109 protein-coding genes and 2 pseudogenes (1 of these 111 running past the window's edge) are annotated in these 111551 nt (G+C 65.0%); 57 read left to right on the forward strand and 54 right to left on the reverse strand.

Annotated elements, in window-relative coordinates; translation table 11 throughout:
* Both AC1VXD_RS04000 and AC1VXD_RS04005 read left to right on the forward strand, forming a co-directional pair.
* Positions 1-223: DUF3693 domain-containing protein (locus AC1VXD_RS04000; RefSeq protein ID WP_482990947.1), on the forward strand; the 223-nt coding region annotated here is incomplete at its 5' end.
* Positions 223-582, forward strand: a complete 360-nt coding sequence (locus tag AC1VXD_RS04005; RefSeq protein ID WP_482990948.1) for a DUF3653 domain-containing protein — start codon at positions 223-225, stop codon at positions 580-582. The genes AC1VXD_RS04000 and AC1VXD_RS04005, both read left to right, overlap by 1 nt.
* Positions 583-1125: 543 nt before the next feature.
* On the opposite strand, the gene AC1VXD_RS04010 is transcribed toward AC1VXD_RS04005, so the two are convergent.
* The 9 genes from AC1VXD_RS04010 to AC1VXD_RS04050 all read right to left on the reverse strand — a co-directional run bounded on the left by AC1VXD_RS04010 (position 1126) and on the right by AC1VXD_RS04050 (position 6510).
* Positions 1126-2319: a zonular occludens toxin domain-containing protein gene (locus AC1VXD_RS04010; RefSeq protein ID WP_482990949.1), complete on the reverse strand. Its 1194-nt coding sequence runs from the start codon at positions 2317-2319 to the stop codon at positions 1126-1128.
* Positions 2316-2606, reverse strand: coding sequence for a hypothetical protein (locus AC1VXD_RS04015; protein WP_482990950.1), 291 nt, complete (start codon positions 2604-2606; stop codon positions 2316-2318). The genes AC1VXD_RS04010 and AC1VXD_RS04015 overlap by 4 nt, the downstream gene beginning before the upstream one ends.
* Positions 2603-4114, reverse strand: coding sequence for an A coat protein (locus AC1VXD_RS04020; RefSeq protein ID WP_482990951.1), 1512 nt, complete (start codon positions 4112-4114; stop codon positions 2603-2605). Before AC1VXD_RS04020 ends, AC1VXD_RS04015 begins: the two co-directional genes overlap by 4 nt.
* 129 nt (positions 4115-4243) lie before the next feature.
* Positions 4244-4498 carry a hypothetical protein gene (locus tag AC1VXD_RS04025; RefSeq protein ID WP_482990952.1) on the reverse strand — a complete coding sequence of 85 codons (255 nt, stop codon included), beginning with the start codon at positions 4496-4498 and terminating at the stop codon, positions 4244-4246.
* A 205-nt stretch (positions 4499-4703) separates the two neighbouring features.
* The gene (locus tag AC1VXD_RS04030; RefSeq protein ID WP_482990953.1) at positions 4704-4826 is read right to left on the reverse strand and encodes a hypothetical protein; all 123 of its coding nucleotides are present in this window, start codon (positions 4824-4826) and stop codon (positions 4704-4706) included.
* Positions 4827-4835: 9 nt separating this feature from the next.
* Positions 4836-5105, reverse strand: a complete 270-nt coding sequence (locus AC1VXD_RS04035; RefSeq protein ID WP_482990954.1) for a single-stranded DNA-binding protein — start codon at positions 5103-5105, stop codon at positions 4836-4838.
* Positions 5102-6166: a replication initiation factor domain-containing protein gene (locus AC1VXD_RS04040; RefSeq protein WP_482990955.1), complete on the reverse strand. Its 1065-nt coding sequence runs from the start codon at positions 6164-6166 to the stop codon at positions 5102-5104. The genes AC1VXD_RS04035 and AC1VXD_RS04040 overlap by 4 nt, the downstream gene beginning before the upstream one ends.
* Entirely contained in the window at positions 6156-6287 is a 132-nt protein-coding gene (locus AC1VXD_RS04045; RefSeq protein WP_482990956.1) for a hypothetical protein, read from the reverse strand. Before AC1VXD_RS04045 ends, AC1VXD_RS04040 begins: the two co-directional genes overlap by 11 nt.
* Positions 6280-6510 carry a hypothetical protein gene (locus AC1VXD_RS04050; RefSeq protein ID WP_482990957.1) on the reverse strand — a complete coding sequence of 77 codons (231 nt, stop codon included), beginning with the start codon at positions 6508-6510 and terminating at the stop codon, positions 6280-6282. Before AC1VXD_RS04050 ends, AC1VXD_RS04045 begins: the two co-directional genes overlap by 8 nt.
* Before the next feature lie 237 nt (positions 6511-6747).
* On the opposite strand from AC1VXD_RS04050, the gene AC1VXD_RS04055 reads away from it, so the two are divergent.
* Positions 6748-7113, forward strand: coding sequence for a DUF3693 domain-containing protein (locus tag AC1VXD_RS04055; RefSeq protein ID WP_482990958.1), 366 nt, complete (start codon positions 6748-6750; stop codon positions 7111-7113).
* A gap of 471 nt (positions 7114-7584) precedes the next feature.
* On the opposite strand, the gene AC1VXD_RS04060 is transcribed toward AC1VXD_RS04055, so the two are convergent.
* Entirely contained in the window at positions 7585-7878 is a 294-nt protein-coding gene (locus AC1VXD_RS04060) for a DNA-binding protein (protein ID WP_482990959.1), read from the reverse strand.
* 103 nt (positions 7879-7981) lie between these two features.
* Here AC1VXD_RS04060 and AC1VXD_RS04065 point away from each other — a divergent pair, with 103 nt between their 5' ends.
* From AC1VXD_RS04065 to AC1VXD_RS04075, 3 genes are all read left to right on the forward strand, one after another.
* Positions 7982-9061 carry a site-specific integrase gene (locus AC1VXD_RS04065; RefSeq protein ID WP_482990960.1) on the forward strand — a complete coding sequence of 360 codons (1080 nt, stop codon included), beginning with the start codon at positions 7982-7984 and terminating at the stop codon, positions 9059-9061.
* Between the two features lie 72 nt (positions 9062-9133).
* A complete protein-coding gene (locus AC1VXD_RS04070; protein WP_482990961.1) occupies positions 9134-11272 on the forward strand; it encodes an ATP-dependent nuclease in 2139 nt (712 codons plus the stop codon).
* 1 nt (position 11273) lies between these two features.
* On the forward strand, positions 11274-13070 hold the full coding sequence (locus AC1VXD_RS04075; protein ID WP_482990962.1) for a UvrD-helicase domain-containing protein: 1797 nt from the start codon (positions 11274-11276) through the stop codon (positions 13068-13070).
* A 241-nt stretch (positions 13071-13311) separates the two neighbouring features.
* On the opposite strand, the gene AC1VXD_RS04080 is transcribed toward AC1VXD_RS04075, so the two are convergent.
* Complete coding sequence (locus AC1VXD_RS04080) at positions 13312-14058, reverse strand: hypothetical protein (protein WP_482990963.1); 747 nt, start codon at positions 14056-14058, stop codon at positions 13312-13314.
* Positions 14059-14117: 59 nt separating this feature from the next.
* Here AC1VXD_RS04080 and AC1VXD_RS04085 point away from each other — a divergent pair, with 59 nt between their 5' ends.
* Positions 14118-14987 carry a hypothetical protein gene (locus AC1VXD_RS04085; protein ID WP_482990964.1) on the forward strand — a complete coding sequence of 290 codons (870 nt, stop codon included), beginning with the start codon at positions 14118-14120 and terminating at the stop codon, positions 14985-14987.
* Between the two features lie 159 nt (positions 14988-15146).
* Here the strand turns inward: AC1VXD_RS04085 and AC1VXD_RS04090 are convergent, their stop codons facing one another.
* From AC1VXD_RS04090 to AC1VXD_RS04115, 6 genes are all read right to left on the reverse strand, one after another.
* Positions 15147-16106 carry a DUF6602 domain-containing protein gene (locus AC1VXD_RS04090; protein ID WP_482990965.1) on the reverse strand — a complete coding sequence of 320 codons (960 nt, stop codon included), beginning with the start codon at positions 16104-16106 and terminating at the stop codon, positions 15147-15149.
* A gap of 473 nt (positions 16107-16579) precedes the next feature.
* On the reverse strand, positions 16580-16975 hold the full coding sequence (locus tag AC1VXD_RS04095) for a hypothetical protein (protein ID WP_482990966.1): 396 nt from the start codon (positions 16973-16975) through the stop codon (positions 16580-16582).
* Between the two features lie 166 nt (positions 16976-17141).
* Positions 17142-17576 (reverse strand): hypothetical protein, encoded by a 435-nt coding sequence (locus tag AC1VXD_RS04100; protein WP_482990967.1) that lies wholly within the window; start codon positions 17574-17576, stop codon positions 17142-17144.
* A gap of 254 nt (positions 17577-17830) precedes the next feature.
* Positions 17831-20143 carry a pentapeptide repeat-containing protein gene (locus AC1VXD_RS04105; RefSeq protein ID WP_482990968.1) on the reverse strand — a complete coding sequence of 771 codons (2313 nt, stop codon included), beginning with the start codon at positions 20141-20143 and terminating at the stop codon, positions 17831-17833.
* A gap of 983 nt (positions 20144-21126) precedes the next feature.
* Positions 21127-21561, reverse strand: coding sequence for a hypothetical protein (locus tag AC1VXD_RS04110; protein WP_482990969.1), 435 nt, complete (start codon positions 21559-21561; stop codon positions 21127-21129).
* A gap of 31 nt (positions 21562-21592) precedes the next feature.
* Positions 21593-21748, reverse strand: a complete 156-nt coding sequence (locus tag AC1VXD_RS04115; RefSeq protein WP_482990970.1) for a hypothetical protein — start codon at positions 21746-21748, stop codon at positions 21593-21595.
* Between the two features lie 569 nt (positions 21749-22317).
* Here AC1VXD_RS04115 and AC1VXD_RS04120 point away from each other — a divergent pair.
* Together AC1VXD_RS04120 and AC1VXD_RS04125 are read left to right on the forward strand one after the other, a co-directional pair.
* Positions 22318-22674 carry a hypothetical protein gene (locus AC1VXD_RS04120; RefSeq protein WP_482990971.1) on the forward strand — a complete coding sequence of 119 codons (357 nt, stop codon included), beginning with the start codon at positions 22318-22320 and terminating at the stop codon, positions 22672-22674.
* A 13-nt stretch (positions 22675-22687) separates the two neighbouring features.
* Entirely contained in the window at positions 22688-23074 is a 387-nt protein-coding gene (locus tag AC1VXD_RS04125) for a hypothetical protein (RefSeq protein WP_482990972.1), read from the forward strand.
* 16 nt (positions 23075-23090) lie between these two features.
* Here the strand turns inward: AC1VXD_RS04125 and AC1VXD_RS04130 are convergent, their stop codons facing one another.
* Complete coding sequence (locus tag AC1VXD_RS04130; protein ID WP_482990973.1) at positions 23091-23822, reverse strand: hypothetical protein; 732 nt, start codon at positions 23820-23822, stop codon at positions 23091-23093.
* A gap of 268 nt (positions 23823-24090) precedes the next feature.
* Between AC1VXD_RS04130 and AC1VXD_RS04135 the strand changes: the two genes are divergently transcribed.
* The gene (locus tag AC1VXD_RS04135) at positions 24091-24399 is read left to right on the forward strand and encodes an N-acetyltransferase (RefSeq protein ID WP_482990974.1); all 309 of its coding nucleotides are present in this window, start codon (positions 24091-24093) and stop codon (positions 24397-24399) included.
* Between the two features lie 45 nt (positions 24400-24444).
* On the opposite strand, the gene AC1VXD_RS04140 is transcribed toward AC1VXD_RS04135, so the two are convergent.
* Complete coding sequence (locus AC1VXD_RS04140; protein ID WP_482990975.1) at positions 24445-25677, reverse strand: hypothetical protein; 1233 nt, start codon at positions 25675-25677, stop codon at positions 24445-24447.
* The gene (locus tag AC1VXD_RS04145; protein ID WP_482990976.1) at positions 25632-25778 is read right to left on the reverse strand and encodes a DUF2256 domain-containing protein; all 147 of its coding nucleotides are present in this window, start codon (positions 25776-25778) and stop codon (positions 25632-25634) included. Before AC1VXD_RS04145 ends, AC1VXD_RS04140 begins: the two co-directional genes overlap by 46 nt.
* 157 nt (positions 25779-25935) lie before the next feature.
* Between AC1VXD_RS04145 and AC1VXD_RS04150 the strand changes: the two genes are divergently transcribed.
* Positions 25936-27471, forward strand: a complete 1536-nt coding sequence (locus AC1VXD_RS04150) for a cryptochrome/photolyase family protein (RefSeq protein WP_482990977.1) — start codon at positions 25936-25938, stop codon at positions 27469-27471.
* A gap of 99 nt (positions 27472-27570) precedes the next feature.
* Here the strand turns inward: AC1VXD_RS04150 and AC1VXD_RS04155 are convergent, their stop codons facing one another.
* The gene (locus AC1VXD_RS04155) at positions 27571-27840 is read right to left on the reverse strand and encodes a hypothetical protein (RefSeq protein WP_482990978.1); all 270 of its coding nucleotides are present in this window, start codon (positions 27838-27840) and stop codon (positions 27571-27573) included.
* Between the two features lie 131 nt (positions 27841-27971).
* Between AC1VXD_RS04155 and AC1VXD_RS04160 the strand changes: the two genes are divergently transcribed.
* From AC1VXD_RS04160 to AC1VXD_RS04175, 4 genes are all read left to right on the forward strand, one after another.
* Positions 27972-28736 carry an EAL domain-containing protein gene (locus AC1VXD_RS04160; protein ID WP_482990979.1) on the forward strand — a complete coding sequence of 255 codons (765 nt, stop codon included), beginning with the start codon at positions 27972-27974 and terminating at the stop codon, positions 28734-28736.
* Between the two features lie 118 nt (positions 28737-28854).
* Complete coding sequence (locus AC1VXD_RS04165) at positions 28855-30108, forward strand: DUF2254 domain-containing protein (RefSeq protein WP_482990980.1); 1254 nt, start codon at positions 28855-28857, stop codon at positions 30106-30108.
* Positions 30109-30243: 135 nt separating this feature from the next.
* Positions 30244-31452, forward strand: a complete 1209-nt coding sequence (locus tag AC1VXD_RS04170) for an MFS transporter (protein WP_482990981.1) — start codon at positions 30244-30246, stop codon at positions 31450-31452.
* 35 nt (positions 31453-31487) lie between these two features.
* Positions 31488-32714, forward strand: a complete 1227-nt coding sequence (locus AC1VXD_RS04175; protein ID WP_482991059.1) for an arsenic transporter — start codon at positions 31488-31490, stop codon at positions 32712-32714.
* 16 nt (positions 32715-32730) lie between these two features.
* Here AC1VXD_RS04175 and AC1VXD_RS04180 read toward each other — a convergent pair whose 3' ends face one another.
* The 4 genes and pseudogenes from AC1VXD_RS04180 to AC1VXD_RS04195 form a co-directional block, all read right to left on the reverse strand.
* Positions 32731-33153, reverse strand: coding sequence for a hypothetical protein (locus tag AC1VXD_RS04180; RefSeq protein WP_482990982.1), 423 nt, complete (start codon positions 33151-33153; stop codon positions 32731-32733).
* A 75-nt stretch (positions 33154-33228) separates the two neighbouring features.
* Positions 33229-34032 carry an SDR family NAD(P)-dependent oxidoreductase gene (locus tag AC1VXD_RS04185; RefSeq protein ID WP_482990983.1) on the reverse strand — a complete coding sequence of 268 codons (804 nt, stop codon included), beginning with the start codon at positions 34030-34032 and terminating at the stop codon, positions 33229-33231.
* 50 nt (positions 34033-34082) lie between these two features.
* Positions 34083-35558, reverse strand: a pseudogene (locus AC1VXD_RS04190) (GMC family oxidoreductase); the annotation flags it as partial.
* A gap of 50 nt (positions 35559-35608) precedes the next feature.
* Positions 35609-36952 carry an alpha/beta fold hydrolase gene (locus AC1VXD_RS04195; RefSeq protein ID WP_482990984.1) on the reverse strand — a complete coding sequence of 448 codons (1344 nt, stop codon included), beginning with the start codon at positions 36950-36952 and terminating at the stop codon, positions 35609-35611.
* Positions 36953-37173: 221 nt separating this feature from the next.
* Between AC1VXD_RS04195 and AC1VXD_RS04200 the strand changes: the two genes are divergently transcribed.
* From AC1VXD_RS04200 to AC1VXD_RS04215, 4 genes are all read left to right on the forward strand, one after another.
* On the forward strand, positions 37174-39015 hold the full coding sequence (locus AC1VXD_RS04200) for a glycoside hydrolase family 15 protein (protein WP_482990985.1): 1842 nt from the start codon (positions 37174-37176) through the stop codon (positions 39013-39015).
* Between the two features lie 38 nt (positions 39016-39053).
* Positions 39054-39947 (forward strand): SDR family oxidoreductase, encoded by an 894-nt coding sequence (locus AC1VXD_RS04205; RefSeq protein ID WP_482990986.1) that lies wholly within the window; start codon positions 39054-39056, stop codon positions 39945-39947.
* 129 nt (positions 39948-40076) lie between these two features.
* Positions 40077-41702: a histidine kinase famiy protein gene (locus AC1VXD_RS04210; RefSeq protein ID WP_482990987.1), complete on the forward strand. Its 1626-nt coding sequence runs from the start codon at positions 40077-40079 to the stop codon at positions 41700-41702.
* A 123-nt stretch (positions 41703-41825) separates the two neighbouring features.
* Positions 41826-42302: a hypothetical protein gene (locus AC1VXD_RS04215; RefSeq protein WP_482990988.1), complete on the forward strand. Its 477-nt coding sequence runs from the start codon at positions 41826-41828 to the stop codon at positions 42300-42302.
* 38 nt (positions 42303-42340) lie between these two features.
* Here AC1VXD_RS04215 and glgX read toward each other — a convergent pair whose 3' ends face one another.
* Both glgX and AC1VXD_RS04225 read right to left on the reverse strand, forming a co-directional pair.
* Positions 42341-44485 carry a glycogen debranching protein GlgX gene (glgX, locus tag AC1VXD_RS04220; protein ID WP_482990989.1) on the reverse strand — a complete coding sequence of 715 codons (2145 nt, stop codon included), beginning with the start codon at positions 44483-44485 and terminating at the stop codon, positions 42341-42343.
* 142 nt (positions 44486-44627) lie between these two features.
* Positions 44628-44933: a hypothetical protein gene (locus tag AC1VXD_RS04225; RefSeq protein WP_482990990.1), complete on the reverse strand. Its 306-nt coding sequence runs from the start codon at positions 44931-44933 to the stop codon at positions 44628-44630.
* Between the two features lie 179 nt (positions 44934-45112).
* Between AC1VXD_RS04225 and AC1VXD_RS04230 the strand changes: the two genes are divergently transcribed.
* Entirely contained in the window at positions 45113-45520 is a 408-nt protein-coding gene (locus AC1VXD_RS04230; RefSeq protein ID WP_482990991.1) for a BLUF domain-containing protein, read from the forward strand.
* Between the two features lie 197 nt (positions 45521-45717).
* On the opposite strand, the gene AC1VXD_RS04235 is transcribed toward AC1VXD_RS04230, so the two are convergent.
* From AC1VXD_RS04235 to AC1VXD_RS04245, 3 genes are all read right to left on the reverse strand, one after another.
* On the reverse strand, positions 45718-46077 hold the full coding sequence (locus AC1VXD_RS04235) for an HVO_A0114 family putative DNA-binding protein (RefSeq protein WP_482990992.1): 360 nt from the start codon (positions 46075-46077) through the stop codon (positions 45718-45720).
* Between the two features lie 129 nt (positions 46078-46206).
* Entirely contained in the window at positions 46207-47505 is a 1299-nt protein-coding gene (locus tag AC1VXD_RS04240) for a chloride channel protein (RefSeq protein WP_482990993.1), read from the reverse strand.
* Between the two features lie 14 nt (positions 47506-47519).
* Positions 47520-49025: a putative bifunctional diguanylate cyclase/phosphodiesterase gene (locus tag AC1VXD_RS04245; RefSeq protein WP_482990994.1), complete on the reverse strand. Its 1506-nt coding sequence runs from the start codon at positions 49023-49025 to the stop codon at positions 47520-47522.
* Positions 49026-49337: 312 nt separating this feature from the next.
* Between AC1VXD_RS04245 and AC1VXD_RS04250 the strand changes: the two genes are divergently transcribed.
* Positions 49338-49898 carry a fasciclin domain-containing protein gene (locus tag AC1VXD_RS04250; RefSeq protein ID WP_164072707.1) on the forward strand — a complete coding sequence of 187 codons (561 nt, stop codon included), beginning with the start codon at positions 49338-49340 and terminating at the stop codon, positions 49896-49898.
* Between the two features lie 55 nt (positions 49899-49953).
* Here AC1VXD_RS04250 and AC1VXD_RS04255 read toward each other — a convergent pair whose 3' ends face one another.
* The 5 genes from AC1VXD_RS04255 to AC1VXD_RS04275 all read right to left on the reverse strand — a co-directional run bounded on the left by AC1VXD_RS04255 (position 49954) and on the right by AC1VXD_RS04275 (position 54217).
* Positions 49954-50379 (reverse strand): hypothetical protein, encoded by a 426-nt coding sequence (locus AC1VXD_RS04255; protein WP_482990995.1) that lies wholly within the window; start codon positions 50377-50379, stop codon positions 49954-49956.
* A 50-nt stretch (positions 50380-50429) separates the two neighbouring features.
* Entirely contained in the window at positions 50430-50723 is a 294-nt protein-coding gene (locus tag AC1VXD_RS04260; RefSeq protein WP_482990996.1) for a hypothetical protein, read from the reverse strand.
* A gap of 121 nt (positions 50724-50844) precedes the next feature.
* Positions 50845-52488, reverse strand: a complete 1644-nt coding sequence (locus tag AC1VXD_RS04265; protein ID WP_482990997.1) for an MFS transporter — start codon at positions 52486-52488, stop codon at positions 50845-50847.
* Entirely contained in the window at positions 52482-53726 is a 1245-nt protein-coding gene (locus tag AC1VXD_RS04270) for an alginate export family protein (protein ID WP_482991060.1), read from the reverse strand. The genes AC1VXD_RS04265 and AC1VXD_RS04270 overlap by 7 nt, the downstream gene beginning before the upstream one ends.
* Positions 53727-53893: 167 nt before the next feature.
* Entirely contained in the window at positions 53894-54217 is a 324-nt protein-coding gene (locus AC1VXD_RS04275) for a hypothetical protein (RefSeq protein ID WP_482990998.1), read from the reverse strand.
* Between the two features lie 525 nt (positions 54218-54742).
* Between AC1VXD_RS04275 and AC1VXD_RS04280 the strand changes: the two genes are divergently transcribed.
* Together AC1VXD_RS04280 and AC1VXD_RS04285 are read left to right on the forward strand one after the other, a co-directional pair.
* A complete protein-coding gene (locus tag AC1VXD_RS04280; RefSeq protein WP_482990999.1) occupies positions 54743-55510 on the forward strand; it encodes a tetratricopeptide repeat protein in 768 nt (255 codons plus the stop codon).
* 481 nt (positions 55511-55991) lie between these two features.
* Entirely contained in the window at positions 55992-58031 is a 2040-nt protein-coding gene (locus AC1VXD_RS04285; RefSeq protein ID WP_482991000.1) for a TonB-dependent receptor plug domain-containing protein, read from the forward strand.
* 472 nt (positions 58032-58503) lie between these two features.
* Here AC1VXD_RS04285 and AC1VXD_RS04290 read toward each other — a convergent pair whose 3' ends face one another.
* The 3 genes from AC1VXD_RS04290 to AC1VXD_RS04300 form a co-directional block, all read right to left on the reverse strand.
* Complete coding sequence (locus AC1VXD_RS04290) at positions 58504-58632, reverse strand: hypothetical protein (protein ID WP_482991001.1); 129 nt, start codon at positions 58630-58632, stop codon at positions 58504-58506.
* Positions 58633-58791: 159 nt separating this feature from the next.
* The gene (locus AC1VXD_RS04295; protein ID WP_482991002.1) at positions 58792-59082 is read right to left on the reverse strand and encodes a hypothetical protein; all 291 of its coding nucleotides are present in this window, start codon (positions 59080-59082) and stop codon (positions 58792-58794) included.
* Positions 59083-59140: 58 nt separating this feature from the next.
* Entirely contained in the window at positions 59141-60331 is a 1191-nt protein-coding gene (locus AC1VXD_RS04300; protein WP_482991003.1) for a YbfB/YjiJ family MFS transporter, read from the reverse strand.
* Positions 60332-60496: 165 nt separating this feature from the next.
* On the opposite strand from AC1VXD_RS04300, the gene AC1VXD_RS04305 reads away from it, so the two are divergent.
* From AC1VXD_RS04305 to AC1VXD_RS04330, 6 genes are all read left to right on the forward strand, one after another.
* The gene (locus AC1VXD_RS04305) at positions 60497-61531 is read left to right on the forward strand and encodes a YeiH family protein (protein WP_482991004.1); all 1035 of its coding nucleotides are present in this window, start codon (positions 60497-60499) and stop codon (positions 61529-61531) included.
* A 15-nt stretch (positions 61532-61546) separates the two neighbouring features.
* The gene (locus AC1VXD_RS04310) at positions 61547-62425 is read left to right on the forward strand and encodes a LysR family transcriptional regulator (RefSeq protein ID WP_482991005.1); all 879 of its coding nucleotides are present in this window, start codon (positions 61547-61549) and stop codon (positions 62423-62425) included.
* 93 nt (positions 62426-62518) lie between these two features.
* Complete coding sequence (locus AC1VXD_RS04315; protein ID WP_482991006.1) at positions 62519-62689, forward strand: hypothetical protein; 171 nt, start codon at positions 62519-62521, stop codon at positions 62687-62689.
* Positions 62690-62722: 33 nt separating this feature from the next.
* A complete protein-coding gene (locus AC1VXD_RS04320) occupies positions 62723-63328 on the forward strand; it encodes a TetR/AcrR family transcriptional regulator (RefSeq protein WP_482991007.1) in 606 nt (201 codons plus the stop codon).
* A 99-nt stretch (positions 63329-63427) separates the two neighbouring features.
* Positions 63428-64111, forward strand: coding sequence for a type 1 glutamine amidotransferase domain-containing protein (locus AC1VXD_RS04325; protein WP_482991008.1), 684 nt, complete (start codon positions 63428-63430; stop codon positions 64109-64111).
* Positions 64112-64116: 5 nt separating this feature from the next.
* A complete protein-coding gene (locus AC1VXD_RS04330; RefSeq protein ID WP_482991009.1) occupies positions 64117-64623 on the forward strand; it encodes a hypothetical protein in 507 nt (168 codons plus the stop codon).
* Between the two features lie 15 nt (positions 64624-64638).
* On the opposite strand, the gene AC1VXD_RS04335 is transcribed toward AC1VXD_RS04330, so the two are convergent.
* Entirely contained in the window at positions 64639-65067 is a 429-nt protein-coding gene (locus AC1VXD_RS04335) for a hypothetical protein (RefSeq protein ID WP_482991010.1), read from the reverse strand.
* A 416-nt stretch (positions 65068-65483) separates the two neighbouring features.
* On the opposite strand from AC1VXD_RS04335, the gene AC1VXD_RS04340 reads away from it, so the two are divergent.
* On the forward strand, positions 65484-66224 hold the full coding sequence (locus tag AC1VXD_RS04340) for a DNA/RNA non-specific endonuclease (protein ID WP_482991011.1): 741 nt from the start codon (positions 65484-65486) through the stop codon (positions 66222-66224).
* 117 nt (positions 66225-66341) lie between these two features.
* A complete protein-coding gene (locus tag AC1VXD_RS04345) occupies positions 66342-67268 on the forward strand; it encodes a GAF domain-containing protein (protein ID WP_482991012.1) in 927 nt (308 codons plus the stop codon).
* Between the two features lie 13 nt (positions 67269-67281).
* Here AC1VXD_RS04345 and AC1VXD_RS04350 read toward each other — a convergent pair whose 3' ends face one another.
* The 3 genes from AC1VXD_RS04350 to AC1VXD_RS04360 form a co-directional block, all read right to left on the reverse strand.
* On the reverse strand, positions 67282-67719 hold the full coding sequence (locus AC1VXD_RS04350) for a hypothetical protein (RefSeq protein ID WP_482991013.1): 438 nt from the start codon (positions 67717-67719) through the stop codon (positions 67282-67284).
* 32 nt (positions 67720-67751) lie between these two features.
* Positions 67752-68303 (reverse strand): isochorismatase family protein, encoded by a 552-nt coding sequence (locus AC1VXD_RS04355; RefSeq protein ID WP_482991014.1) that lies wholly within the window; start codon positions 68301-68303, stop codon positions 67752-67754.
* 199 nt (positions 68304-68502) lie between these two features.
* Positions 68503-69162, reverse strand: a complete 660-nt coding sequence (locus AC1VXD_RS04360; protein ID WP_482991015.1) for an NAD(P)H-binding protein — start codon at positions 69160-69162, stop codon at positions 68503-68505.
* Positions 69163-69445: 283 nt separating this feature from the next.
* On the opposite strand from AC1VXD_RS04360, the gene AC1VXD_RS04365 reads away from it, so the two are divergent.
* Entirely contained in the window at positions 69446-69847 is a 402-nt protein-coding gene (locus AC1VXD_RS04365; RefSeq protein ID WP_482991061.1) for a response regulator, read from the forward strand.
* Positions 69848-70437: 590 nt separating this feature from the next.
* Complete coding sequence (locus AC1VXD_RS04370) at positions 70438-71133, forward strand: HAD family hydrolase (RefSeq protein ID WP_482991016.1); 696 nt, start codon at positions 70438-70440, stop codon at positions 71131-71133.
* 58 nt (positions 71134-71191) lie between these two features.
* On the opposite strand, the gene AC1VXD_RS04375 is transcribed toward AC1VXD_RS04370, so the two are convergent.
* Positions 71192-73426, reverse strand: a complete 2235-nt coding sequence (locus AC1VXD_RS04375) for a TonB-dependent siderophore receptor (RefSeq protein ID WP_482991017.1) — start codon at positions 73424-73426, stop codon at positions 71192-71194.
* 219 nt (positions 73427-73645) lie between these two features.
* Here AC1VXD_RS04375 and AC1VXD_RS04380 point away from each other — a divergent pair, with 219 nt between their 5' ends.
* The gene (locus AC1VXD_RS04380) at positions 73646-73924 is read left to right on the forward strand and encodes a hypothetical protein (RefSeq protein WP_313049776.1); all 279 of its coding nucleotides are present in this window, start codon (positions 73646-73648) and stop codon (positions 73922-73924) included.
* A gap of 462 nt (positions 73925-74386) precedes the next feature.
* Here AC1VXD_RS04380 and AC1VXD_RS04385 read toward each other — a convergent pair whose 3' ends face one another.
* The 7 genes from AC1VXD_RS04385 to AC1VXD_RS04415 all read right to left on the reverse strand — a co-directional run bounded on the left by AC1VXD_RS04385 (position 74387) and on the right by AC1VXD_RS04415 (position 81762).
* Positions 74387-76318 (reverse strand): response regulator, encoded by a 1932-nt coding sequence (locus AC1VXD_RS04385; RefSeq protein WP_482991018.1) that lies wholly within the window; start codon positions 76316-76318, stop codon positions 74387-74389.
* Positions 76305-77174 (reverse strand): sensor histidine kinase, encoded by an 870-nt coding sequence (locus AC1VXD_RS04390; protein ID WP_482991019.1) that lies wholly within the window; start codon positions 77172-77174, stop codon positions 76305-76307. The genes AC1VXD_RS04385 and AC1VXD_RS04390 overlap by 14 nt, the downstream gene beginning before the upstream one ends.
* Complete coding sequence (locus AC1VXD_RS04395) at positions 77174-78187, reverse strand: ATP-binding protein (RefSeq protein WP_482991020.1); 1014 nt, start codon at positions 78185-78187, stop codon at positions 77174-77176. The genes AC1VXD_RS04390 and AC1VXD_RS04395 overlap by 1 nt, the downstream gene beginning before the upstream one ends.
* Complete coding sequence (locus tag AC1VXD_RS04400) at positions 78178-78579, reverse strand: anti-sigma regulatory factor (protein WP_482991021.1); 402 nt, start codon at positions 78577-78579, stop codon at positions 78178-78180. Before AC1VXD_RS04400 ends, AC1VXD_RS04395 begins: the two co-directional genes overlap by 10 nt.
* Positions 78576-78938 (reverse strand): STAS domain-containing protein, encoded by a 363-nt coding sequence (locus AC1VXD_RS04405; RefSeq protein WP_482991022.1) that lies wholly within the window; start codon positions 78936-78938, stop codon positions 78576-78578. Before AC1VXD_RS04405 ends, AC1VXD_RS04400 begins: the two co-directional genes overlap by 4 nt.
* Entirely contained in the window at positions 78938-79798 is an 861-nt protein-coding gene (locus tag AC1VXD_RS04410; RefSeq protein ID WP_482991023.1) for an STAS domain-containing protein, read from the reverse strand. Before AC1VXD_RS04410 ends, AC1VXD_RS04405 begins: the two co-directional genes overlap by 1 nt.
* Before the next feature lie 134 nt (positions 79799-79932).
* Positions 79933-81762, reverse strand: coding sequence for an XVIPCD domain-containing protein (locus AC1VXD_RS04415; protein ID WP_482991024.1), 1830 nt, complete (start codon positions 81760-81762; stop codon positions 79933-79935).
* Between the two features lie 117 nt (positions 81763-81879).
* Here AC1VXD_RS04415 and AC1VXD_RS04420 point away from each other — a divergent pair, with 117 nt between their 5' ends.
* Positions 81880-84066 (forward strand): translocation/assembly module TamB domain-containing protein, encoded by a 2187-nt coding sequence (locus AC1VXD_RS04420; RefSeq protein WP_482991025.1) that lies wholly within the window; start codon positions 81880-81882, stop codon positions 84064-84066.
* Between the two features lie 77 nt (positions 84067-84143).
* The gene (locus tag AC1VXD_RS04425) at positions 84144-84629 is read left to right on the forward strand and encodes a TspO/MBR family protein (protein ID WP_482991026.1); all 486 of its coding nucleotides are present in this window, start codon (positions 84144-84146) and stop codon (positions 84627-84629) included.
* Positions 84630-84636: 7 nt separating this feature from the next.
* On the opposite strand, the gene AC1VXD_RS04430 is transcribed toward AC1VXD_RS04425, so the two are convergent.
* Complete coding sequence (locus AC1VXD_RS04430; protein WP_482991027.1) at positions 84637-84891, reverse strand: hypothetical protein; 255 nt, start codon at positions 84889-84891, stop codon at positions 84637-84639.
* Between the two features lie 339 nt (positions 84892-85230).
* Here AC1VXD_RS04430 and AC1VXD_RS04435 point away from each other — a divergent pair, with 339 nt between their 5' ends.
* Genes AC1VXD_RS04435 through AC1VXD_RS04445 form a run of 3 tightly spaced genes read left to right on the forward strand, consistent with a single transcriptional unit; the run spans position 85231 to position 90330 of the window.
* Positions 85231-87468 carry an ATP-binding protein gene (locus AC1VXD_RS04435; RefSeq protein WP_482991028.1) on the forward strand — a complete coding sequence of 746 codons (2238 nt, stop codon included), beginning with the start codon at positions 85231-85233 and terminating at the stop codon, positions 87466-87468.
* Entirely contained in the window at positions 87465-87932 is a 468-nt protein-coding gene (locus tag AC1VXD_RS04440; RefSeq protein WP_482991029.1) for a response regulator, read from the forward strand. Before AC1VXD_RS04435 ends, AC1VXD_RS04440 begins: the two co-directional genes overlap by 4 nt.
* A complete protein-coding gene (locus tag AC1VXD_RS04445; protein WP_482991030.1) occupies positions 87925-90330 on the forward strand; it encodes a hybrid sensor histidine kinase/response regulator in 2406 nt (801 codons plus the stop codon). Before AC1VXD_RS04440 ends, AC1VXD_RS04445 begins: the two co-directional genes overlap by 8 nt.
* Here AC1VXD_RS04445 and AC1VXD_RS04450 read toward each other — a convergent pair.
* From AC1VXD_RS04450 to AC1VXD_RS04460, 3 genes are read right to left on the reverse strand one after another with little or no spacing between them, the layout of a single operon-like run.
* Positions 90296-90982, reverse strand: coding sequence for an NAD(P)H-binding protein (locus AC1VXD_RS04450; RefSeq protein ID WP_482991031.1), 687 nt, complete (start codon positions 90980-90982; stop codon positions 90296-90298). The genes AC1VXD_RS04445 and AC1VXD_RS04450 overlap by 35 nt on opposite strands.
* Positions 90983-91001: 19 nt before the next feature.
* The gene (locus AC1VXD_RS04455; protein WP_482991032.1) at positions 91002-91685 is read right to left on the reverse strand and encodes a ChrR family anti-sigma-E factor; all 684 of its coding nucleotides are present in this window, start codon (positions 91683-91685) and stop codon (positions 91002-91004) included.
* Positions 91682-92305 (reverse strand): sigma-70 family RNA polymerase sigma factor, encoded by a 624-nt coding sequence (locus AC1VXD_RS04460; RefSeq protein WP_482991062.1) that lies wholly within the window; start codon positions 92303-92305, stop codon positions 91682-91684. The genes AC1VXD_RS04455 and AC1VXD_RS04460 overlap by 4 nt, the downstream gene beginning before the upstream one ends.
* A 138-nt stretch (positions 92306-92443) precedes the next feature.
* On the opposite strand from AC1VXD_RS04460, the gene AC1VXD_RS04465 reads away from it, so the two are divergent.
* The 18 genes and pseudogenes from AC1VXD_RS04465 to AC1VXD_RS04550 form a co-directional block, all read left to right on the forward strand.
* Entirely contained in the window at positions 92444-93211 is a 768-nt protein-coding gene (locus AC1VXD_RS04465) for a hypothetical protein (RefSeq protein WP_482991033.1), read from the forward strand.
* Positions 93212-93295: 84 nt separating this feature from the next.
* Entirely contained in the window at positions 93296-94249 is a 954-nt protein-coding gene (locus AC1VXD_RS04470) for an acyl-CoA desaturase (RefSeq protein ID WP_482991034.1), read from the forward strand.
* Between the two features lie 2 nt (positions 94250-94251).
* On the forward strand, positions 94252-95529 hold the full coding sequence (locus tag AC1VXD_RS04475) for an NAD(P)/FAD-dependent oxidoreductase (RefSeq protein WP_482991035.1): 1278 nt from the start codon (positions 94252-94254) through the stop codon (positions 95527-95529).
* Positions 95526-96293 carry a DUF1365 domain-containing protein gene (locus tag AC1VXD_RS04480; protein WP_482991036.1) on the forward strand — a complete coding sequence of 256 codons (768 nt, stop codon included), beginning with the start codon at positions 95526-95528 and terminating at the stop codon, positions 96291-96293. The genes AC1VXD_RS04475 and AC1VXD_RS04480 overlap by 4 nt, the downstream gene beginning before the upstream one ends.
* Positions 96290-97549 carry a class I SAM-dependent methyltransferase gene (locus AC1VXD_RS04485; protein WP_482991037.1) on the forward strand — a complete coding sequence of 420 codons (1260 nt, stop codon included), beginning with the start codon at positions 96290-96292 and terminating at the stop codon, positions 97547-97549. The genes AC1VXD_RS04480 and AC1VXD_RS04485 overlap by 4 nt, the downstream gene beginning before the upstream one ends.
* Before the next feature lies 1 nt (position 97550).
* Complete coding sequence (locus AC1VXD_RS04490) at positions 97551-98099, forward strand: DUF2878 domain-containing protein (protein ID WP_482991038.1); 549 nt, start codon at positions 97551-97553, stop codon at positions 98097-98099.
* Complete coding sequence (locus AC1VXD_RS04495) at positions 98096-98887, forward strand: DUF1295 domain-containing protein (protein ID WP_482991039.1); 792 nt, start codon at positions 98096-98098, stop codon at positions 98885-98887. The genes AC1VXD_RS04490 and AC1VXD_RS04495 overlap by 4 nt, the downstream gene beginning before the upstream one ends.
* Positions 98884-99957, forward strand: coding sequence for an SAM-dependent methyltransferase (locus tag AC1VXD_RS04500; RefSeq protein WP_482991040.1), 1074 nt, complete (start codon positions 98884-98886; stop codon positions 99955-99957). Before AC1VXD_RS04495 ends, AC1VXD_RS04500 begins: the two co-directional genes overlap by 4 nt.
* Before the next feature lie 12 nt (positions 99958-99969).
* Positions 99970-100503: a lipocalin family protein gene (locus tag AC1VXD_RS04505; RefSeq protein ID WP_482991041.1), complete on the forward strand. Its 534-nt coding sequence runs from the start codon at positions 99970-99972 to the stop codon at positions 100501-100503.
* Positions 100504-100618: 115 nt separating this feature from the next.
* Entirely contained in the window at positions 100619-101758 is a 1140-nt protein-coding gene (locus AC1VXD_RS04510; RefSeq protein WP_482991042.1) for an SPFH domain-containing protein, read from the forward strand.
* Positions 101759-101779: 21 nt separating this feature from the next.
* The gene (locus tag AC1VXD_RS04515) at positions 101780-103132 is read left to right on the forward strand and encodes a TFIIB-type zinc ribbon-containing protein (RefSeq protein ID WP_482991043.1); all 1353 of its coding nucleotides are present in this window, start codon (positions 101780-101782) and stop codon (positions 103130-103132) included.
* Positions 103129-103389, forward strand: coding sequence for a hypothetical protein (locus AC1VXD_RS04520; RefSeq protein ID WP_482991044.1), 261 nt, complete (start codon positions 103129-103131; stop codon positions 103387-103389). The genes AC1VXD_RS04515 and AC1VXD_RS04520 overlap by 4 nt, the downstream gene beginning before the upstream one ends.
* A gap of 104 nt (positions 103390-103493) precedes the next feature.
* On the forward strand, positions 103494-106289 hold the full coding sequence (locus AC1VXD_RS04525; RefSeq protein ID WP_482991045.1) for a PAS domain-containing hybrid sensor histidine kinase/response regulator: 2796 nt from the start codon (positions 103494-103496) through the stop codon (positions 106287-106289).
* Positions 106290-106510: 221 nt separating this feature from the next.
* Positions 106511-107158, forward strand: a complete 648-nt coding sequence (gene paoA, locus AC1VXD_RS04530) for an aldehyde dehydrogenase iron-sulfur subunit PaoA (protein WP_482991046.1) — start codon at positions 106511-106513, stop codon at positions 107156-107158.
* Positions 107155-108111 (forward strand): FAD binding domain-containing protein, encoded by a 957-nt coding sequence (locus tag AC1VXD_RS04535; protein ID WP_482991047.1) that lies wholly within the window; start codon positions 107155-107157, stop codon positions 108109-108111. The genes paoA and AC1VXD_RS04535 overlap by 4 nt, the downstream gene beginning before the upstream one ends.
* Positions 108108-110309, forward strand: coding sequence for an aldehyde oxidoreductase molybdenum-binding subunit PaoC (gene paoC, locus AC1VXD_RS04540; protein ID WP_482991048.1), 2202 nt, complete (start codon positions 108108-108110; stop codon positions 110307-110309). The genes AC1VXD_RS04535 and paoC overlap by 4 nt, the downstream gene beginning before the upstream one ends.
* On the forward strand, positions 110306-111295 hold the full coding sequence (locus AC1VXD_RS04545) for an XdhC family protein (RefSeq protein ID WP_482991049.1): 990 nt from the start codon (positions 110306-110308) through the stop codon (positions 111293-111295). Before paoC ends, AC1VXD_RS04545 begins: the two co-directional genes overlap by 4 nt.
* Positions 111292-111551, forward strand: a pseudogene (locus tag AC1VXD_RS04550) (nucleotidyltransferase family protein); its annotated part runs 160 nt beyond the window's last position; the annotation flags it as partial. The gene AC1VXD_RS04545 and the pseudogene AC1VXD_RS04550, both read left to right, overlap by 4 nt.

Consider the following 111551-nt stretch of genomic DNA (forward strand, 5'->3'; position numbering starts at 1 on the left):
GGCCACAGCGATGGCGCTATGCCTGGCTGTCGGGTTCGCCCTGCCCCACAAGGCTCAGGCCGCTGTGCACGGCTTTGATAACGGCGCACAGGCTATACATTATGCGAAATGGTGGATGGCCCGAGCTGCGGCGTTCGTCTCCTCCGCATGGCAATGGCTGGGCCTCTGGCTCGGCTCTTGCCTCCCTGATCGCTCCCCCGACAAGGACGAACTGGCAGCGTAATGGAATTCGACCCGTACAACCGCACTGAACTAACCGGCCCTTGGGCCGGTTTTGCTTTCCTTGGCAACCGCCTGATTACGCCCGAAGGCCGCGAGCTGCTGCCAGAGGATCTCGCTTGGCTGTCGCTTACCGCCTGCCAAGCACAAGAATGGCGGCGAATGATGGATCAGCTGCGCGGAAAGTCAGCTGAATCGCCCCAGCGAAACCATTGCAGCGCAAGCGATTCCAATGTGGTGGATGTGGCCACCTTGATGGCCCGGCGCCAACGAAGGTTGTCCAGGGTGATGGCTGGCCCCAGCGCCGAGCCACCCATGGCAGTAGAAATCAAACCGGGGCGTAAGCCCCGTGCGCGCGGGTGAAGCGTTGTCCGTAGGGGCCCTGCCCCTACACCCCAGCTACAATGCCCGCAGGACGCCTTGGGAAACGTATGGACCGCGAACGACGCGAACCGACCTTTAGCGCTCCTGATCTGCATGACGTGCAGTTTCGGGGGAATAGAAACCGCCCAGCACGGCAGCAAGAGCCTGCGTCGCCATGGAACTACATCGGCGTAAGTGCCGCGTTGTTGATTGCAATTTCCATGGGGCTCATTGAGTGGAACGCTCGGCGGCAAGCAGCCGCAATGACGCGAGAATTGATACGCCCAGCAACTCCCGAAGAGCAAGCCCAATTGGACAGGCAGGCCGCAGAATGGGAGCGAAAACTACATGCCGAAGCTGCAGCCGAGTCGGCTCAACTACAGCGTGAACTATGGGGCGCGCTTGAACGTGTTGCTCCACCACCGCGCCCCTTGAATGGTGACGAACGCTGCATCGACGGTCGCCGCTTTCAGCGCATCGAAGGCGGTTGGCGGGACCGCCCCAACGATCCCTGCTAAGCACGTGAAGCGACACTACACCCGGTCACAGCTTAGATTCGACCTCCGGGAGCGTCATGTAGGAAGCCGTTTTGTACGGCGGCGACTCAGGGAAGGTCCCAAGAGCTCTCTGGGTGCGGGGGATCACGCCACCTTGGACAGCAGCCGTGTAGTTGGCCTGTTCCCGTCGCGGCGGCGTATCTGCCTCCCGCTGCTGAGGTGCAGTCGAGGCAACCTGCGCCGGAGCCTTGAACGGGTTGTATGGCTCACCCCAGCGGGCAATATCCCGGCATACGTCGTCACGAATAACCATGCGCGTCATCTGCTCAGTGACGCAGCGGCAGCTGTTTTCGGTGCTCATGCAGTAGACGTGAGGGTCAGACACAACCGGCCGCGCCATAAAGGCGGGAGCGGACCACGGTACGTCCTGCACCTGGGGCGTGATAGCGGCCACGTAGTCCTCGCCTGTCTGCATCGCAACGCGAGTTGCGGTGGTTGTGCGAGCAGGGTCGCTGCCGCCACTTCGGCTCGCCGTGGGCTCGCCGAGCGTGGCGGCAACGCCCTGCTCTTCCGCCCCAGCCACGTCCGCGTACGCGCTGCGGAACAGGAAAAACCACGTGCCGCCCAGCAGCAGGGCGCCGGTTCCGCCGATCAAAATGGCCTTCTTGACGACGGCCGGCATGCGGTACTTGATCGTGTGCGGGCTATTCGCAGAAACGTACATCTTGCCGGCGGTTTCAATGGGAAACCGGAACGTCTCCTGATCCGCCTTAGATCGACCGCGCGGGCTGCGCGGATCTTCCATGATTTCGTCACTGCGATAGAGCTTGGACGACAACTTGCCTGACTCACGCAGCAGGTGTTCGTGGCAACCGACAAGATCCTTGATGTGGCTGTCCAGGTACTTAGGGTGCTGCGTCAGCAGCACCATGCGAACACCCTCCTCGCCTCGCATGGTGTTCATGGCTTTCAGGTAGTCGGGAGCGTAGCCGGAGCGGCGTTCGCCGAACCACTTCTGAGCCTCGTCAACGAAGAGGATGGCGCCCGGGGGCAACTCCTGCCACTTCCGCGGATCTTCCCAGTCGATGACGCCGGGCACGGTGAGCCCCTTGAATCCCGCCTGATAAACCTTCTCGCCCTCCTCAATGGCGGCGTTCATCAGCTGCACAGCGCGGAGCGTCTTGCCACTGCCGAGGATGCCCGTCAGCAGCGACATTGCCGCAGTCTTGTAGATGCTCACGGGTTGCCCCTCTTACCGAGGAACAGCCGCTCCGTGCCCTTGAATCCGTAGGCGCTGAGGATGATGGAGACGGCCACATCAATGCCCAAGGCGTGCAGCCAAGCGGCGATATTGCCGGGCATGGCTTGCCACTTGACAAGAGCCCAATCAAGCATGGGCTGAAGAATGAGCAAGTAGCTACCGAGACCGACACCAAGCCCCATGAACGACTTCGTCACCCAGCGAGCCGCCTTGCTGATGATCAGCTTGGAAACCCACACGCCCAAACCTTCGGTAAAGATGCTCATCCGTTGCCCCTCATGATTGCGATAGCTGCCAGCGCGGCACCGGCGATGATCAACACGCGCAAGATCGCGATGAAATCCAGAACCTGCTGAGGGATCTCAAACTTGACGCCCTCGACGGTGAAGCTGTAACCAAGCTGGCCGGACCCATACGCGAGCTTCCCTTCATCGAGCTTCGGACCGTCGCCAGAGTCGGGCAGGAAGATGGAGCCCTCGCCGTCGTCGCCGTCGCCCTGGCCTGCATGCGCTTCGACGCCCTTAACCAGCCCTTCCGCGTTGCATCGGGATCGCCACTGCTGTAGCAGCTGCGAGTAGGCCTCAGCCTTGCAGCTAGCGCCAGCGCAAACCGGTACGTCCTCCGGTGCGCAGCCGTCGCCCTTGGAAATTTCCGAGCCTTTCGTGTTGCACTGGATCTTCCATGTGAACCGAAGGTGCAGGCACTTGAGGGTATCGCCGGTGCATGCAGGTGGCTGCTCGCAGTTGCCGCTATCCGTCGCAGAATCGCCGTCGCCGTCTTTGCCGCTGCCGGTGCCGGTGCCTTTACCTGGCGCACCATTGCCGCTGGTGTTGGTATTGCCGTCTGGACTGTTGTCGCCAGTACCGTTCTTCGAGGTGCCGCTGTTGGTCTGAGTGAAGTTCGTGACGTTGTACGTGGTGCACGTGTTGTTGATGCAAACGGTGTTCTGGTGCCCTTCGTTTCGCTGGTACTCCTTGGTCGGGTCCGGGGATGCGGGCGGCAGCACGGGCTTGCCCTGCTCGCTCTTGCTTTGCGCGTCGGTGCCGTCTTTCTTCTCACCAGTCTCGTTGGGTTGCCAGCAGAACGTCTTGCCCGTCGAGGCGGTCGTGCAGTGGTTACCGTCAGGCTTTACGCACGCGGTTTGGCCTGAGCCGAGAGCCGTGCACTCATCAGGTTTGGGCTTGGTCTCATCCTGCTTATCGTTCTCGAGCGGGCCAATGCCCTTGCTAGGTCCTGTTGGCGTACAGACGTCGCCGTTGTAAGTGCGATCTTTCATGCCATACACCTTGATTCCGCCGTTGCTCTGACTGAACGGCGTGCCCTGGACTCGACAGCCGGAAATGCAGGTGCTGGGTTCGCTGTACCAAGGCGCCGCGTCAGCAAGCTTGTTCCTATTGCGATCCTGACAGGACTCGTTTTCAGGCCATGCCATGCGAATAGAGCTACAGGCGCCGCCGGTTGGCGCCATCAACATGACCTGCACTACACGGTTATAGGCGTCCATGTTGGTCGCTCCGACAGTCACGAGCCCCGGGCCATAGCCGCACGCACCGGAAGACGCGCGGAAGGATGCTGATGCGGATGCCATGGCAGCGGCAATGCCTTGATCGGGGCAGAGATACGCGCCACCGGACGACTCCGGAGCGGTTGGGCTGCACATCGAGTAATCAGCGGCGAAAGCTCGACCTCCAAAGAGGGCAAGAAGCGCGGCAACGATCACGTAGACGACGCGGCGCACCAGCGTTCGCGCGAACAGACGAAGGAGCCAGCGCATCACAGCCTCGCGCAAGTCGCAGTAAGCACAACCCACCACACAAGCATCACCAAGCCTTCCATGTGAACTCCCGAATGAAAAAGGGGAGGTCGCCCTCCCCTATCTGGAACAGTCGCCGATGCGATCGGCTTACTTGCGGCCGATCAGGCCAGCGGCCTTCAGGCCCCAAACAGCGGCTGCGAAGGCGATGATGATCACCAGGGCGTAACCGGCGTAGGTGCCGATCTTGACCGTGATGCTGGACGGATCGAACGCCGCGTCCTGGGCGAACGCCAGCGACGGGACCATGGCGGCGGAGGCCACCAGTGCAGCGGCACGTGCCTTGGTGGAAGCGGCGACAGCCTTGGCGCGGTGCATCAGGGACTCACGGTTCTTGCGGTTCATTGGATCTCTCTCTCTGCGGGTGGGAAAAGCAGGCGTTTTGCAGCAGCTACGACCATCACGGAAGTGAAGAAGGCAGCGCCGACCACGTTGGCCTGTTCAACGGTGGGTAGGTAATGCGTCCAATCGGACTGCTCCAACCACACCTCCTGCGAACAGTGGCCGGTAGGTTCGTCGTATGAGACGCAGGTAAGGACGCGGGCCATGCTCAAAGCTCCCCCCACTCACGCCGCTTTCTGATGACCCAGCGAGCCAGCAGAAGCGCAACGAGAAGACCCAGCACGAAGCCCGCTGCGAGCAACGTGTACGGGTTGGTGGTGGCAATGAGCATGCCCATGGCTCAGGCCTTGGTATGAGGGACTGCGGGCGCAGCCTTGGCCTGCAGCGGGATCAGGTCGACGTAACGCTTGAGCGTCAGATCGCCGTAGGCCGACAAGGCGAACGACATCGGGTCGAGATCGTATTCACCAGCCGGATAGGCCGGACGCTGACCGAGGCCGACACGGAACGGCAGTTCGAAGCCGTTGCCCAGGTCGAGGCCGACCATCTGCGAACGGATGATGTTGTTGGTTTTCTGGTTGCGCTGTTCATCGACAGCAGCAGACTTCACGCGGCAGACAGGCATAGTTCTTCCCTCACGAAACGGTGGAGCGCGTCACCCTTGGCGATACCGCGAAAACGTCCGGGGTGACCATCACGGACGATGCGGGCCTCTACGAAGTCGGACCATGAATCGCCGAATGCTCCGCGCAGGACACTGAGGGCTGGGCCGACCTGGCGCTCTAACCACAGCACCATGGCCTCAGCCGAAACTTCAACTTGCTTGCGAATGGTGCGCATGCGAGTGCACACCCCTTGAATGAGATCCTGTAGGGCGCTGTACGCCCCGCGCAGGTACGCGCCGGGGTTGAGCAGCACATCGAGAGGAATCTCCATGTGCTTGCCATACAAGCGCACTTCTGCGCGCACCCAGCGGGAGGTAGGCAGGCCCTCGGCCTTGCCCTTCTCGTAGACGCAAAGCTCTTTATGGCCTTTGCCACCGACATACAACGTGCAGCCGGTGTCGTGGCCTTCGTCGGAGATAAAGCGATGACGCGGAGGGCAACCGCCCTCAGTGAAACCACCCTGAGCGGCAACTTCGCGAAGCGCATGTACGTCCAGGCGTTCGCCTTCGTAGTCATCGTGGGCGCAGTCAACGCGGGTGATCTTGCCGCTGAGCATGGTCAGCTGCTTGAACACACGGGCGCGGTCACGAATCCACTTGCACCCCATGCCGGTGAGGCTGATGCAGACGCTGCTGTGCTTGCCGCCGATGCCGACGCGGCCGACAACCTCGTTTTCCCGGTCAATCAGCACAGCCGACTGCTCGTAGAAATTCCAGTGCTTCTGGCGAATGGCACCGGCAACGACTTCACCGCGAAAACCGAAGATGCGGAACAGCAAGAGGTCCAGCTTCTTGCAGTTGACTTCTTCAAGGGCGGAGAGCGGGACCACAAAGGTCAGGTAGTCGATAATCGCGTCTTCCTGACCCTTTTGGCCCGTGTTACTCCCCGGGCCAATTCCGACCGCTGCCGCTGCTGCGGCAGCCCCCTTTTCACCGGGCGAAACCGGGGATAAGCCCCCTGCTCCGCCACTGACGGCCATGCGGAAGCGAGCGCGATCAGCGGCCATTGCGGAACCCCACGACGAAGCCGGTAACGGCGCAGAAGGTCGCGGGCAGGAACCACGCACTGATCTTGACCGAAGCCGCCATGGCGGCGAAGCACGCGGAAGCGAGGAACCACTTAGCCATTGATGGCCTCCTGCTGCTCGGCGTAGCGGGCAGCTTCCAGCAGGTCGCCACGCTTAGTGGCGGCGATTTCCAGCTGGGCAAGCATGATGACCTGGGCTTCGGCCGCAGGCTTGGGCGCAGTGGCCGCGATCAATTCGCGGGCCTTGCGCGGGAAAGTGGCGATGCCAAATGCGATGGCGGCGCAGGAGCCGACCAGAACGAGTGCAATGATGGGGTCGATCACTTGTCACCGCCCTTGCGGTGCTTGTAGTCGGCGCGAATCCACAGCAGCAGGCCGTAGCAGACCGCCGCGCCGCAGATGTAGAACAGCAACTCGTCCATGGTGTGTCCCCTGCCCCAAGCCCCCAAGAGGCCCGCCAGCGGCCTTGGGGGGTCCGGTGGCGGGTGGATTCAAAGACCCTTTGAATCCGGACGTGATTCAATACCCCTTGTAATCCAATGTCAAGGGGCTTTGAAAGCGATGTCCACCATTGATGAGCTTCTGGACGCAGCGAAGGCTGCAACGAAGTCGGCAAACGACTCGGAATTAGCGAAGGCGCTGGGCATCAAGCCTGCGGCCGTGAGCAACTACCGGAGAGGCGTCTCGCTGCCGAACGCCGTGGTCTGCGCGACCTTGGCAGGGTTGACCGGCACGCCATTGGCGCGGGTTCTCGGGATTGTCGGCGAAGCGAGGGCGATAAGCTCCGACGAAAAGGCTGTCTGGCGGCGTCTGGCGGCCACAGCGATGGCGCTATGCCTGGCTGTCGGGTTCGCCCTGCCCCACAAGGCTCAGGCCGCTGTGCACGGCTTTGATAACGGCGCACAGGCTATACATTATGCGAAATGAAGTATCGGTCGACTTCGTGTTGTTTTCAGAAGCGGCTTGGATGTCCTGACGCAGCTGCTTCTCAAGGGCCCTGTGTTGTTCGGATGCCTTGCTTTGCTGCACCTGGAGATCCTTCATCTCTTGGCGGGCTCGATCAACATCGCTGAGCGCTCGATTTTCAACAGATCTGACGTACTCGGCCCAGTCCTCCCGCTCAGATTTCGCCGTCTCTAAGGCCTCGTTAAGCCGGGCATCGAGTTGCTGTCTCACTGTCTCGGTTCGGTCGGCCCTTCGGCGCTCGAGGTCGCACTGCTCTGCAAGTTCAGAGATCTGTAACTGAAGCTGCTCGACTAGGTGCTGTAGCTCTGAAGCTTGGGTCGCTGCAATTCTCTCCTCGGTGATAGCAAGGTCACGCTCTGCACTCATTCGCGCCAGCTCTTCAGTCACAAGTCGGGAACTGGCCTCCAGCGTTTCACGCTCGGCAGCCAGAGCCTACTCGGACGATACAAGCTCTCGACGGGCGGCCTCCTGGGCATGCTTCAGCGCAAGCTCCCACCATTGTCCGGCAAGTTCTGCCAACACCGCTGACGCATCTTCCATGTCCGGACGCGCTGACTGCAGACGCGTGCCAAGTCGGTTCCACCATGTCTCCAGCCAGCGGGTCACCGTGTTCGGCGAGCCTGTCCCCAAGTGAGCACGGATCCGTTCGACAGTGGGGCGCTCGCCCTTGGCCACCAGCTCGTCGGCGGCGGTATGGACGTCAGATTCCGTGATGCCGCGGGTCATGTGAATTCTCCTGTATTGGTGCCCTACTCTGCTGGCACCGTACTCGCGATAAGTGATGATTATCGCTAGTAGATGCTTTGTTGCATAACGTACATTACATAGTATGAAGCGAATTGGCACATTTCCTAGTGTGGTAGCGACGGCCGCGCACTTGGTGCTCCCCGAGCAACTCGCCCAACAGGCCGCCAACGCAGTGTGTGAACTGCTCGCCGAAGCGGCCGCGGCCAATACCACCCGCAGTTATGCTACGGCCCTGCGCTACTGGGCCGGTTGGCACCAGGCCCGCTATGGGATTGAGCTGGCCTTGCCGGCGAACGAGGCCGTGGTGATCCAGTTTCTGGTCGACCACATCCAGCGCAAGAGCAAGACGGGCCTGGTCAGCGAGCTGCCGCCGGCGATCGACGAGACCTTGGTGGCCGCCGGCCTGAAAGCCAAGGTCGGTCCGCTGAAGCTCTCAACCGTGGTCCAGCGCGTCGCCGTGCTGTCCACCGCGCACAAGCTCAAGCGCTTAGCCAACCCGTGCGAACTGCCCAGTGTCCGCACCCTGCTCAGCCGCGCCCGGCGCGCGGCGGTGAAGCGCGGCGAGCGCCCCACGAAGAAGACCGCCATTACCCGGGCCGAACTGGAAGCCATGCTGGCCACCTGCGATGACAGCCTGGAAGGTCTGCGCGACCGCGCCCTGCTCTGCTTCGGCTTTGCCAGCGGCGGGCGCCGGCGTAGCGAAATTGCCGCAGCGGACCTGCGCGACCTGCGCAAGGTCGGCGACGACGGCTACATTTACCGGCTGGAGTATTCAAAGACCCAGCAGGCAGGGGTCAAAGCGGATTCGACGCCGGACAAGCCGATACTGGGGCGCAGTGCCGAGGCCTTGGCGGCTTGGCTGGACGCTGCACGGATCGTCGAGGGGGCGATCTTCCGGCGAATCTGGAAGGGACGGGTCGGCCCTACCCTTCTCCCGGGCTCCATCGCTACCATAGTCAAGAGGCGGGCTCGTTTGGCGGGCTTGGAGGGGGACTTTGGGGCGCACAGCCTGCGATCGGGGTTCGTGACCGAAGCGGGCAAGCAAGGGGTTCCACTCCCAGCGGTCATGGCTATGACCGAGCACCGATCGGTGGCGAGCGTAATTGGGTACTTTCAGGCGGGCGCGGCTGAGGACAATCCAGCGGCGCGCTTACTCAAGTAGTGCATCCGGCCTACTACTGCGTCGACTAAGGCTCGTTCTGACGGATATAGGCTAGGCAAACAGGAAAAAGTCATGCATATCTCCAAGATCAGTCTCGTCAACTATCGCAATTTCGCCAACGCGAAGCTGATTTTCAACAAGGGCATCAACACCATCATCGGCGAGAACGGATCCGGAAAGACCAACCTATTCCGGGCGATTCGGCTCCTGCTGGACGACAACCTGCTGCGCTCAGCGCACCGCCTCGACGAGAAGGATTTCCACCGAGGCCTCGAGCGCTGGCAAGGCCACTGGATCATCATCAGCATCGAGTTCCAAGAGGTCTCGCAAGACGAGGCCATCCAGTCGCTCTTCCTGCATGGCACCGGCAACGTCGGTGCCGGCACCGTCTCCAAGGCCACGTACAACCTGATCTTCCGGCCGAAGGCCGAAATCCGCCGTCGCCTGTCGGAACTGACCGCCGGAGACCACGACGGGATGGCGGCAATACTTTCCGGGGTCTCGATCGAGGACTACGAGACCCTCTTCACCGGCAAAAGCGAGGCGGACTTCAACGATCCCGCCGTCTACGCCGAGATCGTTGGCGACTTCAAGAACACCTCGTTTGGCAAGGAACTGGACCACCCCGCAATCGGTGTGCGAGTCCCCGTCATGCTCTCTGTCTCGAAAGAAATCTCCTTCACCTTCGTGCAGGCGCTCAGAGACGTCATTGCCGAGTTCCAGAACAATCGAACCAACCCGCTGCTCAACCTGCTAAAGCGCAAGAGTGGCGAGATCGATCCCGTCACGTTCCTGCCCATCACCGAAAAGGTCAAGGATCTTAATGATGCCATCGAAGGGCTCGGCGACGTCCAGACCGTGCGCTCGGACATCGTCGACACTATCAAGGAGGCCGCGGGCGAAGCGTATTCGCCTTCTTCCATGTCGATCCGGTCAGACCTCTCCGATGAGGCCGACAAGCTCTTCCAGTCGCTCAAGCTCTTCGTGGGCGAAGCGGGGAACGGTTACGAGGGTGCGGTCCACGAGCTCAGTCTCGGCGGTGCCAACCTAATCTACCTGACCCTGAAGCTGCTCGAGTTCAAGTATCAGAAAGCCAGCCAATCATTCGCCAACTTCCTGCTCATCGAGGAGCCGGAAGCACACATTCACACCCATATCCAGAAAACGCTGTTCGATCGCCTGAACTTCGCCGATACGCAGATCATCTATTCGACCCACTCCACCCACATATCCGAGGCCAGCAACGTCGAGAACATGAATATCCTCGGCAACGTCGGCGACGGTTGTGAGACCTACCAGCCGACTGCCGGCCTCGATCCCGTCGACATCGGCAACATCCAGCGGTACCTGGACGCGGTTCGCAGCAACCTGCTGTTCGCCAAAAGCGTCATGCTGGTGGAGGGCGACGCCGAGGAGATCCTGATCCCCACGCTGGTCAAGAAAGTGCTTGGAATCACGCTCGACGAGCTGGGCGTTAGCCTGATCAACATCCGTAGCACGGGCTTCCAGAACGTAGCTGTGCTGTTCCATGACGACCGGATCAAGAAGCGCTGCGCAATCGTCACCGACCTGGACGCGACCTTCTTCGATACCACGCCTGCCGCAACAGACGATGCCGCGCTGTCCAAGTTCAAGGCCAAGTGCGCCAGCGCGCAGAGCAAGGGAGTCGCACGGAAGACAGCTTTGGACGCGTTCTCGCACGACAATCCATGGGTTGAGTGCTTCTATGCCCCTCACACCTTCGAGGTCGATTTCGTCGACGCCGGCAACGCTGACCAGGTCGTTTCGGCGATCGCCAGCGTTTACAAGGACCCGGCAACGATCGCAACAGCCAAGGCCGAGCTGGAATCCAAGGACATCGCCGTTTTCGGTAGGCGTGCGTTGCTGATGGCGAACTACGAAGGAAAAGGCTGGTTCGCCATCGCGCTTGGCAACCGGATCGACCACCAGGTTATCATCCCCGACTACATCGTGGAGGCGATTCACTTCCTGCGCCCCATGCTGTCGACGGACGTCTGGTTCCACATCCTGAGCTTCCGTGTGGCGTGCATCGAGAAAACGGGCCTGTCGACGCCGGAGGTCATCCAAAGCACCCGCGAGGCCCTGAAGTTGTTCCGGGCAGGCGACATGGACCTGGCCGCGATCAAGGCCTTGATGCTGGTGACCTTCACTGCCGATCCGATCAACCGAATCCTTGACAAGGCCGGCTGACATGACCGTTTGGACCAACCACGATCTGAACGACTCGCAAAAGGACGCTATCCGCGAGGCCGGCAGCGTCTTCTTGGTCGCGTGTCCGGGTAGCGGCAAGACAAGGACACTGACGTTCAAGATCGCTGAAGAGCTGTCGAAGCTGGAGTCCCCGCGGCAATGCCTCGTTGCCATCACATATACGCACCGGGCGGCCGACGAAATCAAAGAGCGTATCGAGCGACTCGGTGTCGATGCGTCCCGCCTCTGGATCGGAACGATCCACTCCTTCTGTCTGGAGTGGATACTACGGCCCTACGGGATCTACCACGACGATTTGAAACACGGGTTCACGGTGGCCAGCAGCAACGACTCCGAGAAACTGCTGACCGAATTGTGCGCGCCTTATCGCTCCCCCAAGGTGACCTATTGGGACTGCGGCTTCTACTTCACCAAGGATGGATACATTCTGACCTGCCAGGATTCGCGCAAGCACGCCGCGCTCAACGGGATCCTCCAGGACTATTTTCACACGCTCTCGAATGATCGGAAAATCGACTTTGAGCTGATGCTTTACTACGCCTACGAGCTGATCTCGAAAAACCCGTCGATCGCGAAGCTCCTGTCCGGTATCTTCCCCTTTATCCTCATCGACGAGTACCAGGACACCAAAGAAATCCAGTACTCAATCGTCTCCGAGATTCTGGCTGCGGGAGCGGGACAAACCCGGGCGTTCGTCGTCGGTGACCCCAATCAGGCCATCTTCCAGTCGCTTGGAGGGTTCGCTATCTCACCCAAGGACTTCGCCGCGCTGTCGGGCGTCGCCTTCAAGGAAGCCGAGCTTACCCGCAACTATCGATCCTCGGGCCGCATCATCGACTACTTCGGCCATTACGACCTCTACGGAGCGACTATCGAGGCCGCGTCCAAGCACAAGGCATATCCCAGCATCATCACCTACGATGCGACGACTAGTAAGGATGGCCTCGAGGACCAACTTGTGGCGTTAATCCGTTACAACATCGACACGCTGGGGATCGAGCCTTCGGAGATCTGCGTGCTCGCGCCGCAGTGGGTGCATCTTGCGGGCATGACCCGGCGACTGGTGAGCAGAATGCCAGACTGCGAGTTCGACGGGCCGGGAATGGTGCCTTTTGCTCGCGACATTGACAATTTCTGGTACAAGGTCGCTCGCATAGCGCTGACCAACGCATCGCCGGGGCTGTACGTCCGCAGGCTGCGCTGGGCCAAGGAGATCCTCGTCGAACTGGAGGCTGCCGGGGTGTCGACGCCGGGTATGACGCCCAAGCGACTTCTGCGGGAGGCCAATAGCATTGCCTTGGTTGAAACCGATGGCTTGAAGTACGTTGAGCTGTACTTTGGTGCCCTGTTCTCCGCACTCGGCGTCGATTTCACCGCCTTTCCAGCACTTCTAGACCAGTACGCTTCCTTCTTCGAGAGTTCCTCCACCCGGATCGCGCGACTTAGAAAAGAGGGCGCCCAGTTCATCGGAGAGATCGATGCGTTCCGTCGAGTGTTCCGGGACCGTTCCGGGATCACCCTGTCAACCATCCACGGCATCAAGGGGGATGAATACGACACGGTCATTGCTTATGCGTTGCTCGAGGGCATGGTCCCGCATTTCGCGGATGCCGATGGTAGCAACAGTGCAAACCGCCTCTTGTACGTGCTCGCGTCGCGGGCGAGGAAGAACCTGCACCTGATCGCGGAACGTGGCCGCATGAACGGACTGGGTGCCGAGTACGTTCCAACGGAAGTGCTTCGCAGGTGCCGGTTCGACTACGACACTTTCGCTTAGGCGCTACGTGCCTCGTCGTGATTGCTGTAGATCCTCCACTTGATCCGTTTCCGTTTCATTAGCTGGAAGAAGCTCTCCATCGCCGCGTTGTCATGGCAGTTTCGCTCTTGGTACGAGTCCATGCAATTCTCCGAGTCGAACCTCTGGATGATTGCCTGTTCCAAAATTAGCCGCCGGCGCTTGGTGATCGATTTTTAGACTTAGATCGAGAGAAGATACCAGGTTCGTGCGCTTCAACACACTAGGGGGCAGCGCCTTTGGGCTTTACGGCGTTCACCACAATCTTGATGTCACCCGCATGCATGACGACGTCCCCGTTTCGGATCCCGCGGAGCTCCTGAAGTGTCCTTAAATGTTCAGCGCGCCTTGCCGCGTCTTCTTTGAAGAAGGTTCCGGCACATTTCGCAAACACCTCGTCCAGGACCGTCACCACGAAGTCACAGTGCTCGCGGATGTCTTCCAACAGATCGTGCCGCTCAAACGTGTCTCCCCGGTTCTGGGTCACCGTGCAGTTGAAGCCTCCAAGTTCGATGCGCACCGGCACAAAGGCGGCAGTAACCCGCCCGCTCTCGTCGAGGTTGTCCAAGCTGTGGGCGGCGATCTGATGGCGGAGAATGGTGGCCCTCAGCCGCTTGGCCTTATCCCCAAGGCCGTTGACGTTTGGGCAGTTGGTCAGCTTGTGGAGCTTAAGGGCGGCCCGTTGTTGGCTATAGGTGGCTCCCAGCAGGCCGTAAAGTCGCAGGTATTTTTCCCCATCATTGTTGTACCGGGTTGGGCCATCCAGGCCAAAAACTAGCACGTTGCCTATGGCCAAGCTGGCATCGCCCAGGATGTCCATCGCCACGCACAGAAAGCTCCAGTCGAGCTCCTTCTCCAGCTTTAGCCGTACGACCGGTTCTCCGCGCAAGCTCACGCATGCGTTGACCATGTCCCGGAAAGCATCCGCGTAGTGGTTCAAGGTGTTGAGCGAATGCTTGACCTTGTCCATCACTGTTCACCTAAGTGTAGATCGGACATGATTGCACGAAGCCATCCATCTTCATAATCATGTCCACCCACTCCTCCCCAGAAACCCTAGAAGCCATCGGCCTAAGCGTTGCCTTTGACGCGTTGCGTGATTTGGTGAATCGGCTGTTGATGGAGTTCTTGCCTTTGGCCGGCTATCCAGGGGAAATGCAGGTGCGCTTTAAGTCGACGCCTCACCGCGATTTGTTCTACATCCGCTTGCTGGATTTCGTCCACGAAGGGGGCAGCAAGGAGCTGTTGGGAGAGAAAATGTCTTGCTTGGAGGTGTTGGAGAAAGCCGGCGCGCATCCACAGCTGTCCGACCCGAGCTCTGCCCTGGAGCTCGCCAGCGCCGTCGCAGACCTTCGCTCCTGGCTTCATGAAGTGATCCATCCCAAGTTCTGGCTTGGAAGCATCAACGTCCAAGCAAGGCTATCGGTCACCCGCCTGCAGCTGCTCAAAATTGCGGGAAACCAAGCCAAGCACAACCTGGCGCGGCTGACCGGCGTTTCTCAGCAGGTGCAAACCCTACTTGCCGTGCACGGCCACCACGTTCCTCTGGCTCAGATTCCGTTCGCGCTGGACGACTTCCGTGAGCACTTGGGAGAGAACGTCTTCATCTACTACGGGAGCTGGCTCGCAGAACTTATCAACAACGTTACTTGGGCGCTTTATGGCTACATCGAGCCCGTCTACCACCGCCACGTGGTTTACGAGGATGCTGCTCTACCTGGCATGTATCAGTTCCGTCCTCTTCCCGGGGTGGATCCTAACTCGCCCGAGCACTGGTGGTTCCACCGCTTGCTCAACGAAGCTCGACGGCAACCTTACATTCCTCGTTTCAAAACATCGCGCTTCCTCAGAGCCCAGTCGTCGCTGGAATGGGAAGATGAGGACCCCACGGGGCCATGACCGCTTGACCCCATGATGGACGTGTCCTGCGGCACCCCCGGTAAATCTTCCTAATTCCCTGCCCCGCCGATGTTCGCTGCCGGCCAGAAGCGGACATCCAAACACCTGGATTATGCCGTGCCGCGATGCGGCTTCGGCTTGAATGATCTGTTAGGCTCGTTACTGAAAAGTAACGAGCCACTCGTCCCACGCCTTGCCGTTACTTAGATGCCCTGCCTCAATGCGCCCTCTGATCTCGTCGCTGTAGATAGAGCTTGGCCACATTCGCATTCCGCCGCTTCCGGAGCCAGCGATGTTTGCAATCCGGTAATAGTCGGCCAGACCTCGCAGGGACGGGTTTTCCCAAGCAAGTTTCTGAGACAGGTAGGAGATTAGTACGCCAATCGGAGTGAAATGATCAACCTGATCTTCGGTCCGCAAGTGCCCCACGTAGGCGGTGGTAGCGCATCCAGAGTGGCCGTACGCTGCTGCTAGGCTTGACCAGTCTGGTACTTGGCTAGGGCCGAGAAAGGTCATCGCCGTGGAGCTCCATGCCGCCAAATCTGCTACACACAAAAAATCCAGCTGTTGGCGCGGGTGGATGACGTGCGCTTCATCAGCCTCGTGTAGCTTTTGTTCGATGTTTTGCTCTGGCGTGGAGCTTGCACCTTTCCACGAATGAGAGTGAGCAAGCAAGCCGTAAACTAGAGGCGAGTGCAGCTCCCTGTAAGGAGTGCCGATACGTGTAGGGTAAAGATTCTTAATTTTTGCGGAGTTTTGCATCGCCTCGGTTATGTGTGATGCCTTGAGTGTGGTCTTGCACTCAAATGCAGCAGCGACACCTGCAGCCAAATACAGCTTTTTATCGAGGAGCTTCTTTGGATACGTTTCGTGCAGGACCAATACGTCGATTTGGGGGCTAGTTGCCCCATCTTGGCTAATGATTCTTCCTTTAGTAACTACCTCATAGGTTTGAGGCAACCAATCGCGCAGTAGCGTTGCCCAATTCTCTTCGCCTTGATCACCAGCTGTGCCAGGATCTTCTGTCGCACGCATTTGAATGCGGTTGTACTCTGCTGCCATCTCAGTGCTAATCTGCCGCATGAATTCATAGAGATCATGCTTTTTGTCTTGGGGCATAGGCAAGGCTTCCTCGGGTCTAACGCTCTGAGTTAAGCCGCTGCCACGAATTGGTAGTCGGCTTAAATGAATTGTTAGGCAGCAGGCCGGTCAAGCTGATCGCTGATCTGCTGCACTACGGACGCGCTATCTTCAAACGCAAGGACACGCTCGAGTGGTGATAGTGACACAGTTAGTTTAGCTCACCACGATCCTATTCTGTGCGACAGACCTGCGCCAGCGGAGAATGGATGGTCCCTAACGACGCAGCTATGGTCAACGGAAACACAGCACTGCCTCCAATCGGGGGCGAGATATGCTGATCCCTACCCCCCGATAAACATCCCTAATCCCCTGACCATGTCCGCTTCCGGCCAGCAGCGGACAATTCACCTGCAACCTCCTCGCGCTTGGGAAGCCTACTCATGGCGAGTAGCTCTCCGTCACTGCTAGATCCAGTCGGCGTCCGCAGCGAAACTTCGCAGTGGACGGCTTCAGTCGCCCACGTGCTCCATTAGCCCGTTTCCTAGTTTTTCAATGAGCCTGACGAATTCGAGCACGTCGTCCTCTCGAACGAGAATCTTCTGTCCAACTACATATCTATGATCTTGGCTCCGCTCGATATATTCAGCATCAACGATCCCCTGTTGATGCGCAAGCAGATGTCGCTGCTGATAGAAGACCCGAAGCTTCGCCACTGACACCTCATCAGTCAATTGGTCGTAGCTCTGACCAATCTCGGACTTCCAGAGCTCCGATCCAACGTCTAGGTTCTGGAAGGAATTTCTCTTTGCCTGTTTTCCGGTACGCAGCAGGTAGAGCTGCTCAGAAAGTCGCTGAAAAGAAGTAACTGCATCGAGCACTCCTTTTTCGATGAGCGACTGTGTCACAACTTCAGCCTCATCAATACCGATAGAGCCCGCCAAAGTGCCGCGAAGCCCTACGGCAGATCGGATCGACCCTAGGGTCTGGAAGAATGTGTGCTTTGCTGAGTTTTTTCCGCAGCTCGGACAAAAGTACGCGGCGCCAATGTAGGAGTACCTGCATTCGCAGCCTTCACATACCGCCCGCAACCGCATAGGTTCTGCTGATGCGATGGGGAGCAGAACCGCATCGCGCCCCCCCTTTGGCTTCAAGAGTGATGCGAAGAAATGAGTTTCGACTCTGCCTTCTTTTTGACTCGCTCGCATCCTTCCGGATGGCCTTGTTCAAACGATTGACCACGGTGCCAAATGCGAATTCGCGAGCTGCCTCTACCTGCGCTGTCGTGAACCATGATTTCGCCGGCGCAGCATGTCGACAAGCGGGGCAGAAGACCTCCTCGTCGCGGACGATGTTCCTCCAGTCCTCATTGTGAATTTTGAACTGGAAGAGGCACCCAGGTGAGGGACATTCCTTGTCACAGTAACCTTCGGCATCGCTTTCTAACGGCACCGATACTTGCTGCAGTTGAGCCAGTCGCTCCAGCTCCTTCTTCATATTTTCGAACATGACGGCCCCTTTTATTTGAATCAAGGGTGGCCCTGATTTAATTCGGTACCAAGGCTTCCCTTTAGCGCCCCGATCGCTCGCTAGCGGCAACATCGTACCTCAGCTTTGGGTCGGAAGCCGACCGTACCCCACCCCTGATAAACATCCCAAATTGACCGCAGCATCTCGATCATGGAATTCCAGCGACGTCCAGCACCCTCGGGCCGGCGGCGACGATCTCTCGATCGCTGATCGTCGCCCTCGCCTTTATCTGCCTATTCACTCAGATTCGCTCGACCCTTAGATTTGAGTGCTAATGCAAAAACTTCAAAATCGCCATTGGCAGTTTCAAGAGCACTATACACATCAGTCATCGGCGTTAGGAGCTTAAAGCGTCGCTGGACTCCTTGGCCCGTCCAGGGAATCTCGCCGATCACTCCGTCTGCAATCAAGCGCGGCAGGACGTCGTCAAACAATACAGAACTCAACACGCGGCCAGCCTTAAGCTTAAGCACAGAGGCGTCCACATAGGTTCGTCTCGTGAACGCGCGGAAAAATCTGTCAGCTGCTCTTGTTCTCTCGTCGGTGGCTCTAATCTCGCCGTGGACTTCGGAATCTTGGCCCTCGAAAACCACCCCGTGTTGACGGAGATGCTGAGAGATGGCGCGGGGATCGAATGACTGAACATCGTCCCCTGGGATAGCCAGCGAAGCTATCCTGCAATCTTCCATGCGAATCCCGCGGAGATCCGAATCACCATCAAGCTCGAGTCGCTCGAAGTCACAGTCGACAAAGCGCACATCATCCATGTTGGCCCCATCAATTCCCGTCGGCTGCAATTCACAGGAAAGGAATGACACATTCGAAAGGCTGCGACCCTCCAGGCTTGCAGCTGAAAGTATTAGCCGCTCCAGCTGGATAGGATTGTTTACGGAGCTCGCCACCTCCGCGATCCGGATCAACAGAGCACTGCAATTCTGTTTGCTAAAGGTAAAGCCTGTCTCCTGACGATTAATCGACGCAAGCATGTCAATGATTAATGTCAAGTTGACTCCATTACGCTCCAGATATTGCACCGCCTGTTCCACAGTAGCGTAAGGCAAAGTATTAACCTGGAGAAAAGTCCTGACCTCTACCGGCCTTTCCCCTGATAACAAAAGACCTAGACTTTCACCCAAATAGAATGCCTGGAAGTCCTCGTGATCAAACGACAGCCCCATTCCACGAAGACTGTTCGCCGAAAGTAGAGAGTGCTGCCGAATCCGCTCCTTCACTTGGCGAGTAACATGGGCAGGCTTGCCCTTGCTCTCTGTGAACAAATCTACAAGCACGTCTACTACGTCGTACCGAAGCGCCCCCACGGACGCCTGCCACATCTCCTGCGCCAAGCTTGCAAGAAGGGCGTGATGTTCCTGCTTCGTGAGAAGTGGTTCACGAACTTCGCCTGCAACTAGTGCGAGCCACTTTTGACTGGCTTCGCGCTGCACGATTGTGTCAACGAAAGTGTAGAAATAGTCATGAGGGTTGGAGCCGAGCTTTGCAGCCAGCTGGTTCCTATCCTCTTCACTCTCGGCCACGTCAAACAGCCTGCTGACCAACACGGCTCGGGTCAGGAGCGGGTGATCAGCGTCGAGTCGCGCGGCAACCGTCTCATAAATTGCTGCCGGATCCGTCACGCCGCGAAGCTCTCCATATTGGCAGAACAGATCCTTATCCCAGCGCTGTAGCTGTAGTCGACCGAACACGGCTGAACGATCTCCAATCGCGTCTAGCAGGCGCGCCTGAGTACGGAAACTCAAGTACTCAAAGAAGGCCTTGCGTGCCGCAATTATCACGGACCCAGAGCTCTGTAGGGACTGAACTAAATTTCCCAGGGCCGAGACTGCTTCCCCTTTCGATCCCTCAACTAGCATCTCTTCATATCCATCAAACGCGGGCACAATCGCACCGAGCTTGACCAGGTGTAGAAATGCATCGTAGTAGTAATATCCGAAGCGCAATTGATTAGACAGGGCAGCGATCACCGCATCATCGAAAGTTAAGAATGATCGCCCGCTCAGCGGGATGGGCACAATTAGACTTGATACTTTCTTATCTTTAAATCGTTGAGCTTGGTCAAGCGCAACGCGCTTGATCAACGTAGTCTTGCCCTCGCCAGCGTCGGAAGTTAAGTAGAGGATAGATGTGGCACCAGGCGTTGCCGAGGTTGCAGCGTCAACGAGAGCTTCGTTAGCATTTTCACGCCGCTCATCAGTTACGCTCTCATTGGTGCCCGCCAGATCGCCTGTGTATAGCGCCTTTGGTGCGACAAACGGGCGTAATCCATCGCCTAGCGGTGAAGCACCCCCCGAGCTAATGATTCGATCGGCCAGCTGCGGGAGCCTCGCGACTCTTTGGATAATCCAAGGTCGCCAGTGGAGCTTTATGCCATTTTCCTCAACGATGATACTTTGGTTCTCATCAAAAGATAGATTTGCTTCAATGATGTCGTCGCGAATTTGAGCGGTGACCTTTCCCGAGCGAACATCCACATCGGCAGGCTCATCTGCGAAAGAAGTCAGTATTTGCTTCAGCTGAGCAATGTCCATGGCGTTAGATTGAAATCTCTCTGTAGTAGCTCGAAATGTCAGGGTGCAACATATTCTTTAGGTTCGAAGCAGTGACGATCTTCGGCGTGGCGTGGACTTGGGTAACTGCGCAACCCCCCTTTATCGCCAACAGAATTCCCGGCCATATGTCTGCGTCTGAGCTAACAACGACCACATCATCATGCTTGTCCACGAAAGTAATGTGGGCCAAATCGGCCACCATCAACGTGTCTACCATTTTTTGCTCGTCACGCACCAGAACATCTTTTGCAGTGATCGCACAAGCTCCTTCGCTACACGGAGTGTTGTGACGCAAGTCGCCTATCGACCGCATCCCGCACGCATCGGAACTTACACACCCTGCCGGGTTAGGCTTTGGCCTGAAAGATCGCAGTGGTCGGTCCGTTTGGAGTGTGGTGGCGAACACGCCATTCCCTCCGATAGGTCCAAGTGCTAGTTGGACGACAAATCGAATCTTCTTAGCATCTGTGGAGTGGCCGGGTCTTTGAATGTAAGTGTGCCCCATTGTGAGATGTGCCATCAGTCCTTGGGCGCGCTGCGTCGAGACTGAGTTGGTCTTCCAGCCCCCATACAGCCTGACGACAAGGTCTGGCTCACTTCCAACAACAGCTGCCGGTAATTGCGCGCAAATGGCGGAAGCAGCCTCAATTGGACCCGGTGACCACAGTGCCGATGGAACGTTGTCGTAATCAATTAGAACGTACAAGGTCCCCTCTCCTCTCCGAGGCGCCCCAAATCTCTGCTCGCCAGTATAGCTTGCTCTGCACGGCAGTCAGCAAATGGTTCCCGCACGGGCTCTTGGCGATCGTTCGGGCACTGAAGCGTATGGGTGAGTCTAGGCGCCTGGGTTCGCATTGGACTCTGGCCGGACATTTCCTCACCCGCGATAACGCGCCCTTATCGTAAGTCTGAGTTGAGGAGTTTGCCCAATGGATCGCCATGAGCCATCCGTGGTGAAACGGCTAATCTTTGAGCGGGACGACGCCTGAGCCCTTACGCGCGATTTCGAGCGACGTAATGTCGCTGGCCGGGAAAAGCGTTGTCGTCTTCTTCTCGTGGTCCCACAGTGCATAGGTGTCACCAAGGCGTCCGATCAAGACTAGGTCGCCGCGTACACCGCCTTCAGTGCGTAACGTGGATGTGCTGGTTTGGACTCCCGACGTGATGTTTCTCGCACGTCTCTCACCGAGCCAGCTTGAAACAACCGACACATAAACGATCATTACCAGCAAGTAGATCATCCACGGGGAGTACTTGATGGCACGGGCACCACGGGCGAAAGCTGGACGGCCAGTGCGCAGCAAATGGTCAAGACCATACCAATCAGCGCGGGCCATGCCTCTGCCCACCAGATGAGGACAGCAAGCGCGCCGAAGAAGATTGTCGGAACCAGCCATGCTCGAACACCTCCTTTTGCGGCTTCGCCTGTCAGCGCCCCTCGATCCAGCCGCCCAGCAGGGCCCCAACGGCCAGAAGGAACAGCACAAAACCCATGGCGGCTAGGCCCGCCAGGGCCAGTTCCCCCACCGCGACAAACTGGAACGGATCCAGGCCGAAGTGATCCCAATAGGCCTTCAGGTACAACGCGCCTTGCACCAGCCCAAACGTGGCGAGGACCGCCCCCAGCCCGCGAGTGTGAGCAACGTGAAATCCTTCTCAGTGCGTTCCACGCATAGCCTCGTTGTCCGGCTTCTCAGCGCCAGTTGATCCAATTGTGTCGTATTACGCCCGCTCGCAGATGCCTTCGCATCAATCATTTCGATGCAGCGCCGTTGCCGCAGAGGCGCGCACTTTCCTTTGTGGAGTAGGCGTCTTGCCGCCCTCTCCTGCTATGAGACAATGCCAAAAGCGTCGCGGGAATTGGCGGATTCGACCCCATCCCCTAGGCACAGCGCGCAACCGGGCGTAATCCTAGCCACGCCACCGAAAAAGGGTGGCCGGGGCTCGAAATCCCGGTAACACGACTGTTGTTTACGCTTGCCAGCCGGCACCGCCTCGCGTGGTGCCGGCTGGCAATCCGTCGGCCGGCTATGGCGGGCGGTGCGTGGGGGCCTTGCGCCCGCCCGGGCTTAGTCGTGTTCCGGATTTCGAACCACGCATCGTCCGCCACCTTTATCGGTGGCGGCTTCTGCCTGCACGTTAGGAGCCACGCCATGTCCAAGCCTTACTCCCCTGCCCCCAAGCCCACCCCGGAAGCCCCTGCTTCCGAGCCAGCACAGGATCCCAACAGCCTGATTGCCCTCCTGCACAGCATTGGCGCAGGTGCGGCGTCCGACGGCCAACCGTGGCCCGAGCGCCATCCCCTGCCCTGGCGCAGGGTCGCGCTCTCCGATGCCGACTGCGCCCTGGCGGGCCAGCGCGTCATCCAGGAGATCCTGCTGGCGGCCGAACGTGCCCGCCAGAATGGCGATCCGGATCAGTACGTGGGCGATCGGGTGATGGAAGGGCTTGCGATGGCCTGTCTTGCGCTGACGATCTTCATCCAGGAACGCGTGCGGCCGGCTGCCTGACGAGGGTCAACATATGACTTGGTATCGTCGAGCAAGCTCGATTCTACTCGCGTTGCTGTTGCTGCCCGTGCCACTGGTTGAGGCATCGCCTACGCCTGCGGAGGTCCGCACCTTCGAATCCGTGCCGCCAGGGCTGTTTGATTTCCTGCGCCGCCACGCGCAGGGGTTCGCCGACGCGCAGGCGCGGAAGGGCTTCACGCTGGATGCCGGTGATTCGCCTGCAGCGTGGTTCCAGATACGCTACCAGGGGCTTCCGGTGATGGCGGTTGAGAATGCCGCAACCGGGCTGGTTATTCGCCTGCCCCCGGGTGTTGATCTGCTTGCGCCGGACGTGCTGCCGCTACGGGATGAGTTCAGGGTCTGGCTGGAGCATGGCGAACGCTTACGGGCGGAGGAGTAGTCGAGCCCGCCCGCCTCTAGCCGGCGGGCGGGTTCGCCTCGGGGTCCTGCAGGGAAGCTTCGAGCAGGTTGATGCAGGTGTCCAGCCGGATGCGCTGGCTGATCAGCAGCCAGGCCATTACATAAAGGAGCACCATGGCAAAAATCAGGATGCCTCCTGCAAGGCCGACATCAAAGACGCCTGCCCAGCCATTTTCCTTCCAGCTGCGGTACTGCACATAGAAGGCAATCAGCAGCGGGAATGGGCCCAGCCGCTGTACGCCGCCATAAAAGAGGCCCATCCGCTCGACCATGCCGGTTCTGAGTGCACTGACAAAACGGAGGCGCTGCTCACGCTGGCTTTTCGGGAAGCGTCGAATATCGGCAATCATGCATTCCCAGTGCTGATATTCGCTGTCCATTTCCTTGGCGTGGGACAGCCTGGGTTGAAGGTACTGCTTGTATTGCCGCTTTACTGACAGGATGCCGTGGACGGCGAACCCGCCGATCTCCACAAGCAGGCAAAGCAGCGTGACCGACAAGAGGATGCTGTCCGCCACCCAGCGGTCCAGCAACCATGCAGCAAGCAGCCCTGCAGAACCCGCAACGCCGCCAACGCGCAACGACCACCGTTCTAAGGCCCCAGCCTTGGGGTAAATGCTGTGATCCACCAGCGGTTGTACGCGCGCGTAGAGCCATTGGAACGTCAGGGTGTCATCGCCGACGGCTTGGCCTTGTTCCTGGGTGTCGGTGCTCGTCTGCATATCCATTACGTGTTCCGTCCCTGAAGGCGTCCAATCCCACGGCATCTTAGCCGTTGCGGGCTGGCGTATGGCATGGGCCCAGATGTAGCTTACTGACCAGGAAGATCAACCACGAATAGGTGTGGCCGCGCACGAAGGCGTAAGGCACCATCGGTAGCGCCGGGCCGTGCCCGGCGGCGTTTGTGCAGGCGTTCATGGCGTCGGACGCAGTCCGCGCTTCGCGCTCGCCGGGCAAGGCCCGGCGCTACCAGAGCGGGATGGTCCCCGGTAGCGCTTGGCCACGCACGGCGGCTTCTACCGCACGTCCAATCACGACGCTGCGGAGACACACATCCGATGGGTGATGCGGGATTGCGACGGCTCCCTGCTGGGCGGCATCCTTGCCGAAGTGGCCTTGGGCTGGCTGGAGATTCAGGTGTTGTGCGAGCGCCGGGCGTGTTCGCTGGGCGCGCATTGTGCGCGGCTGGATACGTTTGATTGGCAGGCCGAGGGGTTCTACGCGCGGCACGGGTATGCGTGTTTCGCGCGGTTGCAGGATTACCCGCCGGGACATGCACGGGTTTTCATGAGCAAGCGGTTGTAGCCGGGCGATTGGCGAGTTGCAAGGCGCGCCATCAGGCGCGCGAGATCAGAAATAGAACCCCACATTCACGTTCAACCGGGAATGCCACTGCGAGGGGCCGCCATCGTTGATGCCGATGCCCTCGCCGCCGGCAAACCACATGTCGCGGCCGGCAATCCAGTCGACGTAGGTGGTCATGATGCCCTTCTGCAGGCTGCAGCCGGTGACGTTCTGCCACGAATCGCGTACGCCGGCGCTGTGTCCCACCGGGCGCGTCATGCTGAGGTTGTTGTAGCAGGTCAGGTCATCGAGCTTGCCCTTTCGTGCAAACGAATAGGCAACATTGGCGCTGGGTACGTCGGCCTGCGCTGCAATCTCGAACGGCGCCTGGAAGGCTGACATGGCGATGCGCTTGCCGGGAATGTCGTAGCGGTAGCGCGCCCATTGCAGTTGCGTCGTCCAGCCATCGCGCTTCCATTGCGCATGGACGGCGGCGCCCTGGTGGCCGTGGTGGCGGCGCGTCTGCGTGTTCTGCACCTGGCCTGCAAAGGCCGATGCGCCAAACAGCAGTTCGCCGCCTGCCCAGGCCCGCCTCTGCTCTACCCGAGCATGCAGCCGCTGCCGCTCGCGGTACGGCAGCGCGTCGGTCTGCGCCACATCGAACGAATAGCGGTCGTAACGGGCGCCGGTGCCGTATTCATCGCCGGAGAACCAGCCAACATGCCAAGTGGTGTCGCCACGGGTGTGGGCCAGCACCAACCCGGGATCGTAGTCATCCTCGATACCCAGGTAGTAGCCCGACCCGAACCAGAAGCTCTGCGAGGCCGTGGGCAACAGCCCGAACGGCACCTGCTGGATACCGGCCTTCAGCTGGGTCTGGTCGGAAAACTTCCAGCCTGCATAGGCATGGTGCACGGCGTGGAAGCCGTCGTACCAGCGGTACTGCGCGGAAAAGGAGAAAGGTCCGGCTCCGGCATCGATGTCTGCCTGCAGCAGTTCCAGCTGCAGGCGACTGGTAGGCGCGTAGTCGAGCCAGCCATAATTGAATCGCACAGCACCGCCGGGCTCGAAATAGGGAGTTGCATCCCGACCGGCTTCTGCTGCACTGGCCTGGAATGCGGTACTTGCCAGCACGCTGGCGGCAATAACGAAAAGTGCTCTCACGATGGCGCCACTGGCCTCCCTGTTCTGCGGGGAAAGCGCGCTATTGTGCCGGTGTTGCGATGAAGGGCGCGTTTGCCAGCCGTGTTCGACTAGCCGCCCGGTCGCCCACGCTGGTCGCGGCAGCGGTCCGAGCAATAGCGCACATGGTCCCAATCACGCGCCCACTTGCGCCGCCAGGCGAAGGGTCGGCCACAGGTCGCGCAGATCTTCTGCGGCAGGTCTGCCCGTTTTTTCATCTTTGCCATAGCCGTCCTACGCGCTGAGCGGGGAATTGGATGCATCCAGCGCGGTCCCCGCTGCGTAGACATCCAGGTAATCAGCCACCGCGCCAGAACCCCGAATGTCCTTGCCGCCGCCCCCACTCGTGCCATTCCGCTTGCCCAGGAGCGTTTCGTGACCTGCCTGCGCCTGGTGCTGGGGGATCAGCTCAATCCGTGCCATCCCTGGTTCGCCGAACGCTCGGCTGATGTGGTGTATGTGCTGATGGAGATCCGCCAGGAGACGGATTACGTGATGCATCACGCGCAGAAGATCCTGGCCATCTTCGCAGCGATGCGCCGCTTCGCGGGGCAGTTGCGTGAGGCCGGGCACCGGGTCTGCTACCTCGCCATTGATGACCCTGCCAACCGGCAATCGCTGCCCGACAACCTGACCCGGCTTGTGCACCACCACGGGGCCGACCAGTTGGAATACCAGGCGCCGGACGAATGGCGACTGGACCAGCAACTGCGCGATTACGCAGCGCAGCAGGCCATTCCCGTGCGCTGCGTGGACAGTGAGCACTTCCTGACCACTCGCGATGAGGTGGCGCAGTTCTTCGGCAACCGAGGTGGCGATCGCTGGACGATGGAAGTGTTCTACCGCTACATGCGGCAGCGCCACGGGGTGCTGCTTGAATCCGATGGCGGACCGCTGGGTGGCCGCTGGAACTTCGACGCGGAGAACCGCAAGGCTTGGCCGGGCGACCCGCCCGAGCCGCCGGACCTGCGGCCCACCCACGATCACAGCCTGCTGTGGCAGACGATCCGCGATGCCGGCGTGGCCAGCTTTGGCGATCCCAGCGCGCATGCGCTGCGCTGGCCGCTGGACCGGGCCGAGGCTCTGCAGCAGCTCGACGCGTTCATTGAACATGGCCTGCCGCATTTCGGCGATTACCAGGATGCGATCAGTGCGCAGGCAGCGCGCCTGTTCCATTCGCTGCTGTCGTTTGCGCTGAACGCGAAGATGCTCTCGCCCTGGGAGGTAATTGAGCGGGTGGAGTTGGCGGGCCGCGAGGGTCTTGCGCCGCTTGCCTCGGTGGAGGGTTACATCCGCCAGGTCCTGGGATGGCGAGAGTATGTGCGCGGCGTGTACTGGGCAAAGATGCCGGGCTACGAGCGCAGCAATGCGTTTGGCCATGCCCGCCCGCTGCCGGAATGGTTCTGGACCGGCAACACGCGCATGGCGTGCGTCCGCAGCGCGATAGGCCGGTCGCTGGCCAATGCCCACACCCACCATATCGAGCGGCTGATGGTGATCGGCAACTTCGCCCTGCTTGCCGGTCTGGATCCGCATGCCCTGCACCAGTGGTACCTGGGCATCTACATCGACGCATTCGAGTGGGTGGAACTGCCCAATACGGTGGGCATGAGCCAGTTCGCTGATGGTGGTCTGCTGGCGACCAAGCCCTATATTTCTGCCGCGGCCTACCTGCACCGCATGGGAGACCATTGCGGGCGGTGCGTTTACCGGCATGATCAGCCGACCGGGCCCCGGGCCTGCCCCTTCAACGCGCTCTACTGGGATTTCCTGTCCCGCAACGCGGCGACACTGAGCGGCAATGCTCGCCTGGAGATGCCCTACCGGCAGCTGGCGCGGATGCCGGCCGGCCGCCGCGACGCTTTGGCCCAGCAGGCGGACGCACTGCGGCGCAACCTGGACGCGCTGTAGCCGTTCAGCGCGACCCGGCCAGTGCAGTCCAGCGCCTTCACTCCAAGGCGCGCGGGCGGCGGACTGCGTATCACGCCTTCCTTGCCACCCTGCCCCGCCTCAGCGGGGCGCCAGCAGCCTGGACAGGCGGTCGGGCTGATCAGCCTGGCGCACGAGCCTCGGGTAGCGCAGCGGACCGCGGTAATCCAGCACGACACTGGAGGGCTGCTGGTCCTGCTCGATCTCCAGCGCCACCGGGTGCTGCGCCGAGCGGCGGACTGCCACCAGCAGGCCTGCAGTGGAATAAGGCGCCCCGTTGACCTTGACGATGCGGGTGCCGGCGCGCAGGCGTGCGCGGAAGGCGGGGCCGTTCCTTTGTGCTGCAGACAATGGCGGTGCACCACCAGGATCGCGCCTGCCTGAAGTAATCCGGGCCGGCATGTGGCTGCGGCGCGCCTGCACCTGGCCTTGTCGGCGCAGGGGCTACACTGCCCGCCCCTGCCGTCCAGAGAGCGCATTCCATGCCCATCCCCGACAAGCGTGCCGGGTGCGCCCTGTGCCGGGACGCACCTGCGCTTGGATTCGATTTCAGCTACGCGTTCCAGCCGATCGTGGATATCCGGTCACGCGCGATCTTCGCGCACGAGGCGCTCGTGCGCGGCCCCGACGGCGAGTCGGCCCATTCGGTACTGTCGCAGGTGGGTACGGAACACCAGTACGCGTTCGACCAGGCGTGCCGGGAGAAGGCAATCCGGACCGCCGCCTCGCTGCAGATGGGGTCCCTTCTCTCGATCAACTTCCTGCCCAACGCCATCTACCGGCCCGAGGTGTGCATCCGCTCCACGCTGGATGCCGCTCGCCGGTATGGTTTCCCGATCGAGCGGATCATTTTCGAGACCGTGGAGGGCGAGAAAATTGACGACGGCAAGTGGCTGGCGGAAATCCTGACGGAGTACAAGCGCATCGGTTTCAAGACGGCGATTGATGATTTCGGGGCGGGTTTTGCCGGGCTCAATCTACTGGCCGACTTCCAGCCCGATATCGTCAAGCTGGACATGGCGCTGATACGGGGCATCCACCAGAGTCCTTCGCGCCGGGCCATCGTGGCCGGGGGCGTCGGGATGTGTGGGGAGCTGGGCATCGAGGTTATTGCCGAGGACATTGAGATGGCTGACGAGGCACGTTGCCTGTCCGATCTGGGTATCCGGCTGATGCAGGGGTATTGGTTCGGGCGGCCCTTGTTTGAAGGCACTACGTCGGAGACCGGGGTTCCATGGCCCGGCTGAGCGGCGTTCGCGGGGCGCCAAAGAGTAGTGGCATTTTCGCTATGTGGCTTTCTGCAGTCTGTTGGACTATCCACGCATGGCGTGGATCTACTGAGCGCACGTCGATCCTGGAGCCTGCATGGTGCTGACCCGATGGAAACTTTACCTGGGCCGGGTGACGCGGCGGATGTGGTTCCGCTCCGCGCTTTATGGCGCGATGGGCGTTGCCACTGCGCTGGGCGGCGCGTTCCTGAAGTTCCTCATCCCGGCCGGGCTGGCCACCCGTATCGGTGCTGATTCGGTCGGGAACATCCTTGGCATCCTCGCCGCGTCCATGCTGACGGTTACGACGTTCTCGCTGTCGACCATGGTGTCGGCCTATGGCTCGGCCTCCAACAGTGCGACGCCCCGGGCTGCTCGCCTGCTGATCGAGGACAGCCGGGCGCAGGGTGCGCTGGCGACCTTCATCGGCGCGTTCCTGTTCTCCATCGTCGGACTGATCGCGCTTAGCACTGGACTGTATGGTGACAGTGGCCGGCTGGTGCTGTTCGGTGCGACGGTGGGCGTGATTGTGATCATCACCATCACGCTGCTGCGCGCCATCGAACAGTTCACGCGTTTTGGCCGGCTGGGGGAGACCATCGACCTGGTCGAACGTGCCACGCTGGCCGCAATGAAGCGCCGCGCGGCCGACCCGCTGCTGGGCGGCGCGCCGTGCCGACCCGTGGCATTCGGCGCTGTGCCACTGACCGATGAGCGTATCGCCTATGTCGAGCACATCGACATGGCGCGACTGGAAGACCTGGCTTCTGCGAATCGGCTGCGCATCCACCTGCACTGCCAGATCGGCACCTTCGCCACCCCTGCTCACCCCGTGATGGAGGTGGAGGGCGTGGTCAGTGACCAGACGCGACGCCAGCTGCTGGCAGCGTTGAGCTGCAGCGACGCGCGGGCCATCGACAACGATCCGCGTTATGGCCTTGTCATGCTGTCAGAGGTGGGTCAGCGCGCGATGTCCGCCTCCATCAATGACCCAGGCACCTGCATCGATGTGATCGGCACCTGTGTGCGACTGCTGCACCGCTGGGCCGAGTACCGCCAGCAGGCTGCCGATGGCGAGGTGCAGTATCCGCACGTGCACGTGTCCGCCCTGCAGGCCAGCGATCTGTTCGACGATGTCTTCACCCCCATTGCCCGCGACGCCGCGGGCTCATTGGAGGTCAACATCCGGCTGCAGAAGGGCTTCGCTGCGTTGCAGCTGGCGCCCGATCCGGACATCGCCCGGGAGGCACGGAGGCATGCCCAATGGGCAATGGCTCGTGCGTTGGAGCGGCTGACATTCGAGCCGGACCGTGAGGCGCTGCGGGCGTCAGCGGCGGCTCCTCAGCCTTGAACAGCCTCAGCTGACGGTCCGGGCCGCGCGACATCGCCATCACGCCCCATCGCGCATAACACCGCAGCCGGAATCAACCGGCTACCTTGATGCCGTGGCCGCACCGACGTGACAACTGCCGTTACACACTCTCCTGTGAACAGGCGCGCCGAGCGCGGCCTGGATGGCCTGAATTTCTTCCTGGCAGACGTGCGGGATGGGCTGGGCCCCTACCTGGCTATCTACCTGCTGTCGGTACACCACTGGCAGCCGGCCAGCATCGGTGCGGTCATGACGGTGTCGGCCATCATCGGGCTGATGACCCAGACACCCGCAGGGGCGTTGATGGACCGGCTCCATGCCAAGCGGATGACATTGGCCATCGCTGCGGTGCTGGTGACCACTACGTGTCTGCTGCTGCCATGGACGCAGGGCTTCGCGGTAGTGGCGACCACCCAGGCGCTGAGTGCCGTGGCGGCCTCGGTGATTGCGCCGGCCATTGCGGCCATTTCGCTGGGCGTCAGCGGGCCGCGCGCGTTTGCGCGACGCATGGGGCGCAACGAGACCTTCAACCATGCCGGCAACGTCGTGGCGGCCCTGCTGGCCGGGGGACTGGCCTACCTGTGGGGACCGACGGTCGTGTTCTACCTCATGGCAGTGATGACCCTCGCAAGCCTTGCGGCCACGGCTGCGATTCCGGGTGCGGCCATTGACGATGCGCGGGCTCGCGGCCTGGTTGACGAGCCAACGCAGGCGCACGCCCCCTCCCCCGCGCGGCTGCTGTTGCGGGACCGGCGGCTGTTGCTGTTGGCCGCGTGCAGCTGCCTGTTCCACCTCGCCAATGCGGCGATGTTGCCGCTGGTCGGGCAGAAACTGGCGTTGAGCAGCCATGCCCTTGCGACCACGCTGACCGCCGGGTGCATCGTGGCCGCCCAGCTGGTGATGATTCCGCTGGCGTGGCTGGTGGGGGCACGGGCTGATCGCTGGGGGCGGCGGCCGCTGCTGCTGGCGGGTTTTCTGATCCTGCCGATCCGTGCTGCGCTCTACCCTCTGTCCGATGCCCCGGCCTGGCTGTTGAGCGTGCAGCTGCTGGATGGCGTGGGCGCGGGCATCTTTGGTGCGCTGATCCCCATCATGGTGAGGGACTTGAGCGAAGGCACCGGGCGTTTCAATGTCACTCTGGGCGCGGTCACCACCGTGTTCGGGGTGGGGGGTGCGCTCAGCCCCGCTCTGGCTGGCTTCATCGTCCAGCGCGCAGGCTATGATGCCGCCTTTCTGGTGCTGGCGGCGATTGCCGCGGCGGCAGTGCTGCTGGCGCTGAAGGTGCCTGAGACACGGGATACGCCGGCAATTGAGCATTCGTGAGGTTTGGGCGGTACATGCACATTGAAGCGTCGTCGATGATCATCTGGGCAGCGGTGGCGGTGACCATTGCCGGCCTGTTGTTCCGCCCCTTCCGCATTCCCGAATATGTCTGGGCCGTGGCCGCCGCGCTGTTGCTGCCGCTGACCGGGGCCATGCCGGTCGCAAGCTTCATGGGCGCGGTGGCCGAGGGCCAGGATGTCTACCTGTTCCTGGTAGGCATGATGCTGCTGGCCGAGCTGGCACGGCGCGAAGGGGTGTTTGACTGGCTCGCGCTGTACGCCGTACAGCACGCAGCCGGCTCGGGGCGGCGCCTGTTCGACCTGGTGTTCCTGGTCGGCACGGTGGTGACGGTCCTTCTGTCCAACGATGCCACGGCGGTGGTACTGACCCCTGCGGTGTACGCGGCATGCCGGGTGGCCGGGGTTACGCCCCTGCCCTATCTGTTTGTCTGTGCATTCATCGCCAATGCCGCCAGTTTCGTGCTGCCCATTTCCAACCCAGCCAATCTGGTGGTATTTGGCGCACACATGCCGCCATTGCTGGAATGGCTGAAGCAGTTCGCGCTGCCTTCACTGGCCGCCATCGCCGCCACATATGGCGTGCTGAGGCTGCTGTACCGGCGTGAGATCGCCCAGCCGATCTCAGTTTCGCCACCGCAGCAGCCGCTGCCTCCCGGTGGCCGCCTGGCAGCGGGGGGCGTGGTGTTCACCGGCACGGTGCTGGTGGTCACCTCCGCACTGAATGGTCGTCTGGGGCTGATGACACTCTGTGCCGGGCTGTTGAGCGTGGCGGTCGTAGCGATGGTGCAACGGCGCAGTCCTCTGCCGCTGCTGCGGCACGTGTCCTGGAGCGTGCTGCCGCTGGTGGCGGGTCTTTTCGTGCTGGTGGAGGCAGTCGCGCAGACCGGGGTGATCCAGCAGGCGGCGGACGGACTGGAGACGCTGTCGCGCAGCTCGACCGGCCACGCCGGCTGGGTGGCGGGCATTGCCGCCGCCCTGCTGAGCAATGTAGCCAATAATCTGCCGGTAGGACTGGCGGCCGGGTCCGTAGCGCAGGCGGCGGATCTGCCCGCGCAGGTGCGGGCCGCATTGCTGGTGGGCGTGGACCTGGGACCCAATCTGTCCGTCACCGGTTCACTGGCGACCCTGTTGTGGCTGGTTGCGCTGCGACGTGAGGGCGAGCATGTGGGCGCCCTCGATTTCCTGCGAGTGGGGATCCTGGTGATGCCTCCCGCCCTGATAGGTGCCCTGCTGCTGTTGTGACCGGGCTGCGGATTGATCAGTGCGGACCTGCCGGCGTAACGACCAGCCATCCGTGGTCACCCGCCTGTCGCTGTTCAATGTAGCGCTGTGAAACCCCGATCCCTCGGACCATGGACTCGACCAGGGCGACATCCGCAGCATCGTCGCTGCTGGTGTACTGCGTGGGGTCCCGGTTGATCTCAGCGCTGACAGCGTGCAGCCCCTCGCCTTCAGGAATGAAGTGAACCTGGGCAATGCAGAAGCCGGTCCAGCTGCGGTGCATGTGGAGCGTCGTGCCCTCGTAGTAAAGGAACCATTTGTCCTCCATGTCCAAGGGCAGGAGGCCGCGGCGCACGCAGGCTGACTCGACGGCATCGAGATGGAAGTCCAGCGGCAGCGAAACATGGCGCTCCGGTAACGGCTGGTGCTTCCAATCGGTGGCAGTAATGGTTGGGCGCATCGTCGTCCTTCAAGGGGATCTGCCGGCCAGCGGCCGGCACTACCCCGGGCCGGTAGCAGTCGAGCAAGCTCGACTCTACCCGGCCAGGGTGAAGACCGAGCCCGAGTCGACGCGGATGTTGGCGCCGTTGATGAAACTGGCGCGCTCGGAGCACAGCAGCAGGACCGCGGCGGCGACCTCTTCGGGCCGGCCGCGGCGCTTGAGCACCATGCCGGGGCGCTCCTCATCCAGGAAGGTGCGGATTGCCTCCTCGAACGACATGCCCTTTTCCTTGGCGCGCTTGTGCATCATCGCGTCGGTCATCGGCGTATGGATGAAGGCCGGAGACACGGTGTTGATCATGATGTTGTCCTTGCCGTACTGCTTGGACAGCCCCTTGGCCAGGCTCAATACGCCGGCCTTGGACGCGCAGTAGGGCAGCTCGTCGGTGTACGGCTGCACGGCATCTTCCGAGGCGAACAGCACGATGCGTCCCCAGCCCTTGGCGCGCATTGAGGGAATGGCTTGGCGGCACATGCGCACGGCGCCCATCAGGTTGATGTCCAGCGTGCGCAGCCAGCCGTCGTCGCCGACATCAAGGAAATCGCCGGTAGCGCCGGTGACACCCGCGGCGTTGACGTAGATGTCGGGGTCGCCGAGTTCGCTGCGCACCGTGGCCCAGATGCGTTCCACATCCTTGGCATCGGTAACATCGCCGGCGACGGCCATCACGTCGCCCAGCGGCGACAGCTCCTGCAGGGCCTCGTCCAGCGTGCCGTCGGGTACGTCGGTGATGGCAACGCGTGCACCCGCCTGCAGCAGTTCGCGTGCGGTCTGCTTGCCCATGCCCGAATCGGCGCCACTGACCAGGGCGATGCGCCCTTCTATTCCGAGATCCATGATGTGTCCTTGGTTGGGGAGGAAGTGGTGCTGCGCGGTGGCAGCGTCTGCAGGAAACGCTCTGCGGTGCGCAGGCCCAGTGCCATCTGGGTCAACGCCGGGTTGGCGGCCAGGGCACTGGGGAAGATCGAGTTGTCGCAGATGAAGAGATTGGGGATATCGAAGCTGCGGCCGTCTGGGTCCACTACCGCGGTATCGGCCGAATCGCCCATGCGACAGGTCCCCAGGGTGTGGGCCGAGCGCGCGGCGGCAAAGATGCCGGTGGCACCTGCGGCTTCCCAGATGCGGGTGAGCTGGGCCTGGGCATGCGCGTCCAGTGCCCCTTCGTTGGGGCCGTAGCTGAAATCCACCCGCGCGCGGCGCATGCCGAAGGCATCCCACTCGTCGCTGAGGGTCAGCCGGTTCCCGTCCTGCGGCAGGCACTCGCCATTGATGCCGATGCCGGCCAGGTGCCGGTAGGAGGACAGCGCATCCACCAACGGCTGGCCCCACAGCCCGGCACCCCTGGCGAGCGTGTTGGCCAGCGTAGCGGGCTGCACTCCCAGGCTCTGCACCAGGTAGCCGCCGGCAAAGGAGGCGTCGCGCGGCCGGACGAAATCCTCGGTGATGAGCGAGGACGGGTAGCCGCGATTCATGCACATGTCCGCATCGAAGAAGCCCCACACCTGGGTGGCAACGTGGGCCATGAAGTTGCGCCCAACCTGGCCACTGCTGTTGGCCAACCCGAGGTTGAGCAGCAGGCGCGGCGTTTCCACGCCGCCGGCGCACAGGAACGCGGCCGAGCACTTCACCCGGTGCAGGCGATGATTGCGCTGGTAGACCACGCCGCTGATACGGCCGCGGGCGTCGCGCTCGAGGTCTACAACCCGGCTTTCATCGCGGATGACCGCGCCGTGTGCCGTCGCCCACGGTAGCCAGGAGGTGTCCATGCTGGCCTTGGCGCCATTGCTGCAGCCCTGGTGGCAGGCGCCGCAATGGTTGCAGGCCTGGCGCAGGCCCCAATGCGCCTGCTGCCGCGCCTGGCTGACCAGGGCGGCCGGTGCATCGGTTGCGCTTACCCCCAGCGCGTCGCAGCCGCGCTGCATGGCCTGGGCCGGGGCATTGCGCAGCACGGGCGGATAGTCGTACCGGCGCGCCGGGTCCCACGGGTAATGCGCGGGACCCGAGACACCGATGAAGGCCTCGACCCGCTGCACATACGCACGCAACTCGGCATCCGCGATGGGCCAGTCTGCGCCCTGCCCTGTCAGCGAGCGCAGGCGCAGGTCGCGCGGATCCGGCCGCGGGCAGAAGGCGCCCCAGTGCAGGGTGGAGCCGCCAACACCCTGGCCGGAATTGTTGGCGCCGAATGCGGTGGGGGTCTTGCCGCCGCTGAGGCGCTCTTCCATCCAGTAGATGTCGGTCGCCAGCTCGTCGGCCACATGATCATTGGGCGTGAAAGTACGGCCGGCTTCCAGCAACAGCACCGATACGCCGGCCTCGGCCAGGCGGGCTGCCAAGGGCGCACCGCCGGCGCCGCTGCCGATGATGACTGCATCGTACGACTCGTCTGCACCACGGCCATGCGTCACAGGATTCAGCACGGCAGCTGCCACGCATCGGTGGCTCCCGCTTCGGTGTGCGCGTAGCCGGGACTGTCCGCGCCTTTGCCGCCGACCGCGAAACCGTCATAGCCAATGGCAGCCCAGGTGGAGGGAAGGCTCATCCAGGTCCTGGCAAACAACGCCCTTGCATCCTCAAGCCAATGGGCCCACTGCGCGGGGTCCAGCACGGCACCCTCTGGCGCGGTGGCGCTCTGTCCTTGCACCTGTTCAAGCAGTGCGTGCTGTGCGGTGGGCGCAAGCATGCTGAATCCATTGGCGGCTGCATCCAGCTGATCCAGCGCCTGTGCCCAGGCATCCGCATCCGGTGGCAGGTCAGCAAAGCGCCAGCCGTCGCTCTCGTGGTTGACCAGTGCGTGGCCGACGCGCAGCGCCAGTTCATCGGCATCCCCACCTGGCACAAGGCGCGCAGCCAACGCAGAGAGCAGGGCCAGATGGCGTGCGGGCAGCGCGGATTCCGGCAGTGGCAGCGGTGGGGCATGTCGTGCCAGCAGGCGCGCGCGCATGCGCGGCGCCACGCGGTCGGCGTTCAGCAGCTGGATGAAGCGCGCCGGCAGTGCGCGTGCAGCCAGTGGCATTGCCCATGCGACGATGCGTTGGGCCAGCCAGTGTGGCTGCTCGACGGGGACCAGGTGCGCAGCGTCCGGCACGATGTCCACGGTCGCGTGCGGATAGTGCGGCGCGTTCAGTGCGCGCTGCGCCGATTCACCGAGATCGCCGTCCTCTGCCCCCGCCAGTATCAGCGCCGGCACTTGCAGGTGCCCGGCGTCTCCCTGGCGATGCTCGCGGCTGCCCTGCTGCAGCCAGGCACGCCAGGCGACGGGGTCGGTGCGCTGCATATCCTGGATGGCTGTTTCCCGCAGGTCACCCTGCAGTGGGTGGAACGTGTTGGCATCGATGAATTCTTCGGCATGGGCGCGTTCGGGCCGCCCGTCGGCGAACCAGCCGAGCATCTTCTGGCGACGCGCTTCCCCCATGGGCTCTGGGCACGGCGGCGAGGCCGCCACCAGCACCACGCCGGCCAGGCCAGCCAGGCCCTGGGCGCCGTCACGGCTGCGCGCAGCGAGCAGCGAGGCGATCTTGCCGCCCATGCTGTGGCCGACGGCAAACCAGCAGCACGGCGCGCGCGAGGTGACTTCCTGCTGGAGCCAGTCCACAAGGGCATCGATGTCGGTCGCGTTGCCTGCGCAGGTGCCACCAAACCCGGGAATGTCCAGCGCGACACAGTCGAACTGATCGCCGAGGGCGCGTTCCAGGCCGCTCCATTCGCGGCGGCTGGCGCCCAGGCTGTGCAGCAGAAAAAGAACAGGACGTTGCATGCAGACCTCAGCGTGTAGCGGCGCGAGCATGGTCGTCGGCGTGTCCACGCGGCGTGCAGGAAGGTGTCAACGCCGCGCCATGATCACGTGGCGTTGAACACTGCCTCACCCTGCATACGCGCGTGCCGCTCTAGGTTCGTTGCACCCCACGTCTGGATGTACATCATGTGCACCCCTGTTGCTGTCCCGGCAGCCTTGCATGCCTGCCGGAGGGTGCGTTGATGTCGACGTCGCCCCAGACCACTTTGTTCGATGCTGCGAAGATCGACGACGCGCCGGTTGGCAGAGAGCGCAGGCGCGACGGCGCGCTGCCCATCGAACAGTACTCGGCACTGGGCGAAGGTCGCTCTGTTGCCCTGACCGGCTGCGATGGATCCATCGACTGGTGGTGCGCGCCCAACATGGACAGCCCCCCGTTGTTCGATCGGCTGCTGGATGGCAGCAACGGCGGCTATTTCAGTATTGCCCCTACCGAGCCCTGCACCGTCGAACGCCACTACCGGGCCGAGAGCAATGTGCTGGAAACCATCTTCAGCACGGCGTCGGGCCGCGCCTCGCTGACGGAATCGCTGAACAGCGGCAACGCGGGTCGGTTGCCGTGGTGCGAGCTGGCGCGGCGTATCGAGGGCCTGGAGGGCGAAGTCAGCTTTGCCGTCCGCATATACCCCAGCACCCGCGCGCAGTCGGCCAGCCCCTACTGCTCGACCATTGGCGAGCACACCGTCTTCCACGTGCAGCGCTTGCTGGGCGTGGTGATCCACCACCCCGCGCTGCAGCTGCAGTGGGCCGACGAAGGTGCGCGCGGTGAGTGCACCGTCGGTGCTGGCGAGCGGGTTACCGTGGCACTGGTGGTCGGCGAGGATGAGCCGCTGGTGGCACCGTCGGTGGAGGAAGTAGACGGCCGCATCGACCTGACCGACCGGGAATGGAAGGCATGGGCGCGTAATGTGTCCTACGACGGCTGGGACCGTGCCACGTTCGTGCGCAGCACGCTGGCCCTGAAACTGCTGCTGTACTCGCCCTCGGGCGCCATTGCGGCTGCCGCTACGACCTCGCTGCCCGAGCGCATTGGCGGCGACAAGAATTTTGACTATCGCTACGCATGGGTGCGCGACGCCGGGTACACGATCCAGGCGTTTCTGGCCGCCGGTCTGGAAGCGGAATCCAAGGCAGCCTTCACCTGGCTGCTGCGCCAGCTGCGCCGTCACGGGCCGAAGGTGGTCTTCACTCTTGACGGCGAGACGGTGGAGCCGGTGCAGAAGCTGCCAATGCGTGGCTACCGCGATACGCAGCCGGTGGTGAAAGGCAATCTTGCCGGCGACCAGCACCAGCACGGTATCTACGGCGATATCTTCGAGACCGCGTTCTGTTTCGTGGCGGCAGGCAACATCCTGGACGGCGCCAGCGCGGAGCTGCTTTCCCGGATTGCCGACCTCTGCGCGGACCATTGGCGCGCGAAGGATTCCGGTATCTGGGAACTGCCCGCGCTGGAGCACTACACGATGTCCAAGATCAGCTGCTGGCAGGCGCTGGCGCGGGCGGTCGAACTGGCTGACCAGGGCCAGCTGCCGACCACCTGCCGTGACCGTTGGGAGCGCGAGCGCGACCGCATCAGTGAATGGATCGAAACCCATTGCTGGTCCGACGCCCTGCAGGCGTTCGAAATGTATCCCGGCAGCGGCAAGCTGGACGCGGCGCTGGCACTGGCTGTGCGCTTCCGGTTCGATGGCAGGGACCGGCTGTTGGCCACACTTCGCGCCATCGACCGCGAGCTTGGCCAATCGGACTTCCACTACCGCTACTCGGGAATGCCCGAAGAAGAAGGCTGCTTCATCGCCTGCTCCTACTGGATGGCCGAAGCCTATGCCCGGCTCGGCTTCGTCGAGGACGCCCGCGCCCGCGTGGATGCGTTGAACGGCGCCCTTGGCCGCTGCCAGGGCGTGCTCAGCGAAATGGTGGACCCCGCCACCGGCCACTACCTCGGCAACACCCCGCAAGGCCTGAGCCACCTGGCCCAGGTGATGGCCATGGCCACGATTGCAGACACCCATGGCTGCCCATGAGCGGCCTACTCTCCCCCGCCCCACGAAAAGGATCGACCATGAATGACCGTCTGAAAATGCAGGACCCGCGCAGCCAGTATCCGCAGCCGCCCTTCCCCGCCCAGCCGCAGCCGGTGCCGGGCAAGGCCGCAGCCATGGACCCCGTGCCGGACCATGGCGAAACCAGCTACCAGGGTTCGGGCAAGCTGAGCGGACGCCGGGCGCTGATCACTGGCGCCGACAGCGGCATCGGCCGTGCCGCGGCCATCGCCTATGCCCGCGAAGGCGCTGACGTAGCCCTGTCCTACCTTCCCTCCGAAGCGTCGGACGCGGAAGAAGTGTTCGCACTGATTGAAGCCGAAGGCCGCAAGGCGCTGGCGCTGCCGGGTGACATCACCGATCCGGAGTGGTGCAAAGCATTGGTCGAACGCACGGTGGAAGCGTTCGGCGGCCTCGACATCCTGGTCGTCAATGCGGCCCGCCAGCAGTACCGCGAAAGCATTGCCGAGCTGAGCGCGGAGGACTTTGACAAGACGATGAAGACCAACCTCTACGCCATGCACTGGATCTGCCAGGCGGCGGTTCCGCACCTGCCGCCGGGTGCGGCGGTCATCACCACTGCATCGGTGCAGGCGTATGACCCGTCGGCGATCCTGCTGGATTACGCCACCACCAAGGCGGGCATCGTGGCGTACACCAAGGCGCTGTCGGCACAGCTGGTCGAAAAGGGAATCCGCGCCAATGTGGTTGCGCCAGGCCCGTTCTGGACAGCGCTGCAGTCCTCCGGCGGCCAGCCGACCGAGGCGGTGACCAAGTTCGGCACGCAGGTGCCGATGAAGCGCCCGGGCCAGCCGGTGGAGATCGCGCCGATCTATGTGCTGCTGGCCAGCCAGGAAGGCAGCTACCTGACCGGGGAGGTCTTCGGCGTAACCGGCGGCGCGGGCATCGCGTAAGGGAAATTGCTGAATCCTTAATGATTCAGACTGAATACGGTCATTATTCACGCCGTCTGTGGCATGGTGCCGGGTCCTGATGGGCCCGGTCCTCCACCGGTACTCCGATAACACCGAGCAGGGAATGGCGTGTCGAACGATCAATTCAAGGGATTTCCTTCCCCGTCTGTAAGAAGCGAGCACGCGTTGCCGATCGGCGACAAGCGGTCTGACATCTTTTTCAGCGCAGTGGAAACCACGCGCATGCCGATGATCATCACCGACCCGCACCAGCCCGATAATCCCATCATTTTCGCCAACCGTGCATTCGTCGAAATGACCGGCTATGAGCGGGACGAGCTGATTGGCCGCAACTGCCGTTTCCTGCAGGGGCCCGAAACCGACCCCGATGCAATCGCCGACATCCGCCAGGCCATTGCTGAGACCCGAGAGGCAGCGACCGAGGTTCTGAACTACCGCAAGGACGGTTCGACGTTCTGGAACGCCCTTTTCGTGTCGCCGGTGTTCGATGACGACGGCGCGCTCGTGTATTTCTTCGGCTCACAGCTCGATGTGTCGCGCCGACGCGATGCGGAGGATTCGCTGCGCCAGGCGCAGAAGATGGAAGCCCTTGGCCAGCTGACCGGTGGCATTGCACACGATTTCAACAATCTACTGCAGGTCATGTCCGGCTATCTGGAGATGATCACCGGGACGTCGGACAAAGAGCTCCCCTCTGACAGCTTTGTCAGGCGCGCGGCCACCCAGGCGCAGTCGGCCGCCAACAAGGCTGCGGTGCTGACCCAGCAGCTGCTGGCGTTCTCTCGGCGGCAGAAGCTGGAAGGCCGCACAGTCAACCTGAATTCCCTGGTGTCTTCCACAGTGGAACTGGCCGCGCAGCGTGTGGGGCCGGACGTGGAACTGCAGATGGACCTCGCGCCTGCACTGTGGAACTGCAGGATCGATACAACCCAGGCCGAGGTAGCCATCCTCAACCTGGTCATCAACGCGCGCGATGCACTGAAGGGCCGCCCGGACCAGCGCGTGCTGCTGAGCACGCGCAACGTGGACGTCTCCAAGGCTGCGGCCGCCAACGAACTTGATCACCTGCCGGCGGGTCGCCTGGTCTGCATTTCTGTGCAGGACAACGGCAGCGGCATGTCACCGGACATCGTGCGGCGGGTGATGGATCCGTTCTTCACCACCAAGGAAGAAGGCGAAGGGACCGGCCTCGGACTGTCGATGGTCTATGGCTTCGTCAAGCAATCCGGTGGCACCGTACGGATCGCGTCCGAGCCCGGCGTGGGCACGACCGTCAGCCTGTACTTCCCTGCCACGAACGATGCGTTGACGAAGGATGTCGCACCTTCCAACATGGCCATGGACCGCGGTGGCAGCGAGCGCATCCTGATTGTCGAGGACCGCGATGACGTGGCCGAACTGGCACAGATGCTGCTGGAAGCGGGTGGCTACCAGACCCGGGTGGCCAACGATGGGGCATCGGCACTGGCGCTGCTGGAACAGGGCGAGGTGTTCGACCTGCTGTTCACTGACCTGATCATGCCGGGCGGCATGAACGGCGTGCTGCTGGCCAGAGAAGCCAAGCGCCGCTTGCCGAAACTGAAGGTGCTGCTGACGACGGGCTACGCCGAAGCGGGCCTGGAGCGCACCGATGCCGGCGGCTCCGAGTACGAGGTGCTGAACAAGCCCTTCAACCGCCAGCAGCTGCTGCGCAAGGTGCGCCTGGTGCTGGAAGGGCCGACCGGCGTTGGTTGAATGAACAGACGGGAGGATGCGGGCAACCTGCGCTGAACCCCGGCACTGCATTCCATTGCGCGCGTGGCGTGCGGCACCCACCTGATACCTGCGCCCGAGCATGGGCGCTCTCAGGAGAAATACATGCCGCACCACGAAAAGATCGCCTTGTCCGGCGTTGTTGAACACGTGTTCGCTCACCGTTTCACCCTGCTGGCGGATGGCCAGCCTCATCTGGCCGATCTGGGGCCGAAAGGCGCCGAGGCTTTCGCCATCAAGCCCGGCCTGGCCGTGACCCTCGAGGGCGAACGTCGCCCCTCGGAGATCAAGGTACTCAGCATTGGCCGCACCGGCGGCAAGCGGGTGCAGATCGAGCATAAGAAACCGCACCACGGCCCGGGGCATCATCCCGGCAAGCACGTTCAGGCAGATCCGGTCGCCGCGCTGGATGCCGTGAAACGGGCAGGATGGACCCCTGCAGGAAAGCCGCAGCGTCATCCCAGGCACTTTGAAGTACTGGCCCGCCAGAAGGGTGGCGACTGGATGGAACTGCACGTGGACTTCGCGGGCGGGATCTACAAGCAGAAGCCCGCTGCCGCGCACAAGTGGGATATTGTGTAAGCAACGGAAGCCCCGCGGATGCGGGGCTTCTTTGCATCTCAGCCGGCTGCCGCTGCCCCGCAACGGAAAACGGTGAGACTACGCGGTGGGGCCAGGAAATGACCGGCACCCAGCACGTCCTGCTCATTCGCAAGGCCTGCATCCGTGGACAGCAGCATCGACCAGCTGAGCGAGGCGCCTTCGTCGTCCGGGAGCGCGAAGTCGACCCCTTCGTGATAGGCGTTGATCACCACCAGCAGGCTGGCGTCGCTGGCATGCTCGCGTACGCCTGATGCCTGTGCCCTGCCCTCCAGCAGCAAGCCGACCGAGCGCGCACCCGCGTCATTCCAGTCCTCACCGGTCATCTCCCTGCCTGCGGGATTCAGCCAGGTCAGGTCGCGCACATCCGCCTGTTCGTTGTACTGGCCGTTGAGGAAGCGGCCGCGGGTCAGGATCGGATGGGTCTGGCGCAGGGCCAGCAGGTCACGGACGAACTGGGCCAGCCGGCCCTCGGTGGTATCGCGTTCCCAGTCGATCCAGGCCGTTTCGTTGTCCTGGCAATAGGTGTTGTTGTTGCCGCCCTGCGTCTGCGCGCGTTCGTCACCGGCCAGCATCATCGGCGTGCCCTGCGACAGCAGCAACGTGGCCAGCAGGTTGCGCATCTGCTGTTCCCGTAGCGCGTTGATGCCGGCATCGTCGGTCGGGCCCTCGGCACCATGATTGCAGGACGAATCGTTGTTGGAGCCATCACGGTTCTCTTCGCCGTTGGCGTCGTTGTGCTTCTCGTTGTAGCTGACCAGATCGTTGAGCGTGAACCCATCGTGCGCCGTGATGAAGTTGACCGACGCCCACGGCCGGCGGCCACGTCGGTCGAACAGGTCCGCCGAGCCGGTCAGTCGCGTCGCAAACTCTGCCAGCTTGCCCTCGTCGCCCTTCCAGAAGCTGCGCGCGGTGTCGCGGAACGTGTCGTTCCACTCTGCCCAGCCTGGCGGGAAGTGCCCGACCTGGTAGCCGCCCGGGCCGCAGTCCCACGGCTCGGCAATCAGCTTGACCTGGCTGAGCAGCGGGTCCTGGCCGACCGCATCGAGGAAGCCGCCACGCTGGTCGAAGCCTGTGGGCTCCCGCCCCAGGATGGTGGCAAGGTCGAAGCGGAAGCCGTCGACGTGCATTTCCTGCGCCCAATAGCGCAGGGAGTCGCAGACGAAGCGGATGGCCTGCAGGTTGCTCAGATTGAACGTGTTACCGGTACCGGTATCGTTGATGTAGTAGCGCTTGTCCTCGGCCAGGCGGTAGTAGCTGGCATTGTCGATACCCTTGAACGACAGCGTAGGCCCGAGCTCGTTGCCTTCGGCGGTGTGGTTGTAGACCACGTCCATGAAGACCTCCAGACCTTTGCCGTGCATGGCCTTGACCATGTCGCGGAATTCGTCGCGATGGCCGCTGGCCAGGTAGCGGCGCTTGGGCGCGAAGAAGGCCAGCGTGTTGTAGCCCCAGTAATTGCGCAGGCCCTTGTCCAGCAGGTAGTTGTCATCCAGATAGGCATGGACCGGCAGCAGCTCCACGGCGGTCACGCCCAGGTCGCGGATGTAATCCAGCACGGCAGGCTGGGCAAGGCCGGCACAGGTTCCACGAACATCCTCGCCTACCTCTGGATGGCGCTGCGTGTAACCGCGCACGTGGGTCTCGTAAACAACCGTGCGGTTCCAGGGCGTGAGCAGGCGCTCATCCCCTTCCCAGTCATAGGTGTCTTCCACCACCACGGCCTTGGGCATGAACGGTGCACTGTCACGTTCATCGAAACTCAGGTCGCCGTCGGGGTGGCCGATGGTGTAGCCGTAGAGCTCATCGGCCCAGGTCAGGTCGCCGTCTATCTCCCGTGCGTACGGATCCAGCAGCAGCTTGTGGTGGTTGAAGCGGTGGCCTTCGGCCGGGGCGTATGGCCCATGCACCCGATAGCCATATCGCTGGCCCGGCGTTACGTCGGGCAGGTAGCCGTGCCAGATCTCGTTGGTGTACTCGGGCAGCTCGATGCGCTGCTCATTGCCCTGGTCGTCGAACAGGCACAGTTCGACCTTGGTGGCGTTCGCGCTGAAGAGTGCGAAGTTCGTGCCCTTCCCATCAAAGAAGGCGCCTTGGGGAAACGGACGCCCCTCGCGGACGCGGGATGGGGTGGCGTAGCGGCTGGATCTGACCTGGTCGCGCATGGGGGATGCTCTGTGTTCCGGCTGCGGGGTTGCAGCCGGGGAGTCGGGAGCATCGCGGTCCTTCTGTAGACGCGGTGTGGCGGAGGCATCACATGACCATGCACCCCGCTGGGCTTGCTGAAGCTTTCAGGATCGAACGGGCTCACGCCCCTGTGTTTCTGGACGCCGGTGAACGTCCAGAGGCCGGCAGGTCGTCAAACACGCCCTGGCCGATGGCCTGGCGGTTGCTGCAATGGGTACAGCTGAGCACGGCGCCACCGGAAACCGCCGTCAGCCCGATGGGCTCGCGCGCAACGAAATCACTGTCGCAGGCATGGCAGTGCGCGTGCACCTTGACGATGCTGGGCCCCGCCTCGCCCTCCTGGTCCCGGCATTCAACCCGGTCCAGCCGAAACCGGCCTGTTTCGCCGGCTGCACCGCAGCTGTGATGTTCCTCTCGCTCGTACATGTGGTTTCCAGCCGTGATGTTTGGCGCAGCATCACGATTGTCGGGAGAACGTAGCGTGCTGCACCCTTGATCCCCGTGTGAAACCGTACGGCAGGCACGCTGCGTGTCGGGTGGAAATGGACAAGCGGGATCCGGCAGGAAGGAGTACCTTGTGTCCTCGAATCTCACCGGACTGATCCATGCTGCGTGCTGTCGCCTATCGAAGCTTCGCTGTGCCGGGCATTGATGCCCCCCGCCTTGAACGCATCGTGCACGGCGCCCAGCGCTTCAACCGGATGGCGGGTGTCACCGGTGCCATGCTGTTCGATGGCGCACGCTTCCTGCAGTACGTCGAAGGTCCAGCGGATGGTATCGAGGGCGCGATCGGCCGCATCAGGGCCAGCAGTGACCACGAGCGTCTGCATATGCTGGGCGACAGCCTGATCGAGAGCCGTCGGTTTCCGGCCTGGGATATGAGCTGCCTCATGCAAACCAATACCGTACTTGATCGCTTGTTCGTCGCCCCGTGGGGAAGCATGGACCGGTCACTCGATGACGCCGGGAATCCGGTCAGTGGCGTGCTGCTTCTTCGTCGATTGCTGGGTTGACCCTCAACCCGGCAGAGGCAGTTCGGCGCCCTGGCTGTACACCAGCCCCGCGATCGCGGCGAGACAATCATCGGGCGGGATGATCAACAGGTTCATGTCATGGGGTGTGCCGGCGATACCCCCTACCCACACGACGTTGGAGCAAGGGCGGCCAGTCTCTTCATGGTGCTCGCTTTCTGCAGCCTGCGCGCTGCGCCTCAGTCCAGCACCACCGTGAACCGCGTGGCCAAGGCTGACGGCACCACTGCGACGCCTTCCCGCCTCAATTCCACCAGGCCGTAGCGCTCCATCATCTTCAGCGTTCGCGAGAGGCTTGGCAACTTGCGCCCGCTCAGTTCGGCAAGCGCGGTCAGCGACTGCGGCTGGCGCTGGTGCAGTATCCGCAGGAGCCGGCGGTTCTCATCGCTCAGTACCGCAGCCAGCGAGGACAGCGATGTGAAGGTGGTGGCGCCTGTCTGGCATTGCGGCGGCGGGGATCGCCCTTCCCGCTCACGGCCGACGATGCACCGTCGGCTGTCGTTCGGTGCATGGAGGGAGCTCGCGTCTGGCTCGTGCATTGTGTGGGTACTTCCTGCGGCGTTGTAGTGTCGGATCCCGTCGCAGGATCCGATTGAACAAACGGCGCAACCACAGGCGGGCGCATTGTGGTGGGCGGAGCGTGACGATTGGCCGGCCGGCGGCCGACACTACCTCGGAAGCAGTTGCTCGGCCAGTCCGCGATAGATCGGCACCGGGCAGACCAGCCCGGACACCGCGCGGGCGATCAGCACCGTGGCCAGGATGGGCAGCAGCAGGTCGCCGCTGTCGGTCAGCTCCAACGAGATGACCGCCGATGTCAGCGGCGCTTGGGTCACGCCGGTGAGGTAAGCGCACATGCCCAGCAGCACGAAGGCGCGCGGATCGACGGCGGGCATCAGTGCAGCCAGGTTGTGGCCGATGCCGGCGCCCACTGCCAGCGCTGGCGAGAACAGGCCGCCGGGAATACCCGCAATGTACGAGGCCAGGTTGGCGAGCAGTTTCATCAGGCCGAACTCGTGGCCCACCTCGGCGTGGCCCTGCACCAGGCTGCGCGCCTGCTCGTAGCCGGTGCCGTATGCCCCATCACCGAATGCAGCGGCCAGGCCGACAACCACCAGGCCGCAGCCTGCGGCGAGCAGCACCGGGTGCCGTTGCCGCAGCGTGCCCAGCCAGCGTGGCCGGCCGGCAACGCTCGCCAGCACCATGCGGGCGAACACCCCGCCCAGCAGCCCGGCCACCACCCCGCACATCAGAATGGCCAACCAAGCCTGGCCCAGCGGCATGCGTGCGGTCACGTGGCCGAAGTAGGTGTAGTTGCCCAGCAGGCCCAGCGAAACCACACCGCCCACGATGACCGCGGTCAACAGCGTGCCCGAGAACCGATGCTCGAAGCGCCCGCTCAACTCTTCAATGGCGAACACGATGCCCGCCAAGGGCGTGTTGAAGGCCGCCGCGATACCGGCCGCACCGCCTGCCAGCAGGAAGTGCGACAGCTCCTTCGGATCCTTGAAGCCGAACCAGCGGCCGAACAGATACATCAGGCTGGCGCCAACGTGGACGGTGGGCCCCTCGCGGCCGACCGATGCGCCACCGAGCAGCGAAAGCGAGGTCAACAGCAGCTTGCCCGCGGAAACGCTGGGCGAAAGATTGACCTGGCGGAAGGTCTCATCGGGCTTTTCCAGCGCGGCGATGACCTGGGGAATGCCGCTGCCCCGGGTCGGGCGCAGGGCGCCGCTGGTCAGCCAGGCCAACAGCGCGAAGATACCCGGCGTGAGCAGCAGCGCCCACCACGGCGAATGGTCGATGGCGCGCTGGAACAGGCCGAACGCCGCGTCGCTGGCCTTGGCGAACAGGATGGCGACCAGCGCAACGGCCACGGCGCCGATCCACAGCGCGGCCCGGCGACGCCAGGCCTCGCTGCGCAGGTGGCCGGCCAGAGAGGCCTGGATGCGGGGGAACGGGTTCATGGGGACCAGTATGGTCAGTCTCGTGCGCCCGGGAAAGCTGGCGCCTTGGCGGATGACATTGCCGCATGCGGTGGCTGGGCCGGGTTCGGCTTACACACCGGCATTGCAGGTGTAGAGCCGAGCCCACGCTCGGCTGCTCTCCGCGAAAAGCAGCCGAGCACGGGCTCGGCTCTACACAAGCGACGTTCGTTGATCCACTGCTCCAGCGCGTCCTTCGGCATCGGCTTGGCAAACAGATAGCCCTGGAAGTGATCGCAGCCCAGTCCCACCAGCAGGTCACGCTGCGCGCAGGTTTCAACGCCTTCGGCCAGCGCGCTCATGCCCATCACCTGGGAAATCTCCACGATCTTGCCCAGCAGGTGCTGCGCGCGCTCCTGGGTGGTGGCCTCGTCGACGAAGTTGCGGTCGATCTTCAACTTGCGCACTGGCAGCGTGCGCAGTGTGGACAGGCCGGAGAAGCCGGTGCCGAAGTCGTCCAGCGCCCAGGTCACGCCCAGGGCCTCGAGCGCCTTCATCTTCTCGATCGTCTCCGCGGTTTCCGCCGACAGCGCGGACTCGGTCAGTTCCAGCTCGATCAACGCCGGGTTTACCCCCGCATCGCGGATGACGGCGCTGATGGCTGCAACGAAACCGTCGTCCAGCAACTGGATGGGGCTGATGTTCACCGCAACCCGCAGGTCACAGGTTTCTGTCTGGCCAGACCACTGGGCCAGCAGATCACAGGCCTGGCGCAGCACTTCAAGCCCGATGTCACGGATCGCGCCGCTTTCCTCGGCTTGCGCAATGAAGGCACCCGGCGACAGCAGCTCGCCCGACGGACGCCGCCAGCGCACCAGCGCTTCCACGCCGGTCACCACGCCATTGCCGCGCACCTGCGGCTGGTAGTGCACTTCGATCTCACCGTTGCGCACTGAACGGCCCAGCTCGCGCTCCAGGCGCAGCCGGTTGCCGATGTCCTTGCGGTAGATCGCAAAAATCGAGGCCAGCAGGGTCATCGAGATGACCGTATTGGAGCGGGCGCCCCACACGCGCACTTCGATAGGCGGCGACGTTCCGGGGGCCAGGAAATCCAGCGCGCCGATGGCAAACGCTGCGAACGTGGCCAGGCAGGCCAGCGGAAACACCAGCGAGCCGTAGCGCTCGCGCGCGTCGAAGGTGAAAGCCGCACCCGCCGCGAGCGGCAGCAGGAACAGGTGACCCGAGCGCGGCACCCAGGCGATCGGGGCATCGATCACCGCCACGCCCACCACGGACAGGAATACGCCGTGGGCGACGATCAACAAAGAGGTGGCATCGGCGCGACGACTGCGGGCCAAGGCGAGAACGCCGACCGCCATCACGCCGAGGAAGGGCGCGGCCAGCTCGGCGCGGTCAACGTAGAGGTAGCACGCTGTCCAGCCCAGGCCCAGGAGAATGCATGAGACGCCGGCCAGCTTCAGGATGGTGCCGATCTTCCTGCGGCGCGGTGCCTCCTGGAACTTCGGCAGGCCCTGCCATTTCCGCGCTGCTCTGTTGGGCATGTACCGAAGCATCCTTGTGGCATCCGGAGCGCGCCTGGTCGCGCCCCTGACGAAGGGTAGCAAAGCCCGCGCCGGGGCCAAATAGTGTCGATTTTCTGGCGCGGGCCCGCTTCATACCCCCTGCGCCTCGTCACGTCACGTCAACGTCGTTGAACCATTCAAAAGACGGTTGAAATCCGCCGCATCCAATCGGCCCCGGTGACACGTAGAGGTATGCACAACGCGCTGCGAGAGCTGCCACGGGCGCGTTATCCGCAGGTACCCCTGCATTCATCAAGAGGCCGAAGGGCCTCGCCCAACGAGGATACGAACATGCGTAGCCAGATCCAGCGCCTTGCCATTGCCGCGGGCATCGCGGTCGCCTGTACCGCACCTGCAGCGTTCGCCGCCGACAACCCGATGGTGGGCGGCGCACCGATGTATGCCAACAAGACCATCGTGGAAAATGCCTCCACGGCCAAGAACCTCAGCACCCTGGTAGCAGCGGTGAAGGCCGCCGGGCTGGTTGACACGCTGAGCGGCAAGGGCCCGTTCACCGTGTTCGCGCCCGCGAACGAAGCCTTCGAAAAACTTCCGGCCGGTACTGTGGATACGCTGCTGAAACCTGAAAACAAGGCCAAGCTGACCAAGCTGCTGACCTACCACGTGGTCTCGGGCACCTACACCTCGACCCAGTTGACCGCCGCCGCCCGCAGCCACGGTGGCACCAGCACGCTGAAGACCGTGCAGGGCGAGCCGCTGACGGTGAAGCTGCAGGACGGCAAGGTCTGGGTGATCGATGCCAAGGGCGGCAAGGCCTCGGTGACGACCGCTGATGTCATGCAGTCCAACGGCGTGGTGCACGTGGTCGACAGCGTGCTGATGCCGAAGTGATACCTGCCGGCGGAGCCCATGCGCCCGCATGGGCTCCGCTCTGCGGCAACGGTGCTCAGTGCGGCTGCTGCGGCCGCCGCGCGTCCAGCGCTTCCTTGATGCGAGCGATATCGCGGCCGCCTGCGTCGGCGAGGCGACGTACCTGCTGCCGCTCGTTCGGCGGTAAGGGTGCCGCCTGATCGTGCGGAGCAGCTTCCACCAGCCGGCCCACCGCTTCGCGCAACGGCAGCGCCGGGTACAACCGCGCGGCACACCAGCGCTCGGCGAAGCGTTTGCCCTGGCGTATGCTGGCGGCGCGCACATCCTTGGTCTGCCACATCTTCTGCCCCTTCATCCAGAGCCGAACGCCGGGCCGCCCGTCCGGAATGACCGCGGCCACTTCGCGCGCGTTCCACCACAGGGCCCAGCGCTCGCCGGTCTGCACCCAGCCGGAGGGGGTGGGTGCGCGCTGGAAGCCGTGATGTGCGGAGGAGGTAAGCATGGCCCAGAGAATACGCAGGGCGGTCTCACGGCCTGCGACGCTTGTGGCATTCAGCGCCGCGTGCAGGCGGCGGTGTCGCAACCATTGGCGGCGATGCGCCCTTTCTCCAGCACCAGGATCCGGTTGGCCGCCCACAGCGGGCAGGACATGGCGATGCAGGCGCAGCAGGCAGGCGACTTCGGCTTTTCCCAGAGCAGTTTGAAATAGCCTTCGCCGATCCGCCCGCGGATGGTGCCGACGTCTTCGTGGTGCACCGAACCGCTGCAGGTCAGCCCACGGTGCAGGCCCCACGTCTGCAGCTCGGGCAGTGACGTCGAGCGCAGCGCCTCGTCGACGAGCTGCATGAGGCCTGTGGATGCGTGGGTTGCCAGGGACTGCACCGGAGAATTCCGGAAGGGCTCATGTGCGCAGGGCGCCCGTTTGAGCGCCATGCGGCCTAACGCATTGCTGCAGACAACGGCGTTGTCAGATGTCCTGGTGGTGGCGCGCCAGCGGGGTCACCGGTGCATCGCCGCCGCCCACGAAATGGCGGACCACGGGGGCACGTTCGCCCTTGTGCAGTGCCCGCAGCGCTTCCTGGATCTGCTTGTCGTCGGCGGTGATGCGTTCGTGCTGGCGCAGGTGTTCCAGCCAGGACGCCGCAACGAAATACTCCAGGTGGACGCCCGGGCTGGCGACATCCTCGACCACACCCCAGACCACCGCACCATCACGGCGGCGGATGATGCCCAGCTGATGCATGTGCTTGTGGAAGGCCGCGCGGTCTGCATCGTCGATGCGGTACTCGAGGGTGACCAGCACCGGGCCGCGATCATGCGAGACGGCTACCGACAGCTCCGGTGCGGGCCAGTGCCCGGCCGGACGCAGGTTCAGTTCCTCGGTGCCGGCAATGCGCACGCGCCACACCAGCAGGCCGCCGACCGCTGCACCGATGGCGGCTACCAGCAGGGCCAGCTCCGGCGAGGTCTGCTGCGCCAGTGCGCCCCAGCTCAGGCCACCGGCGGCCATGCCGGCCGAGAAGATCATGATGTACAGCGCCAGGGCGCGCGCGCGCACCCAGGCCGGCACCGACGTCTGCGCTGCGATCTGCAGCGAGGACAGCACGGTGATCCAGGCAAAGCCATTGATCATCATCACGGGCGGCAGCAGGTACCAGCTGCGCAGCAGCGCCAGGCCCACCAGGCTGGCCGCCAGGGCGAGCGTGGCCAGCAGCACCAGCATGTCGCGGTCGAGCTTGGCACGCAGCTTGGGCAGCAGCAGTGCGCCACCGACCGCGCCGATGCCGATGCAGCCCAGCAACATGCCGTACTGCCCTGCCCCGCCATGCATCTGGCCGCGGACGACCACCGGCAGCAGGGCGTTGGCGGCGGCGGCAAAGAAGAAGAAGCCGACCGACTTGATCAGCACCGCCTGCAGCTTGCCGGCCTTGGTGGCGTAGCGGATGCCTGCCTTCAGGCCGGCACCGAAGCCTTCCGGCGGCAGGCTGGACGCGGTCGCGTCTCGCTTCCACGCCCACACCACCGCCAACATGGCGGCAAAGGTGATGGCGTTGAAGGCGAACGCGTACATCGCACCGAGCTGGGACACGATGACGCCACCGATGGCCGGGCCGATCGAGCGCGCGATGTTGATGCCGATCGAGTTGAGCGCCACCGCCGACGCCAGCATCGGCTGCGGCACCAGTTCGGACACGATCGCGGCCTGGGCCGGCATCGCCATCGCCGCGCCGCAGCCCATGCAGAACGTCAGCAGCACCAGCAGCTCCGGGCTGAGCATCTGCAGGTGGGTCAGCACGGCCATCACCAGTGCCACCAGCAGCATCCAGCCCTGGGTGAATATCAGGTACCTGCGGCGGTCGACGATGTCGGCGAGCGTGCCGGCGGCCAGCGCCAGCAGCACGATCGGCACGGTGGTGGCCGACTGCACCAGGGCCACCATCAGCGGCGAGCCGGTGCGCTCGGCCATGACCCAGGCCGCGGCCACGTCATTGACCCACGTGCCGATGTTGCTGGCCAGGATGGCCAGCCACAGCGATCGGAACATACCGATCTCCAGCGGGGACCAGGCACCGGCCTGGGGAGAGTTCTGTGATGCGGTTGCATTCACCATTGCCATGCTCCAACGATTGAGGCGAACAGCGTGTCCTGGCCGCCGGCCTGCTTCAGTGCAGGACCCGCATCCATCCAGGCCAGCTGCAGCTGCCATTGCCAGTGTTCGCTGGCCTGCCAGCGTGTTTCGGATTTGTATTGATTGCCGATGCGACGGGCCCCGCCCTCCGTACCGGGCAGTGCCACCAGCGGCGCAGGCGTGGTGTAAACCGCATCGGCGCGGCGGTGCTTCCAGGCCAGCTGCACGCCCAGTTCGGTGGTCACCTTTTCATGCAGGCGCAGGGTCAGCGTGGGTTGGATGTCCATCAGGTTGGCCGGGGCCAGCAGGCTGGCTTCGCTGAAGTACGCCGACTTCGGGTACAACGCATTGAACGTGCCCAGGCGACCATCGTGCAGGTTGCCATCGCCGCTGGCGATGTCCGCCTTGACGCCCAGCCGCGGCTGCAGCGGCACGTTCTGCCACTGCCAGCCGGTATCGGTGGCGACCGTCCATGCACGGATGTCCAGGTCGGCCGCCGCCGTGCGCAGTTCGCCGCCCTGTGCGACCAGCTCGGTGTTCCAGTCCAAGCCGCCTGCGCGGCCAGACCAGCGCGCACCCAGGCTCTGCCGGCGCTCGATGCCGCTGCCAGCGGCGAAGCGGCCCGCCTCCCGTCGGTAGTCGAGCAGGTACAAGTCCCATTGGCCCGGGCCGTGTCCGCGGGCGGTCGTGGCGTAGGCGCCCCACAGATGCGCACCGTGTTCGGCACGGTCATCGAAGGCGGCCGGGCGGTTCTCGACCGCGCGCAGCGCCATCAGGTCCAGCGTGCCCAGGCGACCGGCCCAGCCGACGCGTGCACCGTCGAACGCGAGGCGGATGTTCGGCCCGTCTCGCACCGACAGCAGCCGCGAGCTGCCATAGCCGGCTTCCTGCCGGCCCAGCTGCACGTACATGCCGTTGTTCTCCCAGCGCCAGTAGGCCTGCTGGATGTCCAGCGCGCCACGGTCGGTCCTGCCAGGGCCGCCGGCCTTGCCTTCTTCGGCATGGGCGCCCAGCTGCAGCATGGCCTGCCAGTTGTCGTGGCGGTACCGCGCCGATGCGAGGGCGCGCAGCAGCCCATAGCCGTCCTCGCTTTGGCCGATGCCGAACCGGGTTGGGTCGTAGTACATGCCGCGCAGGCGCAGCGAGGCATCCAGCTGCAGCTGGCCATCGCCGGCGTCGGTGCAGGCGCCGCCGTCACAGGCCAGGGCCAGTGACGGGATGGCCGGCAGGATCAGGGTCAGAAGTACCGCACACTGGCGGACAGCCTTCGCTGGCCGCGTGGCTTCGGATGGAACGGCGTGGGCCATCGACCGCAGGGGTTCGTGGGGGCAGCACAGCTTGACGGTGCTTCGCGTGGCGGCGTAGCCCTGTTGGATGGTCGCGTTGATTACTCTTTCGGGTTACGTGCGGCGCCTACCAGATCGATCACGCGCCGGCCAAAGGAGCAGGCATCGAGGGAATACGCGCCCGGCCCGAGCAGCAACAGGCCCAGCGGCAGCAGGACCAGGGCGGTCAATGGCCCGCTCCAGAGCATCACGCCGGTCGCCAGCAGCACGGCGAACAGGGTGAGCCAACCGGCGGCGACCAGCGCCGAGACCAGCAGCGCGGCAACGGTGTGCCACGGGTCATCGCCGATCGACAGGCACAGCGATGCGGCCAGGCACAGGCGCATCCAGAGCAGCCCGATGCCGGGCGCCCTGTCAGGGAACATCACATAAAGCCGCTGCAAGATCGCTCCCCCTGCGCCATGTAGCGCATTAGTAGCCGCCATGATCGGTTGCTACCTGCCCCGAACGGGGTATATCGACCCCATGCGCGGCGCCGGCAGCGACTGCCAATACGTTATGGCTCATCGCCGTAGGCTTGGCGATCAGCTGGGGATTTCCGAGCAGGCGTGAAAGCCCACATGAAGAACTCCATGAGCAGGCTTGGCGCCAGTATCTGGCACTCCCGGAGCGCGTTCGGAGCCTTCGATGCAAGGCGGATACGCACCCCTGAACGGTGCCCGACAGGATCGGCGACGCGTATGGCTTCGTCCTCGAGGCCGTTGCATCCATGTCGAGCTTCCTTCCGGCCCCTTGGTGGCTGTGCGGATTCTGCGCAGATCCCCTTTGATTCAAGGGGTAGGGAAATACCGTATCAGGGAGTAGGAAAAGCCAGATACGGATCAATCCGCCGAAGTGGCAGGTCCGATCCTTATATAGTTCCACCCCTCAGAGTGAACTGCAGGCACACCATGCCCTACATCGGAATCGGACTCCACTTCATCGCGGCCATCTACTTTGCCGTGCATGCCATCCGCTCAGGCCAGAGCCTGTACTGGCTCCTGCTGCTGTTCTCGTTCCCGCTGCTGGGCAGCCTGGTCTATTTCTTGGCGATCTATCTGCCCGAAATCCGCCATTCGCGCGGCGCCCGCCAGGTGGTTCACTCGGCGAAGCAGTTCATTGACCCGGGCAAGGGCCTGCGCAACGCCCGGGCGGAGCTTGACCGCACGCCGACCGTGCAGAACCGCGTGCGGCTTGGCATGGAGCTGCTGGGGTCCGGCCAGGCCGAGGAAGCCAGGGCGCTGCTGGAGCAGGCCGCCAGTTCGCCGCTGGGTGATGACCCTTACATCCTGACCGGACTGGCACGGGCGCGCCTCGAATCCGGGCACGCCGCGCTTGCCGTGGAGACGCTGGAAGGTCTGTTCGCCCGCCACCCCGATGTCCGCCGCAAGCCTGAGCAGACCCTGCTGTACGCGCAGGCGCTGTCGGACAGCAACGCCCCGGGCGCGCAGGCGGCCTTCGAGCGTGCCGTGGAGTGCGGCAATGATGCCGCGGCGCGCTGCCTGTACGCCGAGTGGCTGCTGGCCCGGCCGGATGCGGCGGACCGCGAGAAGAGCCGCAGTCTGTTTGCCAGCATCCTGGACGATGCCCGGCACTGGTCACGCCATGCACGCAGCCACAACGCGCTGTGGCTGGAGCGTGCCAAGGCGAGGACGAAGGAGTTGGAACGGGCGCGCTGAGCGCCCCCTGCCTGCGGGTCCGGTAGGGCTCGCCCCCCCTGCCCCTCAGGGTCATGACCTGCCTGCAGGGCTCGGCCTGGGGCCATTGCGCGGGCTGCATGACCCGGGCACCACTGACACGCATCGCTGTGCATGAATTGGCATGCCAATCCTGGTTGGCATGGATGGCTGGTGGCGCGATGAAGGGACGTGCCAACCAGGGTCGGCATTCACCAACGCACCTGCCATGAATCCTGCTCATGCCTGCCGCAACAACTTTCCGCTGCTGCGAGGCGGTCGGGGTCGATAAAGTTTCCCGGGCTGGGATGCTCCCGACCACCGAAGGACTGGATACATGCGCCCCCACCCGTCTGCCGCACTTCGACGGCCCCTGGCTGCAAGCCTGGCGCTCGGCATTGTCATCCTGGCCGACGCTTGCCCTGCGCGCGCGTCCGAGCCTCCAGCTGTTGCAGCCCGCGCCACCGATCTGCAGACAGTCAAGGTGGCCGGACCCTCGCAGACCGACCTGCGCCGTGACGACCCGACCCTGCGCATCAGCATCGGCCGCGAGGACATCCTGCGCCACCATGACGACCGGCTTGGCAGCGTCCTGCGTCGGCTTTCCGGGGTCACCGTCACCGCCGAAGGTATCCGCATGCGCGGGCTCGGCGGTGATCACGTGCAGGTCCTGATCGATGGCGACCCGGCACCTGCCGGGTTCTCGATCGATTCCATCGCGCCGGATCTGGTCGAGCGCATCGAGATCCTGCCCACTGCGGTGGCCGAGTACAGCACGCGATCGATCGCCGGCACCCTCAACATCGTCCTGCATCGCACTGATGGCGCACGCCAGCGCACGCTCAAGATCAGTGCAGGGCAGTCCGGCGCTGGCATCATGCCCGCCGCCACCCTGCAGCTGTCGGGCAAGCGCCAGGCACTGGCCTGGTCGGTGAGTGCCACGGCGTCGGCCCCGAAAGAGCGCCTCGATGCGGTCATCGAGGACCAGGCCAGCGATGCGCAGGGGGAACGGCTCCATCTGCGACGCACCGACGAGCGCTACGTCGGCCAGACCAGCACCTTCAACGTTGCGCCGAAGCTGACCCGGACCCTGGGCGACCGCGACGAAGTCAGCTGGAACAACCTGCTGCAGTACAGGAAGGAAGCCTGGGCCCGTGATCGCAACGAGCTCGTGCTTGACGGCGGCCCCAGTGATTATCCGCGCAATCGGTGGATCAACGATTCACGGACCTGGACGACCAAGAGCGATGGGCTGTGGAAGCGCCAGATTGGTGAGCATGACACGCTGGACGTCAAGCTAGGCGTGATGCACTTCAGCCGTGACGTGGATTTCGCCTTCCTCGGCTACGCGCCCGATGGCAGCTTCGCCCTGGATCGCAGCGTGCGCACCCGCGCCACCCATACCGCCTACTCCAGCACCGGCAAGTACGTCAGCGGCTTCAGCGAACGGCATGATCTGGCCTTCGGTTGGGATGCGGGCTACACCGACCGCAACGAGCGCCGCGTACAGCGCGACCGCGCCGGAGATTGCAGCCCATTGGATCTGATCCAGGACGACTATCGGGCCGACATCCATCGACTCGCACTCTACGCGCAGGACCAGTGGCGTACCTCGCCGCGCCTGCAGACTTACCTCGGCCTGCGTTGGGAGGGGCTGGAGACGGCCGTGGGCAGCCGTGCAAGCGGTACGCTGCACAGTCGCTCGAACGTGTTCAGCCCCATCGCGCAGTGGGTGTTCAAGCCGGCCTCGTCCAGCAAGGACCAGCTCCGCTTCGGCGTGGCCCGTACCTTCAATGCACCTCAACCCTGGCAGCTGCTGCCGCGGCGGTACTCGGTCAACAACGGCAATGGGCCGACCAACCCGGACCAGCAGGGCAACCCGACGTTGCGGCCGGACATCGCGTGGGGCGTGGATGCCAGCTACGAGCACTACGTCGGCAAGGATGGGCTGGTCAGCCTGGGGGCATATTCGCGCCGCATCGACGATGTGATCCTGCGATCGCTGTCCGTGCAGGACGGGCTATGGATCAGCACGCCGTACAACGCAGGCAGGGCGCAGACCCATGGTTTCACCCTGGATACCCGATTCGCGCTGGCCGACCTGCTGCGGACGGAGGTCGATCTGCAGATCACGGCGAACCTGACCCGCAACTGGTCACAGGTAGCGTCGGTACCGGGACCGGACAACCGGCTGGCCGACCAGACACCGCTGAGTGGCAACGTGGGGCTGCATTGGCAGGCGTCGAAGCGCTTCTCCAGCAGCGTGGACTACAGCTACAGCGGCGGTGGCACCAACCGGCTCAGCGCCGAGTGGGCGCGCGCATCGACGCCGGAGCGGACGCTGGATGTGGCGGCGGACTGGAAGCTGGACGCGGCCAGTCGATTGAATCTGTCGCTGTCCAATGTTCTGCAGCAGCGGCAGGGCTCACGCACGGTGTATCGGGATGCTGATGGAACGGTGTCGCGATACGCCAGCAGCGACAGCAGAATGGGCGTCAAAGTGCAGTTCGAGAGAGCGTTGTAGATCCACGCCATGCGTGGATGCTCTTTGAGCAACGGGGTCGCAGCCCTTTCCTGTGGAAAGGGATCCGACCCCGGCTTACAACCGTGTGGGTTCATCCACGCATGGCGTGGTTCTACCTGCGGGAAGTCGTAGCGCAGGGTGAAACGCACGTTGCGGCCCGGCTGCGACCAGCGGCCGATGCCATCAGCGCTGGCTGCACCCTGGAAGATGGCGGTGCCTGCACCGGCGGTACGCACGCGGTTCCATAGGTAGTACTCCTTGTTGAACTCGTTGTGGATGCCGGCGGTCAGGTTGATCTTCGGGGTGACGGCGTAGCTGCCGAACACATCCAGCCGTAGCTGCCGTTGCTTATCTTTCCGCAACTGTTGCGGTACTGGACGCCTTCGTCGGCCAAGTACTGGGCGGTGTCGATGAAGTTGCTGTACTTGTCACGGAACACCGACACACCCACACGCAGGCGATCGCTGTGGAATCACCAGCCCATTTCCAGGTTCAGGCTGCGCTCGGCATCGAGGTCCGGATTGCTCCTGCCATGGGGCAACGACACGGTGGCGTCGTCGGATACGCGGGTGCAGTTGGTGCTGGACGCGCTACCGTACATGTCATCCACGCCGGGCGCGCAGAAGCCGCGGCCACGGCGGCGAGCAGGGAAAGAGTCTTCATGGGGCCTTCGTGTCGGTGAGCGTGGGCGCTGGCGAAATGTCCCGGCGCCAAGGCCCAGAGAACCTTCATGGCGTCGCCTGGGATTCGCTTTGGACGGCTATGCGCGCACCAGCGCCATCCATCGGTAGCCGACATGCACGGCACCGGCGGCAATGGGCAGCACGCTGATCCACCCCGACAGCTTCATCACGAAGAACATCACGACGCTGGCGACCAGTACCATGACCGAAACCGCGATCACCCAGCCGTTGAACACCACGACAGCGGCCGCGTCCTCATCCCAGCGGTTGGACGGCCGCCCCTTCACGGCGCGATGGCGGCGCAGCATCCAGACATCGATGAAGAAGTCCGCGATGCCTTCCAACAGGTCCCCGATGAAGCCAGACATGTTCAATCCTTGAGCGTCTGCGCGTGGTGCCGATCTTCAGCGTCGACTGCGCTGGCCGTCAAGTGTGACCGCGCGCCTCACGGCGATCCGCCACATACAGAAGCAGCGCCCCGCAGCCCATCAGCACCGCCGTGGCCTCCAGGGCGCCCTGGTAGCTGCCGGTCGCCCTGGCCATGTACCCGGCGATGACTGGACCGATGATCTGTGCGACGCCATAGCCGAGGGTGACGCGCGCCATGGCCTTGGAGGGATTGGACGGCACATGGCGGCCAACCAGCGTCAGGGTGAGGCTGACGATGCCGACGAAGGTGGCGCCGAACAGCACTGCCGACAACAGATTGATCGCCGTGCCGGACGACACCGCAGGCAGCAGCATGCCGATGCCCTGCATTACGTAGGCCAGCAGCAGCGCTCGGGTGGCACCAAAGCGACAGGCGATGCGGTCCCAGACAAAGGTGGACGGCAGCGCGGCCACGCCGACGACGACCCAGACCCAGCCGCCCCTGCCCTGCAGCACGGGCAGCTTTTCAAGGATGGCGACGATGAAGGTGGCGCCGATGACAAAGCCGAAGCCAGCACAGACATAGGCCGCATTGAGCAGGCGCATCCACGCAGCTGACGTGGCCGGTGGCGGCGCACCCTGCGCAACCGCGGTGCTGGGCGCGGATGCCGGTGCGGGCATCCACAGCCAGGCCGGCACGAAAAACAGCAGGCCCAGCACGCCCAAGGCGATCCACTGCCCCGACCAGGTCAGCGCAGGCAGGGTCAGCACCACCGCCGCACCGGACACCATGATGCCCAGCCCCATGCCGGTGAAGTGCAGGCCCAGATCCGGGCGTCGCCCGCGCTGCAGCAGCCAGTTCAACACCAGGCCGGAGGCCAGCAGCAGCCCAGCCACGCTGGACAGCCCGGACAGGAACCGCAGCACGCCCCAGGCCACCGGATCGCGGGTCAACCCCATGGCCACGGTACTGGCCACGGCCACCACCAGGCCGATGCGGTAGACCACGTACTTCCGGCGAAGATCGCCCGCCGATGCCGCCAGCAGCGTGCCAGCCATGTAGCCGGCGTAGTTGATGGCGGCCAGGCAGCCGGCGGCGACGTAGTCCAGGCCGGCCTGCGCCTTCATGATCGGCAGCATGGGCGTGTAGGCGAAACGGGCGAGGCCGACGGTCAATACCAGCGCACAGATGCCGGCGAAAATGACGCGAAACGGCGTGGTGCTTCCATCAACAGCAGGTGGGTTCATCGCATGGTGTGCCGTGTTCGCGGGATCGGGGGCCGTTGCCGATGGTACAGCGCCGGGCCGCAGTCCCTGCCATGCTATATTGATATGGGATGTCTGCATTATTTGTATTGGATGCATGGCTTGTGGGCGACCACACTGGCGATCCCACCCCACGCAGCTGCTGAAATGAAGCGCTCGCTCTTCCCCACCCCGTCCTGGATCCAGCACCATTACGCTGGCGTGCTCCTGACGGCCGCCGTCGCAGCCGTCGCACTCATGCTGGGGCATTGGCTGCCATTGGTGGGCGGTCCTGTGTTCGGTATCGTGCTTGGCATCGTGCTGAAGAACCTGCTCGCGCCAGCCAGCCGCTTCGATGCCGGCATCCGCTTTGGTGGCAAGCAGGTGCTGCAGTGGTCGATCATCGCGCTGGGTTTCGGGCTCAGCCTGGGTGAGGTGCTGAAGACAGGCATGTCATCCCTGTCGGTGACCCTGGTGACGATGTCGGTGGCCTTCCTCAGCGCCTGGCTGCTGGGACGCTGGCTGCGCGTGGACGGCAAGATGACCGTGCTGATAGGCGTGGGTACGGCGATCTGCGGTGGCTCGGCGATTGCCGCGGTCACGCCCATTCTCAAGCCCGACGATCACGAAACAGCGTTCGCGATCTCCACCATCTTCCTGTTCAACCTGGTGGCGGTGCTGCTGTTCCCGCTGCTCGGCCACCTGATGCACATGAGTGACCTGGGCTTCGGCCTGTGGGCGGGCACCGCCATCAATGACACCTCGTCGGTGGTTGCCGCCGGCTACGCCTACAGTGATCTGGCAGGCGGCTACGCGACGATCGTCAAGCTGACACGCTCGACCCTGATCATTCCGGTGTGCTTGGCGCTGACCGTGGTGATGGCGGCGCTGGCCAAGCGCCGCAGCAACACCGAAGGCGCTGCGGGTGGCTTCAATCTCGGCGCGATCTTCCCGTGGTTCATCCTGTGGTTCCTGGTGGCTTCGGGCCTGCGCACCGCCGGCTGGGTGCCGGACGCCGCGCTGCCGCTGTTGCACACGCTGGCTGAAGTGCTGATCGTGTTCGCGCTGTCCGCGATCGGCCTTTCCGCCAACCTGCGGCGCATGGCCGCCACCGGCATCCGCCCCATCCTGCTGGGCCTGGGCGCATGGGTGGCCGTGGCGACCAGCAGCCTCGTGGTGCAGTACTTTATCGGGCAGCTCTGACCGAAACCCACCCGCATGAACCTCCATCACCTGGCCATCTTCCACGCCATCGCCGAGACCGGCAGCATCTCCGCCGCTGCGATCCGCGTGCGCGTCTCCCAACCAGCGCTGTCGAGGGAGCTGAAGGATTTCGAGGCGCGCCTGGGGGTGGTGCTGTTCGAGCGGCTGCCGCGCGGCATGCGGCTCACCGAACCGGGCAAGGTGCTGCATGCCTACTCGGCGCGGTTGTTCGCCGTGGCCGACAGTGCACAGGCGGCGATGCGCGATTTTGCCGATGCCCGCGCCGGCCAGCTGTCGATGGGCGCCAGCAACACCATCGGCACCTATGTGCTGCCGCGTTTCGTCGCGCAGTTCCGCACGTTGTTCCCGCAGGTGGGTATTTCCCTGTTCGTCGGCAACACCGGGCAGGTCGCGCAGGGCGTGGCCGATCTGCGCTTCACCGTGGGCTTCGTGGAGGGGCCGGTGCGGGTCGAAGGCGTGATCGCCGAGGAATTCAGCCGTGATGAGCTGATTCCCGTGGTGGGTGCGCAGCATCCGTTGGCCGGTCGCAGACGCGCCAACCCGGCCGACATCAACGGGCTGCCGCTGCTGATGCGCGAGCCCGGCTCGGGCACCCGCGAGCTGATCGGCGAGCTGCTGCAGCAGTTGGACGTGCGGACCGGCAACATCGTGGAGTTCGGCAATACCGAGGCGCTGAAACAGGCCGCGATCCATGGCGGCGGCATTGCCTGGTTGCCCAGCATCAGCGTGGTGCGTGACCTGCAGGACGGCAGCCTGGTCCGGCTTCCGGTGCGGGCGCTGGGGCTGCAGCGGCCGCTGAGCATCCTGCGCCGCGAAGGTGCCTATCAGGTGCCGGCGGTCGAGGCCTTCCTGCAACGGGTGCGTAAAGGCTGAGCGCGTCGGGCCGGACATGGTCTGGGCCCGGCACTCGCCGTGCAGCCGCGTCGGCATCGACAGGGCCACCGGCACCCTGGTGACAATGCGGGCATGCAGATCATCGAGCTCACCCCGCAGGTGCATGGCAATGCCGATGCTGCCCTGGCTTTCGACCGCATTCATGACGCCCCGGGCACCCGGACGCTGGTGGGAAGGCGCCGGGTCAGTGTGATGATCCATACGCATGAACGAATCCCACCCAGGCGCCGGGTCCAGCGCTAGACGACCGGTCTAATCGGGAGTATCGTCACTCCCATGAATCCCGGCCCCGACATTGCAGGCACCGACGTCCGCCGGAAAATCCTGGCCAGCGGCCGCCGCACCATGGGCGGCAAGGGCTTCTCGGCGGTGGGCCTGAACGAGGTGCTGACCGCCGCAGGCGTGCCGAAGGGCTCGTTCTATCACTACTTCGGCTCCAAAGAAGCCTTTGGCGAAGCCCTGCTGCAGGACTACTTCGACGAGTACCTCGCCGAAATGGACCAGATTTTTGGCAGCGCCGGCCAGAACAAGGCCGAGCAGCTGGAGCGCTACTTCTCCGCCTGGATGGAGAGCCAGTCGTTCGAGGACTGCCAGGGCAAGTGCCTGGCGGTGAAACTGGGCGCCGAAGTGGCTGACCTCTCGCCCGCCATGCGTGCGGCCATGCGCAGCGGCACGGCCGGCATCATCGAACGCCTGACCCTGGCGATCGAAGGCGGCCTGGCCGACGGCTCCCTGGCCAGCAGCGGTGATGCCTCCGCGCTGGCACAAAGCCTCTACCAGCTCTGGCTGGGCGCCAGCATCATGGTCAAAATCGTGCGCGGCCCGGAGCCCTTCGAGAACGCACGGCTTACCACCCGCGAGATCCTGCGTCCCTCACGCTGAGCGAGGGATGCATCCGACACACTTCCAGCGGAGTGTTTTTTTACGACCAACCTCTAGACGACCGGTCTACTGCGTCATCCTTCCAACAGGAGCACCACCATGAAAGTCCTCATCGTTCTGACCTCGCACGACCAGCTTGGCGACACCGGGCACAAGACCGGCTTCTGGCTGGAAGAACTGGCCGCCCCCTACTACGCCTTCAAGGATGCGGGCGCCGCGATCGTGCTGGCCTCGCCCAAGGGGGGCCAGCCGCCACTGGACCCGAAGAGCAACGAGCCGGCGTTCCAGACCGAACTGACCCACCGCTTCGAAGCCGATGCCGACGCAAAGGCGCAGCTGGCCGCCACCGTGCGCCTGGACAGCGTCAACGCGGCCGACTTCGACACCGTGTTCTACCCCGGCGGCCACGGTCCGCTGTGGGATCTGGCCAATGACGCCCACTCCATCGCGCTGATCGAATCGTTCGTTGCCAGCGGCAAGCCGGTCGGCCTGGTCTGCCACGCACCGGGCGTGCTGCGCCAGGTCAAGGCGTCCGATGGCAAGCCCTTGGTCGCCGGCAAGCAGGTCACCGGCTTTGCCAACACCGAGGAGGACGCGGTGGGCCTGACCCAGGTCGTGCCCTTCCTGGTGGAGGACATGCTGAAGGACCTGGGTGGTGACTACAGCAAGGGGCCGGACTGGGCGTCGTACGTACGCCGCGATGGCCTGCTGGTGACGGGCCAGAACCCGGGCTCGTCGGCCGAAGCCGCCACGGTGCTGATCCAGGCAGTCGCCAAAGCCTGAGCGCCATGGAGGAGCGATCCGGCGCGTACGCCCGGATCGCTTCGCTTCCCCGTGCTGCGGTGCGCACACAGGCACGCTGCGTCTCTCCCAGAACATTCCCCACACCGGGCAGTTCCCGTGAAGCGCACCCAGGCGACACCCACGGCGTCCACCGAGACGGTGCCGCCGATCTGTCCAGCGCCCTGCGCCAGATGCTGCTGCGCCATCGCGATGGCCTGCTCGTGGTCCACGACGCGGACCAGCATTTCTACGTCAACTGCCGCACGCCGCGCGCCAACGGCAAAGTGCAGTTCTTCGGTGCGGTGATGGTGTCCGGACGCAGGCACGCCTTCCACCTGAGGCCCGTCTATGACCATCCCGAGCTGCTGGCTGACATCAGTCCAGCCTTGAAGCAGCGTATGCAGGGCAAATCCTGCTTCAACTTCGAGCGCTGGGATACGCCATTGCTGCAGGAGCTGCAGAGGCTGGTGGATCAGGGTGCCGCCCGTTACGCGACTGAAGGCAGGCTCTGACGCCGGACGGCGCGCCTAGCGTTCCCGGCAGCGCAGCCACCCGCCCGACGGCGACGCCACCTGTTCCCAGCCATTGGCCAAGCGCCGGAAAGCCTGACCACCAATGCAGGCGGTGCCGGTGCGCTTGGCTTCGGCCGAACCGAGCCCAGGCAGAGCGCTCACCTCGGTGGAGGGACCGGGACGACCGGCCTGGCGGGCTTCGTACTGCAGCGTATTGGCCTCGACACTATCGCAGTACGCCTTGAAGGTGGGATGCGGGTGCTTGGGCCACGCGTACTGCGCGCAGTTGAAGGGCGTGGTGCTCTTCGCCATCGAGTTGTGGGCCGGCCGTGGCGCGGCCGGCAGCGGTTTGCGCGCGGGGCCGGTCGCGGAGCGGATCTGCTGCGCGGCGGCCGGAAGTGCGGCGACCAGCAGCCACACCATCACCAGAGGGCGAACATCCATGACCTGTCCTCGTTCCTTGAGTCTGCACTGCGGTGGTGCGCGCGTGTGACGCGTCACGCTTTCGATGGATTAACGCGCTGATTCTGCCGCAAATCCCCCGCCTGCCGATACCGGTCCGCGCGCCTGTCATGCGCACGTTTCATCCTGCGGCCGGCGATCTGACACTCGTAGGAGGCTTGCGCCGGGCCACAACGCCGGACATCCAGCGTTGACCTGCAAGCGACACGCACTCACGCTTACGGCACCGCACGCCAATTCGTGGCCAGGGAGCGCGGTCGAGATCCTCCTGCATGACCGGCATCCGCCGGGTTCCAACCGCAGTCCTCACCCATCCACACGCGCAGTGCCTCCGCATGGCGAACGCTTTCGCCGTGATGGCGTCCTGCGTCCTGGAAAAACCTGACGGAGAGACTGCAATGTGCCTTGCCACGTTTCTGTTCGCCCTGGTCCTGAGCGCCTTTGCCGGCGCCGCCCATGCGGAAACGGTCACCCTCAACAAGGGCGGCTTCGTGCTGACCTACGGCTGCAGCATCCACAGCGCCACGCGGTACGACTACACCCTACTGGCCGATACCGGCACGGCCAAGCGCCCGTCCAGCTTCTACAAGGACACGGACCTGCCCAGCGGCTGTCTGGGCCGGAACAGCACCGCGTCGTACGCCAGCATCCATGCCGGCTATGACCGTGCGCAGCTGGTCAGCTCCAACCACATGGACTACGACACCCCCTACATCCGCCGCGCCAACTTCATGACCACCATCGTGCCGCAGGTGTCCAGCTTCAACCAGGGCATCTGGGTCAGGGCCGAGCACGTGGCCGAGTGCTACCGCGACATCGCGCCGGTGGACGTCTATGGCGGCGTGGTCTACGGCGATGCCGCCAACGATTACTTCCTGGCCAGCCACGGCATTCGGACGCCCGAGTTCTTCTGGAAGACGATCATCACCCGCGACCCGCAGACCGGTACCGCCAAGGCGATCCGCTGGATCATCCCCAACGAGGCCAATCTGGGCAGCCTGGACAACTACCTCGTGACCAGCGCCGACCCGGAAGAGCTGCTCGGCGCCAGCTACGTGGCGATCAACGCACCGGCGTCGCTGAAAAACATGCTTCCCGCAACCACCTGGCCGCAGCCTGCCGGTTGCGACCTGGGCTGATGCCCGCACCCTGCCCCGGCCATGCGCCGCGGTACGGGCCGGATGCGGCGGTGGTTCATCCATTGGACGCGGGCGTGCTCTAGCATGAGCGATGACCTTTGACCGCCCAGAATCACCATGACGGATCATTCTTCTGCCGCATTCACTGAAGCCGAACGCCAGCACGCGCTGGATGCGCTGCATGTCGTCGGCAGCCTGCCCGAGCCGGCCTACGACGATATCGTGAAGGTGGCAGCCGCCGCCTGCGGTACGCCGATGGCCTTGGTGACCCTGATCGATCGTGATCGCCAGTGGTTCAAGGCCCGCATCGGCGTGGATGGCACCGAAACCGACCGTGACGTGGCGGTATGCGACCACGCGATCCGCCAGCCCGAGCAGCTGCTGGAAGTGGGCGACCTGAAACAGGACAGCCGCTTCGCCGATAACCCGGTATTGAATGAGATGGGTGCGCGCTTCTACGCGGGCATGCCGCTGGTCACCCGCGAAGGCGCGGCGGTCGGCAGCGTCTGCGTGGTCGACCTGACCCCGCGCTCGCTCAGCCAGGAGCAGCGTGAGGCCCTGCAGGCCCTGGCCCGGCTGACCATGAACCTGATGGAAGCGCGCAGCCGCGAACGCGAGCATGAAGTGGCGACCATCCTCGAGCAGAGCCCGCTGGTGGAAGCCGCGCACGCCACAACCGGCACCGCCTGCACGGTGGTCATCCTCGAGCTGCAGGACCTGGCCGGCCTGGCCGAACAGATGGGCGAACGCAGCCTGGAACGCCAGCTGCAGCAGCTGGACGTGGCGCTGGAGCAGTGCCTGGATGCCGGGCGCGGCGACAGCATCAACCGGGTCACCGGCAGCGGCGAGTTCATCGCGGTGCTGGGCAGCGACCAGGCCACCGCGACCCTGGCCGCCCTGCAGGCCGTGGCCGACGATGCCTCCTCGCGACTGCCGCGGCCGCTGCTGCTGGGTGCCGCCGGCGGCACCGGCGAGGAGAGTACCAGTGCGGTGTTCCTGCGCGCCGACCGTGAGCTGAGCGCGCGCAAGGACGAGCAGCGCTGAGCCTGCGCAGGTCTCAGTGGAACCAGAGCATCATCGCCGGCCCGCTGCAGTCCGCAGGCAGCGGGTCGGCCAGGATGCCCGGCAATGCGGACAGTTCCCCGCTGCCAAAGGTATGCGTCGCGCCGAAGGCCACGCCCTTGCCGCTCCGGGTGTAGCGCACGCCCACGGCCACGCCGTCCCTTCTTTCCAGCGCGAAGCCGTCTGGCCACAGCGCCAGCCTGCGCTGACCCGACCCAGTAACGAAGTACACGCACGAGCCGATGGGCTCGATGGTGCCGATGGAAGCTGCGGTCAACCAGACCGTCGACGCTTCAGGCGTCAACGTTACCGCCCGCAGCTGTGGCGAAGGATGGCGATCGCCGCCCCCCGCCGTGCTGCAGCCCGCCACTGCGGACAGCAGCATCAGCACAAGATTGTTGCGGAGCTTGCGTGTCTGGGTCGTCGAACCCATCTGTCCTCCTGGCTGACTTCGTTGACGGGAGCTTACCCTGCCGCGAACGTGCAGTCCGCGCTGGCGACGAGGCTGACGAAGGCCCCGCGCAGCGTGGCGTTGTGGTGCTCGACGATGGTGTGCGCCTCAAGCAAGGGCGAATCGGTGGTGGTATGCGCGTCAGCCACCAGCACCGCGGCGATGCCAAGGTCGCGCGTTGCGCGGCAGGTGGTATCCACGCAGTAATCGCTCTTCATGCCGACGATGACCAGTTCCTCGACGCCGGCCGCCGCCAGCCGCTCGGCCAGGCCGGTCTCGAAGAAGCAGCTGGGCCGCGTCTTCTCGAACACGGTGTCTCGCGTGGGATCGATGGCGAGGCCAGCCAGCAGCTGCGACAACGGGCCGTCGCTCGCCAGCGGCGAGCCTGCGGGGCCGACGTGGCGTGCGGCAAACACCGGCGCATCGGCGGCATGTGCGCGGTCGATCAGCGCATTGATGTTGGCCAGGACATCGTCAGCTCGGTACGGGCGGTGCGCGCCGTTGAACAGGCCGTGCTGCATGTCGATGACCAGCAGGCCGCGGCGGGGAATTCGGGAAGGGTGCATGGTGTTTCTCCTGTGGGGTGGGCACAGATGGAGAAACAGAAGACCCCATCCATGACTGGCGGGGTCCTGCGAGGGTGCGCTGCTTCACGTCACGTAACGACCTCACGACCCGCCAAAGGCAGTCGCGGTGGTAGTGACGGCGGCGGCGCGGAAGACCATGCGCTGGATGCTGGGTCAGCGCGTTGTCGTGGTCTAGCCCTCATGCCGGCGACAGCGCCTGCAGCGCATCGAACACCGGGGTTTCACCCTCGGTGAGTTCGATGATGCAGCGACGCAGCTGCGGGTGTTCGATCAATGCCAGCAGCGTGGCGGCGACGTCGGCGCGGGCGATGTTGCCGTAGGGAATGGCGAGGCCGGCACGCACCCGGCCCGTGCCCGGTTCGTCGGTGAGCGTGCCCGGGCGCAGGATCACCCAGTCCAGCGGGCTTTCGGCCAGATGCACGTCGGCACGTTTTTTCACCACCATGTAGTTCTCGAACGTATCGGACAGGTGCTTGCCGCGCCCGGCCTCCGGGAAGGCCGACACCAGCAGGAAGCGCGGCACGGCCGCGGCCTGTGCGGCGGCCACGGCCAGTTCCACTCCGCGTCCATCGATGGCGTCGGTCATCGACGCGCCGCCCTTGCCGCCGGCACCGGCCGAGAACACCACCACGTCGCAGCCTTTCATCAGTGCCGCCAGCGCGGCGACATCCAGCTGCAGCAGGTCGCCCTCTACCGGGCGTGCGCCGAGGGCAGTGAGTTCGGCGGCCTGTTTCTGCCTACGGTGCAGTGCCAGCACGCGGTGGCCGCGTGCGCTGGCCTGCTGGGCCAATGAACGGCCGACCTTGCCGGCCGCGCCGACGATGAAAACCTGGCTCATGCGGGATCCTGTGGAGGGAACGGTGTCCAGTGTGGAGCGCCCAGGTCGAACACGGTGTGATTGGCTGCAATGGGTCCTGGGAGATGCCGACCTTGGTCGGTGCCCTGGCTCTGCTGCCCACCAAGGTCGGCATCTACCAAAGCGGTTCACGAACGCCCACCGACCACGACCCGCATCCATCACGTCATGCGATCTTCGCACCATGCACACGGCAGCCAGCCGCTGGCTTGATGCCGGAAAGCGGACACTGGCCCCCACCATCGCCAACGAGCACGACCTGCGCATGCAGAAGCACCGCACTGAACAGACGCAGGAGCATTGCCTGCTGCTGGTGGAAGACCAGCTGGACCTCGCCGAACTGGTCGAAGATGCCCTGGCCGATGAAGGAAACAGCGTCACCCACGCCGACAGCGTCTTTGAAGCGTTGAATCTGCTGCGGAAGGGGCGGTTCGACGCTGCCATCCTCGATATCGAGCTCGGCGACGGCGTGGTGTTTCCGGTTGCCGACCGGCTGGCCGAGCTGGGCGTCCCGTTCCTGTTCGCCTCCGCCGTCTACGATCAGGTGGTGCCTGCGCGCCATCAGAAGGCGCGCTTCGTCGCCAAGCCCTTCCACATCCCGCAGCTGCAGGAGGCGGTCAACCAGACGCTGGCACTGGCAAGGGACCGCCGCAGCGCGCAGCCGTAGTCAGCGCCCCGCGCGGTAGTCCATCGCCTGCAGATCCTGCAGCAGCGTCGGGCCATCGGCTGCCAGCCAAGGCGTTGCCGGGTCAGTGCACTCGATGCCGGCAGGTCCATCCCGGCGAGCAGCGCGAACCAGACAAACATCGCAGCCGCTTCTTCCTGCGTGATGCTGCGCTCCGGCACGTCCAGCCCCGCTGCCACCACTCCGGCGATACGGCGCGCACGGATGCCCTCCTCGGCCACCGCGTAATAAGGCTCACCGGCGCAACCGTGCTCCAGCGCCAGGCAGTACGCGCATCACCCGCACGTCCACGCCTGCCTCCAGCAGCGTGTTGCCTGCGCGTTCGGAAACAACGTGGCCAGCGGGGGCGATGGCAGCAAGCGGCTCAAACATCCGGAGCCGGGCCTGCTGGAGCTGGACTTCTCGACCTTTGCCGTGGAAGCGCGCCCGGACCTGTCGATGATCGGCTACAACGCCGGCCCCCCGAGACGCTGCAGCAGATCGGCGCATTCATCGAGGCGCGGGGTGCCCGCCCCCGGCCTGTGGGAAAATAGCGCGCAGCTTCCCCCGTTGGTTGTTGCAAGGAGTTCCTGATGTCCCCCTTTCCCTTCGATGCCGTGCTGTTCGACTGCGACGGCGTCCTCGTCGATTCCGAGCCGCTGGTGGCCCGCGTGCTGTCGGAAATGCTGAGCGAACGCGGCTGGCCGCTGACCCAGCAGCAGGCCGGTGAAATCTTCCTCGGCAAGTCCGTCGCCGGATTGGCCGGCCTGATCGAGGAGCGTACCGGCAAGCCTTTCACCGAGGCGTGGCTGGATGAGTTCCGCCGCCAGCGCAACGTGGCGCTGGAACGTGATCTCACTGAAATTCCCGGCGCCCCGGCCGCCGTACGTGTAATCCAGGTCGCCACCGGCGGCAGGATTGCCTGCGCCTCCGGCGCCGACCTGCTGAAGGTGCGCCTGCAGCTGGGCAAGATCGGCATCCTCGATGCTTTCGCCGGGCAGATCTTCAGCGGCCAGGACCAGCCGCGCACCAAGCCGCACCCGGATGTGTACCTTGCAGCCGCCGCCGCACTGGACGTGGACCCGACCCGCTGCGCGGTCATCGAAGACACCGTGACCGGCGCCACCGCAGGCGTGGCCGCGGGTGCCACGGTGTTCGGCTACAGCCCGGGCGGCCAGTACCACAGCACGCCCGAAGCCCTGCGGGCAGCCGGTGCGCATGTGATCTTCGAATCCATGCACGACCTGCCGACCGTGCTGGCCGGCTACGCCGCCAACGCAGCGGCGTGATCGACGTTGCCCCCGCCCCATCCGGATGCGGCGGCAGTCCTGCATCACCCGGTCTGCTTTACCAGGTAAAGCGCGCGGTCGCCGTCACCGTGCGGCCGGTGCCGTAGTAGCACGACGACACGCCGGTGCAGGTCGATACGAAACGCTTGTCGGCCAGGTTGCTCAGGTTCAATGACAGCTGCGTCCCCACCGCGCCGTACAGGCCGACGTCATAGCGGAGGGCGGCATCCCACAGGGTGTAGGACGGAATGCGGTACAGGTTGGCGCTGTCGCCGTAGCTCTGGCCGTTGTAACGCATGCCGGCGGCCAGGCTCAGGCCCTCCAGTGCACCGCCCTGGAAGGTGTAGTCACCCCACAGCGAGGTGGTCCAGTCCGGCACCATCGCCACCTCGTTGCCGGCGTAGCCGTTGTTGCTGCGGGTCACTTCCGAATCCATCCACGAGGCGGCACCGATCACACTGAAGCCCGGCAGCGGGGTGACGCGGCCTTCCAGTTCGACACCGCGCACGCGGGCTTCGCCATCCTGCACCTGGCACTGGCTGGTGCCGGTGGTGCCGCAGGTGTTGTGGCTGCTGTCCGGGTCGTCGGTCAGCACGTTCTGCTGCCGCAGGTCGTAGCCCGATACGGTGATCAGGCCATCGAAGCTGGCCGGCTGGTACTTCAGGCCCACTTCCCACTGCTTGCCGGTGATCGGATCGAACGCCGTACGCTCGTAGGACTGCGTGGCCGTGCTGCCGGCCGGCTGGAACGATTCGGCATAGCTCAGGTACGGGGTCAGGCCGTTGTCGGCCACATACAGGATGCCTGCGTTGCCACTGAAAGAATGGTTCTTGATGTGGCTGGGCGCGCGTGCGCCATAGCGGTCGGTGGCCACGGTGTAGGCCTGGGTCCAGGTGTCATCCTTGGTCCAGTCGTAGCGGCCGCCGACGGTGAAGCGCCACTTGTCCAGCGCGATCTGGTCCTGCAGGTAGGCACCGGTCTGGCGGTTGATGCCGCCGGAATAGCCGATCGAGGTAGTGGCTGGGATGTAGCCGCTGTACACCGGCTTGAAGATGTCGATGGCGGTGGGCGTATCGGTGGTCGTGCCCATCGCGCCGCGCGCCGCTGTCCAGTCGGCCTTCTGCCAGTCCACGCCCAGCAGCAGGGTGTGCTCGGCAGCGCCGGTACTGAACTTGCCGGTCAGGCGGGTATCGGCAGTGTCGCCGCGTGAGTCGCCCTCGCCCCAGGTGGCGCGGCGCTTCTGCGTGCGGCCATCGGCGTTCAACGCGCCATTGGTCACCACGCTGCGGAAAGTCGATTCCACGTTCAACCGGCGCGCGCTCTGGCTCAGCGTCCAGTGCTCGTTGAAGGCGTGCTCGAACAACCAGCCGCCCGACCAGATCGTGCGGTCGTAGGTGTTCCAGGTCGGCTCGCCGATGAAGGTGCTGTTCTTCATGTGCCCGTAGGGCGCGGCCACCAGGGTGCCGGCCATGGGCAGGAACTGGTAGGTCGAGCCGCCATCGTCGCGCTGGTACAGGCCCAGCAGGGTCAGGCGCGTGTGCTCGGCCATCTGGAAGGTGTAGCTGGGCGCCAGGAACCAGTGCTCCTGGTCGGTGTGCTTGATCTGGGTGTCGCCGTCACGGTACAGGCCGACCAGGCGGCCCAGGTGGCGCTTGTCATCGCTGCCTGCGCCGACATCGAAGGCGGTGCTGTACTGACCGTTGCCATCCACGCCCAGCTGCAGCACCTGCTGCTGGTCCGGGGTGGGCGTCTTGCTGACCTGGTTGACCATGCCACCCGGCGCCACCTGGCCATACATCACTGCCGAAGGACCCTTGAGCACTTCCACGCGGTCCAGGTTCCAGCTGTCGACCATCGTGCGGTTCCATTGCCCGCCCTGCGGCGCGCGCATGCCATCGACGGTGACGTTGTTGCTCCAGCTGCCGGCATCGAATCCGCGGATGCGGAAGTCATCAACACGGTTGTCGATGCCGGTGCTTTCCAGCGAGACGCCCGCCACGTAGCGCATCGCCTCATTGAGGTTCTGCACGCCGCGCGCGTCCAGTTCCTCACGCGCGATGACCGACACCGACTTGGCCATCCCGGACACCGGGGTATCGGTTTTGGTCGCGCCTGAGGTGTGGGCGATGGTGCGGTAGGCGTTGACGTGCACCGCGTCCAGATCGGTGGGCGTGGCGCCATCGGGCGTCGCCGACTGGGCCTGCGCAACCAACGGCAGCGCCAGCAGCGCGGCAACGGACACGGATAGCAGCGAGCGCATCGGCTCGCGGGAAGGATAGCGGGAGTTGGACATGGGGGACCTGCTCTCGGGAGGCGCGCCTGGGCGGCGGCGCTGGTGAAGGGCGCGTTAAATCATAGCAGATGCGAATGGTTCCCACTACCATCGGAGCGACGCTCGGTCGCGGCCTGAGGCGCTGACGGGCCGAGCACGGTGCCTTAACCGGCCTTCCCTATCCTGTCTGCGCCCCGCACGCCTGCGGCGCATCCGCAATGGAACGCACGAGGAGAATGCATGACCCGCCTGCACACCCTGATCGTCACCGCCGGCCTGCTGGCCATCAGCCCGCTCGCCCTCGCTGAAACGGTGAACCTGACCAACAGCGCCGACGGCGCCAACCGCGATGCCGGCATCACCGCGGTCAAGAAGAAGCTCAACGACGCCTGCACCGAGCGCAAGGGAACGCCGAAGGCGGATTCATTCGAGGTGGTCTTCGAAAAGACCAGCGAAAACCCGAACGTGCCCAAGCCGTACTACGTGGACGGCAAGATGCAGTGTGACCTGCCGGGCTGACTTCCTGCGGGCTGACTGAGCGCGCAGGCCTGTCCGTGAGGTCAGGCCTGCAGCCAGGCCAAGAGCAACCCCAGCGGCAACGCCGCAACCAGCGCGATGACCCCCAGGCACCCTGATCCGCCTGCCGTCGCCGAGGCCCCCCTGTCCCGCTGTCCCGGCGGCTGCGACCGCAGCCACTGGCGATGGCAGGGTTGGCAGAAGAAGGCGGTTTTCCCGCGGCGCCATGCGTCCAGCGTCCGCGAATCATGGTGCGCGGCAGATCCACAGCTCCGGCATCGGTAGATCCGCGATGGCGGCTTGGCGCGCAAGCGACGGCCGCCAAACCCGGCGCCCACAACGATCACGGCGATGACCGCGACGATCAGAAACCCTGGTGTGATGACATCCATGCCGCCTCCCTGAAGAGGCGATGGCAGCCGATCACCCTGCCGGGTTGTCCGCAGGCACCTTGACCCTGCCGCCCTACAGCGCGGCGCGCACCGCAGCCATCAGCTCCAGCAGGCTGAACGGCTTGGGCAGCAGGCTCATGCCGGTTCCGAGGAAGGACTCACGCACCGCGGCGCGCTCGGTGTAGCCGGTGATGAACAGCACCGGCAGCACGGGATTGATCTCACGCGCGGCATCGGCCAGTTCGCGGCCGTCCATGCCGGGCAGGCCGACGTCGGACAGCAGCAGGTCGAAGGCGGGGTCCTGCCGCAGGTTGCGCAGGGCCTGGCGCGCATCCGCCGCCAGCGTCACCTGGTAACCCGCTTCTGACAGCATTTCGCCGACCATCACCCGCACCGAATCGGTGTCATCCACCAGCAGGATGCGCTCGGACTGGCCACGCGGCGGCGCGACCTGTTCGGCATTCGTTTCCGCATGTGTCACTTCGCCGGCGGGGAGCAGCAGCTCGACCTCGGTGCCTTCACCGGGCTCGCTGGCAATGCGCGCCAGTCCGCCCGACTGGCGGGCGAAACCATAGGTCATCGACAGGCCCAGGCCTGTGCCCTCGCCCTGCGGCTTGGTGGTGAAGAAAGGCTCGAAGACCTTCGCCACCAGCTCCGGTGGAATGCCGGGTCCGTTGTCGATCACCTTCAGGCTGACATAGCGGCCCGAGGTCAGTTCGTTCTCGCGCTGGACCTCGCAGGCCTCGGCGCGCAGGCGGATCAGGCCACGGCCACCCAAGGCATCGCGTGCGTTGATGACCAGGTTGAGTACCACGTTCTCGAACTGGTTGACGTCGGCGACGGCAACCAGCGGATCCTCGCCCAGTTCGAACTCGAGCTCGATGTTCTCGCCGATCGAGCGGCGCAGCAGGTCTTCCAGCGAGCGCGTACGCGCCACCAGATCGAAGGGGCGCGAATCCAGCGGCTGCTTGCGGGCGAACGCCAGCATTCGCTGGGTCAAGGCGGCGGCGCGCTGGGCCGATGCGGCGGCGATGCTGCTGTACTGCGGCACTTTCTCAAGCCGCGACGAGGACACGGCCAGCTCGATCATGTCCAGGCCGGAGATGATGGTCGTCAGCAGGTTGTTGAAATCATGCGCGATACCGCCGGTCAACTGGCCCAGCGAATCCATCTTCTGCGCCTGCAGCAGCTCGGCTTCGGTGCGGTTGCGCTCGGCGATCTGGTGCGCAAGTTCGGTGTTGGCGGTTTCCAGTTCGGCGCGCTGTTCGCGGGCGCGTACATGGTGCTCGGTCACGTCCTCCACCACCACCAGCCCATGGCCGGTGCGGCGGTCAGGCGTCAGCCGCCATTGGGTGGTGCGCGCGCCCTGCCGGCCCGCGGTGGACAGCACGCCCTGCCAGCGCTCCTGTCGCGCCAATGCATCCTGCAGGTCCAGCACGAACTCCTTGTTGCTGCCCAACAGCGCTAACAGCGATCCATTGGCATCGGCCTCGCTGAGCAGGCGTGCGAAGGCGGAATTGCTTTCGCGGATCTGCAGCTGCTCATCCAGCACCGCGATGGGGGCATTGACCTGGCTGAAGATCTCCTGGAACCGCGCGTCCGCGTCGCGCAATGCCTCTTCGGCCCGACGCGCGCGCAGCAGGCTGCGCAACGTGGCCAGCAGAACGTCCGGGTCCACCGGATGGATCAGATAACCATCGGCACCGTTGTCCAGGCCAGTGATCATGTCGCCGGTGGCGATGGACGCCGCCGAGACGTGCACCACCGGCAGCAGCTGCGTGCGTGGCTGGGTGCGCAGCTGGCGCACCACGTCGAAGCCGCTCATGTCCGGCAGGTTGACGTCCAGCACCACCGCACCGAACTCCGAGTCGGCAAGCCGGTCCAGGCCCTCCTGCCCGGTCGCGGCCTCGCTCACGCTGTAACCATGATGCTCCAGCACACGCCGCACGGAATAGCGCGTGGCTGCGTTGTCATCCACCACCAATACGCGATCAGAGTGCGGCATGGGCGGCCTCCGTCGCCTCGGTCACAGCTACCGGCAGGACGACATGGAACGCCGAGCCGCTGCCGGGCAGGCTTTCCACCGCCACCCGGCCACCCAGCAATTCGGCAAACCGCTTGCACAACGACAGGCCGAGGCCGGTGCCACGCAGGCGTTTCTGCAGCGGCGAATCCACCTGCACGAAGTCCTCGAACAGCGCTTGCAGCAGCTCCGGCGCGATCCCGATGCCGGTATCGCGCACGGTGAAGCGGACCTCCGCATCGCCTTCCATCGTCGCCGACACCACCACCTGCCCTTCCGGGGTGAACTTGATGGCATTGGAGATGTAATTGCGCAGGATCTGCGCCAGCTTCTTGTCGTCGGTGTAAAGCATCGGCAGCGGCGGCGGGTCCTCGAACAGCAGCTCGATGCGCTGGTTGCTTTCCACCAGTGGCCTGAACATGCCGCGCAGGGCGGCGAACAGGTCCATCAGGTCGAACCAGCCCGGCGAGATCGTGATGCGCCCGGCCTCGATCTTGGCCAGGTCCAGCAGGTCGTCCACCATCTCGCGCAGCTCCGATGCCGAGGCACTGACGAAACGCACCTGGCGCAGCTGCTCATCGTTGAGCGGGCCGTCGAAACCGTCTTCCAGCAGCCGCGTCATGCTCAGGATGGAACCCAGCGGTGTGCGGAACTCATGGCTCATGTAGGACAGGAACCGGCTCTTCAGATCGGAAACTTCGCGCAGCTGCACCGCCTGCTGGTCCAGCTCGGCATACAGCGCCAGCACGCCCTGGTTGGTTTCCTCCAGCTCGGCGCGCAGGGCAGCGTTTTCGGCCACCAATCGGGCGTTCTCTTCCTGCATCTGTTCCAGCACCATCACCACGCTCCCATGCGCAGGGCAACGATGCTGGCATCGTCGCGCCCACGGTCGAAATCCCGTTGCAGCACCGCCACCACCAGCGCCGGGTGCCGATGGACCAGGCCCGGATAGTCCTGCAGCCGCCAGCGGCCCTGCAGGCCATCGCTGTGCATGACCAGCAGAGTGCCGTGCGCGGCGTGAACGTTGAATGCCTGTGCCTTGCGGTACTGCACGCCGACGATGCCCGGCATCGAGGCCAGGCCACGGTAGGTCGTGGCGTCGGCAAGGCCGGCATTGATGTTGCCGATGCCGGAGAACTGCAGCTCGCCCCCGGCCAACGGCATCGTCGCCACGGCAACAGCACCGCCGCGGGTACCCGACATCGCCTGGTGCAACGCTTCAATCAGCTGGCTTGGCATCTCCACGCCCGCGTCCGCCGCTCTGCGCGTACCCGCCTGTGCCGCATCGGTGGCAGGCAGGCCGTGGCCCAGTCCGTCGATCACAGTCAGCGTTGCCTGCCCCTCGCACACCGACAGGTGCCAGGCATCGCCGCAGGCCTCCTCGCCCCGCATTGCAACGCGCAGCGCTCCGTAGGCGAGATCAACCCGGGGGCCGGCACGTTGAGGGTAGATGCGGGCCACCACGATGGTACCGCGCGCATCAGACCAGCTGTCGAGCAGCGTCGCCTGGCGCTTCACCGCGCCCAGGCCCAGGCCCTGGCTGCCGCCGGTGGAATAGCCCTCCACCAGCGCCTGCGAGAGCACGAAACCGGGACCGGCGTCCACGGTATACAGCTCGACGCCGCGGGCGTCGCGCCCCTGCACCACGGACAGATACACCTTGCCGCCGCCACCATGGCGCAGCAGATTGCTGGCCAGCTCGCTGGCGGCCAGCGCGACCCGGCCGCTGTCCGTTTCATCGAAAGCGATCCGAGCGGCCAGGGCCAGTGCCTCGCGGCGCACCTGCCCGACCTGCGTCGGTTCTTCCACGGCCACGACGCGGGTGGCGTGGCCGGAGAAATTCACGTCCATTTGGTGATGGTGATGCGCGTGCCCTGGCCGGGTACACTGTCCAGCGCGAAGACATCCACCAGCCGCCGCGACCCGGACAGGCCCAGGCCCATGCCCTTCCCCGACGACCAGCCATCCGTCAGCGCCTGCTCGATGTCGGCTATGCCGGGCCCCTGGTCGGAGAACACCAGGCGTACCCCACGGCGCAGCCCTTCCTCCAGCAGTTCCCAGTCCATCTGCCCGCCACCTCCATAGATGACGGTGTTGCGTGCCAGTTCACTGGCTGCGGTCACCAGCTTGGTCTGGTCGACCAGCCGCAGCCCGCAGGCCACCGCCGCCTGGCGCACCGCCTGGCGGGCCAGTACGACGTCCTGCTCGACCCGCACGGGTAACGTGCCTTGGCGTGCGATCATGGCTGTCCATCACGCTGGCGCAGCAGTTTCATGCCGCGCTCCACGTTCAGTGCCGTGCGCACGCCGCTCAGGTCCAGGCCCAGCTCGACCAGGGTGATGGCCACGGCCGGCTGCATGCCCACGACCACGGTGGTCGCGTCCATCACCCGCGAGAGCGCGGAAATGGTGGCGATCATGCGGCCGATGAAGGAGTCGACGATGTCCAGGGCGGAGATATCGATAAGCACGCCGCGCGCAGAAGTGCGGCAAATGCGCTCGCTGAGGTCGTCCTGCAGGTTAAGCGCAAGCTGGTCATGCATGTCCACCTGGATAGTGACCAGCAGCAGGTCGCCCATCTGCAGGATCGGAATGCGGTCCATCAGCGGCTGGCCTGGGTGACGGTCAGGCCGGTACGCTTGAGCGCCAGGGCCAGTGCGTCGGCCAGGTTGGCCTTGGTCACGATGCCCTGCAGGTCCAGGCCCAGGTGCACGATGGTCTGCGCGATCTGCGGACGCACGCCGCTGATGATGGCGTCGGCGCCCATCAGGCGGATGGCGGTGACGGTCTTCAGCAGGTGCTGGGCGACCAGCGTGTCAACGGTGGGCACGCCGGTGATGTCGATGATGGCGATTTCCGAACCGGTATCCACGATCCGCTGCAGCAGCGATTCCATCACCACCTGGGTGCGCTGCGAGTCCAGCGTGCCGATCATCGGCAGTGCCAATACGCCATCCCACAGTTTGACCACGGGCGTGGAGAGCTCCAGCATTTCTTCCTGCTGTCGCTGGATGACATCCTCGCGGGTGCGCTGGAAGGCCTTGACCGTGTGCAGGCCGAGCACGTCCAGCAGCTCGGAGATCGACCACAGCTGCTCGCCGAGCGACTGGGGATCGCCACTGTGGTGCTGCTGCAGCAGCTGGAACAGCGGCCGCTTCAGCGAGAAGATGAAGGTGGCCGTCTCCGAGGACGTGAAGCCCTTGATCGCGCGGTCGCGCGAGAGGTCTTCAAGGAAATGGCGGATGACCTGCCACTCGGCGCCGTGCAGGTTGCCGGTATCGGCGGCTGACAGCGCGGGCAGCAGCAGATGCCAGAATTCATTGACCTGGATGTCCAGGTCGTGCGCACCGATGCGGCTGTCATCGTTCTGGCCGGCGGCATTGAGGTTGTCACGCCACTGCGCGATCAGGGTCGACTGGTGCTCGCGGATGAGATCGATGGTGCGCTGCTGCAAAGCCGCCATGGGTACGGTCCAGGTAGTTGGAAACGTCAGGAGCCGTCCTTATAGACAAGCCCCCTACTCGTCAGGAACCGTATTAAGCACTGTGAAGACGTTTTCTCCATGTGAAATTTCTTCACATTTTTCCTCTGTGGGCGTCAACGCGCCATCGCCCGGCTGGCCTGCTCCTGCACCTGCTGTTCCTGCTGCACGGCCTGTGCGTGTTCCGTGCTGCGCTCGGCGGGCTGCGGCAGCTCACGCACCTGCTCGCTCGCCGGCGTGGCGACGGCATGCGCAGTGTCGGCGCGGGCAATCTGCCGGTCAGCCGCATGCGCCTCACCCTGCACCGCGAACGCGTATCGGCCATCTTCGCTGAGCACGGCTTCATCGATGCGCTGCATGCCCTTGTGCCGCGCCGCCACCAGCAAGGCCATGCTCAGGCGCTCGCTCATCTCATCCGGTGTACGGCCCATGGCCTGGTCCAGGCTGCCGACCGCGCCTTGGCTCTGGCACCACATCGCGTGGTCCGGGCTGCTGGCATGGCGCGGGTCCTGCTGCGGCAGCAGCGGCGACGGCGGCGGCAGGCTCTGCAGGTGGTCACCGCGCACGGTGGCGTCGATCTTCTGCAGATCCTGGCCACCCGCGGCGGCGACGTGGAACAGGCGCTCGGCCATGCCATGGGCCGAATTCCCCTGATTGCGCGCCAGCGCCACGGCAAAGGCATCGACATCCTGCTGCGGCCGGCCCTGCCCGTCCTCGGCCAGCAGATGCCAGGCCGGGCCCATCATCGGGTTGTCCCTGACCATCGCCTGGGTGCGCTGCATCAGCCCGCGCATCTGGCCCTCGTCCAGCACCAGCGTGTTCACTTCGCCGGCCTTCAATGGCCCGCGCACAGCGTTGCCGGCCCGCCCGGCCAGCGCGCTGTTGACCAGGCTGGCGATCTGCTCGCCATTCGGGTTGTCCTTCAGGTCGAAGGTGAATTCGTAGCGGCGCTGCGCGAGGTCTTCTTTGCCGTCGGCACCGTAGGCGCTGATGCGGCTCATCGGCAGGTTGCCGCTGTACTCCAGGTTCATCCGCTCGGTATAGCTGCCATCCTCGCGGCGCACGCGGACAATGTCGCCGGCATTGCGCTGGCCGGCCAGGTCCAGCCCAAGTTTGTCGTTGTAATCCAGCTTCAGGCGGGTCTGCGAATCCATGCCGATCCGCTCGATGGTGGCCAGGTCCTGCACGCCCGGCGTGCCGGCCTGCATCCGTCCGGTCTCGACAAACTCCGCGTAGGCCGCGCGGCCATCGGCCTGCTCCAGATCGAAGGTCGCGCTGCGCACCGACGACTGCCCCAGTCCATCCTGGCGGCCGGCAACGGCGCTCAACTTGCCTGCCGAGAAGCCCACGCCATTGAACGCCTCCACGGCCTCGTTCGGGCCCGTACTGACGCGCACCCGGCCATCGCTGAGGCGATCGACGCGATAACTGGCGCCCTGCGCTTCGGTCAGCTGGCTCTCGACGGCCATGCTGCGGAAACGCGCTTCCATCTGCGTTCCAGTGAATTCCTGGCCATCGAGGATGACGCTGCCCCCGCGCGGGATGGTGGTCGGATCCAGTGGACTGACGTCGCGCGGATCGGTGCTGTCGCCCTGCGGCAGGGCCACCTTGTAGCGGCCACGGCCACCGGCGGTCGCCGCGCCTTCGACGATGCCGGCCTTCAGCTGGCTGCGGGTGGCATTGGCCACCTCCAGCTGGAATTCGTTGCGTCCATCGACGACAATTTCGGTGACGGTGGCGCTGGCGTCAACGAACTGTCCCGCGAACTTGGTTCCGGCCAGTTTGCGTTCGCCGCTGGACTTCACCCCGGTCTCGGAAATCGTCACGCTGCCGTCGCGCGTCGTCCGCCGCGCTTCGTGCACGCTGGAGGTGTAAATGGGATCGAAGGCCGCCTTCTCCGGGGCGTCGTAAGCGGTGGTGCTGTCCTTGCCAGCCTCTGCAGTCATGCCATGGGCTCCTCTACGTAGCCCACGATTATAGGCAGACGACATCGCCAGGCATTCACATCATCACGCAGTGATGTCCGGGATAGTGACGCAGGTCCCACCCGTCGATGAGCCCGAATGCCCGCATTTCCCGCAGGTTTCACCCGATGGCCGCGCCGCTGGCGGCTGCTGGCCTGGAGCGTTGCCAGCGTTTACGCGCTCTATCTGCTGGCGGGCAATATCTTCCTCAACACGCCGCTGTTCGACCTGGTCACCAACCGCAAACCGCAGAAGTTCGTGATGCGCACCGGCCCCGCCATCACCCTGCTGCCGGGGCATGTGATCGCCTGGAACGTGCACATGCGCGGCCATGTGAACCACACGGTGTATGTGCTGCACGCCGACCGGGCAAGCGCCCGCCTGGCGTTGTGGCCGTTGTTCCGCCGCGAAGTGCGCGTGCCGCACCTGAACGCCACTGGCGTGACGGCCGAAGTCACCCGTGTCGACGATGTCGTGCCACCGCCCCCGCGCGGCAACCAGGGCTGGACCCTGCGCTTCGACGCTATCCACAGTGATTCCATCCAGCACGCCCGCTTCGGCAAGCTGCTGATCATCGGCCAGGGCCAGGGCACCGTCGGCTTCCGCAAGCAGCTGCGTGGCGGCCCGTCGGAACTGTACGATTCGCAGGTGGCCTTCAGCGATGCCATCGCCAGCTATGACGGCGTGCAGCTGCTGGACGCAATGAAGGTCGAGGCGACGTTTGGCTACCCCTGGCACTACCGCGACCAGGCGCCCGGCCTCGCCAAGTTCGACATCCTCCACGGCGCGCTGAAGGTGGATGCGCGCAGTCACGGCATCCGGGTGGACACCGATGCGCGGACGCTGGCGGTTTCCAGCTCACCCAGTACCGGCCAATTGCAGGCAGACATCACGCTCGACCGCGGCACCCTGCAGCCGGGCAGTCGGGCCGTCTGGCGGGTGCCGCTGCAGGCCGGCGCCGGCGCCCCCGATCGCGGCACGCTGGCCCTGCAGTTGAACGCCGCCCAGGACATCCGGCTGCAGGCACGCCTGCCGGCGCGCGAGGGTACGGGCGCCTCGCTCGATGCCGACCTGCACATCACGGGTCGGAAGATTCCCTTCCGCGAGCCTGGCCAGTTGATCGAGCGCACCTCCGGTCGGGTGCAGGGCGAATGGATCTTCACCTCGCTCAACTGGATTCCCGCCCTGTTCCTGCGCAAGCCCTGGGTGCAGCTGGACGGTGGCGGCACCGTGCGGGCGGACCTGCAGCTGAAAGCGGGGGAGCTCGCAGCCGGCAGCACGGTGGACATTCCTGAAGCGGCGGCGACAGCCGAAGTAGCGGGCGTGCGCATGACCGGCACGGCCAGCGCACACGGCGAGCTGGCGCCCGGCACGCCCACCCGCGCCACGCTGGATGTGCGGGTACCGCGCTTCAACGCACGCGCAGGCAGTGAAAAAGGAGACACCTTGTTCGACGGCCGCGACCTCTCGCTGGTGCTCAGCGGTGATGGCCGCCTGCGTGAGTTCCGCAAGGACATGCGTGCGCGCCTGCGCTTCAGCAATGCCACGATTCCGGACCTGACCGCCTACAATCGCTATCTGGGCAAGGGCCAGGCCAAGCTACTGGGTGGCACCGGCTCGCTTACCGGCGATGTGGAACTGGACACCGATGGCCGGGTCGGCCACGGCACCGCCACCCTGCGCGGCGACGGCGCACGCCTGCAGGTGGCCGGCCTCGACCTGCTGGGCAACGCCGAGGTCGACGCCACCCTGCGCCGCGCCGACTTCAAGCAGCGCTACTTCGACCTGTCGGGCACGTCGGTGCAGCTGCGCAACGTGCAGGTTGGGCAGCAGCAGCGAAAGACGCCCTGGCGGGGACGCGTGCAGTTCAAGCAAGGACGTATCGATGCACAGGCACCGTTCCGGGTCGATGCCAGCGCTGCACTGACGATGAGCGATGCCGCGCCCCTGCTGGCGGTGTTCGCCGAGCGTGGCGACTACCCGCGCTGGGCGCTGTCCCTGCTCGACTCCGGAGAGGTGAATGCAACCACCCGGCTGCGCTGGCAGTCAGGCCATCTGGTGCTCGACGGCCTGGAAGCCGAGAACGAGCGGCTGTCCCTGCGGGCGCGGCTGGATCTGCTCGGGCAGAACAAGCGCGGCGATCTGTACCTGCGCTGGGGACTGCTGGGTGCCGGCATCGAACTGGACGGCAAGCAGCGCCAGTGGCATCTGGCGGGCGCGCGCGAATGGTTCGACGGGCGCCCGGCCCTGCTGCCTGCCGACGGCGCAGCCGGCACAGCGGACTGAGCATTGCGGCGCCTGCATCCAACACGCACCGGTCTGCGTAGACCTGCTGCGATGGCAAATGTTCGAGAGGATCAGTGATGAATCACAGAAGACAGATGTTTGGCCTGGTGGGTTGGCTGGCGCTTACATTGGCTGCAGCGGCACTGGGTGCGCGCGCCTCGATCACCGCCGCGCAGTTTTACGGGCAACTAGAGCAGCCCAGCTGGGCGCCGCCGGCCAATGTGTTTGGACCGGTCTGGACACTCTTATATATATTGATGGCGCTCAGCGCGTGGCTGGTCTGGCGCCAGGGCGGCTGGCGCAGCAATGGGGCCGCGCTTGGACTGTACGTCGCGCAACTGCTTGTCAACGTGCTCTGGAGCTGGCTGTTCTTCGCGTGGAAGCTCGGCGGCGCAGCGTTCGCCGACATCCTGCTCTTGCTGGTGCTGATCATGGCCACGATGGTGGCCTTCGCCCGTCGCAGGGCCCTGGCGGCGTGGCTGCTGCTGCCCTATCTGGCCTGGGTCAGCTTTGCTACAGCACTCAACCATGCGGTGTGGCAGCTCAATCCCTCAGTACTTTAAGCGCGGCTCAGGCGGCGGATACGATCGCCGCCCGCCACTGCCGCAGCGCGGCGCCGGTGAAGGACTGCTGGCCACAGCCCGACGGGCAGCGCACCACGCGGGCCGACGAAGTGCTGACCAGGCCAGCGCCTTCCTCTGCCTTGAACACCGTCTCGCACGCCGTGCAGCGCGCCACCAGGGCATAGAGATGGACGATGCGGCCGCTGCAGGGATCCTGCAGGGCACTGACGTCGAGCAGCTCGAAGTGGGCACTGTCCGCCATCGGCCGACGTGGGAAGGCAGGATGACGATCGAAGGGAGGAATGGAAGGCTGCAGATCCACGCGGCGTCGCCATGAAGGGGGTGGGATGACTGTATGCAGCCGCGCGTGCAGCACGCGTGCAGCGCTGATGCACGATCCGCGAAGGCCCCCGCGCTGCCACCTGCACGGAAGGCTGAACAGTTCAGTGTCGCGGTCCTCCGGTTTTACATGAGAGAGTGGTATGCGAATCACTGTTTTTGCGTCACCATGTAGCAATGGCTTTTTTCTCCGTCTCAGACGTGCGCCGTGGCGTGCATTGCGGCGCTGTCAACCTGCCCCGAACCGCGAGCATTGCTGCTGATGTCATCTGCTGAAACCGCGCAGGACGCCGCGCTTGACCTCTGCGCGCGTGAGCCCATCCACACGCCGGGTGCGATCCAGCCTTACGGCGTGCTGCTGGTGGTCGACCCGTACTCGCTGCAGGTCGTCGAGCGCGCGGTGAGTGAGCCAGCCCTGCTTGAAGGGTTCGGCGACCCGCTGGGACAGCCGCTGGCCGACGTGCTTGGCGGCGTCCTGGCGGACTGCATCGAGCCGGTCGGCCAGCTGGCCTTGGACAGTTCGGTGCACATCGGCTCCATCGAACTGCCGGGGTACGGGCGGCACCAGATACTGGCCCATCGCTCGGCGCAGGCTCTGCTGCTGGAGCTGGAATCACCGGTTGCGGGCCAGCCGGCTTCGCTGGAAGCCCTGTATCCGGCCATCCGCCAGCTGATGGCGTCCATCGAGACCGCCAGCTCGGTCGAGGCACTGTGCCAGATCGCCGCCGAGCACATGCGCGCGATGACCGGCTTCGACCGCACCCTGGTCTACCAGTTCGACAGCAGCTGGAACGGCATCGTCATTGCCGAGGATGGCAATGGGGTACTGCCCTCCTATCTCGACCTGCGCTTCCCGGAGTCGGACATCCCGGCGCAGGCGCGCGAACTCTACCGCCGCAACCGCGTGCGCCTGATCGCCGATGCCAACTACACCGCGGTGCCGCTGGTGCGCGCTGCGCAGCATGCCGATGCGGCGCCGACCGACCTGAGCCTTTCCGTACTGCGCAGTGTCTCGCCGGTGCACCTGCAGTACATGCGCAACATGGGCACCGGCTCGTCGATGTCGGTATCACTGATCCACGAAGGCCAGCTGTGGGGCCTGGTGTCCTGCCACAGTGCTGATGCCCGGCGCCTGCCCTACCCGGTGCGCACCGCCTGTGAGTTCATGGGCCAGATCGTCTCGCTGCAGATTGCCCTGAAGGAACGCGCCCGCGCAGTGGAAGAACGCATCAACCGCCGCTCGGTGCTGGTCCGGCTGCTGGGGCGCATGGCCGGTGACGAGGAGTTCATGGCCGCGCTGCGCCAGGATCCGGCCAGCTTGATGTCGCTGACCAATGCCGCCGGCGCTGCAATCGTGCACAAGGGCGACTGCCTGCTGGTCGGGCACTGCCCCGCCCGCAACGAGGTGCTGGATATCGCCCACTGGCTGGCCAGCGAACACGCCGGTGACGAGGTCTATGCCACCGATCACCTGGCCAGCCGCTGGCCCGCGGGCGAAGCCCTGACCGAGACCGCGAGCGGCCTGCTGGCGGTCTCGATCTCCCAGCTGCACGACAGTTTCCTGATGTGGTTCCGCCCCGAAGTGGTGCGCACCGTGCGCTGGGGCGGCGACCCGCGCAAGACCGCGGCGCCCGGAACGGTGCTGTCACCACGTAATTCCTTCGAAGCCTGGAAGGAAACCGTGCAGCAGCGCAGCCTGCCGTGGAACGATGCCGACCGCGATGCTGCGCACGAGATGCGCACCGCCATCGTCGACATCGTGCTGCGCAAGGCCGAGGAGATGGCCGAACTCAACGAACAGCTCCTGCGCAGCAACAAGGAGCTGGAGGCGTTCTCGTACTCGGTCAGCCATGACCTGCGTGCTCCCTTCCGGCACATCGTCGGCTATTCGGAACTGCTCGGCAGTTCCGCCGCCGATCGCCTGGACGCCACCGAGCGCCGCTTCCTGGACACCATCGTCGAATCAGCCAAGTCGGCCGGCACGCTGGTCGACGACCTGCTGAGTTTCTCGCAGATGGGCCGCTCGACACTGGGCCGCATGCGCCTGGACATGGGCGCCCTGGTCAGTGATGTGCGCCGCAGCCTGGCCTTCGACTATGCCGGGCGCGAGGTCGAGTGGAAGGTCGGCGCGCTGCCGGTCATCGAGGCCGACCCGACGATGATGCGCCTGGTCTGGCAGAACCTGCTGTCCAACGCCGTCAAGTTCACCCGCGAACGCGAGCACGCCGTCATCGAGATCGGCTGTGAACGCACCGACGAGGAGAACGTCTTCTTCGTCCGCGACAACGGCTGCGGTTTCGACATGCGTTACGTAGACAAGCTGTTCGGCGTGTTCCAGCGCCTGCACCACGTCGAGGAATTCGAAGGCACCGGGATCGGCCTGGCCAATGTACGCCGCATCGTCGGCCGCCATGGCGGCCGCACCTGGGCCGAAGGCGCGCTGGGCAAGGGCGCCACCCTGTATTTCACCCTGCCCCATCAAAACGGAGAACACCCATGAGGGATCTGCGGCCCATCCTTCTGGTTGAAGACAGCCCCAAGGATGCCGAGCTGACGATGGCAGCACTGGCGCGCTGCCAGCTGCTGAACGACGTCATCCATGTGCGCGACGGTGCCGAAGCACTGGACTACCTGCGCTGCGAAGGCGCCTATGCCGGGACGCGGCATGGTGGCCCGGTGGTGGTCCTGCTCGACCTGAAACTGCCCAAGATCAATGGCCTGGAAGTGCTGGAGCAGGTGCGCAACGATGCGGCGCTGAGCAGCACGCCGATCGTCATGCTCACCTCCTCGCGCGAGGAGCAGGACCTGGTGCGCAGCTACCAGCTGGGCGTCAACGCCTTCGTGGTCAAGCCGGTGGACTTCAAGGAGTTCTTCGACGCCATCCAGGGCCTGGGCATGTTCTGGGGCATCACCAACCAACCGCCACCGCCCCCCTCCGTCGGAACAGGTCCCCGCGATGCGTGATGACACGCGCCGTGCTTCGCACCTGCGCATCCTCATGCTGGAGGACAGCGCGCTCGATGCAGAGCTGATCACGGCGCAACTGCAGCGGGGCGGGCTGGATTTCGAGATCGAGCGCCTGTGGACCCGCGACGCCTTCATCGAAGCGATCGAGAGTGATCGTTTCGACGTCATTCTGGCCGACCACGTGCTGCCGGGATTCGACGGCGATGCCGCGCTCGACCTGGCGCGCGAGCGCGCACCGCACATCCCCTTCATCTTCGTCTCCGGAACCCTGACCGAGGAACTGGCGGTGCAGGCGCTGACCCGTGGCGCGCGTGACTATGTGGTCAAGCAGCGCCTGCAGCGCCTGCCCGACGCGATCCGTCGCGCCCGCCAGGAAGCCAGCGAGCGCAACCAGCTGACCCAGACCCGCGCGGCACTGGACGAAAGCCAGGCGCAGCTGCAGCAGATCACTGATGCCGTGCCGGCGCTGATCGCGCATCTCGACACCGACCACCGCTACCGCTTTGCCAACAAGGCCTTCCTCGACTGGCACGGCACCGACCTGCAGAGCATCCTCGGCCGGACCGCCGCGGAGGTGGGTGGCGAGGAGGCCTTCGCCAATGCCCGGACCAGCCTGCAGCGGGTACTGGCCGGCGAACGCGCGAGCTTTCAGGTCACCCTGGTGCACCGCAGTGGCGAGTCCCGCTTCCTGCAGATGGACTGCGTGCCAGAGCGTGCTGCCGATGGCAGCGTCACCGGCTATACCTGCCTGGGCAGCGATGTGTCCTCTCTGAAGCGCGCCGAACTGGCGCTGCGCGAGGACAACGAATCGCTTGAACGGCAGGTGCAGGCGCGTACCGCTGAACTGCAGGCCAGCAAGCGGCGCCTGCAGGCCATCTTTGAATCCAGCTTCCAGCACCAGGTGCTGCTGGATCGCAGCGGCCGCATCGTCGATGCCAATGTCGCCTCGCTAGCCGCAGTTCTGGCCGAGAAGGAGGATGTCATCAGCCTGCCGTTCTGGGAATCGCCGTGGTTTGCCGCGACACCCGAGCTGGCCGGCGTGGTCGACCAGGCCGTGGCCGATGCCTCGCGCGGCCGCAGCGCGGTGCAGGCGATGGACCTTGAACTGCCCACCGGTCGCCGCAGCTTTGATTTCACGTTCCGTCCGTTGCAGGACGCCGAGGGCACGGTGACCGCCGTGGTCTCCGAGGCCGTGGAAACCACCGCCCGCATCCAGGCCGAGCACGCGCTGCGGCAGGCACAGAAAATCGAGGCCGTGGGCCAGCTCACCGGCGGCATTGCCCATGACTTCAACAACATCCTGACCGTGATCGCCGGCAACGTCGAGCACGCGATGCTGCTGAACCAGCGTGACGGCCAGCCCGGCAACATGAGTGTGCGTGCGCTGGACAACGCCCTGAAGGGCGTCGGCCGTGCCGCCAGCCTGACCCAGCGGCTGCTGGCGTTTGCGCGCAAGCAGCCGTTGCGCAGCCAGGCCGTGAATCTCAACGACGCGCTGCTTGGCATGCATGACATGCTGCAGCGGACACTGGGTGAACTGGTGCTTCTGGACATCCGCACCGGCGAAGGCATCTGGTGCGTCGAACTCGACGTCAGCCAGCTCGAGGCTTCGGTGCTGAACCTGGCGGTGAACGCGCGTGACGCGATGTCCGGTGGCGGGCGCCTGGTGGTGGAGATCGACAACAGTCACCTCGACCATGACTACGCCGCGCTGTTCCCGGATGCCACGCCGGGCGAATACGTGATGCTGCGGGTTCGCGACAACGGCCACGGCATGTCCGCCGACACAATGGCCAAGGTGTTCGAACCCTTCTTCACCACCAAGCAGGTGGGCCGCGGCACCGGCCTGGGCCTGTCGATGGTGTACGGCTTCGTCAAGCAGTCCGGTGGCCATGTCCTCATCGATTCGGTGGAGGGCGGCGGAACCAGCATCACCATGATGTTCCCGCGCTCTTCGCTGGAGCTGCCCAGCGAGACCGCCGAGGCTTCCACCGGCCTGGCCGGTTACGAGCCGCGCGAGGAAACCATTCTGGTCGCCGAAGACAACGACGACGTGCGCGCCTACACCGTCGAGGCGTTGCGGCAGCTGGGCTACCGCGTGCTGGAAGCGCACGATGGTCCGTCCGCGCTGCGCCTGCTGGAGCGTCCGGATGCGAAGATAGATCTGTTGTTCTCCGACGTGGTGATGCCGGGGATGTCAGGCTGGGCGCTGGGCCGTGAAGTGCGGGAACGCTGGCCAGAGGTCGCAGTGCTGTTTACCTCGGGCTATCCGCGCGACCACGATGCGGCCGGCAGCAATGGCCGTTCTGCACCGCTGCTGTCGAAGCCGTTCACCCGCAGCGACCTGGCCGAGTCGATCATCAGCGTGCTGAAGGATCGCGCGCAAGCGCGTTGATCTGCGCGCATTCCACGCCCCTCGGCGGTGACGGCATCCGCGCCAGCGCGATCATCGCCTGGCCGATGCCGCGGTTGCTGGTGGTCAGCGCCGGCAGCAGCCCCTCGGCCACCGCCATCAGCGGGCGGGCCAGCAGATAGAAAGGCTTGAGCGCCGTGTGTCGCGTGCCGGTGCCGGATACCGGCCGCACGCCGGCCGGTCGCAGCATCACCGTGCGCACCGGTAGATCGGCAAGCGCCTGCTCGGTCTCACCCTTCACCCGCAGCGGCATGATCCGGCTGTCCGGGTTGGCATGTGCACCCGACACATACAGGAAACATCCGTGGGGATTGGCTGCCGCCCAGGCTTCTGCGACGGTGCGGGTCACCTGCAGCGTGACCTGGCGGTACTCGGGCTCGGCCGTGCCCACGGGTGGTGCGCCCGCACAATAGAAACAGGCGTCGAATCCAGCGAGCGCATCGCCAAGGCTGGTGGCTCGCTGGAAGTCCGCAAGCACGATCTCATCGACGTTGCCCGGCACGCTGCCTGGCCGGCGCACCAGTGCGACGACGTGGCCGACATCCGCGGACTGCAGGCAGGCCTGCAGCACGCCCTGCCCGACCAGCCCGGTGGCGCCCACCAGCAGCACCCGCATTGCATTGCCATTGCCCATCGGGCTTTCCTCCAGTGCTCTAGAGCTTGACGAACCGCTGTATCCTGCGCGCCAGCCAGCCACTGAACACCAGGGGCGCATCCAATGCCGACACGCAGATGCACGGCACGCCCGGTGCGGTGACCGGCTGGTGCTCCACGTCTTCGTCCAGATCGGCCACATCGCCTGGCGCGAACAGACCCAGCGCATCATTGTAGGCGCCACGCAGGATGTGGGTGAGCTCGCTGCGGCCGTGGCTGTGCATCGGCAGGCACTTGCCCGGCGCGATCTTGAGCATGATCAGCGAGGGCATTTCCGTGGAGCGGATGCAGTGCACGCCCGGCGCGATCCAGCGCCAGCGCAGCGCACCCAATGAATGACCAAAATACGGCTGAAGAGACGCAGGCAGGTGGTCAGCACTGACCTCCGGCAGCTCCACCGGCGACGCGGCCGGCCGCGCGACAGCGATGGCGGGCACCGCAGGCGCTTCACGCTCCAGCTCGTCCAGCATCGCCGCGCGCAACGCCTGGCTGCGGCCGCCCACGACCATCGGCTGGGTCTGTTCGATCAGCGCCGCGCCGATGGCCTCGGCCTCGCGCATGCGCTGGCGGCAATGCGCGCACTGCTCCAGGTGCGTACCGGCGACCACGCTCAGCGGTGCCGGCAACGCGCCGGCCGCATAGCTGAGCAGGGTCGATTCGTGCAGGTGGTGGTGCGGATTCATGGCACGCCACCCACCTTGGACTGCAGCTGCAGGAAGGCCCGGCGCAGGTGTGACTTGACCGTCCCCAGCGGCATGCCCAGCGCCTCGGAAATTTCGCCGTGGCTCTTGGCTTCAAAATAGGACATGCGCACCAGCCGCGCCTGCACCGCCGGCAACTCGTTGATGCGCTGGCGCAGGCGCGCCTGGTCGGCATAGTGCTCGGCACTGCTCTCAGACTGCGCGTCGCTGCAGGCAGCCTGCTCCACCGCTGCCTGCACCTGCATCCAGCTGCGCTCATGGCGCACCCGATCGATCTGCAGGTTGCGCGCGATGCGGTAGAGCCAGGTGCTCAGCGCACCCTGCGCCGCATCGTAGTCGGCCGCGCGCAGCCACAGCCGCAGCAGGCATTCCTGCGCAAGCTCCTCGGCCACCGCTTCGGGCGCGCCGAGCCCGCGCAGGTAGACACACAGGCGCGGCATGAAGTGATCATAGATGCGCATGAAACAAGCGCGGTCACGCAGGCGCGCCACGCCGTCCATGTCACCGGTCCAGTTGGTCGGCTCGCTGCTTGGCTGCTGGCTCATGGACACGATGCGTGCGGCGTCGAAGTCAAAGGAGGGGCTGGCGGCGTCAGGGTACATCACGGGCGGCGATCAGGCAGGTGAAGGGGGGTCTGTGTGCTGTACGCAGCAGAGGCCGGATTGGATGCAGCGCACTGCCCTGCATCCAGCTGGACCCATCGTGCGTACGTTCAGCAGACCAACCTGCAAGGACCCCCCATGCATACCGCCGGGCTGATGCTGTACCTGTCCACCGTGACCAGCGCCACCCCCCTGCTGCACAGCGAAGGCGTTGCCAGCCTGGCCGACGGGACCCCCGCCTACCGCGAGGTGCACTGGCGGCGCGGGGCGACCGAAGGTGCGGCGCGCTGGGTGCAGTACCTGTGCCCGGACGGTCGCCCGTTCGCCCGCAAGGAACTGCCGGGCACCGCCCAGCCGCAGGCGCGGGGCTACCTGCTGCAGGACGGCCGCAGCGGCCAGGCCGCCAAAGTGGTGGTGGCCGGCGGACAGGTCAGCATCGACTGGAAGGAAAGCGCGCCCGCCGCGGAGCGGCGTGCGCAGGTCCCACTTCCTGCCGACGCGGTGATCGATACCGGATTCGACGCGGCGGTGCGCGCGCACTGGCCTGCACTGATGAAGGGCGATGAGGTCCGCCTGCCCTTCCTGGTGCCGGGCCGGCAACGCTTCTACCCGGTCAGCGTCCGGCGGACCGGCCCGCTCACCTGGCAGGGTGCTCCCGCACAGGCCATCGAGGTGCGCCTGGCCACCTGGTACGGCGCGGTCGCTCCGCGGCTGTCCCTGGTCTACGCCGATGATGACCGGCGCTTGCTGGAATTCCGCGGCACCAGCAACCTGCGTGATGCGCGCGGCACCTATCCGGCCGTCATCGTACGCTTCGCCTCACCCGCGACGACGCAGCCACAGGCGCAGTGGCAACAGGCCTGGGCACGACCCCTGGTGCCGTCCTGCAGCGTGAGCAGCAGGTGAAGCCATCATGACATGCCGATTGAGTGCATCCAATCCACGCCCTGCTGCGTACATATGCACAGACACGCCTTCGAGACCTCCCCCATGTCCGCTGCTGCGCCCCTTCCACGCCGACGTGAGCGGCTGCTGCGGACCCTGCGACGCTGGTTCGATACCGAGGCCGCAGCGGCGCAGGCCGATCCGGCGCAGCGCGGCCGCATCGACTGGCTGCGGGCCGTACCCTTCTTCCTGCTGCATGTGGCGTGCCTGGGGGTGATCTGGGTCGGCGTGTCCTGGACCGCGGTAGCGGTCGCGCTGGCGCTTTACGCGGTGCGGATGTTCGCGATCACCGGTTTCTACCACCGCTATTTCTCGCACCGGACCTTCCACGCCTCTCGCCCGGTGCAGTTCCTTTTCGCGGTGATCGGCGCGTCCAGCGTGCAGCGGGGCCCGCTGTGGTGGGCCGCCCACCACCGCCATCACCACCGCCATGCCGACCAGCCGCAGGACCCGCATTCCCCGGTCAGTGGCGGGTTCTGGCGGAGCCACATGGGCTGGTTCCTGACCCGCGAGGCCTTCGCCACGGACCTGGCGCGCGTGCCCGACCTGGCCCGTTTCCCGGAACTGCGCTGGCTGGACCGCTTTGACATCGCCGTGCCGGTGTTGCTGGCCGCAGGCCTGTATGGCCTTGGCGCGCTGCTGGAACGTGTGGCACCCGGCCTCCACACGACGGGCCCGCAGCTGCTGGTCTGGGGATTCTTCATCTCCACCGTCGTGCTGTTCCATGCCACGGTGACCATCAATTCGCTGGCCCACCGCTTCGGCAGCCGCCGCTTCGACACGCGCGATGACAGCCGCAACAACCTCTGGCTGGCCCTGCTGACCTTCGGCGAAGGCTGGCACAACAACCATCACTTCTTCCCCGGCACCGCCCGCCAGGGCTTCCGCTGGTGGGAAGTGGACCTGACCTGGTACGGCCTGCGCCTGATGGCCGCCATCGGCCTGGTCAGGGGACTGAAGCCGATACCCGAATGGGTGCTGGCCAAGGCGAAGGACTGAGCATGCGCATCGCGGTCATCGGTTCGGGCATTGCAGGGCTGGCCAGCGCGTACTGGCTGGATGGCGAGCACGAAGTCACCCTGTATGAAGCCAACGACTACCTGGGCGGGCACACCCACACCCATCGGGTGCAGGTCGACGGTCAGCAGATGTCGGTGGACACCGGTTTCATCGTCTTCAATCCGCAGCATTACCCGCTGCTGACGGCCCTGTTCGACGAGCTGGGCGTGGCGTCACAGCCGACCACCATGAGCTTCTCGATGCACAGCGACCGCAGTGGCGTGGAGTACAACGCCACCTCGCTGGACGGGCTGTTCTGCCAGCGGCGCAACCTGGTCTCGCCGCGCTTCTGGGGCATGCTGGCCGACCTGCGCCGCTTCTACCGGAACGCGCCGCTGCTGCTGGCCGAGGCCGAAGGCCCGACGCTGGGACAGTACCTGCGCCAGCAGCGTTTCGGCGATGCCTTCGTGGAGGAACACCTGCTGCCGATGGCCTCGGCGCTGTGGTCTTCGCCGACCGCCACTGTTCTTGACTTCCCGGCGCGCTACCTCGTGCAGTTCATGGCCAACCACCAGATGCTGCAGATGACCGGCCGACCACCGTGGCGCGTGGTCAAGGGCGGCTCGGCGCGATATGTCGATGCGCTGCGTGGCCGCTGGCGCGTGCATGAGCGGCTGGAAACGCCGGTGCAGGCGGTCGAGCGCATGCCGTGGGGCGCGCGCGTGCACAGTTCGGCGGGTATCGAGGGCTTCGACGAGGTGATCCTGGCCTGCCACAGCGACCAGGCCCTTGCCCTGCTGGCAGACGCCGATCCGGTTGAAAGCGCCGTGCTGGGCGCGATCCGCTACCAGGCCAACGAGGCCGTGCTGCACACCGACGCCTCACTGCTGCCCAGCAACCGCAAGGCGTGGGCCGCCTGGAACGCACACGTTCCGGACGACCCGTCGGCGCCGTGCACGGTCAGCTACTGCATGAACCTGCTGCAGGGCCTGCCCGGCGACACGCCACTGGTGGTGACCCTCAATCGCAGTGATGCCATCGATCCGTCCAAGGTGCTGCGCCGCCTGCACTACGCGCACCCCGTGCACGACCATGCCGCCGTGCGGGCACAGCGACGCTGGGGCGAGATCCAGGGACACCGCCACACCTGGTTCGCCGGCGCTTATTGGGGTTGGGGTTTCCACGAGGACGGCATCGCCAGTGCACGGCGCATGGTCGACGCGCTGCGCGCCCGCACCGGCATCGCCTCGCCGCTGCGGCCGACCGAGATCACGGCATGACCGCCAGTGCGCTCTATGTGGGGCAGGTGCTGCACCGGCGGCACCATCCGCATGCGCACGCGTTCCGCTACCCGATTGCGCAGCTTCTGCTGGACCTGGACGAGCTCGACACGATCTTCGCCGGGCGCTGGCTGTGGTCGGTCAACCGCCGCAACCTGGCCGAGTTCCGTCGCAGCGACTACCTGGGCGATGCGCAGGTGCCACTGGCCGATGCCGTGCGCGACCATGCCGCCACCGTGCTGGGCCGTCGCCCTGAAGGACCGGTGCGGCTTCTGACGCACCTGCGTTTTGGCGGCCACGTGTTCAACCCGGTCAGCTTCTACTACTGCTACCAGGCCGATGGCAGCACCCTGGACTGCATCGTCGCCGACATCACCAATACGCCGTGGAAGGAACGCCACGCCTACGTACTGCCGGTCGAGCAGGCGCAGCACGAAGGTGGCAGCCTGCGCTGGCAGTTCGACAAGTGCTTCCATGTTTCGCCCTTCATGCCGATGGACTGCCGCTACGACTGGCGCTTCAACGCGCCCGGCGATGCGCTCCGCGTGCACATGCAGGTCTGGCACGAAGGCGTGCGCCAGTTCGATGCCACCCAGAGCATGCAGCGCCACCCACTGGATGGCCGCGGCCTGGCGCGGGTGCTGCTGGCCTACCCGCTGATGACCGTGCAGGTGGTCGCCGCCATCCACTGGCAGGCGCTGCGCCTGTGGCTGAAACGCAACCCCGTGCACGACCACCCTTCCCTTGCCGAGAAACCGCGATGAACAACCCGACGCCTTCGGTGGCCCTGCCCCGCGCCGGTGCACTGGATGCCTTCCTGCGCCGTCGCCTGCTGGCCCAGCTGGCACCGATGCACGACGGCCAGCTGCGCGTCCGCGATGCCTTCGGCGAGGTGCTGCTGGGCGATGGTCATGGCCCGCTGCAGGCTGCAGTGACCATTGACGACCCGGCCTTCTACCGCAAGGTGGCCGCGCAGGGCAGCGTCGGCGCGGGCGAAAGCTACATCCACGGCGACTGGCGCTGCGATGACCTGGTCGCACTGGTCCGCCTGCTGGTGCGCAACCGCGATCTGCTCGATGGCATGGAACGCGGCCCGGCACGCGCCGCCGGCTGGCTGCTGCGCGGCTGGAACCAACTGCGCCGCAACAGCCGCAAGGGCAGCCGCCGCAACATCGCCGCCCACTACGACCTCGGCAATGATTTTTTCGCGCTGTTCCTGTCGCCGGACCTGATGTATTCCTCGGCGCTGTACGCACAGCCGGACGAGCCGCTGGAAGTGGCCTCGACCCGCAAGCTGGACCGCATCTGCCAGCAGCTGCAGCTGCAGCCGGGCGACCGCGTGGTCGAGATCGGCACCGGCTGGGGCGGTTTTGCCGTGCATGCGGCGCGCCATTACGGATGCCACGTCACCACCACCACCATTTCCGCCGAACAGCACGCACTGGCCGTGCAGCGCGTGGTGGATGCAGGTCTGCAGGAACGCGTGACCGTGTTGATGCAGGACTACCGCGACCTGCAGGGCCAGTTCGACAAGCTGGTCTCCATCGAAATGATCGAGGCCATCGGCGCCGAATTCCTCGATATCTACATGGGCACCCTGCAGCGCCTTCTGAAGCCTGATGGCGTGGCCCTGCTGCAGGCGATCACCATCGAGGACCACCGCTACGAACAGGCGCGGCGCAGCGTCGACTACATCAAGCGCTTCGTGTTCCCGGGCAGCTTCATTCCTTCGATCAACGCGATCATGGCGGCCAAGACCCGGGCCAGCGACCTGCAGCTGATCGCCCAGCAGGACTTCGGCCATTCCTACGCGCTGACCCTGCGCGCCTGGCGGCAGCGCTTCCTGGCCCAGCGCGGCACCGTGCAGGCGCAGGGCTTCGACGAACGCTTCTGCCGCCTGTGGGAGTTCTACCTGGCCTACTGCGAGGGTGGTTTCCTTGAGCGCTCCATCGGCGTGTCGCACCTGCTGCTGGCACGCCCAGGCCATTGCACAGACGTGCCCACGGCCAGCGAGGCCTGACATGAGGCGGACCTGGGCCAACCTGCTCGGCAACCAGTTGGTCTGGCTGTGCGCGGTCGCCGGCGCGGGCCGGGGCTGGCAATGGCCGGCACTGCTGGCTGCAGCGCTGTATGTCGCCAGCCAGCTGCTGACCAGCCCGGTGCCGCGCATCGACCTGCGCCTGCTGCTGCTCGCCCTCGCCTGCGCCTGGCTGGTGGATGGCACCGCCGCCGCCAGCGGCACCGTGCGCTATGCCGCCGCACCGCTGGGCTGGGCACCGCCGCCGTGGATCATGGCGCTGTGGGCGGCCTTCTCGATGACCCTGACCAGCTCGATGACCTTCCTGCAGCGGCACCGCCTGCTGCCGGTGCTGTTCGGCCTGCTGCTGGCACCGCTGGCCTATCTGTCGGCGGCGCGTGGTTTCCAGGCCGTGCAGTTCAGCGCCCACCTGTGGCAGGGCGTTCTGTTGCTGGGCGTGGGCTGGAGCACCGCCCTGCCGCTGCTGTGCGCGCTGGCAAGCCGCGGTAATGAGAAAACGGCCGAAAACACACGTAAAGGAGTTCGCGCATGAACCTGCTCGGCTGGGTGCTGCTCTACGCAGTGCTGGTGATGTGCTGGGGCTGGGCCTGGCAGCGCCGCCATCGCAACATCGGCGTGGTTGACGTGCTGTGGGCCAAGGGCGTGGCCGCGGGCGCCCTGCTGCTCGCCTGGCTGGGCGATGGCGGCCTGCAGCCGCGCATCGCGCTGGGTGTGCTGGGCGGCCTGTGGGGCAGCCGGCTCGCCCTGCATCTGTGGCACCGCGTGCGCAGTGAAGACGAGGACGGGCGCTACCGCTATCTGCGCGAACACTGGAACGGCCACCAGGGAAAGATCTTCGGCTTCTTCATGGCCCAGGCGCTGCTGGTGGTGCTGTTCGCCCTGCCGTTCCTGGCCGTGGCGCGCACCCCGGCCACCAGCCATGCCGGCTGGATCGCTGCCGCCGTGGCCGTGTGGCTGCTCAGTGTTGGCGGTGAAGCACTGGCCGACCGCCAGCTTGCACGTTTCAGGGCCGACCCCGCCAACAAGGGCAGGACCTGCCGCCAAGGACTGTGGCGCTACTCGCGCCATCCCAACTATTTCTTCGAGTGGCTGCACTGGTTCACCTATGTGCTGCTGGCCGTCGGCTCACCGCTATGGTGGCTGTCCTGGTCGGGGCCGCTGGTGATGTACCTGTTCCTGCGCTACCTCAGCGGCGTTCCCTTCACCGAAAAACAGGCCCTGCGCAGCCGCGGCGATGATTACCGCGACTACCAGCGCAGCACCCCGATGTTCTTCCCGTGGTTCCCCCGCACTTCCCCTTCCCAGGACCGCACGCCATGAATGCCACCCGCACGCTGCACCCTCCCGTCGAGATCGAAGGCGGCCTGACCGGCTGGGCCGAGCGCGGCTGGATCCCGGACGCTGCCCTGCGTGCAGGCATCCGTCGCCTGTGCGCGCAGCGCCTGCAGGAGGAGGACGAAGGCGGCCAGGAGGGACAGTCAGTGCGCTTCCAGCGCCGCATCGCCGAACTGGCCGGCAGCCCGCTGGCCCTGCACGTCGACGCTGCCAACCGCCAGCATTACGAGGTACCGGCCGCTTTCTTCCAGGCCTGCCTCGGCAAGCGCCTGAAGTACAGCAGCTGCTATTACCGCACCGGTCACGAAACCCTGGACCAGGCCGAAGAGGCGATGCTGGAACTGTATGGGCAGCGCGCCGGGCTGCGTGATGGCCAGGACATCCTCGAGCTCGGCTGCGGCTGGGGTTCGCTGACCCTGTGGATGGCCGAACGCTACCCGAATGCACGCATCACTGCGGTGTCCAATTCGCACAGCCAGCGCGAGCACATCATGGGCCAGTGCCAGGCGCGCGGCCTGCGCAACGTCGAGGTACTCACCCGCGACGTGAACCAGCTGGAGCTGCCGAGCGCGCGTTTCGACCGCTGCGTGTCGGTGGAGATGTTCGAACACGTGCGCAACTACCAGCAGTTGCTGCAGCGCATATCTGGCTGGCTGCGGCCGGACGGCGCACTGTTCGTGCACATCTTCGCCCACCGCACGCTGATGTACCCGTTCGAGACCGAAGGCGATGACAACTGGATGGGGCGGCATTTCTTCACCGGCGGCCTGATGCCGGCCGCCGACACCCTCCTGCATTTCCAGCAGCACCTGCAGCTCGACCAGCGCTGGCTGCTGGACGGCACGCACTACCAGCGCACCGCCAACCACTGGCTGGACAACCAGGACGCGGCCCGCGCCCAGCTGATGCCGATCCTGCAGGCGACCTACGGCGAGGCCGCCGCGCGCATCTGGTGGCAGCGCTGGCGCATGTTCTGGATGGCCTGCGCCGAGCTGTTCGGCTATGACCAGGGCCAGCAATGGCTCGTCGCACACTACCTGTTCCGCCCCCGCTGAAGGAGATTGGCCATGCGTATGCCCCCCTTGTTCACCCTGCTGACGTTGGCCCTGTTCGGCACCGGCTGCAGCAGCCAGGACACCCGGCCACTGCCACGTGCAGCGTCGGTGGACGTGCCACGCTTCATGGGCGACTGGTACGTGATCGCCCACATCCCCTCCCGGCCGGAGCGCGAGGCCTTCGATGCCGTCGAAAGCTATTCCCTGCGGCCGGACGGACGCATCCAGACCACCTTCACCTACCGCAAGGGCAGCTTCCAGGCGCCATACAAGAGCATGCATCCGGTCGGCCGGGTCGAAAAGGAAGGTGCCGGTGCGGTGTGGGGCATGCAGTTCATCTGGCCGATCCAGGCCGAGTACATCATCGCCTGGCTGGACGAGAACTATCAGCAGACGATCGTCGGCCGCAGCAAGCGCGATTACGTCTGGTACATGGCGCGAACGCCGCAGGTGTCGCCGCAGGAGTACCAGGCCGCCGTCGAGCGCATCGCCGCGATGGGCTATGACACCTCGAAGCTGAGGAAGGTTCCGCAGTCCGTGCGTTGATCCCGCCACATGAATGAGCGCGACCGGTACCGGTGGCGAGGGACCGCCCCGCTCCACTATAGTCAGCCGGGCACGACAGGCACGGTGCCTGTCCGGTAACCACAGGGAGCAGGTCATGGGTCTGGTACAGGCGGTCAAGGGTGCAGTGGGCGGTGTTCTGGCCGACCAGTGGAAAGACTTCTACACCGTGCCAACGGGCCTGCCGTCGACCGCGGCCCTGTTCGCGGCCGTGCCGCAGGGCACCAATGCCGGCCGTGGTTCAAACACCAGCGGCTCGTCCAACATCATCAGCAACGGCTCGAAGATCGTCGTGCCCGAAGGCTACGGCCTGCTGCTGTTCCAGGACGGCGCGATCACCGCCTTCGTCGCCGAGCCGGGTGGCTACGAGTGGCGCTCGGACGACCTCAACTCGCAGTCGATCTTCGCCGGTGACGGCCTGGTCAGCACCTTCATCAAGCAGAGCTGGGAACGCTTCAAGTTCGGCGGCCAGCCGGGCTCGCAGCAGGCCGCCTTCTTCATTTCGCTGAAGGAACTGCCGGACAACCGCTTCGGCACCCAGTCGGAAATCTACTGGGACGATGCCTTCCTCAACACCCAGGTCGGCGCGGTCACCCGTGGTTCGTACACGCTGAAGATCGTCGACCCGATCCTGTTCGTGAAGAACTTCGTGCCGGCCAGCTACCTGCGCCCGGGCCAGGTGTTCGACTTCACCGACATGGACAATGCCGCCGCCACCCAGCTGTTCAATGAAGTGGTGGGTTCGCTGGCACCGGCCTTCAGCCTGTACAGCAACGACCCGTCCAAGGGCAACCGCATCAGCAAGCTGCAGCAGGATTCGATCGGCTTCGCGCAGAGCCTGTCGGCCGCCGTCGAGCAGGCCTACCAGTGGAAGTCCGACCGTGGCCTGGCCATCGTCAAGACGGCCATCGTCTCCATCGAGTACGACGCCAACACCCGTGAACTGCTGAAGACCGTGCAGCGCGCCGATGCGCTGTCCGGTTCGCGCGGCAATTCCAACCTGCAGGCCAGCGTAGCCCAGGGCATCCAGTCGGCCGGCGAGAACGGCGGCGCGGCGGGCCTGGTCGGCGTCGGCATGGCTTCGGGCATGTTCGGTGCGGGCAGCCTGCAGCAGCCGACCGCGCCGGCCGCCGAGGATCCGGTGGCCAAGCTGAAGAAGGCCAAGGAAATGCTCGACCTGGGCCTGATCACCCAGGGCGACTACGACGCCCTGAAGGCCAAGGCGCTGGGCCTGTAAGCCGCCGGGACGCGCACACCCATGTCCGACCCCAGAAACGCCCCTCCGCCGCTGCCCCGGGCCGCCCCCGCTTCGCCCCCGCCCTTGCCGGCGGCGAAGCTGGACGGTCCGGGCTCGCCGCAGGACGTCCCGCCCCTGCCCGGCAGCTTCCCGCTGGATACCGGCACGCTGCCGCAGGCCATCCGTGATGAAGTCGAGGCACCTGAACCGCTGGCCATCGACACCTCGGCCAGCGAACTGAAGGATGGCCTGAACCGCTGCCCGAAGTGCGGCAGCACCGACATCCGCCCCAGGCTCGGCACCGATGTCCTGGTCTGCCTGTACTGCCGTCACGAATGGCATGGCGCGCGGGTGGAGGAGGAATTCGGGCTGGGCGAAGCGCTGGACCAGCTGCAGGGCACGATCATCGCCTCCGGTGCACGCGACATCGACGCCGATATCTCGGCGCTGATGACCTTCAAATGCGGTGGCTGTGGTGCCGAGGTCACGGTCAACACCGAAAGCACGATGACCGCGCGCTGCCACTGGTGCCGCCACGTGTTCGGCGTGAACGAGCAGATCAGCAACGGCGCCGTGCCCGATGCCGTGTTGCCCTTCCACATCAAGAAGGACGATGCGGTTGCACGCATCCGCCAGTTCGTCGACAAGCGCCGGATGTTCGCGCTGAAGGCCTTCAAGGACCAGTTCACCCCGGAAAACGTGGTGGGCGTGTACCTGCCGTACATGATCGTGGACAGCAATGTCAGCGCGGCCGTGGCCGGCAAGGGTGAGATCAAGACCCGCGAGTACACCCGCGGCACCGAGAAGAACAAGCAGACCTACTACGACGCGGACATCTACCAGGTCGAACGCCAGGTCGATTTCACCGTTGACGACCTGCCGCTGGAATCCTCGGCCGAGCGCGGCAACCTCGACACGCGCACCAACACCAACAACATCATCAACACCATCCTGCCGTTCGACACCAAGAACGCGGTGAAGTGGAACGCGTCCTACCTTGCTGGCTTCACCTCCGAGAAGCGCAACGTGGATATCGAGAAGCTGCGCCCACGACTGGAAGACCAGCTGCTGTCGATCGCCCGCGCGCAGGTGGAAGCCAGCGTACGCCGCTACGACCGCGGCGTGCGCTGGGAACAGGAACAGCTGGACGTGCATGGCAGCCGCTGGGTGTCGATGTACCTGCCGGTCTGGCTGTACTCCTACCACCAGCCCGGCGCCAACGGCGGCATGCTGCACTACATCGCGGTGAACGGCCGCACCGGTGAGACCATGGGCAGCGTGCCGGTGCAGCAGTGGAAGATGCTGCTGGCCGCCCTGGCCACCGGCACGGTCATCGAAGCACTCGCAATTGCCTTCCTGGTGGCGACAACATGAGTGACGACAGTGGTCTCTGGTTGCTGGCGGCCGGCCCGGCCGGTGCTACCGCGCTGTACTGGGCGCTGTACCGCTATTACCGCAACACCGACAAATCGCATTCGTTCGAACACGAAACCGCGATCGATGCCAAGCCGGTCACCGGCTCGGACCGTCGCGTGGATTCGATCACCGGTACGCAGGAGCGGCGCGTGCGTGGTGACAACGTGTACGAGTACCGCAAACGGGTGATGCGGGTGAAGCCCGGTACTGACTGACACGGCACCACGCTGCCATGACGCGGCCTTGAACTAGACTGGCGGCCCTGGTTCTGTCTGCCCCTGCACGGGGCAGGCAGAGCCCCCTCCGTTCGAGATCGTCCGTGAACCAGCCTCCTGTTCCCCAGCCGCAAGCCGCCCATGCCTCCGACAGCGTGAACATGGCGCTGGCAGCGGGTGCCATCGTCGGCACCTGGTTCTGGGATGTGCCGAACGACCAGCTGACTGTCGATGAAGCGCTCGCCCGCGCATTTGGGCTGGACCCGGAGCTGGCACAGCGCAAGCTGCAGCTGCACGAGGTGCTGGGCACGGTGCACCCCGATGACCTGGACGGGCTGACGGCGGCCATCGAGCATGCCGTGCGGCATGGCGGCCGCTTCGCGCATCAGTACCGCACGCGCGGCACCGACGGGGGTTACCACTGGCTGGAGAGCATCGGCCGCGTCGACCTGGACGAGAACGGGCGGGCACTGCGCTTCCCCGGCGTTCTCATCGACATCGACGAACGGCTGCGGGTGCAGGCCGAGCGTGACCAGGCCCAGGCCCTGCTGCGCTCATTCGTTGAGGCCGCGCCAGGCGTGATGTATGCCAAGGATCGCCAGGGCCGCCTGCTGATGGGCAACAGCGGCACCACGGCACTGATCGGGCGCCCCCCGGCGGAGTATGTCGGGCGCACCGATGCCGAGCTGTTGGCCAACCCCGCCCAGGCTGCGGCGGTGATGGCAACCGACGAGCGGGTAATGTCCAGCGGCCGCAGCGAGCAGGTGGAAGAAGAAGTCAGCTTTCCGGACGGCCGCCGGGCCTGGTGGCTGTCGACCAAGGCGCCGCTGCGCAACGATGCTGGCGAAGTGATCGGCCTGGTCGGCACCTCGCTGGACATCACCGACCGCAAGTCCGCCGAGGCCGAGCGTCTTGACATCGAGGAACGCTATCGACTGGCCGCGCAGGCCACCAACGATGCGGTATGGGACTGGCGCATGGCCGACGGACACGTTGTCTGGAACGAGGCGCTGTCCAGCTTGTTCGGGCACTCGATGACGGAAACCAGCGCGCAGTGGTGGCTCGACCACATCCACCCCGAAGACCGCGACCGCATCGACCGCAACATCCACAGCGTCATCGACGGGGACGGCAGTACCTGGAACGGCGAGTATCGCTTACGGCGCGCCGATGGCAGCTATGCCGCTGTGCTGGATCGTGGCGCGGTGCTGCGCGACGCTGACGGGCGGCCGCTGCGGATGATCGGTGCGATGCTCGACCTGTCCGGGCGCAAGGCGGCTGAAGCAGCGCTGGCCGAGGGCGAGGAGCGCTTGCGGCTGGCCACGGAAGCAGGCGAGCTTGGGTTATGGGACATGGACTTGGTGCAGAGAGTCCTGCGCTGGCCCGCGCGCATGAAGGCGATGTTCGGCATCTCCCCGCACGCGGAGGTGGACATCGAGGATTTCCGCAACGGCCTGCATCCGGACGATCGTGCCGCGACGCTGGCAGCACTCGATGCATCCGCCGACCCGCAGAAGCGTGCCAACTACGATGTGGAATACCGCACGGTCGGCAAGGAAGACGGCGTGGTGCGCTGGGTCGCAGCCAAGGGTCGGGGCATCTTCGAGGCCGGGCGCTGTGTACGCCTGCTGGGCGTGGCCATCGACATCACCGCACGCAAGGCGGCCGACGAGCGCCTCCGCGAGTTGAACGAGCAGCTGGAGGCGCGGGTGCGGGCCGAAGTGGCCGAGCGCATGCGCGTGGAAGACGCGCTGCGGCAGAGCCGCAAGATGGAAGCCGTCGGCCAGCTCAGCGGTGGCATCGCCCACGACTTCAACAACATGCTGGCCACGGTGATCGGACCGCTGGACCTGCTGGCGCTACGCATCGGCGACGGTGATGCGCGCGCGCTGCGCTACATCGAAATGGCCCTGGACGGCGCCCAGCGCGCCGCCCAGCTGACCCAGCGACTGCTGGCCTTCTCGCGCCAGCAGCCGCTGCAGCCGGTGGCCCTGGACGTGAACCATCTGGTGGCCGGGATGACCGATCTGCTGGTGCATTCGCTCGGCAGCAGCGTCATCCTCGAAACCGTGCTGGGTGGCAGCCAGTGGTGGACGCACGCCGATGCCAATCAGCTGGAGAACGTCATCCTCAACCTGGCGATGAATGCGCGCGATGCCATGCCGGGGGGTGGCCGCCTGACGCTGCAGACCAGCAACTGCCAGATCGGCCTGGCCAGCGTGGTCGAGCACGGCGGCGTCCCCGTCGGCGACTACGTGCGCATTGCGGTGACCGACACCGGCGGCGGCATGGCGCCGGAGGTGATGGCACGCGCGTTCGATCCGTTCTTCACTACCAAGCCGGTCGGCCAGGGCACCGGCCTTGGCCTGTCGCAGGTCTACGGCTTCGTGCAGCAGTCCAGCGGGCACGTCCGCCTGCAATCCGCGCCCGGCGCGGGAACCACCGTCATCATCTACCTTCCGCGGCTGCTGGCCGGGGTGGACGCACCACCACCGGCCAAGGCCGATGTGGCACCGCTGTCCGGCGGTGGCGCCGAGCAGATTCTGGTGGTGGACGATGACGCAGCGGTACGCGCGTTCTCGGTCGATGCACTGTCCGAACTCGGCTACCGGGTGCTGTCAGCCGATGGGGCTGCCAGCGCTCTGCCCCTGCTTGAAGCCCACCCCGGCATCGCATTGCTGTTCACCGATGTGGTGATGCCGGAAGTCAACGGCCGTCAGCTTGCCGACGAGGCCCTGGCGCGGTACCCGCACCTGAAGGTCCTGTTCGCCACCGGCAACAGCCGCAACGCCCTGGTTGACGACGGCGTGCTCGACGTAAATGTGCAGCTGATCGGCAAGCCCTTCACGATCGGCGACCTGGCTACCCGCGTGCGCGCCGCGCTCTCCGCCGAGCACTGAGCCTCAGTGCTTCCCGTGGGGGGCAGCCAAGGCAGCCTTGCCAACCCACCATGGGTCAGGGCCAGCGTGCCGAGCTCGAACTCGGCCTGCGCGGCTGCCGGACCGAACCCGCGACGCAACAGACTGAATGGGAGGCTCTGAGGGACTTCACCGCCTGCCCACCTCCGCACAGCCATGCTGACACGCAATCCCGTCAGCCGACTGCAGCCAGCGGAGTCACGATGAATCCCCCTTCCAAGCTTCCGCTCACGCGGCGCGACATGCTTAAGCTCAGTGCGGGCTCGGCCACCACCATGGCCATGCCCTCCGCTGTCGCGGCCGCCGCCGAGGCCGACCGCTCCTCCGCACGCGCCCCGGTCACCATGCAGGTGACCTTCAAGGTGAACGGTGCTAGCCGCTCCCTACTGCTCGACACCCGGGTCACCCTGCTAGATGCGCTGCGTGAGCACCTGCAGCTGACAGGCACGAAAAAAGGCTGCGACCATGGGCAGTGCGGTGCCTGCACGGTCCTAGTTGACGGCCGTCGCATCAATGCGTGCCTGACTCTGGCCGTGATGCATGAGGGCGCCAGCATCACCACCATCGAGGGCATGGGATCACCTGGCAACCTCAGCGACATGCAGGCCGCCTTCGTCAAGCATGATGGTTTCCAGTGCGGGTACTGCACGCCGGGCCAGATCTGCTCGGCCGTGGCGGTGCTCGATGAGATCCAGCGGGGTGTCCCCAGCCACGTCACTGCACGGCTGGACGAGCCTGCGGCCCTGACATCTGAAGAGATCCGCGAACGGATGAGCGGCAATATCTGCCGCTGCGGCGCCTACTCCAACATCATCGAAGCGATCCAGGATGCCGCGGGGAAGCGCTCATGAGGGCATTCACTTTTGAACGCCCCGCCAGCGCGGCCGATGCCATTGCCGCCGCCACGCGCGCACCGGGCGCACGCTTCATCGCAGGGGGCACCAACCTGCTCGACCTGATGAAGCTGGAAGTGGAAACGCCGACGCATCTGATCGATGTCAACGGGCTGGGCATGGATGGTATCGAAGCGACGGCCGACGGCGGCCTCCGGATCGGTGCACTCGTGCGCAATACCGATCTGGCCGCAGACGCCCGCGTCCGCCGCGACTACGGCTTGCTGACCCGGGCGCTGGTGTCGGGTGCCTCGGGACAGCTGCGCAACAAGGCAACCACGGCAGGCAATCTGCTGCAACGCACGCGCTGCCCCTACTTCTACGATACGGCCCAGGCCTGCAACAAGCGCCTGCCGGGCAGCGGCTGTGCCGCAGTTGGAGGCGCAAGCCGGCAACTGGCGATCATCGGCGGCAGCGCAGACTGCATCGCCACGCATCCCAGCGACATGGCGGTCGCCATGATGGCATTGGGCGCATCGGTGGAAACACTGCGTGCCGACGGCGCGCGTCGGCTCATCGCGCTGGATGCACTGTACCGCCCGCCGGGAGCAACGCCACACCTGGAGACAACGCTGCTGCGAGGCGAGCTGATCCAGGCGGTGATCCTGCCACCCCCGGCAGGTGGCAGCCAGGTCTATCGGAAAGTGCGTGACCGCGCTTCCTACGCGTTTGCGCTGGTTTCGGTTGCTGCCATCGTGCAGGCCGATGGCAGCGGACGCATCGCGCTGGGCGGCGTGGCCTACAAGCCATGGCGCAGCGACGCCGCCGACGCCGCGCTGCCGCAGGGAGCCAAGGCGGTCATGTCGACGCTGCTGCAGGGTGCGGCACCGACCGACCAGAACCGCTTCAAGGCGGTGCTGGCCGAACGCACGCTGGCATCCATCCTGCAGGACGTGAGGGCGCACGCATGAAGTTCACTACGCCTGCTGGCACCAATCCCATCGATGCAAAAAAGGTCGTCGGGCAACCGCATCCCCGCATCGACGGTCCATTGAAAGTCTCGGGAAAGGCAACCTACGCCTACGAGTGGTACGACGCGCTGCCCGAAACGCCGGCTTACGGCGTGGTGGTCGGCGCAGGGATCGCCACCGGAACCATCGCGTCACTGGATCTTGAGCCCGCCCGTCGCTCGCCAGGCGTCCTGGCCATCGTCACTGCCGACACTGCGGGGCCGCTGCAGCGCGTGAAGCGAAACGCTGCGCCGCTGCTCGGTGGCCCGACCATCAGCCACTATCATCAGGCGCTGGCGGTGGTGGTTGCCGAGACCTTCGAGCAGGCACGCGCGGCGGCCGCCAAGGTCCGCGTGCGCTATGCGCCCCGGCACGGCTCATTCGACCTGGCTGCGGCCCGCAAGGATGAGGCGGCACTGAAAACGCCCGAACCCGATGCCCGGGTGGGCGATTTCGAAAAGGCGTTCCAGCAGGCCGACATCACCCTCGATGTGACGTATCACACTCCTGATCAGTCACACGCCATGATGGAGCCGCATGCAACGCTGGCGGCCTGGGACGGTGACCACCTGACCGTATGGACATCCAACCAGATGATCGACTGGGGTCGAACGGACCTGGCCAGGACGCTGGGCATACCCAAGGACAATGTACGGCTGGTTTCGCCTTACATTGGCGGCGGCTTCGGCGGAAAGCTGTTCCTGCGCTCCGATGCCCTTCTCGCAGCGCTCGCGGCACGTGCGGCGAAGCGCCCGGTCAAGGTGGCGCTGCAGCGCCCGCTGGTCGCCAACAATACGACCCACCGCCCCGCGACCATCCAGCGCATCCGGCTGGGCGCATCCCCGAACGGAACGTTGACCGCCATCGGACACGAATCCTGGTCAGGCAATCTGCCGGGCGGCTCGCCCGAGGAAGCCGTGCAGCAGACCCGCTTTCTGTATGCTGGCGCGCATCGGCTGGCGGCCATGCGATTGGCTGCGCTGGATCTTCCCGAAGGCAATGCAATGCGCGCGCCCGGCGAGACGCCCGGACTGATGGCCCTGGAAATCGCCATGGATGAAATGGCAGAGAAGGTCGGACTGGATCCGATCGAGTTCCGCATCCGCAACGATACGCAGGTCGACCCCAGCGATCCGTCTCGCCCATTTTCGCAGCGACAACTGGTGCAGTGCCTGCAGTCAGGCGCCTCGCGCTTCGGCTGGAAGCGTCGCAGCACTGTCCCGGCCGCCAATCGAGATGGACGCTGGATGGTCGGCATGGGTGTGGCAGCGGGCTTCCGCAACAACCTGGTGATGAAGTCCGGCGCGCGCGTGCGCCTCGCCACTGATGGGCACGTGACCGTCGAGACCGACATGACCGATATCGGCACCGGTAGCTACACCATCATCGGCCAGACCGCTGCAGAGATGCTGGGTGTTCCCTTGGACCAGGTCACGGTGAAGCTGGGCGACTCGCGCTTTCCGGTTGCCGCCGGCTCCGGTGGCCAGTGGGGTGCCAACAGTTCTACTGCAGGTGTCTACGCGGCCTGCATGGCATTGCGGACCAAGGTCGCCAGCGCTCTGGGAATGGATGCTGCCGTGGCACGGTTCGAAGACGGCCATGTCATCGGTGGGCAACGACGCGCTGCCCTGACAGAGGCAACTCGCAGTGGCGAAGTCGTTGCCGAGGACAGCATCGAGTTTGGCACCCTGCAGGAGAAGTTCCAGCAATCGACCTTCGCTGCGCATTTCGTCGAGGTCGGCGTTGATGTCGCGACGGGCGAAACGCGCATCCGGCGGATGCTGGCCGTCTGCGCTGCGGGGCGCATCCTCAATCCCACGACGGCACGCAGCCAGGTCATCGGCGCGATGACGATGGGCATCGGCGCTGCGCTGTCGGAGGAACTGATCGTCGACCCACGCCTGGGCTTCTTCGTCAACCATGACCTTGCAGGCTACGAGGTTCCCGTGCATGCCGATGTGCCGCACCAGGAGGTCGTGTTCCTCGACGAGGCAGATGCGGTGTCATCCCCGATGAAAGCCAAGGGCGTCGGCGAGCTGGGTCTGTGTGGTGTCAGTGCCGCCATCGCCAACGCCGTCTACAACGCAACCGGTGTAAGGGTCAGGAACTACCCACTGACGCTGGACAAGCTGCTCGCGGGCCTGCCGGACCTCGCATGACAACAGTGCTCTTTCCCGCACCGCTGGACCTTGAAACGGGCAATGCACGGCCCGTACTGCGTGCTGCTGCCGATGCCGCGCGCAAGCGCTCTCCGGCGGTGCTGGCCATCGTGGTGCAGACCGAGGGCTCGACCTACAGCCGTGCGGGGACCTGCGTGTTGTTCGCCGGCGACGAACAGATCGGCTGGCTCAGTGGCGGCTGTCTCGAGCCGGAACTCGCACGTGCGGCCTGCAGGGTTGCAGCCGAAGGACGCGTTACCTGGGTAAAGATTGATACCCGTGATGATGCGGCGCTGTTCTCCGGCAACGCCGTGGGCTGTCGCGGCTGCCAGTGGATCGCACTGCTGCCGTTGCACCGGTTGCCGGGCTTGGCAGGCTGCCTGGATGCCTGGCTGCAGGGCCGCGACACCCTGTACATGTCCCTGGCAACCACGGGTCTTGTAGAAGGTCGCTGCGCTGGATCTTCGTTCTGCACCCAAGTGCCGGTGCTCGAGAGCGACGAGGCCATCGACACCAGTGCATGGCGCCTGCAGTGGCACCGGCCACCGCTGGTACAGCTGCATGGCGCTGGACCTGAGGCCTTGACGCTGGTGCCGATGCTGGAACACCAGGGCTGGCTGATACAGATCGTGGAGCCGCGAAGGGCGTGGCAGGCGCGCCTGCCATTGGTGCAGCAGAACATCGAGGTGCAAGCAGACCGCCAGGTGGATGCGGCACTGGTCATGCACCACAACTTCGAGCTGGACCTGGATGCGTTGCGATTGCTTGCCCTATCAGGAATTCCTTTCATCGGGTTGTTGGGCCCTCGCCAGCGCAGGGAGGATCTGTTCAAGGTGCTGAATGCAGAAACGCGCGCCGCACTTCAGCCCCGGCTGCGCTCACCCATCGGCCTGGCACTGGGCGGACGGGGGCCCGAGGCAATCGCCCTGAGCATCACCGCCCAGCTGCAGGCATGGCGTCATGGCAGCGCACTGGGCGGTACATGAGCGGGCACGCTGCTGTGGTGCTCGCCGCCGGGCTGAGCCATCGGCTGGGCCGACCCAAGCAGTGGCTGCAGGTCGATGGAGAATCATTGTTGCGGCGTGCGGCGCGGCTGGCCTCTGAAACAGATCCGGATGTCCTGATCGTCGTGACGCCGCAGGGCCCCGCTTTTGGTTCGGAACTGAGCGGACTGCGCGCCGTCCAGGTAGAGAATCCCGCGCCCGCGCTGGGCATCGGCAGCAGTCTCCGGCTGGCAGCGCC

Source organism: Stenotrophomonas sp. STEN054, assembly GCF_056854535.1.

Excerpts from the sequence above, each read along its gene's own strand:
- AC1VXD_RS04005 (WP_482990948.1), top strand. The coding sequence starts at position 223 with ATGGAATTCGACCCGTACAACCGCACTGAACTAACCGGCCCTTGGGCC.
- AC1VXD_RS04015 (WP_482990950.1), bottom strand. The coding sequence starts at position 2,606 with ATGAGCATCTTTACCGAAGGTTTGGGCGTGTGGGTTTCCAAGCTGATC.
- AC1VXD_RS04020 (WP_482990951.1), bottom strand. The coding sequence starts at position 4,114 with ATGCGCTGGCTCCTTCGTCTGTTCGCGCGAACGCTGGTGCGCCGCGTC.
- AC1VXD_RS04025 (WP_482990952.1), bottom strand. The coding sequence starts at position 4,498 with ATGAACCGCAAGAACCGTGAGTCCCTGATGCACCGCGCCAAGGCTGTC.
- AC1VXD_RS04030 (WP_482990953.1), bottom strand. The coding sequence starts at position 4,826 with ATGCTCATTGCCACCACCAACCCGTACACGTTGCTCGCAGCGGGCTTC.
- AC1VXD_RS04040 (WP_482990955.1), bottom strand. The coding sequence starts at position 6,166 with ATGGCCGCTGATCGCGCTCGCTTCCGCATGGCCGTCAGTGGCGGAGCA.
- AC1VXD_RS04045 (WP_482990956.1), bottom strand. The coding sequence starts at position 6,287 with ATGGCTAAGTGGTTCCTCGCTTCCGCGTGCTTCGCCGCCATGGCGGCT.
- AC1VXD_RS04055 (WP_482990958.1), top strand. The coding sequence starts at position 6,748 with ATGTCCACCATTGATGAGCTTCTGGACGCAGCGAAGGCTGCAACGAAG.
- AC1VXD_RS04060 (WP_482990959.1), bottom strand. The coding sequence starts at position 7,878 with ATGACCCGCGGCATCACGGAATCTGACGTCCATACCGCCGCCGACGAG.
- AC1VXD_RS04065 (WP_482990960.1), top strand. The coding sequence starts at position 7,982 with ATGAAGCGAATTGGCACATTTCCTAGTGTGGTAGCGACGGCCGCGCAC.
- AC1VXD_RS04070 (WP_482990961.1), top strand. The coding sequence starts at position 9,134 with ATGCATATCTCCAAGATCAGTCTCGTCAACTATCGCAATTTCGCCAAC.
- AC1VXD_RS04075 (WP_482990962.1), top strand. The coding sequence starts at position 11,274 with ATGACCGTTTGGACCAACCACGATCTGAACGACTCGCAAAAGGACGCT.
- AC1VXD_RS04080 (WP_482990963.1), bottom strand. The coding sequence starts at position 14,058 with ATGGACAAGGTCAAGCATTCGCTCAACACCTTGAACCACTACGCGGAT.
- AC1VXD_RS04085 (WP_482990964.1), top strand. The coding sequence starts at position 14,118 with ATGTCCACCCACTCCTCCCCAGAAACCCTAGAAGCCATCGGCCTAAGC.
- AC1VXD_RS04090 (WP_482990965.1), bottom strand. The coding sequence starts at position 16,106 with ATGCCCCAAGACAAAAAGCATGATCTCTATGAATTCATGCGGCAGATT.
- AC1VXD_RS04100 (WP_482990967.1), bottom strand. The coding sequence starts at position 17,576 with ATGTTCGAAAATATGAAGAAGGAGCTGGAGCGACTGGCTCAACTGCAG.
- AC1VXD_RS04105 (WP_482990968.1), bottom strand. The coding sequence starts at position 20,143 with ATGGACATTGCTCAGCTGAAGCAAATACTGACTTCTTTCGCAGATGAG.
- AC1VXD_RS04110 (WP_482990969.1), bottom strand. The coding sequence starts at position 21,561 with ATGGCTGGTTCCGACAATCTTCTTCGGCGCGCTTGCTGTCCTCATCTG.
- AC1VXD_RS04120 (WP_482990971.1), top strand. The coding sequence starts at position 22,318 with ATGTCCAAGCCTTACTCCCCTGCCCCCAAGCCCACCCCGGAAGCCCCT.
- AC1VXD_RS04125 (WP_482990972.1), top strand. The coding sequence starts at position 22,688 with ATGACTTGGTATCGTCGAGCAAGCTCGATTCTACTCGCGTTGCTGTTG.
- AC1VXD_RS04130 (WP_482990973.1), bottom strand. The coding sequence starts at position 23,822 with ATGGATATGCAGACGAGCACCGACACCCAGGAACAAGGCCAAGCCGTC.
- AC1VXD_RS04145 (WP_482990976.1), bottom strand. The coding sequence starts at position 25,778 with ATGAAAAAACGGGCAGACCTGCCGCAGAAGATCTGCGCGACCTGTGGC.
- AC1VXD_RS04160 (WP_482990979.1), top strand. The coding sequence starts at position 27,972 with ATGCCCATCCCCGACAAGCGTGCCGGGTGCGCCCTGTGCCGGGACGCA.
- AC1VXD_RS04165 (WP_482990980.1), top strand. The coding sequence starts at position 28,855 with ATGGTGCTGACCCGATGGAAACTTTACCTGGGCCGGGTGACGCGGCGG.
- AC1VXD_RS04175 (WP_482991059.1), top strand. The coding sequence starts at position 31,488 with ATGATCATCTGGGCAGCGGTGGCGGTGACCATTGCCGGCCTGTTGTTC.
- AC1VXD_RS04180 (WP_482990982.1), bottom strand. The coding sequence starts at position 33,153 with ATGCGCCCAACCATTACTGCCACCGATTGGAAGCACCAGCCGTTACCG.
- AC1VXD_RS04185 (WP_482990983.1), bottom strand. The coding sequence starts at position 34,032 with ATGGATCTCGGAATAGAAGGGCGCATCGCCCTGGTCAGTGGCGCCGAT.
- AC1VXD_RS04195 (WP_482990984.1), bottom strand. The coding sequence starts at position 36,952 with ATGCAACGTCCTGTTCTTTTTCTGCTGCACAGCCTGGGCGCCAGCCGC.
- AC1VXD_RS04200 (WP_482990985.1), top strand. The coding sequence starts at position 37,174 with ATGTCGACGTCGCCCCAGACCACTTTGTTCGATGCTGCGAAGATCGAC.
- AC1VXD_RS04205 (WP_482990986.1), top strand. The coding sequence starts at position 39,054 with ATGAATGACCGTCTGAAAATGCAGGACCCGCGCAGCCAGTATCCGCAG.
- AC1VXD_RS04215 (WP_482990988.1), top strand. The coding sequence starts at position 41,826 with ATGCCGCACCACGAAAAGATCGCCTTGTCCGGCGTTGTTGAACACGTG.
- glgX (WP_482990989.1), bottom strand. The coding sequence starts at position 44,485 with ATGCGCGACCAGGTCAGATCCAGCCGCTACGCCACCCCATCCCGCGTC.
- AC1VXD_RS04225 (WP_482990990.1), bottom strand. The coding sequence starts at position 44,933 with ATGTACGAGCGAGAGGAACATCACAGCTGCGGTGCAGCCGGCGAAACA.
- AC1VXD_RS04230 (WP_482990991.1), top strand. The coding sequence starts at position 45,113 with ATGCTGCGTGCTGTCGCCTATCGAAGCTTCGCTGTGCCGGGCATTGAT.
- AC1VXD_RS04235 (WP_482990992.1), bottom strand. The coding sequence starts at position 46,077 with ATGCACGAGCCAGACGCGAGCTCCCTCCATGCACCGAACGACAGCCGA.
- AC1VXD_RS04240 (WP_482990993.1), bottom strand. The coding sequence starts at position 47,505 with ATGAACCCGTTCCCCCGCATCCAGGCCTCTCTGGCCGGCCACCTGCGC.
- AC1VXD_RS04245 (WP_482990994.1), bottom strand. The coding sequence starts at position 49,025 with ATGCCCAACAGAGCAGCGCGGAAATGGCAGGGCCTGCCGAAGTTCCAG.
- AC1VXD_RS04250 (WP_164072707.1), top strand. The coding sequence starts at position 49,338 with ATGCGTAGCCAGATCCAGCGCCTTGCCATTGCCGCGGGCATCGCGGTC.
- AC1VXD_RS04255 (WP_482990995.1), bottom strand. The coding sequence starts at position 50,379 with ATGCTTACCTCCTCCGCACATCACGGCTTCCAGCGCGCACCCACCCCC.
- AC1VXD_RS04260 (WP_482990996.1), bottom strand. The coding sequence starts at position 50,723 with ATGCAGCTCGTCGACGAGGCGCTGCGCTCGACGTCACTGCCCGAGCTG.
- AC1VXD_RS04265 (WP_482990997.1), bottom strand. The coding sequence starts at position 52,488 with ATGGTGAATGCAACCGCATCACAGAACTCTCCCCAGGCCGGTGCCTGG.
- AC1VXD_RS04275 (WP_482990998.1), bottom strand. The coding sequence starts at position 54,217 with ATGTTCCCTGACAGGGCGCCCGGCATCGGGCTGCTCTGGATGCGCCTG.
- AC1VXD_RS04280 (WP_482990999.1), top strand. The coding sequence starts at position 54,743 with ATGCCCTACATCGGAATCGGACTCCACTTCATCGCGGCCATCTACTTT.
- AC1VXD_RS04290 (WP_482991001.1), bottom strand. The coding sequence starts at position 58,632 with ATGTACGGTAGCGCGTCCAGCACCAACTGCACCCGCGTATCCGACGAC.
- AC1VXD_RS04295 (WP_482991002.1), bottom strand. The coding sequence starts at position 59,082 with ATGTCTGGCTTCATCGGGGACCTGTTGGAAGGCATCGCGGACTTCTTC.
- AC1VXD_RS04300 (WP_482991003.1), bottom strand. The coding sequence starts at position 60,331 with ATGAACCCACCTGCTGTTGATGGAAGCACCACGCCGTTTCGCGTCATT.
- AC1VXD_RS04305 (WP_482991004.1), top strand. The coding sequence starts at position 60,497 with ATGAAGCGCTCGCTCTTCCCCACCCCGTCCTGGATCCAGCACCATTAC.
- AC1VXD_RS04310 (WP_482991005.1), top strand. The coding sequence starts at position 61,547 with ATGAACCTCCATCACCTGGCCATCTTCCACGCCATCGCCGAGACCGGC.
- AC1VXD_RS04315 (WP_482991006.1), top strand. The coding sequence starts at position 62,519 with ATGCAGATCATCGAGCTCACCCCGCAGGTGCATGGCAATGCCGATGCT.
- AC1VXD_RS04320 (WP_482991007.1), top strand. The coding sequence starts at position 62,723 with ATGAATCCCGGCCCCGACATTGCAGGCACCGACGTCCGCCGGAAAATC.
- AC1VXD_RS04325 (WP_482991008.1), top strand. The coding sequence starts at position 63,428 with ATGAAAGTCCTCATCGTTCTGACCTCGCACGACCAGCTTGGCGACACC.
- AC1VXD_RS04330 (WP_482991009.1), top strand. The coding sequence starts at position 64,117 with ATGGAGGAGCGATCCGGCGCGTACGCCCGGATCGCTTCGCTTCCCCGT.
- AC1VXD_RS04335 (WP_482991010.1), bottom strand. The coding sequence starts at position 65,067 with ATGGATGTTCGCCCTCTGGTGATGGTGTGGCTGCTGGTCGCCGCACTT.
- AC1VXD_RS04340 (WP_482991011.1), top strand. The coding sequence starts at position 65,484 with ATGTGCCTTGCCACGTTTCTGTTCGCCCTGGTCCTGAGCGCCTTTGCC.
- AC1VXD_RS04345 (WP_482991012.1), top strand. The coding sequence starts at position 66,342 with ATGACGGATCATTCTTCTGCCGCATTCACTGAAGCCGAACGCCAGCAC.
- AC1VXD_RS04350 (WP_482991013.1), bottom strand. The coding sequence starts at position 67,719 with ATGGGTTCGACGACCCAGACACGCAAGCTCCGCAACAATCTTGTGCTG.
- AC1VXD_RS04355 (WP_482991014.1), bottom strand. The coding sequence starts at position 68,303 with ATGCACCCTTCCCGAATTCCCCGCCGCGGCCTGCTGGTCATCGACATG.
- AC1VXD_RS04360 (WP_482991015.1), bottom strand. The coding sequence starts at position 69,162 with ATGAGCCAGGTTTTCATCGTCGGCGCGGCCGGCAAGGTCGGCCGTTCA.
- AC1VXD_RS04365 (WP_482991061.1), top strand. The coding sequence starts at position 69,446 with ATGCAGAAGCACCGCACTGAACAGACGCAGGAGCATTGCCTGCTGCTG.
- AC1VXD_RS04370 (WP_482991016.1), top strand. The coding sequence starts at position 70,438 with ATGTCCCCCTTTCCCTTCGATGCCGTGCTGTTCGACTGCGACGGCGTC.
- AC1VXD_RS04375 (WP_482991017.1), bottom strand. The coding sequence starts at position 73,426 with ATGTCCAACTCCCGCTATCCTTCCCGCGAGCCGATGCGCTCGCTGCTA.
- AC1VXD_RS04380 (WP_313049776.1), top strand. The coding sequence starts at position 73,646 with ATGACCCGCCTGCACACCCTGATCGTCACCGCCGGCCTGCTGGCCATC.
- AC1VXD_RS04385 (WP_482991018.1), bottom strand. The coding sequence starts at position 76,318 with ATGCCGCACTCTGATCGCGTATTGGTGGTGGATGACAACGCAGCCACG.
- AC1VXD_RS04390 (WP_482991019.1), bottom strand. The coding sequence starts at position 77,174 with ATGGTGCTGGAACAGATGCAGGAAGAGAACGCCCGATTGGTGGCCGAA.
- AC1VXD_RS04395 (WP_482991020.1), bottom strand. The coding sequence starts at position 78,187 with ATGGACGTGAATTTCTCCGGCCACGCCACCCGCGTCGTGGCCGTGGAA.
- AC1VXD_RS04400 (WP_482991021.1), bottom strand. The coding sequence starts at position 78,579 with ATGATCGCACGCCAAGGCACGTTACCCGTGCGGGTCGAGCAGGACGTC.
- AC1VXD_RS04405 (WP_482991022.1), bottom strand. The coding sequence starts at position 78,938 with ATGGACCGCATTCCGATCCTGCAGATGGGCGACCTGCTGCTGGTCACT.
- AC1VXD_RS04410 (WP_482991023.1), bottom strand. The coding sequence starts at position 79,798 with ATGGCGGCTTTGCAGCAGCGCACCATCGATCTCATCCGCGAGCACCAG.
- AC1VXD_RS04415 (WP_482991024.1), bottom strand. The coding sequence starts at position 81,762 with ATGACTGCAGAGGCTGGCAAGGACAGCACCACCGCTTACGACGCCCCG.
- AC1VXD_RS04420 (WP_482991025.1), top strand. The coding sequence starts at position 81,880 with ATGCCCGCATTTCCCGCAGGTTTCACCCGATGGCCGCGCCGCTGGCGG.
- AC1VXD_RS04425 (WP_482991026.1), top strand. The coding sequence starts at position 84,144 with ATGAATCACAGAAGACAGATGTTTGGCCTGGTGGGTTGGCTGGCGCTT.
- AC1VXD_RS04430 (WP_482991027.1), bottom strand. The coding sequence starts at position 84,891 with ATGGCGGACAGTGCCCACTTCGAGCTGCTCGACGTCAGTGCCCTGCAG.
- AC1VXD_RS04435 (WP_482991028.1), top strand. The coding sequence starts at position 85,231 with ATGTCATCTGCTGAAACCGCGCAGGACGCCGCGCTTGACCTCTGCGCG.
- AC1VXD_RS04440 (WP_482991029.1), top strand. The coding sequence starts at position 87,465 with ATGAGGGATCTGCGGCCCATCCTTCTGGTTGAAGACAGCCCCAAGGAT.
- AC1VXD_RS04445 (WP_482991030.1), top strand. The coding sequence starts at position 87,925 with ATGCGTGATGACACGCGCCGTGCTTCGCACCTGCGCATCCTCATGCTG.
- AC1VXD_RS04450 (WP_482991031.1), bottom strand. The coding sequence starts at position 90,982 with ATGGGCAATGGCAATGCAATGCGGGTGCTGCTGGTGGGCGCCACCGGG.
- AC1VXD_RS04455 (WP_482991032.1), bottom strand. The coding sequence starts at position 91,685 with ATGAATCCGCACCACCACCTGCACGAATCGACCCTGCTCAGCTATGCG.
- AC1VXD_RS04460 (WP_482991062.1), bottom strand. The coding sequence starts at position 92,305 with ATGTACCCTGACGCCGCCAGCCCCTCCTTTGACTTCGACGCCGCACGC.
- AC1VXD_RS04465 (WP_482991033.1), top strand. The coding sequence starts at position 92,444 with ATGCATACCGCCGGGCTGATGCTGTACCTGTCCACCGTGACCAGCGCC.
- AC1VXD_RS04470 (WP_482991034.1), top strand. The coding sequence starts at position 93,296 with ATGTCCGCTGCTGCGCCCCTTCCACGCCGACGTGAGCGGCTGCTGCGG.
- AC1VXD_RS04475 (WP_482991035.1), top strand. The coding sequence starts at position 94,252 with ATGCGCATCGCGGTCATCGGTTCGGGCATTGCAGGGCTGGCCAGCGCG.
- AC1VXD_RS04480 (WP_482991036.1), top strand. The coding sequence starts at position 95,526 with ATGACCGCCAGTGCGCTCTATGTGGGGCAGGTGCTGCACCGGCGGCAC.
- AC1VXD_RS04485 (WP_482991037.1), top strand. The coding sequence starts at position 96,290 with ATGAACAACCCGACGCCTTCGGTGGCCCTGCCCCGCGCCGGTGCACTG.
- AC1VXD_RS04490 (WP_482991038.1), top strand. The coding sequence starts at position 97,551 with ATGAGGCGGACCTGGGCCAACCTGCTCGGCAACCAGTTGGTCTGGCTG.
- AC1VXD_RS04495 (WP_482991039.1), top strand. The coding sequence starts at position 98,096 with ATGAACCTGCTCGGCTGGGTGCTGCTCTACGCAGTGCTGGTGATGTGC.
- AC1VXD_RS04500 (WP_482991040.1), top strand. The coding sequence starts at position 98,884 with ATGAATGCCACCCGCACGCTGCACCCTCCCGTCGAGATCGAAGGCGGC.
- AC1VXD_RS04505 (WP_482991041.1), top strand. The coding sequence starts at position 99,970 with ATGCGTATGCCCCCCTTGTTCACCCTGCTGACGTTGGCCCTGTTCGGC.
- AC1VXD_RS04510 (WP_482991042.1), top strand. The coding sequence starts at position 100,619 with ATGGGTCTGGTACAGGCGGTCAAGGGTGCAGTGGGCGGTGTTCTGGCC.
- AC1VXD_RS04515 (WP_482991043.1), top strand. The coding sequence starts at position 101,780 with ATGTCCGACCCCAGAAACGCCCCTCCGCCGCTGCCCCGGGCCGCCCCC.
- AC1VXD_RS04520 (WP_482991044.1), top strand. The coding sequence starts at position 103,129 with ATGAGTGACGACAGTGGTCTCTGGTTGCTGGCGGCCGGCCCGGCCGGT.
- paoA (WP_482991046.1), top strand. The coding sequence starts at position 106,511 with ATGAATCCCCCTTCCAAGCTTCCGCTCACGCGGCGCGACATGCTTAAG.
- AC1VXD_RS04535 (WP_482991047.1), top strand. The coding sequence starts at position 107,155 with ATGAGGGCATTCACTTTTGAACGCCCCGCCAGCGCGGCCGATGCCATT.
- paoC (WP_482991048.1), top strand. The coding sequence starts at position 108,108 with ATGAAGTTCACTACGCCTGCTGGCACCAATCCCATCGATGCAAAAAAG.
- AC1VXD_RS04545 (WP_482991049.1), top strand. The coding sequence starts at position 110,306 with ATGACAACAGTGCTCTTTCCCGCACCGCTGGACCTTGAAACGGGCAAT.